Source organism: Ferriphaselus sp. R-1 (genome assembly GCF_000746095.1).
Lineage (GTDB): Bacteria > Pseudomonadota > Gammaproteobacteria > Burkholderiales > Gallionellaceae > Ferriphaselus.
The window spans coordinates 111,257-225,072 of the sequence record NZ_JQKP01000003.1; the positions used below are offsets into that span (position 1 = coordinate 111,257).

Here is a 113,816-nt window from a genome sequence, read left to right on the forward strand (position 1 = left end):
GCGGAGATCTATGATGGGCTGAAAAACGCTGCTGAGCTGCAGCCCGATAAATCGGGCTCGTACCTCTTCGCCAATCTCCAACTCGTGCGCATTTAGCTGAATATCGCTCTTGCTAATGCTTAGAACTTCACGAAGCTCGTTCTGAATGGCATTCAGACGATGTAATGAGGACATGCCCAGCCTATTTTCGGGTGTAGATTTGGTCGAATACACCGCCGTCCTTGAAATGCTCTGCCTGAGCCCGCTTCAGGCTCCCGAAAACTTCATCGACCGTGAATAACTTGAGTGTGGGCAAAGTAGCAGCGTATTTTTTTGCAACCTTGGCATCGCGCGGACGCAGCTCAAATTGGGCTGCTATATCCTGAGCCTCCGGTGAATACAGATAGCTCAAATACGCCTCAGCCACCTTGCGAGTACCATGTTTGTCCACAACTTTATCGACCACACTCACCGGCAAGTCTGCCACGATGCTCAGCGGCGGATACACCACATCAAACTTGTCTGCGCCATATTCCTGCTTAATCAGGCCGATTTCGTTTTCAAAGGTTATCAGCACATCACCAATATCACGCTGCACAAAGGTTGTAGTTGCGCCGCGACCACCCGTTTCAAGCAAAGGCACATTGGCGAATATTTTGGTCACCAGTTCTTTTGCCTGTTCAACCTTGCCACCTTGCTTGATGACCGAACCCCAAGCGGCCAAATAGGCGTAGCGACCATTGCCCGAGGTTTTGGGATTGGCGATGATGACCGACACGCCCGGCTTGGCCAAATCGGACCAGGTTTTGATCGCCTTGGGGTTCCCTTTGCGTACCAGCAACACCGAGGTGGACGAAAACGGAGCGCTGCCACTCGGTAGGCGTTCCGCCCAATTGGCAGAAATCAACCCTTTGTCAGCCAAAATATCAACGTCGATGGACTGATTCATTGTCACCACATCAGCCTCCAGCCCTTCCAGTACGGCGCGAGCCTGCTTGCTTGAGCCACCGTGCGACTGGTTGATAGTGAGATCATCGCCGCTTTTCTGTTTCCACAGCTTAACGAAAACAGGGTTGTAGCTTTTATAGAATTCGCGCGACACATCGTAAGATGCGTTCAGTATCGATACTTCCGCCGCTGTACTGATCTGCATGGCCCCAGCGAGTAATGCCGCCAGAATGTACTTGCTTGTCATGTCGATCCTTCCGTTCATTTATGACTATTGAAAAAACGGGGCTGTACCAATGGCCAACCCCGAAAACCGGGTATTGCACCCAGCAGAGTAGAAAGTGTTGCCCCCCGTGAAGGCTGCTTGGCCCGTCGATCAGAGCCATTTGTCGGGGGGCAATGGTGTTAGAAGGTATGCTTCAGCCCGAACTGCACTGCGGAGAGCTTGGCACCAAATCCGGTTTGCGCGACGGTTAAGGCAGCGGGGGAGCCCGTTGCGTTGGTCGCGGAGAATGTGGTGTACACACCTGCGGCATCATTTTTCAATTGCGTATATTGAGCATACAGCGTGGTTCGCTTGCTCAGGCTATGGTCGAAGCCCGCCGAAATCTGGTTGGCTCCGGTGTTAGCGACCGAATTTTTCCCAGCCTTGGAATACGCCAGCTTGATGGCGTTGCTGCCAAAATCGTACCTACCGGACACGTAATATGCTGTATGGCCAAACAAGTTTTTCTTGGCTGCACCAAAGTCGTCACTGGTTTTCTCGTACGACAAGCTGGCCGTCAGACCTTCCAGTTTGTAACTCAAGCCAGCCTTCCATGCATTTTCGCTGAGCGTCGTGTTGGCGGGCACTACATTATTCCCCAAGGTGCCACCTGCATTTCCAAGCGTATGGATCTCGTAGGCGAGACTTGCGTACAGACTATCTCCAGCATACCAGCCAGCGGCTGACCAAGCACCGCCCTTGGTCTGAGTTGCCAGAGTTTGCCCTTCCGCACCAGCCACATAAGCCACCGCACCGGCGAATCCATTCAGACTTGGGCTGATGTAAGCTGCCACATCTGGCTGACGACTATCAAATGAAGCGCCAACAGTTGCCGCTGCTGCTCTAGGTGCTGCATTAGCGGCCACAGCGCGTCCGCCTCCAAGAATGGAGCGATTATCGGCAATGGTATCGGTAAAGACATCAAAGCGACGAGTAGAGATATTGTAGGGAGTGTCGTGACGTCCCAACAGCACGGTCCCTGCGCTGTCACTCTTCAAGCCAGCAAAGGTGTTGCGGGTACCCAGAGATCCTCCGGCATTGTCGAGCGAGACCAGCGACTCAATCTGCCAGATGGCTGCCAACCCATCTCCCAGATCTTCGCTGCCCTTCAGCCCTAGACGCGAGGTATTGCTGGACACTTTGTTGCTACCAAATCCGTTTACAGGCACGTTCCCATTGGCAGTGGTCGTGCCGGAGCCGATATTGATTGCGTCAATCGAGACGTTGGCTACGCCGTAGACCGTGACATTGGCGCTTTCCGCCCATGCTGGGGTGGTGAATGCCACAGCCAGTGCGGCTGCAATTAGTTTATTGCGTTGCATGTTGCTACTCCTTGGTTGAAAAATAAAATTGGAAAATTGTTAGGTGATGGGGCCTCGACTGAGGTCCTCATTACAGTGATATGACTACCTTGACTGCTATTTCTTGGTATAGATGCGGTCGAACACACCGCCATCGGCGAAGTGTTCTTTCTGCGCTTTGGTCCAGCCGCCGAATGCTCCGTCGATGGTGATCAGGTTCAGCTTGGGGAAGTTCTTGGCATACTTGGCCGCGACCTTTTCATCGGTGGGACGGTAATAGTTCTGCGCCGCGATCTCTTGCCCTTCGGTCGAGTAGAGATAGTCCAGATAAGCCTCGGCAACCTTGCGGGTGCCGTGTTTGTCGGCGTATTTATCCACCACGGTGACGGGCGGCTCAGCCAGGATGCTCAGGCTGGGCACGACGATCTCGAACTTGTCAGGGCCCAGTTCCTTGATCGCCAGAAACGCCTCGTTCTCCCAGGCCAGCAGCACGTCGCCTATGCCGCGCTCAACGAAGGTGGTGGTCGAACCGCGTGCGCCGGAATCCAGCACCGGCACGTTGCCGTAAAGTTTGGTGACGAACTCTTGCGCCTTGGCGGCGTTGTTGCCGTTGTTCTTCAGCGCGTAGCCCCAAGCCGCAAGATAGTTCCAGCGCGCGCCGCCGGAGGTCTTGGGGTTGGGGGTGATGACCTGGATGCCAGGCTTGACCAGATCGTTCCAGTCCTTGACCGCCTTGGGATTGCCCTTGCGCACCAGAAAGACGATGGTCGAAGTGTAGGGCGAGCTGTTGTGCTTCAGTCGCGTCTGCCAGTTGGCCGGGATCAAATTGGCTTTTTCCTGCAGCGCGTCGATGTCTGCCGCCAGCGCCAAAGTCGCCACGTCAGCTTCCAGACCGTCGATGATGGCCCGTGCCTGCTTGCCGGAACCGCCATGCGATGCTTTCACGGTCACGGTGTCGCCGGTCTTGGCTTTCCAGTATTTGGCGAATGCGGCGTTGTAGTCTTGATACAACTCGCGGGTGGGGTCATAGGATACGTTCAGCAGGGAAACGTCGGCGGCTTGCGCCGAAACGACAAACAGGCTGGACAACAGGGCGATGCTCAACAAACTTCTTTTCACGGTGTGCTCCTTGGGTTGACTGAATTGCGATGGAGCGCACTATAGGAAGGCGGCTTAATTCTGTGAAATTATATTTTTTGATTTACTTATTCCATTTTTACGCAAAAATCATATTCCAATCTGAGCTATCAATAGAACGAATCATTCCTTTCAGATACAAAAAAGATCGTTAAGATGCGCTCCATCCGCCGGATTTAACCGACAACTTTCCGGGGCGGACTATAAATACCGGCTAAAGCGTGCTCGCTCCATCACCCTCGGGAGCCGGCTACGCCGGACTTTTGAGGGCAAGGAGCACACCATGGTCAACTGCATAGAAATCCCGTTCAACCGTTTTCCTGCCTCCGTCGAAGCGCGGCTGGCTTACGAGCGTCGTTTCGGCGCGACACCGGAATGGCTGGATGAACTTTCCGCCGGGCGGGGGCTGGCGCTGCTGCGTCAGGCGTTGGGACGCGGTGCACCGCTGATCGCGGCGGATGTGCTGATTTAGCCGACTCCGTCATTCCGGCGTAGGCCGGAATCCAGCAAAACTAACACTCCGCGCAGCGGACTTCATCTGAGCTATCCGCTGCGCGGGCGCTTAAATCAACTGGATTCCGGCCTGCGCCGGAATGACAGTCACCCGTGCTACAGAAACCCGTCCGCCGCTGTGTGCGGCAGGCCGAAAGCCTCCGCTACGGCGCGGTAGCTCACCTGCCCTGCAGCCACGTTCAGCCCCTGGCGCAAGGCGGGGTTATCGCGCAGCGCTTGTTGCCAGCCCTTGTTCGCCAGTTGCAGCACATAGGGGAAGGTGGCGTTGGTGAGCGCGAGAGTCGAAGTGCGCGGCACGCCGCCGGGCATGTTGGCGACGGCGTAATGCACGATGCCGTCCACGCTATAGACCGGCTCCTGATGGGTGGTGGGCCGTGTGGTTGCTACGCAGCCACCCTGATCCACCGCCACATCGACGATGACTGCGCCGGGGCGCATCAGGCGCAAGTCTTCGCGGCGGATGAGTTTGGGCGCAGCGGCACCGGGGATGAGCACGCCGCCGATGACCAGGTCTGCCGTGGCGAGCTGTTCCAGCAGGGTGTGGCGATTGGAGTACAGCGTCTGCACGTTGGCGGGTAGAACATCGGCAAGATGGCGCAAGCGCTCCAGCGACATGTCCAGCAAGGTGACGCGCGCGCCCAGTCCCGCCGCCATGCGTGCGGCGTTGCTGCCGACCACGCCACCGCCTATCACCAGCACATGCGCAGGCGCGACACCGGGCACACCGCCCAGCAACACGCCGCTGCCGCCGTGATGTTTCTCCAGATATTTCGCACCTTCCTGTACCGCCATGCGCCCGGCCACTTCCGACATCGGCGTGAGCAAGGGCAGCTCACCGGAGGGCAAAGCCACGGTCTCGTAGGCGATGCAAGTCGCGCCGGAGGCCAGGTGCGCTTCGGTCAACTCGCGGTCAGCGGCAAAGTGGAAGTAGGTGAAGATGATCTGCCCGGCGCGGATGCGCGGCCATTCAGCACGGACCGGTTCCTTGACCTTGACGATCAGCTCTGCCACGGCCCAAACAGCCTCGGCATCCGGCGCGATCTGCGCACCAGCCGCCTGAAATTGCTCGTCGCTAAAGCCACTGCCGAGCCCCGCGCCCTGCTCCACCCACACAGCATGACCAGCCAGCACCAGCGCGGCCACGCCTGCTGGCACCAGGGCCACTCGATGTTCATTCGCCTTGATCTCTTTGGGGATACCGATATGCACTTGAGTCACCTTTCGATCATTGCCGACCAGAAGTGTCATCGTACCCCAAGGCGCTCGCTGCGGGATACCACGGCCAGCTGCCAGCGGCTAAATCGAGTCGCCCCGCCAGTTGTTCGAGTTACCTGGCTTCATAACCGGCAGCAATAAGAACAGCACTATAAGTTCGCCACAGTGCGCGCCGCCTGCGCTATAGTTTTGCCCACTTCGAATCGCTCAGGAAACACGCCATGAAAATCGCCAAGAATGTCGCCGAGCTGGTTGGCAACACACCGCTGGTACAACTCAACCGCGTCGGTCAGGATGCCCATGCCCGCATCCTGCTCAAGCTGGAATTCTTCAATCCCGCCCACAGCGTGAAGGATCGCATCGCGGTCGCCATGCTGGATGCGGCGGAAGCTGCTGGCAAGATCGGGCCGGACACCGTCATCCTCGAACCGACCTCCGGTAACACCGGCATCGGCCTGGCGATGGTGTGCGCCGCGCGCGGCTACAAGAGCGCCTTCGTGATGCCCGAGACCATGAGCCGCGAGCGCCGCCTGCTGCTCAAAGCCTACGGCGCGGAACTGATCCTGACACCGGGGCCGGAAGGCATGTCGGGCGCGGTGAAGCGCGCCGATGAGCTGGCCGCCGCCGATCCCAAGTACTTCATTCCGCAACAATTCGGCAACCCGGCCAACCCCGCCATCCACCGCGCCACTACGGCGGAAGAGATCTGGGCCGACACCGATGGCCAAGTGGACATCTTCGTCTCCGGCGTGGGCACCGGCGGCACCATCACCGGCGTGGGCGAAGCGCTCAAAGCCAGGAAGCCCGGCGTGCAGATCATCGCGGTTGAGCCGGATGCCTCGCCCGTACTCTCCGGCGGTCAGCGCGGCCCGCACCCGATCCAGGGCATCGGTGCAGGCTTCGTACCGGAGATTCTGAACACCCAGATCTACGACGAAGTCGTCCGCGTCAAGAACGAAGATGCCTTCAGCACCGCCCGCAAACTGGCACGCGAAGAAGGCCTGCTGGTCGGCATCTCCTCCGGCGCAGCGACGTGGGCGGCGTTGAAAGTGGCTCACCGCCCAGAGAACGCAGGCAAGACCATCGTGGTCATCATTCCGTCGTTCGGGGAGCGGTATCTTTCTACGCCGTTGTTTGCGGATTTGCTGGATTGATGGGCACTTAGCAAGCAGGCTGCAAGCATCGCACAGCACGAATAAAGACCGCCGGAGCTGCTCCCGGCGGTCTTTATTCATGTGGTCAAACCTGAACTGGACTGTCTACTCACCAATTCAAAACAGATCACACACTCCTTGCCTACAACATCATCTGCGTGCCCAATTCGACCACCTGGTTGGGCGGCAGGCGGTAATAGGCGGCGGCACCTTCGGATTGGCGGGTCAGCCAGGAGAACAGGTTGCAGCGCCAGCGCGGCAGCGCGCCGGGGCCATCGACGATGACGGAGCGCGCGACGAAGTACGAGGTGCTCATCGCTTCGATCTCCAGCCCCAGTTTGGAAGCCAGGCTCAAGGCCTGCGGGATGTCCGGCTCTTCGCGGAAGCCGAAGCGCACATCTACACGGTAGATGCCTTGCGCCAGCTCTTTGCTGTGCAGTCGCTCACCGGCAGCGATGTACGGAACCTCTTCGTTCACCACATGCAGGAAGATCACGCGCTCGTGCAGCACCTTGTAATGCTTGAGGGTGTGGAACAAGGCGCTGGGCACGAGCGTCGTATCCGAGGTGAGATAGACCGCCGTGCCGGCCACGCGGGGCACGTCTGGCAAGGCGCCGGAGGTAAAACTCGCCACCGGGATATCCAGTTTGCGGCGTTGTTCGGCCACCAGCGAGCTACCTAGTTTCCATGTCGTCAGCAGCACGAAGATGACTCCGCCCAGCACCAGCGGGAACCAGCCGCCGCTGGCGATCTTGGTCAGGTTGGAGCCGAAGAATCCCAGCTCCAGCGCTCCGAACAGGGCAAAGCCCAGCAACAGCAAGCTGCGATTGCGCCCCGTGCCGGCCAGTACCACGAACCCGGCCAGCACCGTGGTGATGATCATCGTGCCGGACACGGCGATGCCGTAGGCCGCCGCCAGCGCGCCCGACGAACGGAACTGCAACACCAGCACGATGACGGCGAACAGCATCAGCCAGTTCACCGTGGGAATGTAGATCTGGCCGCGTTCGTGGTCAGATGTATGCAGCACGCGCACGCGCGGCAGATAGCCCAGACGCGAGGCTTGCAGCGTCATCGAATACGCGCCGGAGATGGTGGCTTGCGAGGCGATCACGGTCGCCGCCGTCGCCAGGGCGACCAAGGGCAGCATGAACCAGTCCGGCGACAGCAGGTAGAACGGGTTCTGCACCGCGCTGGCATCGCGCAACACCAGCGCGCCCTGGCCGAAATAATTGATGATCAGGCAAGGGAACACCAGTGCGTACCAGGCCACGCGCACGGCCTTGGCGCCGAAGTGCCCCATGTCGGCGTACAGCGCTTCGCCGCCGGTCAGCGCAAGGAACACGGCGGATAGCAACAGAAAGGTCACGCCCGTGTGATGGACAGCGAAATCCAGCGCGTAGAGCGGGCTGAGCGCTTTCAGCACGACCGGATTCTGCGCGATGCTGATCGCGCCCAACACGCCCAGCGTAATGAACCAGACCAGCGTCACCAGCCCGAACAACCCGCCGATCTTGCCGGTACCTTGTTTCTGGATCAGGAACAAGCCGATCAGCACGCCGACCGTGATCGGCAAAATCCAGTGTTCGAACTGTGGCGTGGCGATGCTCAGGCCTTCCACCGCCGACAGCACCGAGATGGCGGGCGTGATGATGGCATCGCCATAGAACAAGGCGGCGGCGAACACGCCCCAGCCGACGATCTGCCGGGCGATGCGCGGCGTGTTGACGCTGAGTCGATGCGCCAGTGCGGTCAGCGCGAGCACGCCGCCTTCGCCTTGATTGTCGAAACGCAGCACCAGCCAGACATATTTGACCGAGATGATCAGCATCATGCACCAGAACAACACCGACAGACTGGCGAGGACGTTCGCCTCATCCAGTGGCAGCGGGTTCGCTCCGGCGAAGGCTTCCTTGAAGGCGTACAAGGGACTGGTGCCGATGTCGCCATAGACCACGCCGAGTGCGGCGATGGTCAAGGTGGTCAGACTGGATTTGCTGGCTTGCATGTGTACTCCTGCGATTAGAACTGAAAGCGATAACCGATGCCGATCTCGGTCTGGAAGTGGGCGGGCTGGGTCGGGTCATCTTCGAGTTTTTGGCGCAGATGGGCCACGTAGATGCGCAAGTAATGCGTGTGCTCGACGTGCGTCGCCCCCCAGACCTCGCGCAGCAACTGACGATGCGTCAGCACCCGCCCGGCATTGGCCAGCAGCACCGAGAGCAATTTGAACTCCATGGCGGTCAACCGTACCGGCTGCCCATCCTTGGTGACGACATGGCGCGCCAGATCGACCTCGATCCGACCGAAACGGGACATCGGGGATTCGAGCGCCTCACCCGGACGCCCCCGCCGCAACAAGGCGCGCACCCGCGCCAGCAACTCGCCGACCGAGAACGGCTTGGTCAGGTAGTCGTCCGCGCCCGCATCCAGCACGGCGATCTTGTCGCGCTCGGTCGAACGGGCGGACAGCACCAGCACCGGAACCTGCGACCAGCTGCGCACACGTTGCACAAAGTCCACGCCATCGCCGTCCGGCAAGCCCAGGTCCAGGATAACCAATTGCGGTTTGAGCGAGACGACCGCCTCCAGCCCCAGCGCCATCGTCCCCGCTTCGCGCACCTCGCTGCCCTCGCCTTCCAGCGCCTGACGAATGAAGCGGCGAATCTCGCGCTCGTCCTCAACCAGCAAGACCAGACTCATGGCGACTCCCCGGCTTCCTGCTCGATCACCGGAGGCTCGCCCAAGGGCAAGGTGAAGCGCACGCAGGCCCCGCCTGCCGCCGGATTGCTGGCGGAGATTCCCCCGCCATGCGCCTCGATCACGGCACGGCAGATCGCCAGCCCCATCCCCACGCCAGTCAGCGGGCTTTCCGCCACACCGCGTTCGAACGGCTCGAACACGGCCAGCAATTTGTCGGGCGGGAATCCCGCACCGGCATTGGCGACGGTCACCTCCAGCTCGCCCTCCACGACTTGTGCGCCCAGCAAAATGTCGGTGTCCAGCGGAGCATATTTGGCGGCATTCTCCAGCAGATTGCAGAACACCCGCTCCAGCAACACCGCATCGAATTCGATCAAAGGCAGACCGGCGGCCAGATGCACTTTCACCGGATGGCGCTGGAGGGCAGTCCCCAACAGCTTGATGCTGGCACCAATCACTTCTTCGACCGGCTGCCACTCCTTGCGCAACTGCACTTGCCCGGCATGCAGCCGCGCCATGTCGAGCAGGTTGCTCACCAGATTATTCAAGCGCAGGGCTTGATCGCGGATAGCCGCCGCAGTCTCCCGTGCGGGCTCCGGCAGTTGCTGACGCGGCAACGTCAGCGTGTCAGCCAGGCCATAAAGCGCGGTCAGCGGCGTGCGAATATCGTGCGACAAGGCCGCCAGTATCGAGCTGCGCAGACGTTCGGTCAGCATCTGCATGTGATGCTGCTGGGCGACCTCGACGAAATGCAGCCGGTCCAGCGCCGTCGCCATCAGAGAGGCGACCGCCTCCAGCAAGGGACGCTGAAGTGCCAGTACCTCACGTTCGGCACTTATCAGGATCACGCCGCGCGGGCGCGTCACGCCCGACAGAGGCAGGATCAGCGTGGCGGGCGACTCACTCCTCAGCTCCATCGCCGCATTGTTGGAGAAGGCCGACCGGACCACCATCATTTCGGCCACATCCAGCTCGACAGACTCGCCGCCAACCGTCAACAGAACCTCGTTGCGCGTGGGTACCAACACATGCAACTCCATGCCAAGTTGGCGTATGAAATTCCGGGCATCCAATGCGGCCTGCTCGACAGTCAACACGCCAGCCAGTTGCTGCGCCAATGCGTAAAGTGCACGCATCTGCTGTTCGCGTTGCTGGGCTTCGATAGCATTCTGACGCAGGCCAGCGGTCAGATGGCTGATGATCAGGGCGACCATCAGCATCACCGTGAAGGTGATCAGATACTGCGCGTCATTGACCGAAAAAGAGAATCTAGGAGGAACGAAGAAGAAGTCGAACAGCGCAATACTGATCAGCGAGGCCGTGATGGCGGGCTTGCGCCCCAGCCAGACCGCGATGATCGCCACGGTGAGCAGGAACAGCATGACGATGTTGGCGAGATCGACATGCTCCCGCAACGGCTGGGTCACCAGCGTGATCAGCACACAGGCAGCCAGTGCCTGCAGCTGCTGCCGGAAACCGGATTCCTTGCCTGCCGATGATGTCTGAAATGCGCTCATTTTCCCGCCTGTCTCTTGGTGGCTGCGTCAGTACAGCCTGAGCAGTCGGGAAAATTATTGCATCACCGATATAAAAACGGCGTAAATCTTGGCGGCATCTTGGACAAGAATCTCAACCTTCGGCGACGCGCTTGCCGATGTATTCCAGTGCCTCGTCCACCTGGTCGATCAGGATCAGGCATAGCTCGCCCGCCTTGAGGTTGGCCAGTGCCACATCGATGGCCTTGAACTCGCCGCGTATCTCTTGCGACTGCTTGGTGCGCTTAGCCCCAGCCAGCCCGGCGCGCAGCAAGCCCAACACTTCGCCGTCGGCGCGTCCGCGCTGACATTGGTCTTCGTACAGGATCACTTCATCGAAGGCCGCACCGAGCAGTTCGGTCTGCTGGCGGATGTCTTCGTCGCGGCGGTCGCCTGCGCCGCTGATGACCACGCTGCGGCGGGTAGCGGGCAGATTTTCAATGGCGCTGATCAGCGCGATGATGGCATCCGGGTTGTGGCCGTAGTCAGCGATCAGCGTGGCACCGCGATAGTCGAACATGTTGAAGCGACCCGGCGCAGTGGCGGCATCGTTGACGAAGGTCGCCAGCCCGGCGCGCATCACTTCCACGTCCAGCCCCAAGCCCCAGCCTGCCGCGATGACACCCATCGCGTTTTCGACCTGGAACGCCAGCGCACCGTTGCGCGTGAGCGGAATGGCGGCCAGCGGGAAACGCAGCTTGCGCCGCCCTTCCGAGGCGATGATCTCGCCATTCTCGACATACACCACGCGCTGGCCGCGCGCGCGGTGCGCCGTCAGCACCGGGTGGTGCTTGTCATGGGTGAAAAAAATCACCTTGCCGGGACAACTCTCGGCCATGCTCACCACGTTAGGGTCGGCGGCGTTCAGCACGGCATAGCCATCGGGCGCGACGTTCTCGACGATGACGCGCTTGACCCGCGCGAGGTCTTCCACAGTGCGGATGTGATTCAGGCCCAAGTGATCGCCCAGGCCGATGTTGGTCACCACGGCGACATTGCAGCGGTCGAACGCCAAGCCTTCGCGCAGGATGCCGCCCCGCGCCGTTTCCAGCACGGCGGCATCCACATCGGGATGAGCCAGCACGTTGCGGGCGCTCTTGGGGCCGCTGCAATCGCCGGTGTCGATACGACGGCCTTCGATGTACACGCCGTCGGAGTTGGTCATGCCGACGCGCTTGCCGCTTTGCGTGAATAGGTGCGAGATCAGGCGCACGGTCGTGGTCTTGCCATTGGTGCCCGCCACCGCCACCACTGGGATACGGCCATTCGCGCCTTCGGCGAACATGCCGCCGACGATGGCCTCGCCCACCGGGCGCGCCTTACCGAAGGACGGTGCCAGATGCATGCGCAGGCCAGGGGCGGCGTTCACTTCGACCACGCCGCCGTTCTGGTCTTCCAGCGGTTCGTGCAGGCTTTCGCACACCACGTCCACGCCGCAGATGTCCAGACCGATCATCTTGGCAGCGGCCACGGCACGCGCCGCCACTTCGGGATGCACGTCCTCGGTCACATCGGTGGCCGTGCCGCCGGTGGACAGGTTGGCGTTGTTGCGCAGCACCACGCGCGCACCGCGCGGCGGCACGGATTCGGCATCGTAGTTCTGCAAGGCGAGGCGAGCCAGTGCGATGTCGTCGAAACGGATCTTGGTCAGCGTGGTGGCATGGCCGGAACCGCGACGCGGGTCGCTGTTCACTTGCTCCACCAGTTCGCGTATGGTGTGCTTGCCATCGCCAATGACGTGCGGCGGATCGCGGCGGGCGGCGGCGACCACGTGGTCGTTCACCACCAGCAGACGAAAATCGTGGCCGGGCATGAAACGCTCGACCATCACCTCGGAACTGATCTCCTCGGCGGCGGCATACGCCACCTTGAGGTGCTCGTAGCTCTTCACATTGACCGTCACGCCCTTGCCCTGATTGCCGTCCTGCGGCTTGACCACCACCGGCAGACCCAGCTCCTGCGCCGCCGCCCAGGCATCTTCCAGAGTGTCCACCGGACGACCTTTGGGCACCGGCACGCCCGCCGCATCCAGCAGATCCTTGGTCAGCATCTTGTCCTGCGCGATGGCTTCGGCCACGGCATTGGAACGGTCGGTCTCGGCGGCAAGGATGCGGCGCTGCTGGCTGCCCCAGCCAAACTGCACCATGCTGCCCGTGGTCAGGCGACGATAAGGCACGCCGCGCGCCACGGCGGCATACACGATAGCACCAGTAGACGGTCCCAGGCGCAGATCCTCGTCCAGGTCGCGCAGCTTAAACAGCGCATCGTCCAGATCGAATGGCGTATCGTCTAGCGCCGCCTGACAAAGTTGCGCCGCTAGTTTGAGCGCCAACCGGCCCACATCCTCCTCCGAGTATTCGACCACCACCTGATACACGCCAGATTCGGACGTCTCGACCGTGCGGCCGAACGTGACCGGGCAACCGGCCTGCGCCTGCAGGTCGATGGCGCACTGCTCCAGCACGTGGGGCAGCGGAATGGGCAGTTTGCTGCCGCGACTCTTCAGGGCGCTCAGGCCAGGAAAACGTTCGCGCAGACGGGCTTCAAAACCCGGCAACTCCACGATGGAGCGGGCGGCTTCGGTACAGTGGACGATGGCTTCGATGGCCGTGTGACGGCCCCACAGATTGGGACCGCGCAGCGCGCGGATGCGTGTGACTTCCATAGGTTTTCCTGTTTCCTCAGTGTGCGGGCGGCTCAGTCCAGCCCGAATGATTCGATTCCGGCGGCGATCAACTTGGTCGTCATACCCAGCGCCCAGGCAGCAGCGGCAGCGGCCAGCATCGCTTCCGGCTGCTCGCGCAAGGCGGGCGGCACGACCAGTCCGTTCAGTTCTTCTTCGCTCGCGCCGGTCGCCAGCACGATCTTGCCTTTACGCAGGAACACGGCGCGCTTGCCTTGCTCGCGCTGGGCTGCCAAAGCAGGCAAAGCGCCATCCAGACCGAACAAGACCACCTCGCCATCGCACAGCTCGGCCAGTTCGCCGACCCGCTCATCCGCCGCGTTCAGCACGGCCAGGCCCTCGTCCAGCACCACATCTACTTGCGTGCGCAACACGTTGAACACCTGTTGCGGGGTCTCGATCCACGCCTCCGGCAAGGCGGTATCCGGCGCGATGCCGGTGACCACGGCCACCTGACAGCGATCATAGGCCAAGCCCTCGGTCGCCATCACGCGCAGATCGTTCTCGAACACGGCGGCATCGATGGAGGCGCTCATCAGCAACTTGCGCGCCGATGCCCAGCCGGTGCGGTCGCCCGCCTCGACCCGGCGACGGTCATGGTACAGGCCATCGCTACAGGCCAGACCGACGCGCTGGCCGGACAGATGCATCAGGCGCGCCAGCAAGCGGGCGACCAAAGTGTTGGCTCCCGTGCCGGTCACGCCGACGATGGGAATGCGACCGTTCTCGCCCGCCGCGAACAGGCTGTCCACGATGGCGCGACCGACCGGGCGCGGCTCGCCGGTTGCCGGTTTCAGATGCATCAGCAGGCCGGGACCGGCATTGACTTCGACGATGGCTCCGCCCTGTGCGGACAGGGGGCGGGAGATGTCCTCGGCCACCAGGTCGATGCCGGCGATGTCCAGCCCGACCACGCGCGCAGCCAGCTCGGCCACCTTGGCGCAATCGGGATGTACGCGGTCGGTGATGTCGAACGCCACATTGCCGTTGCGCTGGATCAGCACCTTCACGCCTTCGGCGGGCACGCTGTCGGCGGCATACCCCTGCCGCTCCAGCTCCAGACTGGCGGCAGCATCGATGCGCACCGGGTTGAGCGGCTGTTCTTCGTCGTAGCCACGGCGCGGATCGCTGTTGATCTGGCTCTCGATCAGCGCCTTGATGGTGGAACGACCGTCGCCCGTCACCCAGGCAGACTCGCCCTTGGCGGCAGCCACCAGTTTGCCGCCCACTACCAGCAGGCGATGCTCGTCGCCGGGGATGAAGCGCTCGACCAGCACTTCGCTGCCCTCTTCCTGTGCCACGGCGAAGGCGGTCTCGACTTCGTTCTGCGTAGTCAGGTTGGTGAACACGGCACGGCCATGATTGCCGTCGGAAGGTTTCACCACCACCGGCAAACCGACATCCTGCGCGGCTTCCCATGCTTCGGCTGCGCTCTCGACGATCTGGCCTTCCGGTACGGGCACGCCACAGGCTTGCAACAGGGATTTGGTCAACGGCTTGTCGCAGGAGATGGTCTCGGCGATGGCGCTAGTGCGGTCGGTCTCGGCGGTCCAGATACGGCGCTGCTTCGCGCCATGGCCCAACTGAACCAGATTGCCGTCGTTGAGGCGGATGAATGGGATGTCGCGGTCATCGGCGGCATCCACGATGCTGTTGGTGCTCGGCCCCAGCAGCTTGCGTTCGGCCAGCTCGCGCAACTCGGCCACGGTATCCGCCACATCGAACGGACGGTCTTCGATCGCGGCCATCACCAGGTCACGGGCGGCATACAGCGCGGCGCGGGTAACATCTTCCTGCCAAGCGCGCACCACCACCTTATAGACTCCGCGCTTGGAGACTTCGCGTGCCTTGCCGAAGCCGCCGGGCATACCGGCCAGATTCTGCAATTCGAGGGTGACGTGTTCCAGGATGTGGCCGGGCCAGGTGCCCTCCTCCACCCGGCGCAGGAAACCGCCGCGCTCGCCGTAGCTGCAGCGATGCTCGATCAGCGTGGGCAGCCAGGAGGACAGGCGTTCGTAGAATCCGGGGATGGTATTGGAGGGAGAGTCTTCCAGCGCGCCGATATCGACCAGCGCTTCAAGCACGGGGCGGTAGGTCCACATATTCGGGCCGCGCAGCGGAGTTATCTTGAGAATTTCGATTTGTCTTTGTTCCATACTGACTGTAGGCTTGCGTCCTCGGATATGATACGGCCTGAACGCACTGTAACAAGATTGGTTGACCTGCATGGATAAAAATCCGTCCACCCTCCCCCTGCCGGAACACGGACGCGCCGCCGTTCAGTCGCAACTGGTGGCTGGCGAATCGGTGCTCAGTTGGCTGGAGCTCGATCTGGACACCCGTTTGCACTTTGCCCGCACCCTGCTGGTGCTGACCGATCAGCGCCTGTTGAGCAAGGAAGCCTCTGGCGCTTGGCATGTCTGGCCCCTGACTGGCGAACTGTCGCTGCAAAACTTCGATCATGCGGGCGTAGGCACGCTGGAACTGCTGGACAGTCGCACCCGCCTTACCCACTGGCGCTACACCCTGGAGTTCGACCCGGCGGTGCGCGATTTCATCACCGGCTTCACCCACCAACTCGCAGGGACCCGGCCCGTTGCCGAGCCCACGGTCTGCCCTACCTGCGGCGAAACCATCCCCGCCGGGATCAAGGTCTGCCCTGACTGCGCCCCGGAGGAAGACAACGAACGCAACGGCTGGGCGCTGCTCCGTCTGGCGCGCTTCGCGCGTCCCTATCGCGGCAGGTTGCTGCTCGGTTTTCTGCTGACGCTGACCGCCACCGCTGCCACGCTGGTACCGCCCTACCTGACCATGCCGCTGATGGACGAGGTGCTCATCCCCTACCAGAACGGTCATCCCATCGACTTCCACAAGGCCTGGCTATATCTGTCCGGCCTGCTCGCTGCTGGCCTGGTGGCCTGGATACTGGGCTGGGCGCGCACCTACCTGCTGGCACTGGTGTCGGAAAACATAGGGGCCGATCTGCGCACCACGACCTACAACCACCTGCTGCGCCTGTCGCTGGAATATTTCGGCGGCAAACGTACCGGTGACCTGGTCGCCCGCATCGGCTCGGAGACCGACCGCATCAACGTGTTCCTGTCCTTGCATCTGCTGGATTTCGCCACCGATGTGCTGATGATCGTGATGACGGCGGCCATCCTGTTCTCCATCAATCCCTGGCTGGCGCTGGTCACCCTGCTGCCGCTGCCCTTCATCGCCTGGCTGATCCACAAGGTGCGCGACAAGCTGCGCCACGGCTTCGAGAAGACCGACCGCATCTGGGCCGAGATCACCAACGTGCTGACCGACACCATCCCCGGCGTGCGTGTGGTCAAGGCCTTTGCGCAGGAAGAGCGCGAGGTCGCCCGTTTCCGCGATGCCAACCAGCGCAACCTGGCCGTGAACAACCGGGTGAACCGTATCTGGTCGCTGTTCAGCCCCAGCGTCACCCTGCTCACCGAGATCGGCCTGCTCATCGTGTGGGCCTTCGGCATCTGGCAAGTCTCGCGCAACGAGATCACCGTCGGCGTGCTGGCCGCTTTCCTCGCCTACATCAGCCGCTTCTACACCCGGCTGGATTCGATGAGCCGCATCGTGTCGGTGACGCAGAAAGCCGCCGCCGGAGCCAAGCGCATCTTCGACATCCTCGACCACGTCTCCAGCGTCCCCGATGCCGCCCATCCGGTGCATCTTGAGCAGGTGCGCGGCCAGATCGAGCTGCGCCGCGTCGGTTTCCGCTACGGCAACCGCGCCGTCACCAAGGATGTGAGCCTGACCATCCAGCCCGGCGAAATGATCGGCCTGGTCGGCCACAGCGGTTCCGGCAAAAGCACGCTGGTCAACCTGATGTGCCGTTTCTACGATGTTTCCGCCGGTGCCATCCTGCTCGACGGCGTGGACATACGCGCGCTCTCGGTGGACGAGTACCGCAGCAACATCGGTCTGGTGTTGCAGGAGCCGTTCCTGTTCTTCGGCACCATCGCCGACAACATCGCCTACGGCAAGCCGAACGCCTCCCGTGCCGAGATCATCGCCGCCGCCCGCGCTGCCCATGCCCATGAGTTCATCCTGCGCCTGCCGCACGGCTACGATTCGCTGGTCGGCGAACGCGGCCAGAGCCTGTCCGGCGGCGAGCGCCAGCGTATCTCCATCGCCCGCGCCCTGCTGATCAACCCGCGCATCCTGATCCTGGACGAAGCGACCTCTTCGGTGGATACAACCACCGAGCGCGAGATCCAGGGCGCGCTGGACAACCTGATCCAGGGCCGCACCACCATCGCCATCGCCCACCGCCTGTCCACCCTGCGCAAGGCCGACCGGCTGGTGGTGATGGACCGTGGCGAGATCGTCGAGGTCGGCGACCACGACAGCCTGATGGCGCAAGAAGGACACTACTATCGCCTGTATCAGGCGCAATTGCGCAACGTGGATACCGAGGATTTCCTCGACCGGAGGACCCATGGCTGATTTCACACTTGCCCGCGACAGCTACGGCAAACTGACGCTGACCGATGCGACCGGAGTGGAGCACCGTGGCATCTCGCCGGTGCGCGCCTTCCCCATCGCCGACCCGGAGCACGGCATCGCCCTGATGAGTGCGGAAGGTCATGAATTGGTCTGGATCGAACGTCTGGGCGACCTGCCTGACGAGATGCGCATCCTGCTGGAGGACGAGATCGCGGGCCGTGAATTCATGCCCAGCATCACCGCCTTGCGCGATGTCTCCAGCTTCTCGACACCGACGGTGTGGCAGGTGGAGACCGACCGGGGCCCGGCCAGCTTCACCCTGAAGAGCGAAGACAGCATCCGTCGCCTGGGTCAGGATGCCCTGCTCATCGCCGACAGCCACAGCATCCACTACCTGATCCGCGACACCCGGGCGCTGGACAGGCACAGTCGCAAGCTGCTGGACCGTTTCCTGTGATGCCGGTCAGGCCAGCCGCAATATCCTCAGATTGCGTTCGCGCACCGTAGCCAGGAGTTCCGGCTGTTCGCTCAGGGAATGGCCGTAGCTGGGGATCATCGCGCGCAACTTCTGCTGCCAATCGGCCTGGGCGAGTCTGCTGGCAAAACAACGTTCGATGATCCCCAACATCGCCCGCGTCGCCACCGAAGCACCGGGAGAAGCTCCCAGCAAGGTGGCCAGCGTACCGTCCCGAGCGGTGACGACTTCCGTACCGAACTCCAGCTTGCCCACGCCCTTGTCATAGCCCTTGATGATCTGCACCCGCTTGCCGGCATTGGCCAGAGTCCAGTCCCGCACGTGTGCCTGCGGATAGATGCTGCGCAGCGCCTGGTTGCGCTGTTTGGGGGTTTGCAAAGCCTCGCCGATCAGGTAGCGGGTCAGGTCGACGTTGCTCCACCCCGCCGACAACATGGGTTTCAGGTTGAACTGGCTCACCGATTTGAGCAGATCGAGATAAGAACCCTGCTTCAGGAACTTGGTGGTGAATCCGGCATAAGGACCAAACAGCAGCGCGCGCTGACCGTTGATGATGCGCGTATCCAGATGCGGCACCGACATCGGCGGCGCACCCAGCGGAGCCTTGCCGTATACCTTGGCATGATGTTGCTGGACGATGGCGGGATCGTTGCAGATCAGCCACTGGCCGCTGACGGGAAACCCGCCGTAGCCCTTGCTCTCGGGGATGCCGGATTTCTGCAACAACGGCAGCGCCCCGCCGCCCGCCCCCAGAAAGACGAACCGGCTGACGAAGGTCCGGCTCTTGTTGTGCTGGCGGTCATGCACATGGACGTGCCAGCGGCCCTGCTTGTCCTGCTCCAGCGCACGCACGGAATGAGCGAGCAACAGGCTGAAGCCCTGCTGCTGGACCAAGCCCTCGATCAGTCCCCGGGTGAGCGCACCGAAATCGATGTCCGTACCGTGTTCGACGCGGGTGGCGGCAACAGGCTGGGCGGTATCGCGCTGCGCCATCACCAACGGCATCCACTGCCGCAGCACCTCCGGGTCGTCGCTGAACTGCATGCCGGCAAACTGGGCGTGACCACGCAGCGCTTGGTAGCGCGCACGCAGAAACGCCACATCCTCATCTCCCGCAACGAAGCTCAGATGTGGCACCCGGTTGATGAACTTGTCAGGCGCTGGCAACAGGCCGTGCTCCACCAGATGACTCATGAACTGTAACGTCAGCTCGAAATCGGCGTTGATTGCCAACGCCCGCTTGACTTCGACCGAGCCATCCGCCGCCTGCGGTGTATAGTTCAGTTCGCAATAGCCCGCGTGGCCCGTCCCGGCGTTGCTCCAGCCGTCCGAGCTCTCATGCGCGACCTGATCCAGCCGCTCGACCATCACCATGCTCAATCCGGGGTCGAGCTGGGCCAGCAAGGTGCCCAGCGTAGCGCTCATCACCCCGCCGCCTACCAGCAGCACATCAACATGAGTCACCGACATCGTTCGTTTCCTATCCTTGAGAACGGGGAGCGCGGTCACGGCGCGGATGCAACGTGACCGGTGCCACCGCCGCCGCAACTGGTTTCAATATGTGTTTCTTCATTTTGCCCATCACATGCATCTCGCAGGCGCGGCAATCGAACTTCAGCGTCAGTTTTTCGCTGCCATTGAGCAGCACCATCGGTTCGGCGCGCACCTGGCCCTGCACGCCGACCACGCCTTTGGCCTGCTTGGGGCACAGGCTCAGGGAATAGCGGATGCAATGGCGGGTGATCATCAGCGAGACCTCGCCCGCCTCCTCGTGTTGCTCATAGGCGGCGGCGATCAGCTTCACGCCGTGCTTGGCATAAAAGGCTTGCGCAGCAGAGTTGTTGACGTTGGCGAGATAGGACAGCGACTCCTCGGGATAGCGCGCCGGAGGCTGGATGGCCGCCTTGCGAGTCACCCGGATATGCGCTGCAAGGCGCGCCGCTTCGAGCTTTTCCACCGTTTCACGACGCAACTGGTTGAGCACAGAACCCGGCACGAACCACGGCTGCGACCAATTAACGGAGGCATCGAGCAGCTCGAAATCGGTGTTGCCCAGACGCGCCAACTGTTCGATCAGCTTGGCCTTAGCCTCGTCCGGCTGTTTGGCTGGCTGCTTGTCGAACGCCACATCCGCAGTCGCCGCGATGCCATCCTCGTCCCGCAGACTCAGCGCAAACCCTTGCGCAGTCTCTGCGAACGCTGCGTGCACGCCTATCTTGCGCTCGGCGGACTTCCTGGTCAGCGCCTGTTCCCAGGCCTGGTCGCTGTTGCGATTGATCTCCAGACCGACGCGCAGACCGACCAGCTCGTGCATCTTCTCGTTCGGCCAGATGCGCCAGCCGCGCCCCTGCGGCTTCACCGTATTGGCGCGAAGGCCGTGGGTCTCGCGCTTGACCAGATAATTGAGTCCGTCGCCGTTGGCCATGGCCTCGTCGGTCTCGACCTCGAACCAGTCCGGGCCGAGCTTGCTCACCGTACCCAGCGGCAGGCCGACGAAACTGGGTGCATCGAACGCGCCAATGTCGGCTTTTCGCCCGTTGGAGAAATAGTCCGTCGCGCCGCGATGGAAGGTCTTGTCGGGATCAGGGGTGAAGAACAGCCGCGTCTTGCCGCTGGAGGCGGCGTGCAGCGCCGGACGGTCCTCCAGGATCTCGTCCAGCAAGCGGCGATAGTGGCCGGTGATGTTCTTGACGTAGGGCGCGTCCTTGTAACGTCCCTCGATCTTGAAGCTGCGCACGCCAGCGTCTATCAAGGCGCGCAGGTTGTCGCTCTGGTTGTTGTCTTTCACCGACAACAGATGCTTCTCGTAGGCGACCACGCGCCCTTGCGCATCCTGCAAGGTGTACGGCAAACGGCAAGCCTGCGAGCAATCGCCGCGATTGGCTGAGCGCCCGGTGTGGGCGTGGCTGATGTAGCACTGGCCGGAATAGGCCACGCACAGCGCGCCGTGGATGAAGTGTTCGATCACGGTGTCGGCAGGCACAGCAGCTCGGACCTTTGCGATCTCCTGGATAGTCAGCTCGCGCGCCAGCACCAGTTGCGAGAAGCCGACATCGGCCAGGAAGCGCGCCTTCTCCGGCGTGCGGATGTCGCACTGGGTCGAAGCGTGCAGGTCGATGGGCGGCAGGTCAAGTTCCAGCAGCCCCATGTCTTGCACGATAAGCGCGTCCACGCCTGCTGCGTAGCAATCCCAGGCCAACTTGCGCGCCGCCTCCAGCTCGTGCTCGTGCAGGATAGTGTTGAGTGTGACGAATATCCGCGCATGGAAGCGGTGCGCGTAGGCCACCAGCTCTGCGATGTCCTCTATCGAGTTGCCCGCCTTGTCGCGCGCACCGAACGACGGCCCGCCGATGTACACCGCGTCGGCGCCGTGCAGGATCGCTTCGCGGCCTATCGCGGCAGTCTTGGCAGGCGCCAGCAGTTCAAGCATGGACGAGGTCGAGGGTTCAGTCATGGTGCATCCCGGCGAACAGTTCCTTGAGCGTAAGGTCGGTCTGCGCTTGCAGCAGCGTGGCTGTGCGCGTCATCCAGTCCAGGATGGCCACATCTTCATCGGCAGCGGGCAGGTTGGGCACGGTGTACACGAAGCGGGTATAGAGTTCGCTGGCCCGGATGTGCTCCGCGTCACGTATCATCACCCAGCCATTGGCCGCCAGTTTGCGCACCATGCCGGCCTTCACCAATACGTCGAGTAGATGTTCCAAACCTTCGAAGCTGACATGCAAACGGCCACACAGGCTGGGCAAGGTCTGTATCGTGCCGCTCTTCATCCCTTCGCTCATCACGCGCAACACCCGCAGGGCGTGATACAACTGGGTCGCAGGAGTGAGCGGCCCGGCGGCTTTACTGCGCCAGTGCGGCAACACCGAGGTGATGAGCGCGCCCATCAAGGTGGTCAGCCAGGAGAAATACACCCACAGCAGGAAGATAGGGATACTGGCGAACGTGCCGTAGACCAGTTTGTAGGTGGGGAAGCTGGTGATGTAGGCCGCGAACACCCGGCTCATGGACTCGAACGCGACCGACGACACCACTCCGCCGATGAAGGCGTGGCGCAGCTTCACATGGCGATTCGGCACCACCAGGAACAGCAGCGTATACGCCAGCGTGGTGAGCAGGACCGGCACGATCTTGAGTACGCCTACCCCGAAGAATGGAACTTGCTTGGCGTAACCGGACGACAGGCTGACCAGCCAGGAAGTCGCCGACAGGCTGCCGCCCACCAGCAAGGGGCCCAGCGTCACCACCGCCCAGTAGATCAGCACGCGCTGGGTCAGCGCGCGTGGACGCGACACACGCCAGATCACGTTGAATGCATCTTCGATGGTGTGCATCAGCAGCATCGCCGCCGCTCCCAGGAACAGCACGCCGATGGTGGTCAGTCGCGTGGCACTTTCGGCGAACTGCTCCATGTAGCGCGTGATCAGCTTGCCGCCCGTCTCCGGCATCAGGTTGGACAGCACGAACTGCTTGATCGACGAGGAGAAATCGGCGAACACCGGGAACGCCGAGAACAAGGTCAACGCGATGGCGATCAGCGGCACCAGCGACAACAGCGTGGTGAACGTCAGGCTGGCGGCGATCTGGTTACAGCGGTCCTGAGCAAAACGCTGGGCAAGCAGCAGGGAGAACTGGCGAAAATCGTGCAGACGTCTGTGGATCAGGGATGGCATGGTTAAAGCTTGGTTATAATCCCCCGCATGATACCTGACAACGAAATCCTCGTCCTTTACTACAGCCAGCACGGCAGCACCCGCCAGATGGCACAACTCATCGCGCGCGGCGTGGAGCAAGCTGGTTTGACCGCCCGTTTGCGCACCGTCCCGCCGGTGTCTGCCACCTGCGAAGCCACCGCTCCCGCCATTCCCAACAGCGGCGCGCCCTATGCCAGCCATGCCGATCTGGAAGCGTGCATCGGCATCGCCGTGGGCAGCCCGACCCGTTTCGGCAACATGGCGGCGGCGATGAAACATTTCTGGGACGGCACCAGCCCGCTGTGGATGAAACACGCCTTGGCTGGCAAACCCGCCGCGCTGTTCACGTCCACCGGCACGCTGCACGGCGGGCAGGAAGCCACGCTGCTGACCATGATGGTGCCGCTGCTGCATCACGGCATGGTCATCGTCGGCCTACCCTACTCCGAACCCGAACTCACCCACACCCAAAGCGGCGGCACGCCTTACGGTGCCAGCCATCACGCCGGTGTCGCGGGCGAACTACCCATCACCGAACACGAACGCAAACTCTGTATCGCGCTGGGCAAACGCCTGGCCCTCACCGCTAGGAGACTCGCCCCATGAGCAACGCCCGCGAAGCCCGCCAACTGCTGCGCGCCCACCGTTACGGCGCACTTTCCACCCTGTCCAAAAAGTTCGACGGTCATCCATTCGGCTCCATCACCCCCTACATGGTGGACCACGACGGCAGCCTGCTCATCCTCATCAGCACCCTGGCCGAACACACCAAGAACATCGCCGCCGACCCGCGCATCAGCCTCATCAGCCACAACCAGCGCAACCCGCACATCCAGACGCAAGGCCGCATCACGCTGATGGGCAACGCCGAGATCGTGGCCGACCGCGCCGCCGCCGGACAGCGCTACCTGCGCTACTTCCCCGAAGCGCAAACCTACTTCGCCATGCACGATTTCTCGTTCTACCGCATCGCCCCGCTGGCGCTGCGCTACATCGGCGGCTTCGGCCACATCCACTGGGTCAAAGCGGAGAACTACCTCATGGAGAACTACCCGCTGATCGAGCAGGAAACCGCCATCCTCGCCCACATGAACGCCGACCACACCGACTCCCTCCGCCGCTACTGCCTGCACACCCACCAACTCGAAGCGCAAACCGTAGAGATGGTCGGCATCGACTGCGACGGCTTCGACGTGCGCGCCGACGGCGATGTCTATCGCTTCGACTTCCCCGAACCCGTGCTGGACGCGCAACAGGCTCGGGCGGCATTGGTGGCTTTTGCAAAGAGTGCCGGAACAACGGATTAGTCAAAAATTCAATAATTATTTATATCTAATAGTCAATGAATTGCAAAATATCAGCGACAATTCCACCCGCCGAGACAATTGTAGAAAGCAGCATATGTGAAAACGGTGCACAGCTTCAGTACGGCCACTGCCAATCTGACGCCGAAGTTTTGGCTTCTATGCAAGCATCCGCTCATGAGAAATTGCTCTTCTTTTCAAACAAGGGGAAAGAAAAACGAGAACGCTGGGTCGTATCCCAGTTTCTTCAGTACTACAAGCTTGACTTCAACAAAACCGAACTAGTCTCCCCTCCCCAAAATAGCAAAACCGATGTTCAGTTTCGGGATGCAAACTTTCAGATCAAGGAAATAATAAATGCGGGCGAAAAACGAAGCGATGAGATCCGCGCCACTTATAAATGCATCAAAAATGCTTCAAAACTTGAAGAAGTAATTGGTCCTTCGTTCATCTATGACATACCGCCACCCACTACAATCTATTCTCTCGTTATGGATGAAGCTAAACGCCTTGCGTCAATTCCAAAGTATGCAAATATCAGACACGAACTCGACCTGATTTTCTATGTAACTCGTACACATGCCGTACCCATTCAGCGAGAAGAAATATGTGTAAAGCAACTCATGCAATTTGGCTGGCGAACAATCTCTTGCCTAGCCGGAAGTCAAGCCAACGTATTGTTTGCATCCGAGCACGCACCGGTATTCCTCAGGGAAAGAGTCACAACTAATCCTTCATTTGAGAGGGATGCATAATCACAGATATCAAGGAGAGATAATTGCCAATATTCGTCTTATTTATCGCTTTACTGGTTATCTTTGTATTGGGGTTCATCGCTTACAAAATACTTTTAGCTATCCTGAAAGCGACTTACGAGATGGCTTTATCAAAATATTTCAAAGGAGACAGGTTCCAAGCCATAAGGAAGAGCATCGACCAACACACACAAAACTGCAATGATCTAAATGAACATATAGAAAATCTAAAGTGCTCCTACTCTGACATAAGGTCCTTCGATTACGGTGAAAGCCATTTACACGATGGCAGCCGCTACAACATGAAGAGGAAGGAGTGGATAGAGGAAAGAAGCCATCGGACTCACAACTGCTCTGCATCTGTGTGTAAGAACGCAAGTAATCAGCCGTTTAAGTATCTTTGCAAATATTTTAATATAGAAGTCAATGAAGAAACACTCTCAACATTTGAAGAGGTACTCAACAATTTTGCTGCTGCAGAGCAAGGAAAGCTTTTGTTAAAGAACGAGAGAGATGCCATTCTGTTCAGTATAAGCAACTCTATTCCGGCGGTGATACTGAGATTTAGCAAAGAGCGTGTTATTCAAGAATTGGGGTTTAGCAACATTGACTTCAGTGACCTATATTTCCCTGTTTATACTTTTCAATATGTATCAGCTGGGGGAAATAGCGCTTCACAGTGCGATATAAAGTTAAACATAGAAAATTTAGATAAGTTCATTATCTATATGAGCAACATAATAGAGTTCAAGAACAGCATTGCAGGTCAGAGAGCTTTAATGACTTCCAGTCTCAGAGAAAAAATAAAAAGCCGAGATAACTTCACCTGCAAAATTTGTAGCTTGTCAGTTACTGACGAAAGAAACTTATTGCTGGAAATTGATCACGTCATTCCCCTTGCAAAAGGCGGCACAACATCGGAAGAGAACTTACAAACTCTGTGCTGGAAATGTAATCGTTCAAAGGGATCAAAAATCCCCTCAACCGAATAGCCAAGGGCAATACCACATCACTCTGCCCTGATCGCCCGCCCTGAAGTCAGGAAAGTCGGTGTTCGGTTAAGCTGAATGTCGGCATGCACAGCTTCGACCATTGGAGGATTGGTAACTGCTGAAGCTTCCCATGGATGATGAAATTGGCACCGGAGCCGCCTGCCGACTCACTCTACTCGACAAAGAACTCCAGCGCCGACCTCAACGCCGTCTGGAGTGCCGCAGCCTCATGGTTGCTGGCTCAAGCTTTTGCGATCCACGATGAGCGAAGCACCCACGCCGGTTGCCAAGATCATCACGACCACTCCCAGCAGGTACAGGTTGAAATGCTCGCCAAGCGAGAGTTTGAGCCATTCTGCGAACAGCATCTTTAAGCCCACGACCATGAGCAACGTGGCGAGTGCGGCTTTGAGGTAGCGGAATTTTCGCTCCAGCCCGGCTAGTGCAAAATAGAGTGAACGCAGGCCGAGCATCGCGAACACGTTGCTCGTAAAGACGAGGAAAGAGTCGCCGGTGATGGCAAAGATGGCTGGGATCGAATCCACCGCAAAGATCAGGTCTGTCGTCTCAACCATGACTAGCGCCAAGGCCAGTGGGGTGAGCAGCAACGTGCCGGGCTTGGATCTTTCTACGATGTCGTCAGGCGCAACTGGCACATCGGGTGTTTCGCGTTCGGATGCGGCTGATGACCCTGCGCGAACCATGAAATGGTCGCCATGAAATTTATCCGTTACCGGAAAAACTGAGCGGATCATTCGGATGATGACACTGCTGTTCAAATCGGTTTGTTCTGACTTGAGAAACAGCATTTTGATGGCAGTCAGAATCAGGAAGACCGCGAAGAAGTACAGTATCCAGTGAAATTCAGCGATCAACTGTGCGCCAAAGAAAATCATCGCGCCGCGCAACACGAGTGCGCCAAAGATGCCCCAGAACAACACCCTATGTTGATAGAGTGGCGCGACCCGAAAGTAGGTGAAGATCATGGCGATGACAAAGATGTTGTCCACGCTGAGGGATTTCTCAACGACGTAGCCCGTCAGATACTTCTCTGTCGCCGTTTCTCCATCATTGGGTAAACCATCCACAGGGTCAGGGTCTATGCCGAGCCCGAACCAGTGACCATCGTAAGCAAAGTACACAAAGACCGCAAAGGCGGCCCCCATGGTCATCCATATCACAAACCAGACCATGGCTTCCCTGACGGAAACGACATGCGCCTTGCGATGGAACACACCCAGATCGAGCGCCAGCATGAGCAAGATAAACGCGATGAAACCAACCCACATCCAGATCATACGAAAACCACCTCCTATTGCCGTGTTTATCACCTAAAGTGGCGATGCGCGCAAGCGGCTTTGCCGCGAAAAGACTATGGAAGACCCGACCCATCGCCTCCGCTCAACTCGCTATTCTGACTTCATCGCCCGCTCCGAATTCAAAAAGTCCTTGTCCACAGCTTCGATCACGGGTGGGTGGTTTCGCTGGCAGCTTCCCACTGGATGATGAAATTGACATCCAAGCCGTCTGCCAACTCGCTTTTCGCGACGAAGAGTTTCATTGTCGCGATAGTTGGCACGGTACGTGTCGATGGGGAGAATTCTTTCAGCAAGCGCCCTTCGGTGCTGTAGTAATGCGACGAGGTAAACCCTGATCGGAATCTTCAAGCTAGTGTTGCGGATACTTACCCGTGCCGACATCAATGCCTTCCTCGGCTGACCAGACGTATCCAGCTCGAGCATCAAGCCAACACACCTCTGGCAGAGTTGAAGCACGCCCTGTAGCAACCACACAGCGAAGTCAGGCTGGCCAGCGGCCTGCAAAAGGTCACCACCGAGTCCGGCAAGAGCCTTTGCTATCAGCCGCCACCAACTTTTGCCCGAGATCTGCCCGGCCTAGACGGCATGCACATCACATGTCCATAAGGGAATTCAACAATATATGACCGGGGGCACTGCCTTCCTGAGCTATCAGAGGATGGCCGATTCCTTTTCGCCGCGTTCGTACACGACATGGGCGCGACCTACCAGCAAGGGGTCCATAGGACCGATCGCGTCCAGGTTCTTGTTGGTGTAGGGCAGTTTGTGCAGGATGTAGCGCATCGCATTCAGGCGGGCGCGCTTCTTGCAGTCCGATTTGATCACCGTCCAAGGAGCATCCGCCGTATCCGTGTAGAAGAACATGGCCTCCTTGGATTTGGTGTACTCATCCCATTTGTCCAGCGAAGCCAAGTCGATGGGAGACAGCTTCCATTGCTTGAGCGGGTGCATCTTGCGCTCCTTGAAGCGGCGACGCTGCTCTTCGCGGCTGACAGAGAACCAGAATTTGATCAGATAGATGCCGCTTCTGGTTAATGTTCTTTCAAACTCTGGCGTCTGGCGCATGAACTCATTGTATTCATCCGTCGTGCAGAATCCCATCACCCGCTCCACCCCGGCGCGGTTGTACCAGGAGCGATCGAACAGGGCGATCTCGCCCGCCGTGGGCAGATGCTGGATGTAGCGCTGGAAGTACCATTGGCCACGCTCCACTTCGGAGGGTTTTTCCAACGCGACCACATGAGCACCACGCGGATTCAGATGCTCCATGACGCGCTTGATGGTGCCGCCCTTGCCGGCGGCATCACGTCCTTCGAACAGGATGACGACTTTTTGCCCGGTCTCCTTGACCCAGGCTTGCAGTTTCAGCAATTCGACCTGCAGTTGGTATTTTTGTCTCTCATAGCTCCGGCGAGACATCAGGTTCTTGTATGGGTAGCCGCCCTCGCGCCAGTCTTCCGACAGCTCATCGTCAGGCGATTTCGCCCGTTTTCCCAGAAAGGCCGGGACGCTCTCACCCATCAATGCCTTGCGTAGCACAGCCGCATCGTCCGGGGATGCGCCATCCATGATCGCTCCCAGCATCTTGGCGAGATTCGCCGCGTCGTCCGGCTGAGCATGGGCCAGGATATCCTGCACGGCAACGATCTTGGATGAGGTGGCGGCTTCAAGCGCCTGGTCTACGACATAGGATTCGATGGCTTGGGAAGTCAGCTCCGGTGGAGTATCTCCGGAAGCCACTTTGCGCGGGGATGAACGACGGGACGGGGTTGGTTTGACTTGCGAGGGTGTGCTGCTGCTTTTTTGCTTGGTTGTGTTTTTTTCCATAGTTCCACTTTCAGAAGAGATGCCTAGACCCGAATCGAGAAATACTCGCAGGATTCTACGCCGCCAATGGATCGGCTATCTCCACTGAAGCAGGAGTTACTGACATACATCAAAAAACACGCACGCCATCCGGGCACTCGGGCGCGTCATTGCGGCTGCGCCCTTTTGGTCCTCAGTGCGTTGACGACGAGCTCACGAGATAGCTTGGGAGCGAACAGTTCGATGAAGTGGTAGGTGTAGCCGCGCAGGAACTCGTTGCGGCGCAGCGCAAGCCGGGTGATATTGGGTTTGAACAAATGGCTGGCGCTCAGGCAACGCAGATGGGTGTCACGCTCCGGCACGAATGCCATTTCGGCCACGATCCCCACCCCCAAACCCAGCTCGACGTAAGTCTTTATCACATCGGCATCAATGGCCGTGAGCACGATGTTGGGTACAGCCCCCGCCGCCCGGAACGCCTGGTCGATCTTGCCCCGTCCGCTGAACGCATGGTCATAGGTGATAATGGGATAGTCGGCGAGTGCACTCAAGCTCAGCTCGCCCACGTCCAGCAAGGGGTGATCCGGCGGTACGATGACGCTGTGGCTCCATTCGTAGCAAGGCAAAGTCATCAGTTCGTCGTACTGGTCCAACCCCTCGGTAGCGATCGCGATGTCGGCCTCGCCGCTGAGCGCCTGCTCGGCGATCTGGGTCGGGTTGCCCTGATGCAAGTTGAGCTTGACCCCCGGATAGTGCTCGATGAAGCGTTTGACTGCCTGAGGCAAGGCGTAGCGTGCCTGGGTATGCGTGGTGGCTATGGTGAGCGTGCCGCTATCCTGCGCACGGAACTCCTGCCCGACCAGCTTCAGATTGTCCGCCTCCAGCAACAGGCGTTGCGCGATCTCCAGCACCTGCTTGCCCGGCTCGGTGATGTGGGCGATGCGCTTGCCGTTGCGCACGAAGATCTCGATACCTAACTCCTCTTCCAGTAGCTTGATCTGTTTGCTGATGCCGGGTTGCGAGGTATAGAGCGCTTCCGCCGCCTGCGAGATGTTCAGGTCGCGCCGCACGATCTCTTGCAGATAACGCAATTGCTGGATGTTCATTATCAGGATTCGTAATAACTAAATGGAATGAGGTAATAATACATCAGTCTTTGTGGAACATTAAAGCACCCTTACCATGCGCGCCGTATTCAATACAGGTGTACGCAATGGATTGGCTCTACACATTCTCAGGTCTGTTGGTCGGACTCATCGTCGGCGTCTCCGGCGTGGGCGGAGGTTCACTGATGACCCCGCTGCTGGTGCTGCTGTTCGGCATCTCCCCGGCCACCGCCGTCGGTACCGACCTGCTCTACGCCGCACTGACCAAGCTGGGCGGTAGTTGGGTGCACCACAAGAAGGGCTCGGTGGATTGGCAGATCGTCAAACGCCTGGCCACGGGCAGCATTCCCGCCGCCCTGCTCAGTCTGTGGGCGTTGCATGAGCTGAACCTGGACGAAAAGCAGTTCAAGAGCATCATCACCACCGTGTTGAGCGTGGCGCTGTCGCTCACCGCACTGTCACTGTTCCTCAAGCCGCAGTTGCAGAAGCTGGGCCGTCGCAAGAGCGAAGCCAACGTCGAACTGCACGCGCATCCGGTCGCCGCCACCGTCATCACCGGCGCGATCCTCGGCGTGCTGGTCACCATCTCCTCGGTGGGCGCTGGCGCGCTGGGCATGGGCGTGCTGCTGTTCCTCTACCCACGCCATGCCACCGTCAAGCTGGTCGGCAGCGACATCGCTCACGCCGTGCCGCTGACTCTGGTCGCGGGTCTAGGCCACGCCGCGTTGGGCACGGTGAATTTCAGTCTGCTGGGCGCACTGCTGCTCGGCTCGCTGCCCGGCATCTGGATCGGCAGCCACTTGAGCGCTCGCATTCCGGAGCGCGTGCTGCAACTGATCCTGGCCACCCTGCTGCTCACCATCGCAGCCAAGTTTTTGTTCCTCAAGTAATCTGGAGACCACGCCATGAGCGTCATCAATCAAGACCTGTCTGACCTGGAAGAGATCGCCCGCTTCGAGCAGGCGGTGCAGACCTTCTTCAACGGCCACATCGATGCCGACCGCTTCACCGCCATCCGCCTGCAACAGGGCGTGTACGGCCAGCGCCAGCAGGGCGTGAACATGCTGCGGGTGAAGATCCCCGGCGGCCGCATCACCCCGCTGCAACTGGAGACACTGGCCGACATCGCGGAGACCTGGGCACAGCACCAGACCGTGCATTTCACCACCCGCCAGTCGGCGCAGATCCATTTCATCCCGCTGGCCGACATGCCCAACGCCATGCGTCGCCTGGTGCCGGTCGGCATGACCAGCCGCGAGGCCTGCGGCAACACCGTGCGCAACATGACTGCCTGCGGTCTGGCCGGCGTGTGCCCGAAAGAGCATGTGGACATCGGTCGGTACGTGGATGGTGCGACCGAGCATTTCCTGCGCAACCCGCTCAACCAGCAGATGCCGCGCAAGATGAAGATGAGCTTTTCCGGCTGCGAGGCCGATTGCGCCCAGTCGCTGCTGCATTGCGTAGGCGTGATCGCCACCCGCCGTGACGGCCAGCCCGGCTTCAAGATCAAGGCGGGCGGCGGCCTGGGCCACAAACCGCGCGAAGCCATCGTAGTGGAAGAGTTCGTGCCCGAGCGCGAGCTGCTGTTCGCCATCGAGGCGCTGGTGACGCTGCACAACAAGTATTCCGACCGCACCAAGCGGGCCAAGTCGCGCATCAAGTTCCTGGTCGAAAAGTTCGGCGAGGACGGCTTCCGCGCCAAGTATCGCGAGGAGTTCGAGCGCACCCGCGAGGCGCTGGCACAGCAGCCGTGGACGCAAGGCGAATGGCGCGAGCCGGATGCTGCCGCCCTGCCGCCTTCCGCTGGCGTAGCGCGCGGGCTGTATGCCCAGCGCCAACCGGGACTCCATGTCCTGCCGGTATCGCTGGCCATCGGCGAGATCAAGGCCGACAAGCTGCGCGGCCTGGCCCGCTTGTTCGGCGAGCACGGTTTGGAGGAATTGCATGTCACGCAGGACCAGAATCTGTCCGCCCTGAATGTGCGCACCGAACAGCTCCCGTCGCTGCGCGCCGGATTGGCAGCGCTTGGCCTGTCCGAGCCGGTGACCGGTGACAACGTGGTGGCGTGTCCCGGTGCGGCGACCTGCCGTCTGGGCGTGACCTCCAGCACCCTGCTGGCTCCCAAGCTGTCCGGCGGCAGCAAGGACCTGCGCATCCGCGTGTCCGGCTGCCACAACGGCTGCGCCCAGCCCGAGACCGGCGACATCGGCATCTACGGCGAAGGCAAGCGGCTGCACGGCAAGCTGACACCGCACTACCAGATGTATTTCGGCGGCTGCGGCATGAACGGTGGCGGACTGGCGCTGAAGGGGCCTACCGTCCCGGCGGCGCGCATGGAGCAAGCCATCGAACGTATCCAGCAGGCCCATCTGGCCAACGGCGAAGTGCGCTTCTTCGACTGGGCTCGTCAGCAGGATGAGAGTTATTTCAAGACCTTGCTGGCCGATCTGATCGAAGTGCGCGAGGAAGACCTGGCCTCGGTGATGCGCGATCATGGTGACGAAAGTGACTTCCGCGTAGTCAACCTGGGCGGCGGCGAGTGTGCGGGCGCGATGCAGGTCACGGTGGGAGCAAACTTCTACGAGGTGGCACACGAGCGCGAGTACCGCAACGCGCTGGGATTCCAGCGTAAATACAACGAAGCCGCGTCCTGCAACGAGGCCATCCTGCGCCTGCTCGGCAACGGTCTGGCCCAATTGCTGGGCGGCGTGAGGCTGGACAAGCTGGAGTTGTTGGCACAGCAACTGTCGGACATCGCTCCGGCGGAACTGGCTACCGCGTTCGCCCGGCTGGTCGAACTGCTGAACAATGTCGCCGAACACGACGAGGCCTCGCTGGCCGAACTGAACCGGGCAGTGGACAGCTGGACGCGTGAGGCAGGTGCCTATTGCACCACTCAGGACGAACAGCTCGACCTGACCGAAGCTTTGCCCAAGGTGTGAACATGAGCAATCTGAACGACAAGATCGCAACGACGCTGGCGCTGCTGCGCGCCGCTGTGGCCGACCACGGTCCGGTGACCTTCGCCAACAGCCTGGGGGCCGAGGACATGGTGCTGACCGACCTGATCGCCAGACACGGGCTGGACATCACCATGTTCAGCCTGGACACTGGCCGTCTGCCCGCCGAGACCTACGCGCTGATGCAACAACTGCGTAGCCGCTACCGCCTGCCGCTGCATATCTATTACCCGGAGTCGGCTGCACTGGAAAGCCTTGTGGAACAACAGGGTGTAAATGGTTTCTACGACAGCGTGGAGAAGCGCAAAGCCTGCTGCCATGTGCGCAAGGTGGAACCGCTGCGCCGCGCACTGGCCGGTAAAGGTGCCTGGCTCACCGGCATGCGCCGCGACCAGGCGGTGACACGCGGCACACTGGAGGCCGCCGCCTTCGACACCGACAACGGCCTGTGGAAATACAACCCGCTGCTGGACTGGAGCAACGCCGAGGTGTGGGAATACATCAAGGCCAACGACGTGCCGTACAACGCTCTGCATGACCAGTTCTACCCCAGCATCGGCTGCGCGCCATGTACGCGTGCCGTCACACCGGGCGAGGACATCCGTGCTGGCAGGTGGTGGTGGGAAGACCCGCAAAACAAGGAGTGCGGCTTGCACGTAGGCAAGTCCACTCCCCTGAAATTTGCATCAATCAACTGAAAGCGCTGACATGAGCACACACAACTTCACCCATCTGGACGCCCTTGAGAGCGAGTCCATCCACATCATGCGCGAGGTCGCTGCAGAGTGTAAGAACCCGGCGCTGCTGTTCTCCGGCGGCAAGGATTCCATCGTGATGCTGCGCTTGGCCGAGAAGGCTTTCCGCCCGGCGAAGTTCCCCTTCCCGCTGGTGCACATCGACACCGAGCACAATTTCCCCGAGGTGATAGCCTGCCGCGACAAGCTGGCCGCAGACTTGGGCGAGCGCCTCATCGTGCGTTCGCTGGAAGACTCGATCAAGCGCGGCACCATCGTCATCAAGGACGAGAGCAAGCCGCGCAACCCGTTCCAGTCGGTGACGCTGCTGGAAACCATCGAAGAATTCGGCTTCGATGCCTGCCTGGGCGGCGCGCGCCGTGACGAGGAAAAGGCACGCGCCAAGGAGCGCATCTTCTCCTTCCGCGATGAGTTCGGCCAATGGGACCCAAAGAACCAGCGCCCGGAACTGTGGGACACCTACAACACTCGCGTCCACCCCGGTGAGAACATCCGTGTGTTCCCGATCTCGAACTGGACCGAGATGGACATCTGGCAATACATTGGCCGCGAAAAGCTGTACATCCCGCCGATCTACTACGCACACGAACGCGAAGTGATCCGGCGCGGCGGCAACGTCATTCCGGTGTCGCATCTGGTACAGCCCAAGCCGGGAGAGAAGGTGGAAGTCGCCACTGTGCGCTTCCGCACCGTGGGCGACATGACCTGCACCGCGCCGGTGGAATCCACCGCCCGCACGGTGGAAGAGATCATCGAAGAGACCGCCACCACCCGCATCACCGAACGCGGCGCAACCCGCATGGACGACCAGACCTCGGAAGCGTCGATGGAACTGCGCAAGAAGGAAGGCTATTTCTGAGAGGCAGACGTGAGACGTAAGACGTAAGACGTAAGACGTAAGACGTAAGACGTAAGACGTAAGCAAAACCCGCGCAGCGGACAAAGTCAACTTACGACTTACGTCTTACGTCTCACGACAAAAAACTTAAGGATTCATCATGAGCACACAAACACAACTTCTCCGCTTCATCACCGCCGGTTCGGTGGACGACGGCAAGAGCACGCTGATCGGTCGCTTGCTGCACGATTCGAAGTCCATTTTCGAGGACCAGTTCTCGGCCATTTCCAAGACCAGCGAGAAGCGCGGCATGGGCGCGGTGGATCTTTCCCTGCTGACCGACGGTCTGCAAGCCGAGCGCGAGCAGGGCATCACCATCGACGTGGCCTATCGCTACTTCGCCACGCCGCTGCGCAAATACATCATTGGCGATACGCCGGGGCATGAGCAATACACCCGCAACATGGTCACTGCCGCCTCGACTGCCAACCTCGCCATCATCCTGATTGATGCGCGCCGTGGCGTGCTGACGCAGACCCGCCGCCACACCTATCTGGCCAGCCTGCTCGGCATCCCACACATCGTGCTGGCGGTGAACAAGATGGACATGGTCGATTACTCGCAGGCGCGCTTCGACGAGATCGTGGCCGAATACCGCAAGTTTGCCGCCCCGTTGGGCATAGACAACCCGGTGTGCATCCCGCTCTCCGCGCTGAACGGCGACATGGTGGTGGATCGCGGCGACAAGCTGGACTGGTACACCGGCCCGGCGCTTCTGGAACACCTGGACACGGTCGAGATCGACCACGACGTGAACACCACCGACTTCCGCTTCCCGGTGCAGTGGGTGTGCCGCCCGCAGACCGACGAATTCCACGATTTCCGCGGCTTCGCCGGTCGCATCGAGGCGGGCGAGATCTCTGTCGGCGACGAGATCACCATCCTGCCTGCGGGCCGCACTACCCAGGTGAAAGAGATCGTCACCTATGACGGCAAACTGCAGACCGCTTTTGCCCCGCAATCGGTGACGCTGACATTGGCCGACGAGATCGACATCTCGCGCGGCGACCTGTTCGTGCGCAGTGCCGACCTGCAGCCGCGCGTCAGCAAGGAGTTCCGCGCCGTGTTGTGCTGGCTGTCCGAGACCCCGCTGGAAAAGAGCCGCAAATATCTGGTCAAGCACACCACCCGCGTGGCGAAATGCCTGTTCAGCAGCATCGACCACCGCGTGGATGTCAACACGCTGGAGCTGCATCCGGCGGAAAACCTGAAGATGAACGACATCGCTCAGGTGCAGCTCAAGGTGCAGCAGCCGCTGGTGTTCGACGACTACGCCACCGACCGCGCAACCGGCAGCTTCATCGTCATCGACGAGGCCACCAACAACACCGTCGCGGCGGGCATGATCATCTAGGTAAGCGCTGATTAATTCCGTTCGTGGTGAGCTTGTCGAACCATGAGCGGAATTAATTAAATAGAATCAATGGCATCGAATGCCATTCGACAAGCTCAGGGCGAACGGGTTGAGTAAATCAGCGCATTCCTAGCCACCTCGGGACAGCGGCGCGCCACCACTGGCCGCTGTCCCGCCTCCTCCGGCTTTGTGTTATCTTGCGCGCATTCCGCACAAGCCCGATTCACCATGAGCCTGTTCTCCCTCATCATCGCCCTGCTGCTGGAGCAATGGCAGCCACTCGCCAGAACTAGATTGCCGCTGGCGCGAGTACAGGAATATGCCGATTTCTTCCGCTTCCGTTTTAACGCGGGCAAGCATCACCATGGCCGTCTGGCCTGGCTGGTGGCGGTCGGATCGCCGGCAGTTGTGCTCACTCTGGCATTCACCCTGCTGGATGCCATCCATCCGCTCCTTGCCCTCATTCTCAGCATCGCGGTGTCCTATCTGACTCTGGGCTTGCACCAACTCAACGAACGGTTCGGTGAACTGCACCAGGCGCTGAAGGATGGTGACACGTCCCGGGCAGCGAGCCTGCTCGCGCTGTGGCGCAATATGCCCAGCCAGCAACTCAACGCGAACGAGTTGGCCCGCGTCGCCATCGAACGCGCCTTGCTCGCCTCGAACCAGCACGTGTTCGGTGTCATCGTCTGGTTCCTGATCGGCATGCTGCTCGGCCTAGGCCCCAGCGGTGCGGTGGTCTACCGCCTATCGCAATATCTGGACGCACACTGGGGTGCTCTGGACGATCTCGATCATGGCGATTTCGGCGTGTTCGCCCGCCGCATCCATGGCTGGCTGGAGTGGCTGCCGGTGCGGCTGAGCGCGGCCACCTTCGCCATCGTCGGCAACTTTGAGGATGCCGTGTATTGCTGGCGCACTCAGGCGCATACCTGGGCCGACCCGGAACAGGGCATCCTGCTGGCCAGTGGCGCGGGGGCGCTCGGTGTCAGGCTGGGACTGGCCATCTCCGAGGACGGCGTACTGCTCGACCGCCCGGAACTGGGAACCGGCGACGAAGCCGCGCCCGACTACATGCAGAGCACCACCGGCCTGATCTGGCGCACGCTGGTGTTCTGGCTCATCCTGTTGCTGCTCATCACCCTGGCCACGCTCGTCGGCTAGGCTCGGGTATCATTCACCCCCTGACTTTACGGAACACGCCACAGATGTCTTTTCAAGCTGAACCTGCATACGCCCACGGCACTCCCGCAACAACCGCCGTGCTGCTTGTCAACCTGGGTACGCCGGACGCGCCAACGGCGGCAGCCGTGCGCCCCTACCTGCGCCAATTCCTTGGCGACCCGCGCGTGGTGGAGATCCCGCGCCTGCTGTGGTGGCCCATTCTGAACGGCATCATCCTGAACACCCGCCCCAAGAAATCCGCCGAGAAATACGCCAGCATCTGGATGCCGGAAGGCTCGCCGCTAAAGGTGCATACCGAGCGCCAGACGGCCTTGCTGCGTGAAGCGCTGCGGTTGCGCACCGATACGCCGCTGGTGGTGGATTACGCCATGCGCTACGGCAACCCCTCCATCCCCGAGGTACTGGCCAGGCTGAAGGCACAGAACTGTCAGCGCATCCTGCTGGTCCCGATGTATCCGCAATACGCAGCAAGCACCGTCGCTACGGCCTGGGACGTGGTATTCGACGAGCTGCAGCAGATGCGCAATGCCCCCGCACTGCGCACCATCAAGCATTTCCACGACGATGCGGGCTACATCGCCGCCACCGCGCAGAACGTGCGCGACCATTGGACGCTGCATGGTCGCCCGGAGCTGCTGGTGATGAGTTTCCACGGCCTGCCGCGCTACACGCTGGACAAGGGCGACCCCTACCACTGCGAATGCCAGAAGAGCGGGCGGCTGATCGCCGAGGCGCTCGGCCTGCGCAAGGACGAATACCTCATCACCTTCCAGTCGCGCTTCGGCAAGGCCGAATGGCTGCAACCCTACACCACCGCCACGCTGAAGAAACTGGGCAAGGCCAAGCTGCGCCGTGTCGATGTGGTCTGCCCCGGCTTCGTGGCCGATTGTCTGGAGACTCTGGAAGAGATCGCCCAGGAAGGCAAAGAGGACTTCCAGCACGCCGGGGGTGGCGAGTATCACTACATACCCTGCTTGAACCAGCGTCCGGACTGGATACGCGCACTCGCCGACCTGACGCTGGAGCACCTGCAAGGCTGGCTGGACCGGCCCGATGCTGCCCTGCTCGAACGCAGCCGATTGCTGGCGCTCGATGCCGGAGCGCAACGCTGATCAGGGGCGCTGCAGGTACGTCCGAGGTGGTTGCGCCCTCCCCGCCTAAGACGTACCATGCTTCCGTGTTCAACTACCGGGAAGACACCATGGATACCTCAGATTCCCCCAGCAGTGGACCTCTGGTGCGGTGTAGCACCTGCCGCAAGGAGATCCCGAAAAGCACGGCACTGATGCCTGAAGGCTCCGAGTACGTCGAGCACTTCTGCGGCACTGATTGTTACGACCAGTATTTCTCCGAACACCCGGAAAAGAATCCACCTGCCAACGACCCACGAGGAAAACCCTGATGACCGAAGTCGCCGACTTCACACTGCCCGCCACTGGCGGCACCACCTTCCAGCTTGCCGCAGCGCGCGGCAAGCATCTCGTGATCTACTTCTACCCCAAGGACAACACTCCCGGCTGTACGCTGGAAAGCGCGCAGTTCCGCGACCTTTACTCCGAGTTCGCTCAGGCCGGTTGCGAAGTGGTCGGCATCTCGCGTGACAGCATGAAGTCGCACGAGAACTTCAAGGCCAAGTTCACCCTGCCTTTCGCCTTGTTGTCTGATAGCGAAGAAGTAGCCTGTAACCTGTTCGGTGTCATCAAGCAGAAGATGATGTACGGCAAACAGGTACGTGGCATCGAGCGCAGCACTTTCGTCATCGACCGTGACGGCGCACTGCGCCGTGAATGGCGCGGCCTCAAGGCCGATGGTCACGCCGCCGAAGTCCTCGAATTCGTTAAAACACTGGGATAAAAACATGCCTGCACGCGCCACCAGCAAGTCGAAAAACACCAAGCTATTCGTCCTCGACACCAACGTGCTGATGCACGACCCGACCAGCCTGTTCCGTTTCGAAGAGCATGACATCTGCCTGCCGATGTTCGTGCTGGAAGAACTGGACAACAAGAAGAAGGGCATGACCGAAGTGGCGCGCAATGCGCGTCAGGCCAGCCGCTATCTGGACGAACTGGTGAGCGATGCGCCGCTCAAGATCGAGGATGGCATCCCGCTCGACAAGCTGGGCAACAAGAACGCCACTGGCCGCTTGTTCCTGCAGACCAAGTTCATCAAGTACGAACTGCCGCCGACACTGGAATCCGGCAAAGCCGACAACGCCATCCTCGGCGTGCAGATGGCGCTACAGATCGAACAGCCGAAGCGCCCGGTGATCCTCGTTTCCAAAGACATCAACATGCGCATCAAGGCGCGCGCACTGGGGCTGGAGGCGCAGGATTACTTCAACGACAAGGTGCTGGAAGACAGCGATCTGCTCTACACCGGCGTGCTGGCACTGCCCGAGGATTTCTGGGATCGCCACGGCAAGGACATGCAATCCTGGCAGCAGGACGGCCACACCTGGTACAAGGTCAAGGGACCGCTCTGCCCTGCCTTTTTCATCAACCAGTTCGTCTATCTGGAAAGCGGCACGCCGCTCTACGCCAAGGTCGTCGCTCAGGAAGGTGATACCGCCACCCTGCGCACCCTGACTGACTACACCCACCAGAAGAACGCCGTCTGGGGCATCACCGCCCGCAACCGCGAACAGAACTTCGTGCTCAACCTGCTGATGGACCCGGACATCGACTTCGTCACCCTGCTCGGCCAGGCTGGTACCGGCAAGACCTTGCTGACGCTGGCGGCGGGACTGTGGCAGACGCTGGAGAAGAAGCTCTACGCCGAGATCATCATCACCCGCGTCACCGTGCCGGTGGGCGAGGACATCGGCTTCCTGCCCGGCACCGAAGAGGAAAAGATGACGCCGTGGATGGGCGCGCTGGAAGACAACCTCGACGTGCTGAACCAGTCCGAGAATACCGACGCGGGCGACTGGGGGCGCGCCGCCACCCGCGATCTGATCAAATCGCGCGTCAAGATCAAGTCGCTCAACTTCATGCGCGGTCGAACATTCCTCAACAAGTTCCTGATTATCGACGAAGCGCAGAACCTCACGCCCAAGCAGATGAAGACGCTGGTCACCCGCGCCGGTCCCGGCACCAAGGTAGTCTGCATGGGTAACATCGCCCAGATCGACACGCCCTACCTGACCGAAGGCAGCTCCGGCCTCACCTATGTGGTGGACAGATTCAAGGGCTGGGACCACAGCGGCCACGTCACCCTGATGCGCGGCGAGCGCTCCAGACTGGCGGACCATGCGGCGGAGGTGCTGTGAGCGCCACCGATCTGCGCCCCTAGTTCCATGGAGTTGGCAGCATGGCTTCCCACTGCCAGCTCATCGGGTGCAAGCCCGCATTCGCCGCTGCACGCCGCCCCCGAGCCCGCCTGATTCAGTTATCATTCGCCCCCTGTTCCTATACCCCTGATCCAAACATGCCATCCGTATCCCATGAATCTGGCAGCGATATCGTCCATGCCCCACACCCGCCGCTCACCGAGTATTACGACAGTGAGGAGGACCGCCGTGATTGGGTAGGCGACCAGTTCAACAAGACGGCGGCGGATTACGACCGCATCGAGAAGATCCTCGGCTTGGGCACGGGTTCGATCTACCGCAAGAAGATGCTGGAACTGGCCGGTTTGCAGCATGGGATGAAGGTGCTGGATGTGGGCATGGGCACGGGTCTGGTCGCACGGCAGGCGGCTTTGCTGGTCGGCGATCCGGCCAACATCACCGGCGTGGACCCCAGCCCCGGGATGATAGGCAGTGCCAAGTTGCCAGCTGGTGTGCGCGTGATCGAAGGTCGCGCCGAGTCCATCCCGCTGCCTGACGGTGGCTATGACTTTCTGAGCATGGGCTACGCGCTGCGCCACGTCGCGAATATGGCGGATGCGTTCGGCGAGTTCCATCGGATGCTGAATCCCGGCGGCAAGGTCTGCATCATGGAGATCACGCCCGCCCAGGGCAAGTTAGGCAATGCCTTGCTCAAGGGTTATTGCAAATATCTGGTCCCCGCCCTCGCCAAACTGGTGGCCAAGGACAAGGACACCGCGCAACTGTGGCGCTATTACTGGGACACCATCGAGGCCTGCGCCGAGCCGACCAAGGTGATGAGCACGCTGGAGAGTGCCGGTTTCGTCAACGTGCGGCGCAACGTCGACCTCGGGATCTTCACCACCTATCTCGCCGACAAGGCTGCGTAACAGAGCCGCATTCAGCTCTGTCGTCTGAACAATGCGAAGGCGGCCACCAGCATGATGGCCGCAAAACCGCACAGTCGTCCGACCTCAGGCAGGATGCCGACGACATCCGCCCCACGCAACAACACATCCAGCAAACCTTCCAGCCCCCAGTTCATCGGGGAGTAGGCAGCGATCCGCTGCATGACCGACGGCATCACGAACAAGGGCACCATGATGCCGCCCAGAGCGGCCATCAACACGTTGAGGATGGGGCCCAGCGTCGCCGCCTGCGCGTGGGTGGTGACCAGACTCGCCACGGCCAGCGCCAGGCTGACGGCGGCCAGACTGATGGCAAGCAGCATCAACACCAGCGCCCCCCAATGCACGCCGTGCAGAGACAACCCGTCGCCGCCTAGCAACGGCATCAGCCAGATGCCGACCGCCAGCATCAGAGCGGCCTGTATGCCGTTGACCCACAGATAAGGCAGCATCTTGCCCAGAATGAGTTGCCAGGGGGCCACGCCCAGGCTGCGCAGGCGCGCCAGCGCACCGCAACTGCGTTCCTCGACGAACAGGCCCGCAATCGAGGCGACCACGAAGAACATGCCGAACACCAGCCAAGCCGGTACGTTCTGCTGTACGGCGCTCGGTCGCGCGCCGCTCGTCATCCGCTCCGCCGCCGCAGGCACCTCGCCCATCAGCTCGCCCAGGTCGATCTTGTCGGGCAGGTTCGCCAGCAGCGCCTCGGCGCGCAGCTGCGTCACCATGGCCAGCAAACGCACACGATGGGTCTCGAACATGCCGTTGTCCAGCCCCGGCTCGGCGAACAACCGCGCCCGAGCGTGCCCTGTGCCGCCGACCTCCGCCACCGCCGAGGAGAAGCCGTGCTCGATCAGCAGCACGTACTTGAGCCGCCCTGCACGCACCTCGCTGCGCCAGTCGCCCGGCAGGGCTTGCGCCGCTCCCCGCTCCTTCTGCCAGCGCGCCACCAGCTCCTGCGCGGCCTTGCCCTGATCCTGGTCGAGCACGGCGTAAGTCAGGTGCGCGGTGGTCGGCGCGTAGACATCCTTGAGCGCCATCGACATCACGATGATGAACACCATGGGCATGAGGAACAGGGCCGCCATGCCGTGCAGGTCGCGCGACAGGGCGAGGAGTTCTTTTTTCATCAGCGCCAGCAGCATGGTCAATCCCTCAGCGAGCGCTTGGTCAGCGCCATGAACAGCTGCTCCAGATCGGCATGGCCGTAGCGCATGCGGCGTATCTCCAGACCGGCTGCCGCCACCGCCGCGACCACCGCCGCCACGTCCTGGCGTGCATCCAGGCTTAGCCGCACACCATCCCCTTGCCGGGTGACGTGGCCGAACGGCGACAGCAAAGCCGTCAACCGCCCGCTCTCTTCGCCCGCCACGGCCAGTTGCAGCTCGGTAGCGTCGGCCCCCAGCAAGTCGCTCAAAGCCCCCTGCCTCAGCACCTTGCCCTGGTCGAGGATGACCACCCGGTCAGCGATGGCCTCGACCTCCTCCATGTAATGCGAGGTGTAAATCACCGCGCAACCCTGTGCGGCCAGCGCTTTCACGGCATCCAGCAGGAAGGCGCGCGACTGGGGATCGACCCCGACGGTGGGTTCATCGAACAGCAGCAGCTCGGGACGATGCAGCAAGGCGATGGCCAGATTGAGGCGGCGCTTCAGGCCGCCGGAGAGCCGGTCGGCGCGCACCGCGACATGCCGTTCGAGCTGGGAGAACGCCAGACATTCGGCGATGCGCGTCCGTGCCTGCGTGCCCGACAAACCACCGACACCGGCAAAGCAGGCCAGGTTCTCGGTCACGGTCAGGGTGGGATAGAAGGCATATTCCTGCGGGGCGACTGCGATGCGCGTCGGCTGCCGGGCGCGCAGGCTGGCCAACGGCTGGCCGTCCAGCGAGATGTCGCCGTCCTGTATCGCCAGCAAGCCCGAGAGATGGGCGATCAGCGTCGTCTTGCCCGCCCCGTTGGGGCCCAGCAGGCCCAGCACCTCGCCCGCCCTGGCAGTGAGCGACACATTCTCCAGCGCCGGGACAGCGGCTCCCGGATACCGGAAACTCAGCGCGCTGACCTCCAGCATCAGGCGACCGCGCGCTTGAGCGCCTGGAAGAACTCTTTTTCACGCCCGGCCTGGGTGCGCAGCATCCCGGCCAGCAGGGGCGGGTCGAAGCGCTCGCGCCCCTTGATCATGCGCGCCGCCTTCAGGGCGAACTCGCGCCAGCCGTCGCCGATCTCGTTGAGGCGTTCGGACAGCCGCTCCAGTTCGGCGATGCCGGTGATGCTGGCGGCCTCTTGCAGGAAGGCGGCATACAGGAAACGGAACCCCGCACCGCCCGTGCCTATCTCCTCCTGCATACGCACGATGTGGCCGACGTAGTTCAGGCTGTGTTCCGAGGTGTCCAGCCTGGCCACCTTGTTCGCCAGCATGTTGATGCCGCGCACGCCGACGATGGGAATCGGGCCGAGCATGATGCGCACGGTCTTGACGATGGCCCGGCGGATCGCATCAGCCCCGATCTCGCGGCTGCCGATGTGCTCGGGATAGTAGAGCAAACCCTTGGGAGCCAACGCTCCCTTGGCGAAACGGGCGCGTTGCAGATCGGCGCTGGCGCAGCGTTGCGGCAGTTCGGCGACCGGATCGCTGATCAGGTAGTCGTCGCCATCCTTGCCATACACCAGCAGGTTGTGGGCATTGAAGTGAAAACGCATGTCTTCCGGGAAGTACGGCAGCCAGAACACCGAGGTCTGCAGACCGACGACGCGGCCTTGCGCCAACAGCTCGTCCAGCCTGCGCATCCCCTGGGCCGGATCGCCGAAGGTCTCGAAATGGAAGCGCGTCTTGAGCTCCTTGCTCACCCCTTTGAGGATGGACTTGGGCGGCATGCGGTAGGCGATGAGCGGGAAACCGGTGAGCTTGACGAACGGCAGGTAGGCAAACGACAGCGCCGAAGACAAGCCGAACGCCATCGCTTCGGACAGCGCTATGCCGTGATGCGTCATCAGGTTGGCGGCCACCCCGCTCTCGCAGTGCGCCGCGTGGCGGTGCTGAAATGCTGACTGGGCGGCGGTCATGGCAGGGTCCTGAGTCTATCGAGGGGGAGACTGAGCGCCTCGGCATAGCGTTGCAACACGCGCTGCGGCAACCGGGCGAAGCGGTGCGGCTGAAGGTGGCGGCGGATGCGCCATTGCCAGATGCCGCTGGTCTGCGACAACAGCGCCACGTCCATGCGCCGGGCGTACATCCAGTATTCCAGCGGAGCCGTCAGCCCGGCTTGCGCGCGCTGTCTGGCATCCTCCGCCTGTGCGTTCATCCTGTCGACCGCTTGCAGGGTCACGGTCTCATCGACCTCGGAGCCGCACGACGGAACGATCACCATGCGCCCCTGTTCATCCCTGGCATACAGCGCCTTGCGATGCGGGCCCAGCGTGCGGTTGCCTTCCTGGGGAACTTCGTTGACATCCATCAGACAGCCTCCATGTAGACGAACCCGCTGGAGAAACGACCGCTCTCCGGGATGTACATCAACAGCCGGTGCCCCGGCTGGATGCGCCCCGAGCGGAACAGCTCGTCCAGCATGATGTAAGGCGAAGCCGAGCCGGTATTGCCCTTCTCCACCAGATTGGTGAACCAGTTGGCGGGCGGTATGTCTAGGCCGACCTCAGCCAGCGCGGCGGCAGCCGGCCCGGCAAAATACTGGGACGAGATATGCGGCAGGAACCAGTCTATGGGCTGGGCGGCCAGATTGTGCTTCTCCACCAGCAGCCTCAGCGGCTCGGTGAGCGTCGCCCGCACCACGTGCTCGTTCAGCAGCTTCACGTCCTGCTTGACGGTGAAGATCGAACGCGTCGCCCATTCCCCGGTGGAGAACTCCTGCCAGCCGGTGAGCGAGGCATCGGCGTTCTTCTCCGCGCCGGAGTACATGCAGGCGGGCAGCTCGTGCGCCGCCGACGACAGTTCCACCCACAGCACCTTCAGGCTGAGCGCATCGGTCGCCGGTCTATCCTCCAGCAAGACCGCCCCGGCTCCGTCCGACAGCATCCAGCGCAGGAAATCCTTCTCGAAGGCGATCTCCGGACGTTGCTCCAGCTCGCGCACCTTGTGTTCGGCCTCGGCCTCGAAATTGCGCGCATGCAGCGCCACCGAGGCCAGCTCCGAAGCCACGGCCACGGCCCGTTGCGCGTCTCCGGCCTTGACCGCCAGCCAGGCATGTTTGAGTGCCGCCGCACCCGCCACGCAGATGCCCGCCATCGACAAGACCTCCATGCGCGGCCAGCCTAGTTCGCCATGCACCATCACGCCATGCCCCGGCATGATCTGGTCCGGGCGCGAAGTGGCGGCGGACAAGCTGTCCACCTTGCCCAGCTCGCCCAGGCCACGCACGGCGGCGGCAGCGAGCTGGGCATTAGACATCACAGGCAGGCCGGTGTCGCGGTCAAGCGCGTAGTGCCGGTGCTGAATGCCGTTGTTGCGCAACACGATGCGGCGGGCCTTGGACGGCTTGCCGCCGACCATGCCGAGGACCGACTCCATCTCGTCATTGCCTACCGGCTCCAGTGGCAGGAACGAGGACGTACGGGTCAGGTACACATCAACACTCATACTGCTGCATCCTCTCTCTGCCCGAGCCTGAGGGCTGGTCGAACCGCTGCTTCAGAGCAGCGAAGCGGCGCTGCCTGAAGGGGCGCGTCAGCGTCTGGACGAGCAGACTGACCGGAACGACCGTCAGGATCAGGGTTATCAAAAAAATCACGTACAGGATCAACCAGGGATAACGGCGTGCTTCGCCCGGCCCGCCCACGGCGCGCAGCAACTTGCCCCAGAGGTAGAAACTGCGCGTCCCGGCCTGTTCACTGAACAACAGATGCGGATCGGAGTCGACCGCACCCAGTCCGGCCAGCAGCGGCGCACTGCCGCGCTCTTCATCGTTGCGCAAGGCGTCGCGCAGCGCCAGACCGAAGCGGCGCGCGGCATGGATGCTGGCAGCATCGACCCCCGCCGGAGGCAGTATCCTGAGCGGCTGTTTCTTGCCGCTGAGCAGCCACAGCGGCGTGGTCCACAAGCTGGCCAGGGTCGGACTGGGATCGACCAGCACGACATTGTCCAGCAGGCGTGCCCCGCACGCCTGCAACAGGCCCTTCATCTTCTCCTGCGCCAACATCCACATGTTGCGGCAGGCGATCACCGTCACCACCGGCTTGCCCTGCAACAGACGCCGGGCGAGCGGATGCTTGATGAAGGCCGTGACCGGCTGCGAGGGCGCGAGGAACCAGACCTGATAAGGCAGGATAACCAGGTCGAAATCCTCGTCACCGCTCAGCGACAGCGGCTGCAAGGCGGGCGGTACCATGTGGGCCGATTCCGGGAAGGCATCGAGAAAACTGAGGAAGCCCCATGGGAAAGGGAATGGCTTGACCGGGCGCAAGGTCTCGACATGCAGCTCGATCCGCGCGTCCTGCTGCAATGGGGCGATGATGCGCCGGGTGATCTCGGCTAGCTGCCCGGTCTGTGAATACTCAAGGACCAATACCCGCTTGGGTGAACCGGCTGTCGATGCGGTAGAGGTGTTCAAGGCGATCAGGGGAGCGAGTGCAGGGTAAGGTCCGAGGTAGGTGATTCTAGCATTTCACCCTCCCCGCACCAAGGTCGGACCAGATGCCGTCCACCATCGGGTGGGCTGCGTTCGGCTCGCTCGCAGCACGCCCACCGTCACCGGCTTCGGGGTACAGGCGCAACCAATGACTGGAGCCGCCGTCCATGTCATCCACCCAGCCCAGCAGCACGCCTGCCTCCCCCATGCGGGCGGTGGCGAGCTGCAGCAACGCAGCCGGACTGCCGCCGGCGACAAAACAGGCCGATCCGACCCACCCCAGCTGCGCCCCCAGTATGGCCAGCGACTGGCTGGGCTGAGTCTGCAGGAACGACAGCGGCATCGGCAGTTCGTCGCGCAACTGCGCGATGACGCTGACCGTCGCGACATGCGTGCCGCGACGGCTGCCCAACCATAGCGCCGCGCCGGGCGGCAAGCACGCCTCGCCCGCCTGCGCCATACAGCTCAGCGCGCCATACAGGCCGAGCTCCGTCCAGAGACTGATGCGGCGCGGCTTGCCGCCCGCCAGCATGGCCAGTTGCTCGCGCCAGTCCGCTGGCGGCGGCATGGCATCAAAGCGTCCGGTGATCCGTAGCGGCTTCATGTGCGCTCCAGCACGACCGAGGCATGGCTGCCGCCGAAGCCGAGTATCGTCGCCATCACCCGGCGCACCCCCTCCGGCCTGACCGTAGCCAGCGTGACTCCCAGCGCCTCATCCAGCGCGTCGCGGCAGGCGGGCCAGGCCGCGTCCGCGTCCAGGCAGCATGCCAGCAGGGCGAGCTCGACCGCGCCGGACGCGCCCATGGCGTGCCCCACGCTGGCCTTGAGCGAGACCAGCGGCGGCATGTCCGCGTACACCTCGCGCAAGCCCTGAGCCTCGACCCCATCGTTCACCGGGCTGCCTGCGGCCTGGACCTTGATCAGGTCGATCTCCCCGGCCCCCAGCCCGGCTGCGGCCAAAGCCTGGCGGTGCATGGCCACCACGGCAGAGGGCGTAGCGCCGGTCGGTTGCGTGCCGTCCACCACATGGGCTCCGCCCAGCAGTCGCCACCGGCTAGCCGCGCCTGTCGTCAGGCGCAGTGCCGCGACGGCCTCGCCCAGCACCAGGCCGTCGCGGTGCAGGCCGAAGGGTTGGCTGGTCGTGGTAGAAAGCAGTTGCAGGGCAGCAAAGCCCGCCAGGGTCAGCCGGTTGTCCAGCTCGATGCCCAACACCAGCGCGTCCTCGACCTCGCCACTGGCGAGCAGAGCATGGGCGGCCAGCAAGGCGTTCAGGCTGGAAGTACAGGCAGTGCTGATGACGTGTACCGGACCGGTCCACGCCAGCCAGTCCGCCACCTTGGCTGCGAACAGGTCGTAAGCGATGTCGGCCTCGCCGCGCTCTGCCGCGCCGATGTCGAACGAAGACGTGGCGATGAACAAGGGACTGTTGCGGATCAGCCCGCCCCCCGCTTCTTCGCTGACGCGCCGGACCAACTCGCGCGCCCGCTCGTTCCAGTCGCCTGCGGAGCCGGGGATGGCGTGATACGGGAAATCCCCACCCATCATGCCCGGCAGATGGCGGGTGGCCACCGGCTGACTACGCTGTCGTAACCCGGCCAGCACCTCTGGCTTGCCCCGTCCCAAAGAACAGGCCAGACCAAAGTCGGCGAGGTAGACGGGCTTCATGCCGGGCGCTGTCTGCGCAGATGTTCCGCCAGTGACGACAGCGAGGCCAGCGCACGGCGCGTATCCTTGCTGTCAGGCATGCGCACGCCGTAGCTCTTCTGGATGGCCATGGAGATCTGCAAGGCATCCAGCGAGTCCAGTTCCAGCCGCGAACCGGGACCGAACCAGGGCTCGTCGTCGCTCAGGCCGCCGACGGGCTCGTCCTTGTCCACGGCGGACAGAATGCACTGCTTGAGTTCGGCGCGGAACGCCAGGTCATCGTCCATCAGTATGATGCCGCCTGCCGGGACTAGCTGGCCGAGTGCTGCTGGATGTGCTGGTTCAGGCTGCGCAGGGAGGAGAATATCTTGGTGTTGTCGGCACTGTCAGACTTGATCTGTACACCGTAGGTCTTGGAGATCGCCAGCGAAAGTTCGAGGATGTCGATCGAATCCAGCCCCAGGCCTTCGCCATACAGAGGCGCATCCGGCTCGATCTCCGCTGCCGCCACGTCGAGATTCAGCGCACTGACGATGAGTTTTGCCAATTCCAGTTCTTGTTGATCCAATGCCATGTCCGTCCCCGAGTCTTGTGGTTTGTTTGGTCTAGTTTGGGGCGGATTCTACCTCAAGATGACCCTTATATCATCGCGCCATTGATGGAGATGACTTGCCCGGAGATGTAGGCGGCACGTTCCGAAGCCAGGAACGCCACCAGATCGGCGACCTCTTCCGGCTTGCCAGCGCGCCCCACCGGCACCATGCGCTTGATGGCTTCCTTGTCGAACACATTCTCGGTCATGGCCGACTCGATGATGCCGGGCGCGACGGCATTGACCGTGACCCCCCGGCTGGCCAGTTCCAGTGCCAGCGATTTGGTCGCCCCATGCAGACCGGCCTTGGCCGCCGCATAGTTGGTCTGCCCCCTGTTGCCAGTGATGGCGGCCACCGACGAGATGTTGATGATGCGCCCCCAGCGCTTGCCCAGCATCGGCAGCAGCAGCGGTTGCGTCACATTGAAGAAGCCGTTCAGCGAGACATCGATCACCCGCCCCCACTGCTCGGCGTTCATGCCCGGCATCACCGCATCGTCATGGATGCCTGCGTTGTTGACCAACACCTGGATCGCACCGTCCTGCAAGATCGCTTGCACTGCCGCCTGAGTCTGTCCGGCATCGGCCACGTCGAACGCCACGGCCTGTGCGCTGCCGCCCGCCGCGAGTATCCCGGCAACGGTCTCCTGCGCCTTGTCCAGCCCCCGGTTGGCGTGCACATAGACGTGACAGCCCTGCGCTGCCAGCGTGCGACAGATCGCCGCACCTATGCCCCCGCTGCCCCCGGTCACCAGTGCCCGCTTCATGCCCCGCCCTTTCCGGACGCGTCCAGGATCACGGTCGCACGTCCATGCATGACATGCACGGCACCGGCCCGGATGTCGAACTGGTAGATCACCCGCATCTCGTCCCCCATGATTTTTTCGGCATCGATCACCAGATCGTCGGCCAAGGTGTCCAGCCGCGTCGCGTGGCACACCACGTCGCGCACAGCGGCCAGGTAGCCGAGTTGGGGCTTGGCTCCGAAGTCCGCATCCCAGGCCCCGTGCACGGCCATGGCCTGTGCGGCGTATTCGATCCCGCACAGAGCGGGCAGTGTGTCGCCGGAGCGCAACGGGTTGTGCGGGTCACGGTGCGAACGGCTGACGCAGCGTATGCGCTGGGCATCGTAAGCCAGCACGCCGTCGAGCAGACACATATCTCCTGTGTGCGGGATGACCCGGCTGATCTCGGCCTTGCCGGCTAACACGGGCTGACCCTGACACGCAGATGGCTGTCCGTCAGGTAGGCGAGATCGACCTGCGTAGCGGCTGATCCGGCCAGCGCCGCCAGCACGGGCAAACCGCGCGCCACCGGCACGCCCAGCCGCAGCGCCTCCAGCGCGGGCTCCTGCATCATGGTCTCGGTCACCGGTCCCGGCTGCCAATCCAGCTCCAGCATGGCCAGCGATGTCTCGCTCCGTTCCGGGGTCAGCAGCAACGCCAGGCCGAATGCGGCGGTGATGGGCCGCACCGCATGCAAGGGCTGCGGATAAGGATGGTCGTAGGCGATCAAGGCCACGACAGCGCGGTCCACTGCCACTTGTACGGCAGATTCCAGCAGCCCTGCGGCGAAGCTGGCATCGTGTGCGCACAGACTGGTGGACGGCTCGCGCGAGCCCGCCGCGATGCACCAATAGCCTGCGGCGGCGTTGTGGACGGAGTTATGGAAACGGGTCGGCGACACTTCACGCGGCGCGGTCGCCAGTATGGTGTTGATGGCGTGGACGTTGTCGTTGTCGCCTCCCGACGAGGTGAACACCGTCGCTGCCGTGCCGGTCTCGCGTCCGGCCTGCTGCAACGCTTCCAGCCCGACCGCGAGCGCGAGCTTGATCGGCACACCGGCGCGCCTGCGCTCCGCCGCTGGCAGCATGTCGCAGACACGCATCTGGGTCGGTTGCGGCAGATAGTCCGCCCGGCCCGCCAGTATCTCGCGTCCCGCAGACCAATTCTCCAGCCCCGGCCCGAGCAGGCCGATACCCTCGACAAAGACGCGCATCATGCTGTTTTCCCCAACACCAGACTGCAATTGCTGCCACCGAAGCCGAAAGAGTTGCTCAACACGCGCTCCACTCTGGCCGAGCTGCCCTCGATCCGGTAGTCGATCGCCAGCGCGGGATCGAGCTGCTGCGTGTTCAGGCTGCCGGGGATGAAACCGTGCTCGATGGTCAGCATGGAAATGATGGCTTCGGTGATCCCCGCCGCCCCCAGCAGATGGCCGGTCCAGCCCTTGGTCGAGCTGCACGGAACGCGGCTGCCGAATACCTCGGCGATGGCCTTGCCTTCGCTGGTATCGTTGGAACGGGTCGCCGTGCCGTGCAGATTGATGTAGTCGATGTCGTCCGCCACCAGCCCGGCAGAGGTCAGCGCACGGTGCATCGCCAACTGCGCGCCCAGTCCCTCGGGATGCGGCGTGGACATGTGGTAAGCGTCCGAACTTTCGCCCACGCCCAACAGCAACATGCCCCGCGCATCAGGCCGCGCCCGTTCGATCAAGGCGAAACCTGCGCCCTCGCCCACCGAGATCCCGTCCCGCTCCGCGTCGTAGGGACGGCAGGGCAAGCGCGAGACCAGGCCCAGCGAGTTGAAGCCGTACAAGGTGCTCAGGCACAGGCTGTCCACCCCGCCCACCACCACCGCATCGCAGACACCTGCCTCCATCATGCGCGCCGCATTGGCGAACACCTTGGCGCTCGAAGAACAGGCGGAAGAGACCACGAAGGACGGGCCGGTCAGGCCGAGATAGCGCGCCACGAAACCGGCCAGCGAATACGAGTTCTGCGTCTCGGCATACTGGAAATCCGGTGGCAACTGCCCGGTCTGCGGGTCCAGCCGACGGTAGGCCAGCTCTGTTTGCAGGATGCCGGAGGTGCTGGTCCCCAGAAACACGCCGATGCGATGCGCGCCATAGCTGCGCTTCGCTGCCGCCACCACCTCGGCAAAACCATCCTGCTCCAGTCCCAGTTGGGCCAAACGGTTGTTGCGGCAATCGTGAGCGGCAAGATCGGGCCGGATGGCATAAGCATCCAGGGCGGGCACCTTGGCGATGTACGTTTCGAGATCGACATCCTCGAACTGACACGCGCTCAAGCCCGAGCGCCGGGACCGCATCGCATCCAGAGTGGCTGCTGTACCCAGCCCGAGGCTGTTGGCAAGCGTGAAGTGACTGATGAATAAGGGAGACAAATTGAGCGGCACTAAGAGTCAAATGAGAGAGCCGACCCGGCGCATCCAGCCCCGGAACGGCTCGCGGATTCTAAAACATCCCGCAGAGCGAGTCCATGCGGAAAGTATGGGGCAATTCGCCTCCGGCCTGGCTGTCGCCCCACCAGCGATACCGGGCGCGATGATGCAGGAAGCGACCGGGCCAGACAATAGGCCGGACGGCATATTGACAATGGGGCGCAAGGCTGACTGCTCCGCCCCACAAATGACGACAAGCCGCATAGCGGCTTGTCGTGGCGCGGGCTAACGCGTGTAATGCGCAATACCGAAGCCGATCCGAGCGCGAGATGCTGCGCGCCGTGCTCAGTTCTGCGACTTGTCTCTTTCGATCAAGGCATAGGCCGAGTGGTTGTGGATGGACTCGAAGTTCTCGGATTCCACCACGTAGGAGACGATGCGGTCGTCGGCGTTGAGCACGGCGGCGACATCACGCACCATGTCTTCGACGAACTTGGGGTTGTCGTAGGCGCGTTCGGTGACGAACTTCTCGTCCGGGCGCTTGAGCAGGCCGAACAGTTCGCAGGAGGCTTGCTCTTCAGCGTAGCGCACCAACTCTTCGATCCACACCGGGGTGGAGGTACGCACGGTGAGCGTGACGTGGGAGCGCTGGTTGTGAGCGCCGCGCTCGGAGATCTTCTTGGAACACGGGCACAGGCTGGTCACCGGCACCAGCACCTTCATGGTGAAGCGGTATTCGCCGTCGATGATCTCACCGACGAAGGTCACGTCGTAATCGAGCAGGCTCTGCACGCCGGACACCGGGGCCGCCTTGTTGACGAAATACGGGAAACTCATCTCGATGTAGCCCGATTGCGCCTCCAGCTTGACCACCATCTCGCGCAGGATGCTCTCGAACGATTCGACCGAGATCTCGCGCCCATGCTGGTTGAGGATCTCCACGAAGCGCGACATGTGCGTGCCCTTGAAGTTGTGCGGCAGGTGCACGTACATATTGAAGGTGGCGACGGTGTGCTGCACACCCACGCTCTTGTCCTTGACCATGACAGGATGGCGGATGCCCTTGATGCCTACCTTGTTGATCGCCAACTGGCGGGTGTCGGCGCTGTTCTGTACATCCGGGATGGCGCACGCTGCGGCTGAGTTCATAGTCTTGTTCTCGATACTGAAAAGTCAGAGGTGGGAATTATAGCCGATAGTTTCACTCGGGATAACGTCTGCGCACCGCAGCCACGATGCCCGCTGCATCCAGACCGCACCCGGCCAGCATTCTGGACGGCTCGCCCTGCTCCAGATAGGCATCCGGCAGACCGAGCAGCAGTACCGGCACGGCCAGTCCATGCTGGGCGAGGCATTCGATCACAGCGCTACCCGCGCCCCCCTGGATGACGTTCTCTTCCAGCGTCACCAGCAGGTCGTGTTCACCGGCCAGCTTCAGCACCAGCTCAGCATCCAGCGGCTTGACGAAGCGCATGTTGGCGACCGTCGCATCCAGCTGAGCAGCGGCTTCCAGCGCAGGTGCGAGCATGGAGCCAAAGGCCAGCAGCGCGACTTTCTTGCCGCTGCGGCGCAACTCGCCCTTGCCCACCGGCAAGGCAGCCAAATCGGCTTGCGGCGTGACTCCGGGGCCGGTGCCACGCGGATAGCGCACCGCCGTCGGCGTATCCAGGGTGTGCGCGGTGTACAGCATCTGGCGGCATTCGTTCTCGTCCGCCGGAGTCATCACCGTCATGTTCGGTATGCAACGCAGGAAGCTCAGATCGAAGCTGCCGGCATGCGTCGCGCCGTCCGCACCGACCAGGCCGCCACGGTCTATGGCCAGCAGCACCGGCAGGTTCTGGATGGCGATGTCGTGGATCAGCTGGTCGTAAGCGCGTTGCAGGAAGGTGGAGTAGATCGCCACCACCGGCTTGTAGCCCTCGCAGGCCAGACCGGCAGCGAAGGTCAGCGCATGCTGTTCAGCGATGCCGACATCGAAGTAACGGGCCGGGAAGCGCTCGGAGAATTCGACCATGCCCGAACCCTCGCACATCGCCGGAGTGATGCCGACCAGCTTGTCGTCCTGCTCCGCCATGTCGCACAGCCATTCACCGAACACCTGAGTATAGGTCGGCTTGGCCGCGCCCTTGGGCTGGATGCCGCTGACCGGATCGAACTTGCCTACACCGTGGTACAGGATGCAGTCCTGCTCGGCGCGAACATAGCCCTTGCCCTTCTGGGTGACGATGTGCAGGAACTGCGGCCCTTGCAACTGGCGGATGTTCTGCAAAGTCGTGACCAGCACGTCCAGATCGTGACCGTCGATGGGGCCGATGTAATTGAAGCCGAACTCCTCGAACAGGGTGCTCGGCGTGACCATGCCCTTGACGTGCTCCTCGGCACGCTTGGCGAACTCCAGCATCTGCGGCATGCCCTTGAGGATGCTCTCGCTCTTGCTGCGCACCTTGGCGTAGAAGCGGCCTGACATCAGTTTGGCCAGATAGTTGTTGAGCGCCCCCACCGGCTTGGAGATGGACATGTCGTTGTCGTTAAGGATCACCAGCAGGTTGGCATCCATCGCTCCGGCGTTGTTGAGCGCCTCGAACGCCATGCCGCCGGTCATCGCTCCATCGCCGATGATGGCTACGGCACGGTCGTCCGAACCGGCCAGTTGCGCCGCCGCCGCCATACCCAACGCGGCGGAGATCGAGGTGCTCGAATGGCCGGTGCCAAAGGTGTCGAACTCGCTCTCGCTGCGCTTGGGGAAACCGGAGATGCCTCCGGCCATGCGCAGTCCGGCCATGGCTTCGCGACGCCCGGTCAGGATCTTGTGCGCATAGGTCTGGTGACCGACATCCCACACCAGCTTGTCCTGCGGGGTGTTAAACACATAGTGCAGGGCCACGGTCAGTTCGACGGTGCCCAGGTTCGACGACAAATGGCCGCCGGTCTTGCTCACCGATTCGACCAGAAAGGCGCGCAACTCATCCGCCAGTTGCGGCAACTGCTGCGGCTCAAGACGGCGCAGGTCTTCGGGAGAGGTGATGGATTCCAGCAGGGTGGGCATCAATACTTTCGCAATACGATGAAGTCTGCCAGTTCGCGCAGACGTTGGGCGGGAGCGCCCAGTTCGGCGAGCGCTTCCAGCGCCTCGCGGTGCAGATCGGCTGCCATGCGCTTGGCCGCCGCCGCGCCCAGTAACGTGACGTAAGTGGGCTTGTCGTTGTCGGCATCCTTGCCTGCGGTCTTGCCCAGCGTAGCGGTGTCGGCCTCGGCATCCAGCACGTCGTCGACCACCTGGAAGGCCAGGCCGATGCACTTGGCGTAATGGTCCAGACGCTCCAGCAAGCGCTGGTCGGCCTCGCCGCAATGTGCGCCCAGCAGCACGGCAGCGCGGATCAGCGCGCCGGTCTTGTGAATGTGCATGAACTCCAGCTCGGGCACGCTCAAGGGCTTGCCCACGCTATCCAGGTCGATGGCCTGACCGCCCGCCATGCCGCGCGAACCGGAGGCCTGCGCCAGCAGGCGCACCATCTCGATCTGGCGCAGAGGACGGTCGCTCAGGGCCGGGTCGGTGAGGAACTGGAACGCCAGCGTCTGCAGGCTGTCGCCCACCAGCAGGGCGGTCGCCTCGTCGTATCGCACATGGCAGGTCGGCTTGCCGCGCCGCAGCACATCGTCGTCCATGCAGGGCATGTCGTCGTGCACCAGCGAATACGCATGGATCAGCTCGACAGCGGCGGCGACGTGGTCGATCCGCTCCACGGTGGCACCGACCAGTTCACCGGCGGCGAAAGCCAGCAAAGGGCGGACCCGCTTGCCTCCATCGAGCACCGAATAGCGCATCGCCTGATGCAGGCGTTGTGGGGCGACATCCGGTTGCGGCAGCCATTGCTTCAGCACCTCCTCGAAGCGCGACTGCTGGGCGCTGGCCCAATCCTGAAAAACCAAGGTCATTTGTCTTCGTCCACTGCGAACGGTTTGAGCGCGCCCTCTTCCAGCACGCTGACTTGTTGCTGCACGTCGTCCAGCTTGCCGCGACAGCGCTGCAACAGCTCCACACCGCGCCGGTATGCCGCCAGGGAATCCTCCAGCGACAGCTTGCCGGACTCCATGTCGGCCACCACTTGCTCCAGCTCGGCGAGCGCCGCCTCGAAGCTTTGCCCCTTGGGGGATTTTGCAGTCATCACTGATCTCGTTCGCGAAAGGCGTGCATTGTACCGAATGGCTCCACTCCTAGACAATCGCCCCGGCGATTATAGTCGCCACAGACCATCGTGCCGAAAGCGGAAAATCCCTGCCGCCGCCGCTCACACTCGGTGCGAGGCGGGTATAATCGCGGGCAATGTCCCAACCGTAAGGAAACATCTTGGAACTCTCGCACCGCGTACTATCCATCAAGCCTTCCCCCACCCTCGCCGTCAATGCGCGCGCCAATAAACTGAAAGCCGAAGGCCGGGACATCATCGGTCTGGGCGTGGGCGAGCCGGACTTCGACACCCCACAACACATCAAGGATGCCGGCATCGCCGCCATCAACCAGGGTTTCACCCGCTACACCGCCGTCGGCGGCACGCCCTCGCTGAAACAGGCCATCGTCGCCAAGTTCAAGCTCGAGAACGCGCTGGAGTACAAGGCCAGCCAAGTCCTGGTGTCCTGCGGCGGCAAGCAGAGCTTCTACAATTTAACCCAGGCCGTGATCAACCCCGGCGACGAAGTGATCGTCCCCGCGCCGTACTGGGTGTCCTATCCTGACATCGTGCTGCTGGCCGAAGGCGTGCCGGTGATCGTCGAAGCCGGCATCGAGCAAGGTTTCAAGATGACCGCCGCTCAACTGGCCGCCGCGATCACCCCCAAGACCCGCATGGTGGTAATCAACAGCCCCAGCAACCCGACCGGCGCGGTGTATACCTCCGACGAGCTGCGCGCGCTGGGCGAGGTGCTGCGCCAACATCCTCGCGTGCTGATCGCCAGCGACGACATGTACGAGCACATCCGCATGGATGATGCTCCCTTCGTCAACATCGTCAACGTCTGCCCCGACCTGTACGAGCGCACGCTGGTGCTGAACGGCGTGTCCAAGGCCTACGCCATGACCGGCTGGCGCATCGGCTACGCCGCCGGGCGCGCCGACATCATCGCCGCGATGGAGAACATCCAATCGCAGAGCACCTCCAACCCGACCTCGATCTCGCAAGTGGCGGCAGAAGCGGCGCTGAACGGCGATCAGTCCTGCATCACACCCATGCTGACCGCGTTCCGCGAGCGCCATACCTATCTGGTGGACGCACTCAACGCCATCCCCGGCCTGAAATGCGTGTCCAGCGGCGGCGCGTTCTATTCCTTCCCCGATGCGAGCGAGGCGATCGCCCGCCTGCATGCGGAAGGCAAGCTGAAGGAAGCCAACGATCTGGCGCTGGCGGAGCGCCTGTTGGAGTTCGGCGTGGCCTTGGTACCCGGCTCGGCCTTCGGCAGCGAAGGCTGCATCCGCCTGTCGTTCGCCACCTCGATGGACAACCTGAAAGCTGCCGTCGCCCGCATCGCTGCGGCCTTGGCTTGACCGGATGAAGGTCGCCGTTTGTAGCGCCCACCCCTATGACCGGCGCTTCCTTCAGGAAGCCAACACCACTTACGGCCACGAGCTGAGTTTCTTCGATGCCCGCCTGAGCGAGGAGACCCGCCAGATGGTGGCCGGATTCCCCGCCATCTGCGCCTTCGTCAATGACACCTTGAACGATGCCGTGCTGGCCGCATTGGCACAGCAGGGCACGCGCCTGATCGCCTTGCGCTGTGCCGGATTCAACAATGTAGACCTCGCCTCGGCGGCACGCCACGGCCTGCGCGTGGTGCGCGTCCCGGCCTATTCGCCGCATTCGGTGGCCGAACACACGCTGGCGCTGATCCTGGCGCTCAACCGCAAGACGCACCGCGCCTACAACCGTGTGCGGGACGGCAACTTCTCGCTGGACGGACTGCTAGGTTTCGAGTTACGCGGGCGGACTGTCGGCATCATCGGCACCGGGCGCATCGGGCTGGCCACCGCCGAGATCCTGCGCGGCTTCGGCTGCCGTCTGCTGGCCCATGACCCCTACCCCGCTCCCGAATGCTCGGCACTCGGTGCGGAATACGTCACGCTGGACGAGCTGTATCGCGACAGCGACCTCATCTCCCTGCATTGCCCGCTCACCCAGGATAGCTTCCACCTCATCAACACCGCCGCCATCGGCAAGATGAAACGCGGCGTGATCCTCATCAACACCAGTCGGGGCGCGGTCATCGACAGCCTTGCCGTCATCGCTGGCCTCAAGAGTGGCCACATCGGAGGGCTGGGGCTGGATGTCTATGAGCAGGAAGGCGACCTGTTCTTTCAGGACCTGTCTTGCCAGGTCATCCAGGACGATGTGTTCGAGCGCCTGTTATCCTTCCCCAATGTGCTGATCACCGGCCATCAGGGCTTTTTCACTGCCGAAGCACTGGCCAGTATCGCGCACACCACCCTGCATAACGTCAGCCTGTTCGAGCAGTCTGGCGCGTGCCCGAACGAAGTCACCTCTGCACTGGTTCGCTAACCCAGGTAAAACCATGAATCACTCATTCGATATCGCCATCATAGGCGCGGGCGCGGCTGGCCTGATGTGCGCCCTGACCGCCGCCCAGCGTGGCCGCTCGGTCGTGCTGCTGGACCACTCGGCCAAGCTGGCCGAGAAGATCCGCATTTCGGGCGGCGGACGCTGCAACTTCACCAACCTGAACGTGAAACCGGAGAACTACCTGTCGGACAACCCGCACTTTGTGCGTTCCGCGCTGGCGCGCTATACGCCGCAGCACTTCATCGCCATGCTGGACGAGCACGGCATCCGCTGGAGCGAGAAGGAGCTGGGGCAGTTGTTCTGCGACGACAGTTCCGAGGCGGTCATCAAGATGCTGAAGGACGATTGCGAAGCCGCCAACGTGCGCCGCTACCACTCTTGCGAAGTGCATGAGATCAAGCCAAGGAATTCAAAAGATCGATTTGAAATCATTAGCTCACGCGATACTTTTCATGTCACGTCGCTGGTCATCGCCACGGGCGGCCTGTCCATTCCCAAGACCGGCGCGACACCGTTCGGCTACAAGGTGGCCGAGCAGTTCGGCCTGCCCATGGTCAAACTGAGGCCGGGCCTGGTGCCGCTCACCTTCCGCCCCGACGAGTGGCAACCCTACTCCGGCCTGTCCGGACTCTCCTTCCCCGCCGAAATCAGCTTCGGCAAGCAGAGTTTCCGCAACGAGCTGCTGTTCACCCATCGCGGCCTGAGCGGCCCGGCCATCTTGCAAATCTCCTCCTACTGGGAGCACGGCCAGCCTTTGTCCATCGACCTGCTGCCCGGACGCGACATGCAGGCGCTGTTCGAAGAGCACCGCAGCAGCAAGATGCTGATGAGCAACTTCATCGGCCAATATCTACCCAAACGCTTTGCTGAGGTGTGGCTGCCGCAGTTCGGCGAGAACCTGCCGGTCAACCAGTGGTCACCCAAAAAACTGTCCGCCCTCGCCGAGCAAGTACATCACTGGCGCATCACTCCGTCCGGCACCCAAGGCTACACCAAGGCCGAAGTTACCTGCGGTGGCGTGGACACGCGCGCACTCTCGTCCAAGACGATGGAAGCCAGCGCCGTGCCGGGCTTGTATTTCATCGGCGAAGTGGTCGATGTGACGGGCCAACTGGGCGGTTACAACTTCCAGTGGGCGTGGGCATCGGGCCACGCGGCGGGGATGGCAGCCTAGGCAAACATCGCTATAATCCGCCCGCAATGGCGTGTCGCCACACCGCGCCCCCGGTCAACCCAAGATTGAAAGGATAACCATGAAACTGCTCATCACCTCGGCCCTGTTCGCCAGCCTGTGCTCTGGTTTCGCCAGCGCCTGCCCACCCTCCCAGACCGACGACCACTGCGACCCGAAAAAGCACGGCGAGATGGCAGGTCCGGCGCAAAAGCTGCACGATGCGCTGAAACTGTCGCCGGAGCAGGATGCCGCCTGGAAGGCCATGCAGGACCATGCACGCGCCCGCATGGAGCATCACCAGCAGGAGCGCATCGAGGCCAAGGCCGAGTTCGATGCCTTTTATGACAAGCTCTCTCCCGAGCAGAAAAAGATGCTGGATGCGCACCATGCCCGCCACGACGGCATGCACGAAGGCTGCGATCCCAAGCGCCTGCCATCCATCAAGAAATAAGCCACTCACCCGTTCACCTCCGGGAGGCTACCTCACCGCCTCCCCACCTCACGGAGACTTCGCATGCAAAACCAATATAGCCGCCGCCTGGCCATCATCCATTGGCTGACGCTGATCCTGTTCATCGCCGCCTTCTATTTCGGCCACGAGCTGGACGAGACCGAGCAAGCCGCCGCCAAGTTCGGCCTGTATCCCTACCACTTCCTGCTTGGCGATGCCGTGCTGGTGCTGACCTTGTTGCGCGCGTATTTCATCCGCAAGGATGGCAAGCCCGCCCCCATCGCTGGCGGCAGCCCGCTGGCCAACAAGGTCTCCACCGGCATCCACCACTTGCTGTACGTGTTGCTGATCGCCGTCCCCGCCAGCGGCATGATCATGCTCAACACCACCGGACTGTTGGTCGCTTTCCAGTCCCACGATGTCAGCAAGATGCCGGACCTGGAAGAGTTCGCCATCCACGAGATCCATGCCACGCTGATCTTCATCCTGATCGCCACGATCGCGCTGCACGTGCTGGCCGCCCTGCATCACCAATTTATCCTCAAGGATGGCTTGATGAGCCGCATGTCGCTGTTCGGCAAGCGTGACTGAGTTGGAATCATGGGCCGTGCGGGGAGACAATTCGCTCCCCGTTTCGGCTTGAGTCGCGCGTAACAATCGGCGGAGTAGTGCTATCATTACGCCCGCAAAATCAAGCAGCAATCATCGGGTGGCACATAAAAACCAGGTCACCGGACAATAACCAACAAAACAGTCGGGGAGAGAAATGATTCTAGGGAACACCAACCTGTCAGGGGCTTCCGAATTCGTGGTGCAGGGGCTCACGATCGATGGCCATGCGTTCAGCCTGCCGGAAGACTGGGCCATGCCGGAAGATTGGGTCGATCACTTGTGCGACATGCTCTCGACCACCGGCCTCGACAAGCGCACGATTTACTCGGAGTTCGTCCGCCCTGCCGTGATCGGCGATGTGCGCTCCATCGTCGTCCAGATCGAGATCAAGGAAAAACACCCCGGCGCGTTCGACCGCATCAGCAAGTTCGTGGACGAGCATCGCCTGAAGGTACGTCCGGGCCGTGGCAAGACTGCCACCCCAGTCTCCGCCGAACGTCGCGACCCGACGCGCAACCACGGTTGATCTTGCTGCGTCAGATTCCCGGCCAGAGGTGACGGCATGAACTTGCTGAAAGCCCTGGCCACCATCAGCGGCCTCACCTTTGCATCGCGCATCCTCGCCTTCGCCCGCGATGTGCTGATCGCCCGCATCTTCGGTGCAGGCATGGCGACCGACGCTTTCTTCGTCGCCTTCAAACTCCCCAACCTGCTGCGCCGCCTGTTCGCAGAAGGCGCGTTCTCGCAAGCCTTCGTGCCCATCTTCGGCGAGTACAAGAACCGGCGCGGCCATGACGAGACCAAGCTGCTGGTCGATCACGTCGTGTCGCTGCTGGCGGTGATCCTGTTCATCGTCACCGTCATCGGCATCATCGCCGCGCCCATCCTGGTCTATATCAGCGCGCCGGGCTTTGTGAAAGAACCGGAAAAGTTCGACCTTACCGTGCAACTGCTGCGCGTCACCTCGCCCTACATCTTCTTCATCTCGTTGGTAGCCGTGGCGGCGGGCATCCTCAACTCCTACAACAAGTTCTGGGTACCGGCCTTCGCCCCCGTCCTGCTCAACATCTGCTTCATCGGCGCGGCGCTGTGGCTGGCCCCCTATTGCGATCCGCCCATCATGGCGCTGGGCTGGGCGGTGTTCCTCGCAGGCATCGTGCAGCTCGCGTTCCAGGTGCCGTTCCTCAGGCAGATCGGCATGTTGCCGCGCTGGCGACTGGTGTTCAACGACGCAGGAGTGTGGCGCGTCATCAAGCAGATGGGGCCCGCCGTGTTCGGCGTATCCATCAGCCAGATCAGTCTCATCATCAACACCATCTTCGCCTCCTTCCTGGCGGCGGGCAGCGTGTCCTGGCTGTATTACGCCGACCGGCTGATGGAATTCCCCTCCGGCGTGCTGGGCGTGGCGATCAGCACCATCCTGCTGCCCTCGCTCTCCAAGCTGCACGTGGACAGCAACCCCAAGGAATTCTCCAAGATGCTGGACTGGGGCCTGCGCCTGACCTGCATGCTCACCCTGCCCTCCGCGCTGGCGCTGGGGCTCATCGCCGTACCGCTGCTGGCCACCTTCTTCCAGCACGGCAACTTTGTAGCGCACGACGTGTTGATGACGCGCGACGCGCTGGTCGGCTACAGCGTCGGCCTGATCGGCATCCTGTCGGTGAAAGTGCTGGCGCCCGGCTTCTACGCGCGCCAGGACATCAAGACCCCGGTAAAGATTGGCCTGATCACCCTGGCCGCCACCCAGTTAATGAACCTCGCCTTCATCGGCTGGCTGCACCACGCCGGACTGGCGCTGGCCATCGGCCTCGGCGCCTGCGTCAATTCCGCCATCCTGCTCTACCTGTTGCTCAAGCGCGGCATCTACCAACCCGAACCCGGCTGGGCCGCCTTCGCCCTCAAGCTGGCTGCGGCCCTGCTGGCAATGGGGGCGACGCTGTGGTTCGTCATGGGCAGCGAACAGCACTGGCTCACCACCGGCGGCTGGGGCCGCATCGGCCATCTCGCCCTGCTGGTCAGCGCGGGCATAGTCATCTACTTCGCCGTGCTGGGCGCGCTGGGCTTCCGCCCCAAGGATTTCGCCAAGCGCAGCGTCGGCTGAGAGGACAACGATGAGCGACCATTCCTACAACGTGGAAGAGGATAGTTTCGATGAGTTGGTCGTCGCCCGTTCGCACCAGTTGCCGGTGCTGATGGACATCAGCGCGGAGTGGTGCGCGCCCTGCCGCGTACTCGCCCCGCTGCTGCACAAACTGGTGTTCGAGTACGACGGCCAGTTCTACCTCGGCATCGTCGATGCCGACGAGAACATGAAGATCGCAGGCCGCCACAAGGTGCGCGGCTTCCCCACCGTGGTCGCCTACAGCCACGGTGTCGAGATCGACCGCTTTCACAGCGCCCAGACCGAAGGTTTCCTGCGCGACTTCATCGACCGGGTGATCGAGCGGCACCGCGCGCATCCCACGCAGGGCTGACACTGGCAATGCGGCTATCGCCCCTCGCTTACTTGCTGGCCAGCCTCCTCCTGCTCGGCGGCTGCGCCGGGGATGGCCGTTGGAATGGTCACAGTGCCCTGCCCACAACCATCGTCAACACCACCGGCAACACCTTCCAGAAGGACGGCAAGTGGCACTCTAACGCCGGGCCGCTATCGGCCCGCTTCGGCGGGCTGGCCTGCGACAACGCGGTCGGCGACATGCGATTCCATACCGGGGAATACCTGCATTGGCACATCGCGCCCAGCGACTCGACCCCGCTGCCGGGAATGAGGCGCTGCCTCAAGAATCCGGACGGCGAGCCTAGCTGCGCCGAGAACTGGTCGCTATGCGGAAGGAAAGTCAGGGTCAGATGCGTGGCGGGCGATTTCTGCGGCAAGGCTGGCGCGCCCTCGCTGGTGTCACGGATCAACCACGGCCATTCCCCCGTGAACGACTACCTGCCTCGCTTCTTCGTCGATGAGCTGACGCGCACGTTCGGAAGAAATCCGCCGGTAGCGAACTCCGTAGTGCTCTACATCACCGACTTCTGCCCGGCTGAGCACAGCAACAACAAACAGGCGCGGCAATGCCAAAGACCGCAGATAGACCTGTCCACCTCAGCCTTCCTGCTGCTGGGGAAAACCAATGAGCAAGGCTATATCAACTCCAACACCCGAGTCACCGTAGAACTGCTGGAAAGCAACGACCCCACCCCCGCTGGGCCGGAGTTTCCTTAGAGACACTCAGCGATCCAACGGACTCACCACACCGCGCCTAATCCACAGGTGCCGATGCTGTAATAGCGCAAGCGAATCTCCCCCCATCCGGTCGAGCAGCTTAGTCGAATCCTGAAAAGCACTGAGCACGCATCCACGCATTTTTAGGCCGCCTATATCTGCCGACCTATATCCAGAGTTATAGTAATAATATGTTTAATTGGTGTTATTTAACTTATCGTTGACAAGAATACCAGACTTAGGCGACATTGCGCCCTCATTATTAAGCCGTCTAAATTACGTTAGCCGTACCCCACTTCACCAGCCAAGGAAGAACCATGCGAACACTTTTCATCACGGCTGCAGCATTGTCGTTAGCCGCTTGCGCAACATCGAGGCCTATTCAGGGGCCGAACGGCGGCACGGCATATTTCATTAAATGTGGAAGCGCGGTAATTGATGCGTGCTATGAAGAAGCCACCAAGGTATGCCCGAAGGGCTACACATTCGTGGACAAACAAAACAATCCAAATGCGGTAGCTCTTTCGAATGGTGCTGGTGGCTTTAACGTCATCCGTGGGCCAAACACCATGCTGGTGGAATGCAAGCCGTAGTTGGCACCTCACACACCGTAATGGCTAACAGGCGCTTCGAGAGGGACGCGGAAACAGCCTGCTTCGCTGCCTGTTTCCACGCCCCTCAAGCTAAACGTTAGGCATTGATGACAGCACGCGCTCTCATTCCCTTCGACATCATGTCTGGCGAGCAGACTCTGCTGCTGCAGAAGCTACTCTCCAAACAGGTACGTTTCATTGTGGTCGGTGGCTACGCAGTTCGATATCACGGATACCTACGAGCAACTGAAGACTTAGATCTCGTGATTGAGCAGACCACAGAGAACATAAGCCGCCTTAGAGAGGCCCTAGCACCGGATTCTCCTGAGGGTGAGTGGGGTCAACTGTTGCTTCCCGAGAAGAAATTGCGTTGGTGGGACGTGGAGATCTTTTCGGCAATGCGTGGCTTGGATTATCGAGACATGGACAGATCAGCTGAGTTTTTTGCGTTCTTCGATTCATCGATTCGAGTCATATCTGTATCACACCTTAAGGCAGCGAAGAAGCTTGCTATCGAGGCAACCGACCGCGACGAAAAAAAGCGCTCTCAAGACAAAGATGATCTTGAGTACCTTGAGGAGCTACGCAATGCCTAACATTTCGTTCGAGAGGGACGCTACGCCAGCAAGCCGGCTTCGCGCCCCTCAACTCAAACGTTATGCGCTAAAAATTGAATAAAAGGTCCCCTCCATGCAGGCAGATGAAAAACCAAAAGGTCCGGCATCGTATTTTCCTTCCATTGAAAAGAAGTACGGCCAGCCTATCGCGTACTGGCTGGAGCTGGTCGGCGCAAGGGGCGGCATGAGGCACATGGAGATCGTAGCTTGGCTCAAATCGGAACATGCCATGGGGCATGGCCACGCCAACGCTATCGTTGCCTATGTGCTGGCGAGCCAAAGCAAGAATCCTTGAGACTCACTCTCGCCTGCCCTGAAGCCGCTTTCAGTTAGGCAAGCCAACTCCGGCTGATTCCCCCCTACTCCAGCCAACGCGTTCAAGCACGGCTGGTTCAGTCCGTTCGGTGTAGCTCAATCGCCCTCGAACTCGCACAGGGCGAACACGCGCTGACCGAGCTTCTCCAGGCGAGCATGCCCGCCGATGTCCGGCAGGTCGATGACGAAGCAGCATTCGACGATCTTGCCGCCCATCTTTTCGAGCAGGATGCAGGCGGCTTCCGCTGTGCCGCCGGTGGCGATGAGGTCATCCACCAGCAGCACCCGCTCACCCTCGGCTATGGCATCGGTGTGGATCTCGATGCGGTCGGTGCCGTATTCCAGTTGGTAGTCGTGACCGATGGTCTCGGCGGGCAGTTTGCCCTTCTTGCGGATGGGTACGAAGCCGACGCCCAGCGCGTAGGCCAGCGGTGCGCCAAGGATGAAGCCACGCGACTCGATGCCGGCGACCTTGTCGATCTTCACCTCACGATAGCGATTGACCAGCTCGTCGATGGTGATGCGCAGGCCCACCGGGTCCTTGAGCAAGGTGGTGATGTCACGGAACATGATGCCGTGATGCGGATAGTGCGGGACGGTACGGATCCTTGATTTGATTGCCATGTTCATTCCTCGAAGTCCTGTTTTTTGTAATCCTTGAATCGTTGCTGCACATCAGCCATGTGCTGGGCGGTCAACAACTGCGGCTCGCCAGCCTGCAAGGTGCGCCAATAGATCTCGGACAGGAACTCGACCTCCTGCGCCACCGCCAGCGCTTCGTCCAGATTCGCGCCGAGCGCGATCATGCCGTGATTGGCGAGCAGGCAGGCTTTGCGCCCCTGCAAGGCGTAGAGCGCGTGATCGGATAGTTCCTGGCTGCCGAACAGGGCATAGGGCGCGCAGCGCACCGAGCTACCGCCCGCCATCGCCACCATGTAATGCACGGCTGGCACGTCGCGGCGCAAACAAGCCAGGGTGGTGGCGAACGTAGAGTGGGCATGCAACACCGCACCGACCTCGGGCCGCGCCGCCAAAATGTCGCGGTGAAAACGCCATTCGCTGGACGGTTTGCCTGTGCCGACCACTTCGCCTGCCAGCGTCATCTTGACCAGGCTGGCGGCCGTCATCGCACTCACCGGCAAAGCCGAGGGCGTGACCAGAAAGCCTTCGTCGCAACGCACCGAAGCATTGCCGGACGTGCCCCGGTTGAGGCCGCAAGCCAGCATCTGGCGCGAGGTTTCCAGCAGGTCGCGGCGGAGTTGCGATTCGCTCATGGCTGGCTCGCCAGCACCCGCCCTGCGACCGCCGACAGCTTCTCGACCATGGCCGGGTCGCGCACCGCAGGCGCAGTCATGACTGCATGTTGCAAAGCGCTGCGGCAAGTGCAAGCGGCGGCGCAGGCATCCGCGCCGATGGCGGGAACGGCTTGTTTCACCAGTGTGCGGGCGTTGTCGGCGTTGGCCAGCAACACCTTGATGATCTCATCCACCGTCACCGCATCGTGGCCGGGATGCCAGCAGTCGTAATCGGTGACCATCGCCACGGTGGCGTAGCAGATCTCGGCTTCGCGGGCGAGTTTGGCCTCGGGCATGTTGGTCATGCCGATCACATCGCAACCCCACTGCCGGTACAGCTCGGACTCAGCCAAGGTGGAGAACTGCGGCCCTTCCATCACCAGATAGGTGCCGCCGCGCACCGCCTTGATGCCCGCCGCCCGCGCCGCCGCCTCGATGTGGTCACCCAAGCGCGCACATACCGGCTTGGCCACCGAGACATGCGCGACCAAGCCGGTGCCGAAGAAGGATTTAGTGCGGGCGAAGGTGCGATCGACGAACTGATCGACGATGACGAAGGTACCCGGCGTGAGGTCTTCGCGCAGCGAGCCGACCGCGCTCACCGAAATGATGTCGGTCACGCCGACACGCTTGAGCGCGTCGATGTTGGCGCGGAAGTTGATCTCGGATGGCGGCAGACGGTGGCCGCGCCCGTGGCGTGGCAGGAACACCAACTCCAGCCCGTCGAGTTCACCGAACAGTAATTCATCGGAAGGCTCGCCGAACGGCGATGCGACCTGTTCCCAACGGGTGTTGCTCAATCCGGCGATGTCATAGACACCGCTACCACCAATGATGCCGATACGTTTTCGTGTCCCGCTCATTCCATTCCCCCATGTGAGGGACGGATTGAAACAGGAAGCGTCGATCAGTTCAAGTTATGTGACTTTGCTCACAGACTTGCCGCCCGCAAAATCGTATCTTGCGGCTCCCGCAATCCACACCAGAGGAGTATGACCATGAGTTCAAACGTAGGTGGTATCGATCGTATCCTGCGCATCGTCGCAGGCGTGGCGCTGATCGCCCTGACATTGACCGGCACCATCGGTGCCTGGGGCTGGATCGGTGTCGTACCGCTGCTCACCGGACTGTTCAAGTTCTGCCCGTTCTATCCGATACTGGGCATGAACACCTGCCCGATGAAGAAATAGTTTCCCCAGCCTGCAAAGGCGACCTGACCCGACAACTCCTCCCTTTGTCGGGTCTTTTTTTGACCAGGAGCAAACCATGCTGAACAAACTACTGCTGAGCGCCATCGTGGCGGCTTTCTCCCTTCCCGCTGTGGCTGCAGAAGCCACGCCCGAGGCCGCCAAGGCCATCGCCCTGCCCTTCCTGAAACAGCTTGCCGCCGAGAACCAGAAGGCAGTCGCCGAAGGCGGCCCCGAATCCGCCATCCAGGTGTGCAAGGAGATCGCCCCGAGAATGGCGGGCGAAGCCTCGCGCAAACACGGCCTGAAGCTGAGCCGGGTATCGCTGAAAGTGCGCAATCCCATGCTGGGCACGCCGGATGCCTGGGAACAGAAAGTCCTGCAAGGATTCGAGGCGCGCGCCGCCAAGGGCGAGAAGCCCGAGACCATCGAGTTCTCCGAAGTCGTGCAGGAACCCGCTGGCAAGTATTTCCGCTTCATGAAGGCCATCGCCCTGCAACCCGGCTGCGTCAGTTGTCACGGCGCGAGCGAGCAGATCTCCGATGCCACCAAGGCCCGTCTGGCCGAGGACTATCCCTACGACCGGGCTACCGGCTACGCTCCCGGACAGATCCGTGGCGCAGTCAGCATCAAGCAAGCCATGTGATGCCGCTCGCCTGCCAGCCCGCAAGCCGCAGCGCGGGTCCGGTAGGCGGCTGCCGTTCGTGACATAATCGGCGCGGAGGAACCATGTCAGCAACCCATACCGACCACGCCGAACTTCAGATCACCGGGATGCGATGCGCATCCTGTTCCGCACGCCTGGAAAAATCGCTGAACCAGCTCCCCGGCGTATGTGCCGTGGTCAACATCGCCACCGAAAAAGCCAGCCTGAGCTTCGACCCTGCGCAGATCACCGAGGGCGCGCTGATCGAAGCAGTGCGCAAGACCGGCTTCGACGCACATCCTGCACGCGATTTCGCCGCCGAGAAACAGGAGCGACTGGCCCAGCTACGTCGCGAGCAAAGGCTATTCGTCACCTCACTCGCACTCGCCTCGCCCCTCCTGCTGGAGATGGTCGGAATGCTGCTCGGCTTCCACGTCATGTTGCCGATCTGGCTGGAGTGGCTGCTGGCGACCCCGATCCAGTTCTGGGCCGGCAGCCGGTTCTACATCGGGGCGTGGAAAGCATTGCGCAGCGGCGGCAGCAACATGGACGTGCTGGTCGCGCTCGGCACCAGTGCCGCCTATTTCATGAGCTGCGCCGTCTGGCTGTTCGAGCTCGATCAACCCGTATATTTCGAGGCCAGCGCCACCCTCATCACGCTGGTGCTGATGGGCAAGCTGCTGGAAGCGCGCGCCAAGGGCAAAGCCTCGGCTGCGCTGGAGTCACTGTTCAATCTGCAACCCAAGCTCGCCCACACCGAACGCAACGGCCAGCTGCTGGATGTCTCGGTCGGCCAGTTGCGGCCCGATGACATCTTCATCGTGCGTCCGGGCGAAAGTGTGCCGGTGGACGGCGTGGTGCTGGATGGCGTGTCCAGCCTGGACGAGGCCATGCTCACCGGCGAAAGCCTGCCGCGCGCCAAACAGAGCGGCGACACCGTGTATGCCGCCACGCTCAACCAGCAAGGCCTGCTGCGCTGCCGCGCCATGGCGGTCGGCTCGCGCACCCAGCTTTCCGCCATCATCCGGCTGGTTGAACAGGCGCAAGGCTCCAAAGCGCCCATCCAGAGACTGGCCGACCGGATCTCGGCCATCTTCGTCCCCACGGTGCTGGTCATCGCCGCCCTGACGTTCGCCGCCTGGTGGCTGGCCGGTGCCGGGTTCGCCACGGCGCTGATCAACGCCGTGGCCGTGCTGGTCATCGCCTGCCCGTGTGCGCTGGGCCTGGCCACACCGACCGCCGTGGTGGTGGCCACCGGACGTGCCGCGCAAGCCGGCATCCTGATACGCGATGCCGCCGCACTGGAGCGGGCGCACCAGCTGAAGGTGCTAGTGGTGGACAAGACCGGCACGCTGACCGCAGGCAAACCTGTAGTGACCGCGCTGCTGCCGGTTGCGGGCGTGACCGCGCATGAACTGCTTGCGACCGCCGCTGCGCTGGCCCAGCACTCGACCCACCCGCTGTCACGCACCCTCGCCGAATCCGCCGCACTACAGGGCATCGCACTGCCGGAGGTGTTCGGGTTCGGCGAACTGACCGGGCAAGGTTTGCACGGCGATGTGGCCGGTGCGGCCTGTCTGCTGGGTTCGCCCGAGTTCCTGCGGCTACAGGGCATCGCGCTAGATCAGGCGCAACTCATGCAACAACTCCGTCAGGGCCAGACCGTCATCGCGCTGGCCCGCTCTGCCCGACTGGCAGGCCTGATCGCCTTGGCCGACCCGGTGCGCGACAGCAGCCGCGCCGCCGTTGCTCGTCTGCAGGCGCTCGGTGTGCGGGTGGTGATGCTCAGCGGCGACAATCCCGAGACCGCCGCCGCCATCGCCGCCGAGGTCGGCATCAGCGAGTTTAGGGCCGAAGTGTTGCCACAGGACAAGGCAGAGCACGTCCAGAGCCTGAAGCAGGCTGGCGAGCTGGTCGGCATGGTGGGTGACGGCATCAATGACGCGCCTGCGCTGGCCGCCGCCGATGTCAGCTTTGCCATGAAGAGCGGCAGCGACATCGCCATCGAGGCCGCTGACATCACGCTGATGCGCAACGATCTGATGAGCGTCGCCGACGCGCTCGACCTATCCAAAGTCACGCTCGCCAAGATACGCCAGAACCTGTTCTTCGCCTTCGGCTACAACATCCTGGGCATCCCCCTCGCCGCACTGGGAATGCTGGACCCGGTCATCGCGGGCGCTGCCATGGCACTGAGTTCCGTCTCGGTGGTGAGCAACGCCCTGCTTCTCAAACGCTGGGCTCCGCGCGGCCACAACTCAAGGTAGCCACACTACCGAGCCTCAAGAAAAGAAAGGAACTGCCTGATGATGTCCTCCGCCATGGAATACGTGTTCTTCGATCCCGCGCTGCAAAGCCGCTTCACCTCGCTGCTGGAGCAGCGGTCGGTGAGCTGGGAGGTGCGTACCGATACGATGGGAGGGACGGTCGTCGGCATCTCCGACGCGCTGCCGGACGAGGTCATGGACGAGATCGAGGCCTGTTACGACACCCTGCTCGACGAACAGTCGGAGCTGGCGACCCAGCACGAAGGCTGGGTGGACAAGCGCTTGGCCGGAGTCCAGGTACATCTGCCGGATGGCCGCGAACGCACCGTGGCGCTCTCGCCCGAGCTCGCCAACCGCCTGCTGGCACACTTCTCGGCAGAGGAAGTCGCCGAACTGGTGAACGCCATCGCCGCCAGTCTGAGTCAGGATTTCAACGGGCCGATCTGCTGCTACCCGGAAGCCAAGTAAGGCTCAACGACGCGGCAATCCCCACTTCGCGTCGTATTCCGCGCTGCAAAAATACAGCCCGTCCGGCGCGAAGGTAGGCGCGGCTAGGGCACGGGAGCGACTCTCCAGCACGTCGCGCACCCATTCCGGCGGGTGTTTGCCCTTGCCGACGTAGACCAGACTGCCCACGAGGTTGCGCACCATGTGGTGCAGAAAGGCATTGGCGGCCAGCTCGAACACGATCAGCTCGCCTTCGCGCCGGATGTCCAGACGGTGCAAGTGCTTGACCGGCGATTTGGCCTGACACTCTGCCGCGCGGAAGGCGGTGAAATCGTGCTCGCCCAGCAGATACGCTGCGGCAGCGCGCATCGCTTCCACATCCAGCGGCAGATGGAACCAGCCCACCTTGCCGTGCCGGATGGCGGGGCGCACTGGCCGGTCCAGCAGCACGTAGCGGTAACTGCGGCCATGCGCGGAAAAGCGGGCATGGAACTCGTCCGGCACGGCATGCGCCCACAGCACGGATACGTTCTTCGGCAGCAGCGCGTTGGTACCCCGCACCCAGGCAGACAGCGGACGCTCGACCCCGGTATCGAAATGCACAACTTGTTCTAGCGCGTGCACGCCGGTATCGGTGCGCCCGGCGGCGATCACCGCCACCGGCTGGGCGGCCACGCCGGACAGCGCGGCCTGCAACACATCCTGCACGGTGTTGCCGTGCGGCTGCGACTGCCAACCGTAATAGGCGCTGCCGTCATATTCCACCCCCAGCGCGATCCTCATAGCCACACCCACAACAGGAACAGTACACCCGCGCCCAAGGCCACGCCGTCACGCGCTCCCACGCGGTGATGCGGCAGTTCGATCACGCCGGGAGCGACGGTGGCCGGTGCCAGCATTTCCTCCAGACTGCCACGCCAACCCGCTTTGCGGCTGAACATCGCAGATTCCGCGTAGTGCAGGGTCAAGGCCAGACGCACCGCCAGCCGATCCCGCGCCAGGCCCAGGAAACGCAACGGCCAGCACAACCAATAGACTCCGCTGATGAGCTGCGGAGTATCCAGGCGAGTCAGCAGGATAGCCAGGGCCGCCAGTGCGCAGAACAACCGGCCCAGTTGCAACGCGCCGTCCTGCACGCCTTCCAGCGTCGGGCTGAATGCGGGCAGGTTCTCCAGCAAGGGGATGCCCGGCGTGGTCCAGGCATAGATGACGAGCAGCGTAAGCATGATCCAGCGGGTGCGGCGCAGCAACTGGCGCAGTCTATCCGCCGCCGCCCACATGGCGAGCAGCAACAGCACGGTTCCCAGCCCAAGTAGCAGTGCTGGTTTCGCCAGTTGCAAAGCCAGTGTCAGAATGATCCAGAGCAGGATTTGCGCTGCCGGGTGCAGCATCAGACTCTCCTTAAACAAAAACGGCAGCCAGCAAAGCTGACCGCCGCATCATGAGACATCGTGTGCTCAGGCCGATGGCAGCATCTGCAACAACTGCTCTGCCGTGGTTTTCTGCTCGGCATCCCCCTCGGCCATGACCTCCTCAAGGATCTCCCGCGCACCGGCATCGTCGCCCATCTCCTGATAGGCCCGCGCCAGATCGAGCTTGGTCGCCACTTGCAGCCATTGTTCACCCTTGGCATGCAACTCCTCTTCGGTCAGGTTGGTATCGTCGATCAGGTTCAGATCGACTCCTTCCATGCCCGGCAACGGCGGCACAGACGCAGTCTCCGGCGGAGTGAAATCGGCGATGGTCGGGATATCCAGCTCGACTTCTGCCCCTGCGACCGGGGCGGCGGGAGCTTCATGTACGGCGGATTCAACAGCGGCATCGCTAGGCTCAGCGACCGCCTCAGGCGCAACTGCAGGCGACTCGTCAGCAGTCACCGGAGCAACCGGCTCCTCAATCTCACCGTCCAGCAGGATCTCTGGCTCGCTCGTCGCTGCGGCAGCCTCCTCACTCACGGCGGGTTGCGCCAGGAACGTCGGGATCTCGGCAGCGATGTCGATGGCTGGCGCGCCCTCCCCTCTCTCAGGCTCTGCCTCGAACACTGGCTCCTCCTGCGATTCGGCAACGAACTCCGGTAGCGCTACGCTCGCGTCGGATGCCGGCTGATCCAGGGCGGCGAAGCCAGACTCCAGGTCCGCTGCCGACCGCGCCGCCTGATCCTCTGCAGCCTCCAGCGACATCGCGGCGGCAGAGATCTGGACCGGAGGCTCATCTTCCTCATCAGCCACCGTCACAGTCGGCTCGACCTCTTCCACGACCTCGGCGAGCGGCTCCTGGGTCACATCCACCAAGGCTTCAGCTCCTTCCTCGGCGATGGCCGTGTTGACCAGCAACTCCGAAGTCTCCGGCAGTGGCTCGGCGGCGACCGGAGCCGCCGCAGCCGCCGCGCCCGGTTTCTTGGTGGCAGTCTTTTCCTTACGCCCACGGCGCATGAACAACCAGCCACCCACACCAGCCAGCAACAGCGCCGCGCCCCCCCACAGGTATTTGGCGACATTCGCACCAGGCTTCACTTCCACCTCGGGCTCGCTCTTGGCCACAGCCGGGACCGCCGAAGCGGGCTCGGTCGCGGCTGCGGCAGACTCAGGCTGCGCGACGGCGGCAGCCGATTGTGCGACAGGCGGTGCGGCGCGCTCGGTAGGTTCTGCAGCGGCTGCCGAAGCCGCCGGGGCTACCGCAGACTTCAATTCGAGCAGACGCTGCATCTCGCGATTGTTCTTTTCCAGCATCGCGATCCTGTCCTTGCTTTCCTGCAAGGCCTGGTCACGTGCGATCAGATCCTCCTCCATGGCGTGCAGCTTATCCTTGAGGGATTTGACCTCGGCTGCGGACTTCTCCGCGCCGGGGGCATCTCCCTTGGATAATTTCAGCACTTCCTGATGGGACGAGGTGTCGGCGACATCGCGTGCCGATACGGCATTGCCTATCTTGCCGGATGACTGCCGGTCCGAAGCTTCGGTATCCGGCTCGGCCAGGCTGCCCGACACCTTTCTCCGATAGGCATTCCAATCGGCGACCTGTACATGAATGTCCCGACGCGCCGCAGACTGGGTGACAGCGGCCAGCTCATCGGAACCAGGCATGCGCAGCACCTTGCCGGCCTGGAGCCGATTCATGTTTTTGCCGCTGAATGCCTGCGGATTGGCGCGGTACAGAGCCACCAGCATCCGCTCCATGCTCACGTCAGCCGGTTTGTTGGCGCGGGCGATCTTGTTCAGGTTGTCGCCGGACTTGACCAACACACCGGCCGCCTCGGCTTGATCGCCTTTGATGGCTGGGGCCGTGGCAGCGAGGGAATGAGGCCATTGCGCTATGTATTCGCGCACGGCCTTGCCGGCAGACGAATCGACCTCCGCCAGCAAAGCCAGTTGCTCGGTATCCACCGGCGAACTGGAGCTCAGTTTCACCACATAACTGCCATTCAGCCGTTTCTCGGCATGTGCCGAGACATCACGCAGACTGGATGCGGACAAGGCTACGCCCGGATTCCAATATGCTTCAGGAGCGAATACCTTGACCACCAGGCCATCGGCTTCAGCGGCATCGGCAAGAGCCAGCTCGATCTCGGCCTGCAATGGCTGACCGCGCCCGGACAATATGGAAATATTGCCCAATGTAGCCGCGCCCGCCAAACCTCCCCATGCCAAGCCAACGGCAATAGCCAGAAACTTCAGGCGGGTATTCAGCTTGTTTTCCTTGCCCATATCTCACTCCCAAATCTGGACCAGCCAGCGTTCAACAGCAATGAATCGGTGATGCGCCAACTCTAGCAACCCATGGTTGCCTCAGCAAGTCATGCGCCCAGCAATATCCGCAAGGTACGACGCAGCGGTTCAGCCGCACCCCACAACAACTGGTCGCCACACACAAAGGCACTGAGGTATTCCGGTCCCATGTTGAGCTTGCGCACACGACCGACGGCGATGTCCAGCTTGCCGGTAACGGCGGTCGGGGTCAGCTCCTTGACGCTGAGCGCGCGGTCGTTGGCCACGAACTTGACCCACGGGTTGCCGCCACGGATCAGCGCCTCGATCTCGCTTAGCGGCAAGTCGCGCTTGAGCTTGAGCGTCAGCGCCAGGCTGTGGCAGCGCATCGCGCCGATGCGCACGCACAGGCCATCCACCGGGATGGTCGCCGAGGTTCCGAGTATCTTGTTCACTTCGGCCTGGCCCTTCCACTCTTCCTTGGACTGGCCGTTGTCCAGCGCCTTGTCAATCCACGGGATCAGGCTGCCCGCCAGCGGCGCGCCAAAATGCTGGGTCGGGAAGCTGTCAGAACGCATGGTCTCGGCCAGCTTGCGGTCGATCTCCAGGATGGCGGACTTGGGGTCGGCCAACAGATCGGCCACCGAAGCGTGCGCCGCGCCCATCTGGTTCAGCAGCTCGCGCATGTTCTGCGCCCCCGCGCCACTGGCGGCCTGGTAGGTCATCGAAGAGACCCACTCCACCAGCCCGGCATGGAACAAGCCGCCCAGCCCCATCAACAGGATGGAGTTGGTGCAGTTGCCGCCGATGAAATTCTTGCCGCCGTTGGCGATGGCGGCCTTGATGAGGTCGAGGTTGACCGGGTCGAGCACGATCACCGCGTCGGACTCCATACGCAGCGTCGAGGCCGCGTCGATCCAGTAACCGTTCCAGCCCGCCGCGCGCAGCTTGGGGAAGATTTCGGTGGTGTAATCGCCGCCCTGACAGGAGATGAGGGTGTCCATCGCCATCAGCTCTTCGAGGGCGTAAGCGTCCTTCAACGGCACGCCGCACCCTTCCGCCGGGGCCGCGCCGCCGACGTTGGAGGTAGTGAAGAACACCGCCTCGATGTGATCGAAATCCTTTTCCTCGCGCATCCGCTGCATGAGCACCGAGCCCACCATGCCGCGCCAACCGATCAAGCCTACTTTCATCGCATCAACCTCATCGTAGGGTGGGTTAGCCGCTTGCGGCGTAACCCACCGTTTCGTTTGGCGGGTTTCGGTCTGCGGACTCTCGTCCCCGCAGGGGAAACCCACCCTACCGTTACAGCGCCGCGACCACCGCGTCGCCCATTGCCGCACAACCGACCTTGTTCGTGCCTTCCGTCCAGATGTCGACGGTGCGGTAACCCTGCGCCAGCGCCTTCTTGACCGCGTCTTCGATGCGGGTGGCGTTGGCTTCGTCGTTGAATGTGTAGCGCAACATCATCGCGGCAGACAGGATGGTCGCCAGCGGATTGGCCACGTCCTTGCCCGCGATGTCGGGGGCGGAGCCGTGGCTGGGTTCGTACATGCCCTTGTTGTTCGCGTCCAGCGAGGCGGACGGCAACATGCCGATGGAGCCGGTCAGCATCGAGGCTTCGTCGGACAGGATGTCGCCGAAGATGTTGCCGGTGACCATCACGTCGAACTGCTTGGGCGCGCGGATGAGCTGCATCGCGGCGTTGTCCACGTACATGTGGGAGAGCTCGACTTCCGGGTATTCCTTGGACAGCTCGATCATCACCTGACGCCACAGCTCGGTGGTCTCCAGCACGTTGGCCTTGTCCACGGAGCACACCTTTTTGTTGCGCTTCATGGCGATGTCAAACGCCACGCGACCGATGCGGCGAATCTCCGATTCGGAATAGCGCATGGTGTTGATGCCTTCGCGCTCGCCGTTCTCCAGCGTCGAGATACCACGCGGCTGGCCGAAATAGATGTCGCCGGTGAGTTCGCGTACGATCATGATGTCCAGGCCGGACACCACTTCCGGTTTCAGCGTGGACGCGGAAGCCAGCTCGGGATACAGCAGCGCGGGACGCAGGTTGGCGAACAGGCCGAGTTCCTTGCGAATGCGCAGCAGACCGCGCTCGGGGCGCAGATGACGCTCCAGTTTGTCGTACTTCCAGTCGCCCACCGCGCCCAGCAGCACCGCGTCGGCGGCTTTGGCCAGCGCCAAGGTCGAGTCCGGCAGCGGATCGCCTGCTGCCTCGTAACCCGCGCCACCGATGGGCGCTTCTTCCATCTCCAATCCGATGTCCAGCGCGTTCAGCACTTTGACTGCCTGCGCCACGATTTCGGGACCGATGCCGTCACCCGGCAAAACTGCGATCTTCATGCTTATTCCCACTCTATAAAATTATGCGTACAACCACGGCTGCGCCGCGCGATGCTTGGTCTCGAACGCCTTGATATCGTCCACATGCTGCAAGGTGAGGCCAATGTCGTCCAGACCGTTGAGCAGGCAGTGCTTGCGGAAAGCGTCCACCTCGAAGGCGATCTGCTGGCCGTCCGGCGTAGTGATGAGCTGACGTTCCAGATCGACTTTCAGCGTATACCCGACGTTCGCCTCTACCGCCTTGAACAGGCCATCCACGATGGCCGCATCCAGCTTGATCGGCAGCAGACCGTTCTTGAAACAGTTGTTGAAGAAGATGTCGGCAAAGCTGGGCGCGAGAATGACGCGCAGGCCGAAATCTTCCAGCGCCCAGGGCGCATGCTCGCGGCTGGAGCCACAACCGAAGTTCTCGCGCGCCAGCAGCACTTGCGCACCGGCGTAACGCGGCTGGTTCAGCACGAAATCGGGATTCAGCGGGCGCTTGGAATTGTCCATGCCCGGCTCGCCGTGATCCAGATAGCGCCATTCATCAAATGCGTTCGGGCCGAAACCGGAACGCTTGATCGATTTCAGGAACTGCTTCGGAATGATGGCATCGGTATCCACGTTGGCTCTATCCAACGGTACGACCAAACCCTCAAGTAAGGTGAACTTACGCATCTACTCGCCTGCTTTCTCTAATTTCTCGCCGCCTTTTTGCAGCTTCTTGCCTACCCATACCTCGGCCTTCTTGACTCCTTCAACCGTGGCTTCGACACCTTTTTTCACGCCCCGGACCACGGCCTCGCCACCTTTCTCGATGCCACGCCCGGCGGCTTCACCACCCTGCTTCACACCGTCACCGACCTTCTTGGGCAGGCTCTCCTCCTGGGGCTGGCTCGTCTCCTCGGCATATGCCAGGGATGCCATCGCCATGAACAGGAGCGATACCAAAGCTCTTCTCATCGTCTACACCTTGCTGACATCGACAAAATGACCGGCGATGGCCGCCGCCGCCGCCATTTCCGGACTCACCAGATGGGTGCGCCCGCCCTGCCCTTGCCGCCCCTCGAAGTTGCGGTTGGAGGTGGAAGCGCAACGCTCGCCCGGCTCCAGTCGGTCGTCGTTCATCGCCAGGCACATGGAGCAGCCCGGCTCGCGCCACTCGAAACCGGCTTCGAGCAAAATCTTGTCCAGCCCTTCGGCTTCGGCTTGCGCCTTCACCAGTCCAGAGCCTGGCACCACCATCGCCAGCTTGACGTTGGCCGCAACCTTCTTGCCCTTGGCCACTGCCGCCGCCGCGCGCATGTCTTCGATGCGGGCGTTGGTGCAGGAGCCGATGAACACCTTGTCCACCTTGATCTCGTTGATCGGCGTGTTGGCAGTCAGGCCCATATAGGCCAGCGCGCGCTCCCAATCGCCGCGCTTCACCGCATCCGGCGCTAAAGCGGGATCGGGCACGCGACCATCAATGGAGGTCACCATTTCCGGCGAAGTACCCCAAGTCACTTGCGGGCGGATGCTGGCGGCATCCAGCTCAACTGTCGCGTCGAACGTCGCCCCCGCGTCGGAGTGCAAGGTCTTCCAGTAGGCCACGGCAGCGTCCCACTGCTCGGGCTTGGGCGCGAACGGACGGCCTTTCACGTAATTGATGGTGGTGTCGTCGCAAGCCACCATGCCGGCGCGCGCGCCCGCCTCAATGGCCATGTTGCACAAGGTCATGCGGCCTTCCATGCTCAAGCCGCCTATCGCGGAGCCGGCGAACTCGATGGCGTAACCCGTGCCACCCGCCGTTCCAATCTTGCCGATCACCGCCAGCGCGATGTCCTTGGCGGTGACACCACGACCCAGCGTGCCTTCCACCTTGACCAGCATCGCCTTGGATTTTTTCGCCACCAGACATTGCGTCGCCATCACATGCTCGACCTCGGACGTGCCGATGCCGTGCGCCAGCGCCGCGAACGCGCCGTGCGTGCTGGTATGCGAGTCGCCGCACACCACGGTCATGCCCGGCAGAGTCGCGCCCTGCTCCGGCCCCATCACGTGCACCACGCCCTGACGGATGTCGCCCATCTTGAATTCGGTCACGCCGAACTCGGCGCAGTTGGCATCCAGTGTTTCCACTTGCAGGCGCGAAATCGGGTCGGCAATACCGGCCACGCCGCCACTACGGTGGGTGGTCGGAACGTTGTGGTCTGGCGTCGCCAGCAGCGAAGCCACGCGCCAAGGCTTGCGTGCTGCCAGCTTCAGGCCTTCGAAGGCCTGCGGGCTGGTCACTTCGTGCACCAGTTGCCGGTCGATGTAGATCAACGCCGTGCCGTCGGCATCCTGCCGCACCACGTGCGAGTCCCAGAGTTTGTCGTATAACGTTTTTGTGCTCATGTACTTTTGCCACCTTTCGAGCGCGCAATTATGCCATAGCAAGGCCGCGAATAGCCGCAGCACAGCAACGACGACAGGCAAAGTCGACCCCTGGAGCACTCATACCGCGCCGTGCGCCAAGGTCCGCACGTCCGTTTTCAGAAAAGTTTGATTTATTCGATGAGTCTATGTATAGTGCGCGGCCTTCGGGGTGTAGCGTAGCCTGGTAGCGCGCCTGCTTTGGGAGCAGGATGTCGGGAGTTCGAATCTCTCCACCCCGACCAGGCAACCCGTTGATGTGTTGGAACCCGTAGAAATTGTGCCCGTAGCTCAACCGGATAGAGCACCAGCCTTCTAAGCTGGGGGTTACAGGTTCGATTCCTGTCGGGCACGCCAGACACACAACAAAAGTTCGATGGTGGCTGTAGCTCAGTTGGTAGAGCCCTGGATTGTGATTCCAGTTGTCGTCGGTTCGAGCCCGATCAGCCACCCCAGTCATGAAGCCCACGACCTCGGTCGTGGGCTTTTTGCTTTACCGTCAGCTCATGGTCACCGGATCAAGCCGAAGCCTTGGCTTCCAGCTGCTCCCAGCGATCCATCAGCACCAGCAACTCCTGTTCGATCTTGGCCACACGCTCCTGCAACTGCCGGGCATGGGCCGGGTTGTCACGGAACAGCGCGCCGTTGCCCAGAGTCACGGACAGCTCTTCCTGCTCCGTTTCCAGCGCCTCGATGCGCGCGGGGAGCTCGTCCAGCTCGCGCTGCTCCTTGAACGCCAGCTTGCCGGAAGGCTTGGGTTTGGCGGGAGCCGCCGGCTTGACCGCTGCGACCGCCGGTTTGGGCGCAGCCTGCTGTTCGGCGGCGAATCTTTTCATCCGCACCCAGTCCTCGAAGCCGCCCACATATTCTCTCAGCACACCGTCTCCCTCGAAGGCGATCACCTGCGTCACCACGTTGTCGAGGAAGGCGCGGTCGTGGCTGACCAGGAACAGCGTGCCGTCGTATTGCGCTAACAGCTCTTCCAGCAGCTCCAGCGTCTCGATGTCGAGGTCGTTGGTCGGCTCGTCCAGCACCAGCACGTTGGCGGGGCGAGTGAACAAGCGCGCCAGCAGCAGCCGGTTTCGCTCACCACCAGAGAGCGATTTCACCGGCGAACGCGCGCGCTCCGGCGCGAACAGAAAGTCGCCCAGGTAACTGATGACGTGCTTCTTCACTCCGCCGATCTCGATGAAATCTGAGCCCTGGCTGATGGTGTCGATCAACGTCGCCTCGTCGTTGAGCTGCGCGCGCAGCTGGTCGAAGTAGGCCACGCTGATCTTGGTGCCCAGCCTGACCTTGCCGGAATCCGGCTGCATCTCGCCCAGTATGATCTTGAGCAGCGTGCTCTTGCCCGCGCCGTTCGGCCCCAGCAGGCCGATCTTGTCGCCGCGCTGGATGCGACAGGAGAAATCGTCTATCACCTTGCGTCCGGCGAAGGTCTTGCTGACGCTCTCCAGCTCGGCCACCAGCTTGCCGGAGCGTTCGCCTGCCTCCAGATTCATCTCCACCCTGCCGACCTTTTCGCGGCGCTCGGCGCGTTCGCGGCGCAGCTGCTCCAGCCGCAGCACGCGGCCTTCGTTGCGGGTACGGCGCGCCTTCACGCCCTGGCGTATCCACACCTCTTCCTGCGCCAGCACCTTGTCGAACTTGGCATTCACCACCGCCTCGTCTGCCAGCATGCGCTCCTTGATCTTCTGGTAGGCGGCGAAGTTGCCGGGGAAACTGGCGAGCTTGCCGCGATCCAGCTCGACGATGCGCGTGGCGACGTTATCGAGGAAGCGGCGGTCGTGGGTGACCAGCAGCACCGCGCCCTGAAAGCTCTTCAGCAGACCTTCCAACCACTCGATGGAGGCGAAATCCAGATGGTTGGTCGGTTCGTCGAGGATCAGCACTTCCGGTTCAGCCACCAGCGCCTGCGCCAATGCCACGCGCTTGCGCACGCCGCCGGAGAGGTCGCCGACGCGCGCTTCCGGGTTCAGCTCCAGCCGCTGGATGGCGGTCTCGATGCGCGCCTGCACCGCCCAGCCGTTCTGTGCCTCCAGCGCGGTCTGCAAAGGCTGCAACTCTTCCAGCAGCTTTTCGTAGTCAGCATCCGGCTCGGCCAGTTGGTGCGACAGATGATGGTAGTCGATCAGCAGCTGCTGCAACTGCCCCAGCCCGCGCGCCACCTCGTCGTAGACGGTGGCATCGGCATGCAGCGGCGGCTCTTGGCTGACGTAGCAGATACGTGCGGTAGGGGCGCGCCACAGCGTACCATCATCCAGCTGGGCGGTACCCGCCAGGACCTGGAGCAGACTGGACTTGCCGCCGCCATTGCGGCCGATCAGGCCGACGCGCTCGCCCTCGTCGAGCTGGAAATCGGTCTGCGCCAGCAGATCGACGTGACCGAAGGCGAGTGAAGCTTTGTCGAGTATCAGATAGGGCATGGGGGATCGATCAAAAAAGAGCCCCGCCACGTGCGGCGGGGACGTTACGGTCAGGCCCCGGCGCTCGCACGGGGCCGGGAAAGGTCAGGCGCGTACCGGCTGCGACGACTGGTACAGGAACGAGAAACCGATCGCCCAGCAACCCACCGCCAGATAGCCGAACGCCACCGTGAATCTGGAGATCAGCATCAGGAGCAGCTTGCTGTCCACGAGCTGGAAGGTGAACGGGAACAAGAACAGGCCGACGGCCAGCACATTGCCCAGCAAGACCAGCTTGTGGCCGAAGCGGTAGCTGCTGCCCTGAGGATCGCCTTCCGGCGGCAGGGAACCGCGCACCTTGTTCACGAAGAAGATCACCGCAAACAGCAGGATAGCCCCGACCAGACGACCGGGTACGCCCTCTTCCGTCGTCGCCAGACCACACAACTCCAGCACCACGCGCCCGACGGCGGCCAGCCATCCCATGATCAGGGTCTCCGGAATGAGAAACCAGGCAACGAACAGATTCAAATTGGCAAAACGCATACTGATCCTTAACTTCTTGAGGTAACTGTCTATGGGAGCGGGAATCTCACGAGCGAGAGTCCAAGCCGGACCGCAACATCCACGCACAGACCAGCGCCAGCAATCCGGCACACAGGAAGGCTAAGCTGGCCCCCTGATAATGCCACAGCGTGCCGAACAAGACGCCCGCCGGGATGGCGCTCAGGCCAACGGCGAGATGATACCAGCCGAACGCCGTACCGCGCTCATGCTCGTGCGCCCGGACGCTGATCAAGGCCCGCTCCGAACCCTCGCTGAGCCCGGTGACCAGGCCGTAGACGATCACCGCCAACCACAGTGCATCGGTATGCAGCACTTGGGAGATGGCGATGAAGCTCAGGCCGTAGCCGATCCAGCCCAACATGGTCAGCCTGTCCAGCCCGAACGCATCGGCCAGCCGCCCGCCGTAGATCGAGGTCGATGACTTGGCGATGTTCAGCGCGGCCCACAGCAACAGCACCTGCACGATGCTCATACCCATCTCATTGGCTCGCAACAGGATGAAGCCCTCGGAAGCGCGCGCGAAGGTGAACACCACCAGGACCTGCAAGTAGTGCCGCGTCGGTAGCGACAGGGCGGACCAGGCCAGCGGTGCCGCGCGCAACTGCTCGGTCTCGACCTCCAGCCTGGGCGGCTCCTGCACGCCCCAGAACAGCAATGCCATCACCAGCACCCCCGGCAAAAAGGACCAGGAAATGATCTGCGGGATGCTCCAATCGCCCCACGTCAGCGCTGCGATGGCGATCAGGCTGCCGCCCATGGCACCTGCATTGTCGAGCGCGCGCTGAAAACCGTAGGCATGACCGTGGTGTTGCTTCTGCACCGACGAGACGAGCAAAGCATCACGCGGTGCGCTGCGTATCCCCTTGCCCACCCGATCCAGACTGCGCAGGACGATCAGCACGCCCCACCCGGTCACCAGCGAGATCAGGGGCCGCACCAGATTGGAGATGCCATAACCCAGCAAGGTCAGTTGCTTGCGCCGCCCGCTGCCAGAATCGGAATAACGTCCCGCCCAGAGCTTGAGAAAACTCGCCACCGCATCCGCCATGCCCTCGATCAACCCCAACACCACCGGCCCGCCCCCCAGCACGGTGGCCACCAGGATAGGAATGAACGGTGTCACCATCTCGGAAGCGAGATCATTGAAGAAGCTGACCAACCCAAGTATCAGTACCGTGCGCGGCAATCTATGTTTCATCCGTTGTCCATGGCTTGCGGGTTTATCCAGTAAAGCGAGTAGTTTTCCGCTAGAATGCGCCCCGCCGTCTCCGTAGTTAAATGGATATAACCGGCCCCTCCTAAGGGTCAATTACAGGTTCGATTCCTGTCGGGGACGCCAGAAGCAAGCCATGCAGGCGCATCGTGGAGTGGGTCGCGTCCTGCGGGGGATATTATCAGAGTAGTCTCGCACATGGCGGGATCGCACGGAGAAGGTCCCTGATTTCGCCCCACAGACCTTACGCTGAAAGGCTACCGTATTGAACACCATCAGTTTCGCTGATCTGAAACTTGCGCCGGAGATACTCCGCGCCCTGACCGAATCCGGTTACACCACGCCGACGCCGATCCAGGCGCAGGCCATCCCGCTGGTGCTGGACAATCACGACCTGATGGCGGGCGCGCAGACCGGCACCGGCAAGACCGCCGCGTTCGCGCTGCCCATGCTGCAGAAGCTGTTGCCCCACGCCAGCTCCAGCACCTCGCCCGCGCGCCACCCGGTACGCGCCCTGATCCTGGTGCCTACACGCGAATTGGCGATCCAGGTCGAGGAGAACATCAAGGCTTATGCCAAACACACCAAGCTGCGTTCGCTGGTGGTGTTCGGCGGGGTGGACATCAAATCACAGACCCCACACCTCAAGAACGGGGTCGAGGTGCTGGTCGCGACACCGGGCCGTTTACTGGATCACATCGAGCAGAGGTCAGTCCAGCTGAACACGGTGCAGATGCTGGTGCTCGATGAAGCGGACCGGATGCTGGACATGGGCTTCATGCCCGATCTGAAACGCATCCTCGCCCTGCTGCCGCGCACCCGCCAGAGCCTGATGTTCTCGGCCACCTTCTCGGACGAGATCAAGAAGCTGTCCCAGGATTTCCTGATCTACCCGACGCTGATCGAGGTGGCGCGCAGCAACGCCTCCAACGACAACATCACGCAAAAGGTGTTTTTGGTGGAATCCGGCGACAAGCATGCCCAACTCACCCAGCTACTGCGTGGCAGCGATGCGACGCAGGTGATCGTATTCACCAAGACCAAGCTCACCGCCAGCCGCTTGGCGCGCCAGTTGCAGCGCGATGGTCTGGCCGCCGATGCCATCCACGGCGACAAGAGCCAGTCCGAACGCATCCAGGTGCTGGATGCGTTCAAGCAGGGCAAAGTCACCGTACTGATCGCCACCGACGTGGCAGCTCGCGGCCTGGACATCGACAGCCTGCCCATGGTCATCAACTATGAGATCCCGCACGCTGCCGAGGATTACGTGCACCGCATCGGCCGGACCGGTCGCGCGGGCGCTTCCGGCACGGCCATCTCGCTGGTCTCGCCGGAGGAAGAGAAGTATCTGGTCGAGATCGAGAAGCTGATCAAGAAAGAGATCCCCAAAGAGCGCTATGTCGCACAGCCGGTCGGCTCTGCGCGTGCGCCGCGTGGTGACCGCCCCGAGCGCCAGCATGAGTATCACACGCCCACTCACCGTAAGCCCAGCCATGATCCCTGGTTCGACCGGCCTTACGAACCCAGTGTGAGCGTGGCGAAGCCGGCACCTAAGCCGGAGCTGCCGACGGCCCGCTCAAAGACCCAGATCCCGGCCCTGTTCAGACGCCCCACAGAGGAATAACTTCCGCCATTGCGGGCTGCTCTAGCAGCCCGGCCTGCCTGATTGGAGTGTTGCGCCGGGTGGCTAACCGGCCAAACCTACATAGACATTCTGCACGTCGTCGTCGCCGTCGATGGCTTCCAGAAAGGCCTCGACCTCTTCCCGCTCGACATCGCCGCTCAGCGTCACCGGGTTTTTCGGGCGATAGCCGAGCTTGGCCGAAGTGACGGTGTAGCCCTGCTCCGGCAGCGCCTTGCACACTGCATCCAGATCGGTCGCGTCGGTAATGAACAGCGCCGTGCCCTCTTCGTCCGCCGCCTCGAAATCCTGTGCGCCCGCTTCGATGGCGGCCAGTTCGATGTCAGCTCCAGCGCTGGCCGTCGCTTCTATCATGCCGACGTAGCTGAAATCCCACGAAACCGAGCCTTCCGCGCCGAGCTGCCCCTTGCGGAACAGCACGTTCATGCTGGACTTGGTGCGATTCACGTTGTCGGACAGGCATTCGACGATCACAGGCACGCGGTGCGGCGCGAAACCCTCGTACACCAGTCGCTCCAGTTGCGCGCCGCCATCCAGCAGACCGGCCCCCTTCTTGATGGCGCGATCCAGCGTGTCCTTGGGCATGGAAGCCTTCTTGGCCTGCTCCACCACCAGCCGCAGACGGGAATTGGCCGAGGGATCGGCGCCACCGCGCGCCGCCACCATGATTTCCTTGGCCAGTTTGCCGAAGATCTTGCCCTTGGCGTTGGCTGCGAGTTCTTTGTGTTTAGATTTCCACTGTGCGCCCATGACTCTGCTCTCTTACGTTGGTTGAATTATCGAGGCGCGCATCTTGCCTCATAGTCCGGCGAGCGGCAACACTCAGCGCCCGTTCGCCGCCTCTTCCAGCACACGCAGGAAGTCGTCGCCATAGCGTGACAGCTTGGCCTGACCGATGCCGCTGATCTGCCCCAGCTCGGTGAGCGACTGCGGACGGCGGTTGAGGATCTCCAGCAGCGTGCTGTCGTGGAAGATGACGTAAGGCGGCACGCCCTGCTCTTTGGCCAGCTCCATGCGCTTGACCCTGAGCGCCTGCCACAGCGGGTCGTCATGGGCATCGGCAAACGCTTCGCGCAGACGCGAGCCGCGTTCGGCCTTGGTATTGCGCCGCTTGACCGGCTCGGCATCGCGGCGCAGCCACACCGACTGCTCGCCGCGCAGCACGGGACGGGCCGACTCGGCAAGGCGCAAGCCACCATACGCTTCCATGTCCACGGCGATGAATCCGGCGGCGACCAGCTGCCGATAGACGCTGCTCCACTGCTGCTGCGTGAGCGCGTGGCCGATGCCGAACGTGGACAGGCGCTGGTGGTCGAACTGCTCGACCTTGGGGGTCTGCTTTCCCAGCAGCACGTCGATGAGGTGGGCCACGCCGAAGCGCTGGCCGGTGCGATACACGCAGGACAGCGCCATCTGCGCGGCCTGGGTGGCATCCCAGGTGTCCACCGGCTCAAGGCAGTTATCGCACTGGCCACAATCGCCGGGATGTTGCTCGCCAAAGTAGCGCAGGATGGTCTGGTGGCGGCACTCGGTGGATTCGCAGTAGCCTAGCAGCGCATCCAATTTCTGCAACTCTACCCGCTTACGCTCCTCGGGCGCGTCACCAGATAGCAGCATTTGCCGCATGGACACCACATCGCCCAGACCGTAAGCCATCCACGCATTGGCTGGCAAGCCATCGCGACCGGCGCGACCCGTTTCCTGATAGTAACCTTCCATGCTCTTGGGCAGATCGAGGTGGGCGACGAAGCGCACATTGGGCTTGTCGATGCCCATGCCGAATGCAACGGTGGCCACCATGATCACGCCCTCCTCGCGCAGGAAGCGGCTCTGGTTGGCCTGGCGCGTGGCGGCATCCAGCCCGGCGTGATATGGCAAAGCATCCCAGCCCTGCTCTTTCAGCCAGGCAGCAGTTTCTTCCACCTTCTTGCGCGACAGGCAATAGACGATGCCCGCATCCTGCGGATGTTCAGACTCAAGAAACGCCTGCAACTGATTGCGTGCATTGAGTTTCTGCGTGACACGATAGCGGATGTTCGGACGGTCGAAGCTGGAGACGAACTGCTTCGCCTGCTCCAGCGCAAGGCGCTCGACGATCTCGTGGCGCGTGGGCGCATCGGCGGTGGCGGTGAGCGCGATGCGCGGCACGGCGGGGAAGCGCTCATGCAGAATGGTCAGCGCGCGGTATTCGGGGCGGAAATCATGGCCCCATTGCGACACGCAATGCGCCTCGTCGATGGCGAACAGCGCGATACTCTCCTGCTCGTCCAGCCACTCCAGCAACCCCAAAAAACCTTCGGTCATCAGCCGCTCCGGGGCGACATAGAGCAGCTTCAACTCGCCGTTATGCACTTGCCGATACACCTCGCGGGCGGCTTCGGCATCCAGACTGGAATTGAGGAAAGCAGCCGACACGCCCAACTGCTTGAGCGCATCGACCTGGTCCTGCATCAGCGCGATCAGCGGCGAGACGATGATACCGATGCCGGGACGCGCCAGGGCGGGTATCTGATAACACAGCGATTTTCCGCCGCCGGTCGGCATCAGCACCAGAGCGTCGCCGCCCGCAATGACGTGTTCGACGATGGCCTGCTGCGCACCGCGAAACGCGGTGTAACCAAAGATTTCCTGCAGGAGTTGCTGCGGTGTCGGCATAGTAACTGCCGACGCTCAATCCCGGCTGGGCAGCGCGGGAGCGGCGACCACCGCCGAGGCGGGAGCCGGCTGATTTTCGGTGAACTGGAAGAAGACTTCGCCTTGCTTGATCATGCCCATCTTGCTGCGGGCATGTTCCTCGATGGCTTCGGTGCCTTGTTTGAGATCGCGCACTTCGGCATCCATCAGAGCGTTGCGCTCCTGTATCTTCTGGTTCGCCTGTTTTTCGATCTCAAGTTGTTGACCAAACTCGCGTACCTTCATCCAGCCGCCCTTGCCCAGCCATAGCGGATATTGCAATAGCAGGATCAGGGCGATCAGGATGACGGTGATGATGCGCATCAGCCCAGCTGGTAATACGCCTCACGACCGGGGTAGGAGGCGCAATCGCCCAGATCTTCTTCAATGCGCAGCAGCTGGTTGTACTTCGCCATGCGATCGGAACGCGACATCGAGCCGGTCTTGATCTGCAAGGCATTGGTCGCCACAGCGATGTCGGCGATGGTGCTGTCCTCGGTCTCGCCAGAACGATGCGAGATCACAGCGGTGTAACCGGCGCGCTTGGCCATCTCGATGGCGGCGAAGGTCTCGGTCAGGGTGCCGATCTGGTTGATCTTGATCAGGATGGAGTTGGCCAAGCCCTGCTTGATGCCTTCGCGCAGAATCTTGGTGTTGGTCACGAACACGTCGTCACCGACCAGTTGCACGTCGTCGCCCAGACGGTCGGTCAGCAGCTTCCAGCCGTCCCAGTCGTGTTCGCTCATGCCGTCTTCGATGGTGATGACGGGATACTTGTCGACCCAGTTGGCCAGGTAATCGACGAACTGCGCCGAAGTCAGCTTCAGACCTTCGGACTCGATGTGGTACAGGCCGTCCTTGTAGAACTCGGAACTGGCGCAATCGACACCGATGGCGACATCTTCGCCCGGCACATAACCCGCCGCTTCGATGCCTTCGACGATCAGTTGCAGCGCAGACTCGTTGCTCGGCAGGTTGGGTGCGAAACCGCCTTCGTCGCCGACGGTGGTGGGCATGCCCTTCTCGTCGATCAGCTTCTTCAGCGCATGGAACACCTCGGCACCGCAACGCAGTGCTTCGCGGAAGCTGTCAGCGCCCACCGGGATGATCATGAACTCTTGCATGTCGATGTTGTTGTTGGCGTGCGCGCCACCGTTGATGATGTTCATCATCGGCACCGGCATCTCCATACGCGCCGAGCCGCCCAGATAGCGGTACAGCGGCAGGCCAGCATCTTCAGCCGCAGCGCGCGCCACGGCCATGGACACCGCCAGGATGGCGTTCGCGCCCAAACGGGACTTGTTCTCGGTACCGTCCAGATCAATCATGGTCTGGTCGATGAATGCCTGCTCGGAGGCATCCAGACCGATGATCGCTTCGGCGATCTCGGTGTTCACATATTCGACGGCGCGCAACACACCCTTGCCCAGGTAACGGCTCTTGTCGCCATCACGCAGTTCGATGGCCTCCTTGGCACCGGTGGATGCACCGGAAGGCACGGCCGCACGGCCCATCACGCCCGATTCCAACAACACATCGGCCTCCACCGTAGGATTACCACGGGAGTCCAGGATCTCTCTTGCCACTACGTCTACGATTGCACTCATTGCTCTCTACTCTCTCTCACACGCTTCTCAAATTGATTTTCTCTTCGATCAAACCCTGCTGCTTCACTGCTGCATCCAACACCAGCAGTGTTTCCAACAATTCCTTCAGATGCCCCAACGGAAAGGCATTCGGCCCATCCGACATGGCCTGCGCCGGATTCGGGTGCGTCTCCATGAACAAGCCGGAGATGCCCGCCGCCACTGCCGCCCGTGCCAGCACCGGCACGAATTCGCGCTGACCGCCGGAAGCCGTGCCCTGCCCGCCCGGCAACTGCACCGAATGGGTGGCATCAAACACCACCGGGCAATCCGTCCCGCGCATCACGGCCAGTGAACGCATGTCCGACACCAGATTGTTGTAGCCGAACGACGCACCGCGCTCGCACACCATGATGTTGTCGGCACCACCGGCTTCGCGCGCCTTGTCCACTACGTTCTTCATGTCCCACGGCGACAGGAACTGGCCCTTCTTGATGTTCACCGGCTTGCCGCAGCGTGCCACGGCGTGGATGAAATCGGTCTGGCGGCACAGGAAGGCCGGGGTCTGCAACACATCCACCACTGCCGCCACCGGCTCGATCTCTTCCTCGGTATGCACGTCGGTCAACACCGGCACACCCAGCTGCCGCTTCACTTCCGACAGGATACGCAAGCCTTCTTCCATGCCGAAGCCGCGAAAGGACTTTCCCGAGCTCCGGTTCGCCTTGTCGTAGGAAGACTTGTAAATGAACGGAAGGTTCAACGCCGCGCAGATTTCTTGCAACTGGCCAGCCGTATCCAGCGCCATCTGCTCCGACTCGATCACGCAGGGACCGGCGATCAGGAACAGAGGATGGTCCAGACCGGCATTAAACCCGCACAGCTTCATTGCACGTCCTTATGGGCAACAGCCGCTTCGACAAAGGCCTTGAACAAAGGATGCCCGTCGCGCGGGGTGGAGGTGAATTCCGGATGGAACTGCACGCCGACGAACCAGGGGTGGTCGGGCAACTCCATCATCTCGGGCAGATTTTCGCTCGGCGTACGTGCCGAGATCACCAAGCCCTTGGCTTCCAGCGCGGGAACATAATGATTATTGACTTCGTAGCGGTGACGGTGACGCTCGTTCACTTCGTCGCCGTAGATGCGCTGGGCCAGTGTGCCAGCCTTGATCGGACAACGCTGCGAACCCAGGCGCATGGTGCCGCCCAGATCGGAATCGGCGGAACGCTGCGCCACTTTGCCGTCACGATCCAGCCATTCAGTGATCAGCGCCACCACCGGATGGGTGGTCTCCATGTCGAACTCGGTGCTGCTCGCATCGGTCATACCCGCCACATCGCGCGCATATTCGATCACCGCCAGTTGCATGCCCAGACAGATGCCGAGGTACGGCAGTTTGTTCTCGCGCGCATAACGGATCGCGGTGATCTTGCCTTCCGTGCCGCGCTTGCCGAAGCCGCCCGGCACCAGGATCGCGTCCAGCTTGTCCAGACAGGCGGTCCCGTCGGACTCGATGTTCTCGGAGTCCAGATATTCGATGTTGACGCGCGTCGAAGTGTGGATACCGGCATGGCGCAAGGCTTCGATCAGCGATTTGTACGACTCGGTCAGTTCGACATACTTGCCGACCATGCCGATGGTGATCTCATGCGTCGGATGCTCCAGTGCTTCGACCAGACCGGTCCAGACCGACAGGTCGGCGACCGGGGCTTCTATCCCCAGCTCTTCGCAGACGATGCGATCCAGCCCCTGATCCTTGAGCATCTGCGGGATCTTGTAGATGCTGTCGACATCCCATACCGAGATCACCGCATCTTCACGCACGTTGGCGAACAGCGAGATCTTGGCGCGCTCATCGTCCGGGATCGGACGGTCGGCCCGGCACAACAAGGCGGTCGGCGAGATGCCGATCTCGCGCAGCTTTTGCACGCTGTGCTGGGTCGGCTTGGTCTTCAGTTCGCCCGCCGTAGCGATGTACGGCACCAGGGTCAGGTGCACATAGGCCACGGTCCCGCGCTTCTTGCGCAGACCCATCTGGCGTGCGGCTTCGAGGAACGGCAACGACTCGATGTCGCCCACCGTGCCGCCGATCTCGCAGATGGCCACATCGGCCTGACCATTGTGGGATGCCGCCGCGCCGCGCTCGATGAAGGCCTGGATCTCGTTGGTGATGTGCGGGATGACCTGCACCGTCTTGCCCAGATACTCGCCGCGCCGCTCCTTGCGGATCACGCTCTCATAGATCTGGCCGGTGGTGAAGTTGTTGGCCTTGCGCATCTTGGCGCTGATGAAGCGCTCGTAATGGCCAAGGTCAAGGTCGGTCTCCGCCCCGTCCTCGGTCACGAACACTTCGCCGTGCTGGAACGGGCTCATGGTGCCGGGATCCACGTTGATGTAGGGATCCAGCTTGAGCATGGTGACCTTGAGACCGCGTGATTCAAGGATCGCGGCCAAAGAAGCGGCGGCGATGCCCTTCCCCAGGGAAGACACAACGCCGCCAGTAATGAAGATGAATTTAGTCATGGGGCGCAATGATACCGGAAAACAGGCCTTCCCTCAAAACAAGCATGGAATCTTGACCGCCGACCTTTCGATGAAGAGTACGGCACAGCTGAGCCTGATCCGCCCGCCTCAGCGACCTTCCAGCACCACGAATGCGACCACGGTTTCACGTTCATCGCTGATGCTCAGATGATGGCGCTCCACACCTCGTTGCTGGAGATAGCCGCGCAATACCTCATCGAAAGCGAAGGCCGGCTTGCCCAGCTCATCATGGATGACGCTCATGCTTTGCAGAGTGACGGGCTGGCGCAGACCGAGCCCGGTGGCCTTGGCGCAAGCCTCCTTGGCGGCGAAACGTTTGGCCAAAAAACGGGCAGGATGGGGCTGAGCGGCATATTCCGCCAGTTCCTGCACACTCAGAATGCGCTCGGCGAACGCGACACCATGCCGCTGGATCGCGGCTTCGATGCGCGCGACGGCAACGATGTCGGTGCCAATACCGAGGATCACGGAACGAGCAACGCCTTCATCTTTTTCACTGCCGCCTCCAGGCCGATGAACACGGCTTCGGCGATGATGGCATGGCCGATGTTGAGTTCGGCGATGTGCGGGATGGCGACGATGGGACGGACGTTGTGATAGTTGAGGCCGTGCCCCGCATTGACTTGCAGCCCCAGCGCGTGGCCGTGCGCCACGGCGTGGCGGATACGCGCCAGTTCATGTTCACGCTCGGGCACGCTGTCGGCATCGGCGTACTTGCCGGTGTGGATCTCGACCACCGGCGCACCTGCCGCACGCGCAGCGTCGAGCTGCCGCTCGTCCGGGTCGATGAACAGCGAAACGCGGATACCGGCGGCAGTGCACAGCGCAGTCGCGATGCGCACCGCCTCGAAATGGCGGATCACATCCAGCCCGCCTTCGGTGGTCAGCTCTTCGCGGCGCTCCGGCACCAGACAGATGTCGTGCGGCTTGATGCGCAAGGCGTTCTCTATCATCTCCTCGGTGACGGCACATTCCAGATTCATGCGCGTCTGCAACATGCCGCGCAACACCTCGACATCGGCATCCTGGATGTGGCGACGGTCCTCGCGCAAATGAATGGTGATGGCATCCGCTCCCGCCTCTTCGCAGATGAGCGCGGCACGCACCAGGTTGGGATAATTGGTGCCGCGTACCTGACGCAGGGTGGCAACGTGGTCGATATTGAGTCCGAGTTTGATCATAGTTTCTGCAAATCCTTAATCAGTTCGCGCGTGTGCAGCGCCTTCCCGCCCAGATGGTGATTCAGCAACAAGCGCATCAACTGCTTGCTCTGCTGCGCCGTGAGCGGATCGCGGTAATCGTCGGTGGCCATATCCAGCAAGGTCTTGCCGCGCACCGGCATTCCCTCTTGCGCAGCCTCCTCAGGCAGTGCACCGCGCTCGACAACATAGCGGTAAATCACGTCCGGCGCAATCGGCTTGCCGCTGCCTGCTTCGCGCTCCAACGCCAGCGCGTAGCCCAGTTCCTGCAACAGATGTTTCTCGAAACAGCGCAGCGTGGCGGCATGGTCGTCCTCGTGCGCGAGACGGTGCAATGTCAGACGGTAGTATTCGAACAGGGCTTCGTGCGGATCGTCGCGCACCAGCAGATTGAGCAACAACTCGTTCAGATAGAAGCCACACATCAGTGCCGTGCCCTGCAACTGCGGCTGGCCGCCCTGCCACTCGGCACTGTGCAAGGTCTTCACCTCGCCCTTGCCGAACCACGACAGCAACAACGGCTGAAAACTCATCAACACGCCGCGCAAAGCCGCACGCGGACGGCGCGCGCCCCGCGCCACGATAGGCAGACGGCCATGTTCACGGCTAAAGATTTCCACGATGAGGCTGGTCTCGCGGAACGGGTGGCTGTGCAGCAGAAAGGCGTGCTGCTCCTGAACGCGCTGTTTGCTAGCGGTCATTCATAACCCAGGGATCGCAGCATCTGTGCGCTGTCTGCCCAACCGCTACGGACCTTGACGAACACTTCGAGGAAGACCTTGCCATCGAACAGCTTTTCCATGTCGAGGCGAGCCTGAGTGGCGATCTCTTTGAGCTTCTCGCCCTTGCTGCCGATCAGCATGGCCTTGTGCGCCTCCTTGTCCACCAGAATGCCAGCGTTGATGCGGCGTAACTTTCCTTCGAGCTTGAATTGCTCGATCACCACACTGACCGAATACGGCAGCTCTTCGCCGGTGAAGCGGAACACCTTTTCGCGCAGGATCTCGGAGGCTAGAAAACGCTCGTTGCGGTCGGTGATCTCGTCTTCGGCGTAGATCATCTCGCCTTCCGGCAGCTTTTCGCGTACCGCTTGCAGCAAGGTATCCAGATGCTTGTTCTGGCGTGCGCTCACCGGCACGATGGCAGCGTAGGCAAAATCAGCGGACAGTTTCTGGATGAAAGGCAATAACTCGGCCTTGTCATCAAGCATGTCGGCCTTGTTCACCACCAGGATCACCGGCACTTCGTCCGGCAGCAGTTTCACCACTTCCAGATCGCGCTCGTCATAATGGCGAGCCTCGACCACGAACAGCACCACCTGCACGTCGCGCAGACTGGTGTTGACCACGCGGTTCATGCCGCGATTGAGCGCGTTCATGTGCTTGGTCTGGAAGCCCGGCGTATCGACGAACACATATTGGCAGTCTTCGTCGGTGCGAATGCCGTGGATGCGATGGCGCGTGGTCTGCGCCTTGCGCGAGGTGATGCTAATCTTCTGGCCGATCAGGTGATTGAGCAGAGTGGACTTGCCCACGTTGGGACGTCCGACGATGGCAACGTAACCGCTGCGGAAAGGGGTGGCTTCTGTCATATTGGGTCCGATGGAGTCTCCACTGCGGGCAGATCAAGGCCGGGTTCACACCCGGCCTATTACTTCTTGAGATTGTCGATGAAGTGCTGGAACGCCTTACCGATCGGTGTCGGCACACTGACATCCTTGGTCGAAACCGCCCCCGAGCTTTGCTGGGATGGCACATCCGGGGAGTCGACACAGGCCACGAAACGGAGAGTTCGATTCGCTGCCAAGCTCAATTCACGTACGGTCAGGGTTTTCGACAGCACATTGACGCGCGTGAACTGTGGAGTCCAGATGCCGCCATCGAGCAGCCAAAGTTGCAAATCCTTCTGCTCGCCTTCCAGGCCACGGGCATCGCTATTCTGCGAGTTTTCCTGCAGATATTCCAAAGTCACATCCGCAACCAGCGGCCCCCCGCCTTTGGTAGTCAGTTCCCAGGAACGTTTCAAGCACTGATTGGCCGATCTTTCAGGCGGCAGCGCGGGCGGTGTCTGGAAACCGAGGACCGTTGATGTGATGGTCACCGGCTTGGAGATGGAACGCACTCGGATCACTGATGCGATCTTGCCCGATTTATCCACCAGCGGGCGATCATAACCGGGACGTTGCACTGTCCAACTCGCCTGCAAGGTGCTGGCCACCGTCGGTGCAGGATTCATCGGCTGATTAGGATCATAGACATACTGCCACTTGCTCTCATCGCCCACTGAAGCTGCCTTCAGATAGGCATAGTGCGCCAATGCAAAGTATTTGATCGCATCGGCTTGCTCGTCATAGGAATAGATCCGGTTGGACGAGAACATATCTTGCTGTGCATCGTTGATCGTATTGTTCTGAATCACGTTGACTCTGGCCGCGACCCGCTCCGGAGAGAACCAGCCATACGTACGCTCGTCGCCATAGGGTTTACCTATGCCTAACAAGTGCGCCGTCCGTCTTTTCAGCCGCTCGAACAACACCGGGTCTTCCAGCGTCTTGGTCTTGGCTTGCCCCGGGAAACCGATATCCGGGCCATAGTAATACACGAAGTTACTGTTGAACACATCACGCGGCGCGCCCAGATAAGGATCCCAGCTGCGCCCCATGGTCAAGTCATAATCCCAAGGCATCACCTCCCACTGTGCGACTTTGTTGCTGTAGTACAGGAAGTAATTCTTATTGTAAGTATCACCATTAGTCAGGATGCCATTGACGACGATCCAGTTCAGCAGGGAGTCGTTATGGAAATGACTGTCAACGAACTCGTGATACGAGTCTTTGGGTGTCGCAGTGATGCCATTCGCCAATTGGGCCAGATTGGCCATATTGCCATCTGCCGGAGAGAATTTCTCGTAGCAGCTATTTCCCCGGTTTAACTTCTTGCCTGTCGTCTGAGTTGGGCCATCCATCGAGGCGGCACTCAAATCACCGCAGTGCGTCGCATCATTCGGCTGATACAACTCCCCATCGGTACCCAAGCCGGCACGATCAAACACCTCGGGCCCCACCCACTCGGTGAAGAGGAACAGTCCGACATATTTCTTGTTCAGGTAAAGCCGCGTATAGAAGGTGTTCAGCACGTTCATCCCGGCGGCACGCGCCAGATCCCAAGCCAGCCACTCGCGCAACATACTCGGGTCAGATGCCATCGAGTTGAGCGATATCTTGCGGTAACCGTACCAGTCGCCCTTACTTTCCTTATCCAGTTTCACCAGCAAGGATTTCTTGATGAAACCACGCGTCGAGCTTCCCTTGACCGAAACCCTGCCCTTCAACTGCTGCCCATCCTCCTTGAGTACGGAGACCGCAAAGCTGGAATTGTCGTGAGCCGGCTTGTAGAACAACAGCACAGACTCATCCTCATCCATTTGCAGCTCGATGCTGGCTATCGGCAGCGGGCCATTTAGAATCTGACCGAAGGGGCCCATGTACTCCAGATTACGTGAGTCGCCACCAGCCTCCATATTGAAGCCTAATGCATCCTCATTGGCAGCCTTCTGGCGATAGTCGAAACCCGGTGCCGCCGCACCGCTTTTCTGCTTCACGACCTTGACGGCCTTCTTGGCAGGCGAAGCTGTCAGATACGGTGTCGACTTGGGGAAGAACGGGAAATCGGCAGGCGGAGCATCGGCCCCAACCGCACTCAATGACATACCGCAAGCGAAAACGGCGAGCAGCAAGCTGCCGCCGTTTCTTATCAGATCAACTCCAAGTCGCTTCATTATTCAGCTTATTTGAATGCCTTGCTGACACCCACGGAGACACCCACAGATTTGGCGGCATTTTCGCCCCATACCGTAGCCTGTGGCGTGATGTGAAAAGAGGTACGCTCACCGATCAAAGTGCTCAACTCCACGCCAACGACGACCGAGCGTGTATAAGCAAAACGGTTACCGAACAGATTCGGGAACTGGCGATCGCCCTTGCCAAAGGTCCAATGGACATTCAGCGCCGGACCAATCTTCCAGGTATCAGAAATGGCATGTTTCCATTTAACATGGCCGGCAATCTCGGTGGCCGGAGCGCCATTCCAGACGCGCGTGAAGCCACCGTATTCCCAGTAACTATCGAGCTTGGGGAAATAACCTGGCTTGTAAGGATCTTCGTCATAGGCATCAAAGGGTGGCCCAAAATAGGCACCCGCCTCCAAGCCAACTTCGCCATAACCCAGGCGCACTGGTGCCGCAGCATCGTAGCCGCCCGGCACGATCAACTTCAACTCCCACGCCTTGCCATTGGAGAGCGCGTCCAAACGACCGCGTATACCGACGGCAACATCGCCCAAACCACTGGCACTGTTGGGGCCGCAAGCGATCTTGTGTAAACCGGCCTGAGCAATCAACGTATAGTGATACGACAGACCGTATTCGGCATTCAGCCCCAGTCCAGTGTTATCGTGCGTGCCGCACGCGAATGGCCCCAAGACCCGGTTCTGGTTCCAGAATTGATTCGCCGTAGCATAGGACAAGTTCGCACCGATGGCTTTCTCCCCTTCACTGCGTACCCAATTACCCGCCACCGCCACATTGGACGCGACTAACAAACCAATCGCCACCATCCCCGATTTATACGTAGCCATGAAATCTCTCCCTAAATTTATGATGAGCCACTTACGAATTTCCACTACTCGTCCCTAATTATAACCACGAGCAAAGATTCTTGGCATGTTTTCCGTAATCAGCGTGACCGCCCCCCGGAGCCAGGGGGGCCGCCACGCGCTGGACGCACCTTGCCGACGGGTCGCCCCCGCCCCCCATCATCGCGCCTCACCCCTCCCGCCGTGGCCGGAGGGCGTTTCCCGGGGGGAACGACGGGCGGTGGGGATGACTCAATCTCCAGCCCCGCCCACTCCATGACCTGTTTGACCTCGCCCTCGCCCAACTCAGCCATTTTTCCACGCTTGATGCTGGGCGGCAGATTGACGATGCCGAAGCGTACGCGGATCAAGCGGCTGACCGGCAGGCCCAGCGCTTCAAAAGTACGGCGCACTTCCCGATTCCTGCCTTCCTTGATGACGATGCGATACCAGTGATTGAAGCCCTCACCGCCCTCGTCGACCAGTCGCTCGAACTTCACCGGACCGTCTTCCAGCTCGACCCCGCCCCCCTTGGTCATCTGCAACGTCTGCTCGACAGTCATCTCGCCTTGCACGCGCACGGCGTACTCACGTTCGACCTCGAAACGCGGATGCATCAGCCGGTTGGCCAGTTCGCCCGAGGTGGTGAAGATCAGCAGGCCGCTGGTATTGAAATCCAGCCGACCGATGGCGATCCACTTGAGGCCGCGCAGACGTGGCAACTTGTCGAACACGGTAGCCCGCTTCTCCGGATCGTCACGGCTCACGATCTCGCCTTCCGGCTTGTGATACAGCAGCACACGGGGCAACTCGGCACCCGGAGCCTTCACGTTGATCCAGCGCTTGCCGACGCGCACCTCGTCGCCCTCATGGACACGCATGCCCAAGGTCGCGACCTCGCCGTTGACGGTCACTCGGCCTGCGGTGATCCACTCTTCCATCTCGCGGCGCGAACCGACACCGGCTTGCGCCAACACCTTCTGCAACCGTTCGCCTTGCTGTTCTTCGTTCATTCTCTCACCTCGCGCCGCTCCAGCACGGCCTGTGCCAAGGTCCCGCTATCCACATGTTCCAGCTCACCGCCCACCGGCAGACCGCGCGCGATGCGCGACACCTTGATGCCCTGTGCGCGCAACAAGGTGGCAAGGTAGTGCGCCGTGGCATCCCCTTCCACCGTAAAGTTAGTCGCCAAGATAACTTCGCAAGATTGCTCCTGGGCGCGACGGATCAGCCGCTCCAGCGGCAGATCACGGGCCACCACGCCATCCAGCGGCGACAAGCGCCCCATCAGCACGAAATACATGCCGCGATAGCATTGCGTCTGCTCCATCATCAGCAGATCCGCCGGCATCTCGACCACGCACAGCAGGCTGTCGTCCCGTTTGCCGGAACTGCACAGAGAGCAGACTTCTTCCTCGGAAAAGCTGTTGCACTTGGCACAGTGCCGCAAGTTACCCACCGCCTGTTCCAGCGTATGTGCCAGCCGCAACGCCCCCGACTTGTCCCGCTGCAACAGATGGTAGGCCATGCGCTGTGCGGATTTCGGCCCGACTCCGGGCAGACAGCGCAATGCGTCGATCAGCGCTTCAAGACTGGTGGGTGTGTTCATCCGCTCAGAATGGCAGATTCAGACCGGGCGGCAGATTCATCCCAGCGGTAAAACCGCTCATGCGCTGCTGGGTGGTGGTCGCCGCCTTCTTCATGGCATCGTTCAACGCAGCCACAATCAGGTCTTCCAGCATGTCCTTGTCGTCAGCCAGCAGACTGTCGTCCAGCGACACGCGGCGCACGTTATGCCCGCAGGTCATCACCACCTTGACCATGCCTGAGCCGGACACGCCCTCGACCTCGATGGTCTCCAGCTCGGCCTGCGCCTTCTTCATGTTGGCCTGCATCTGTTGCGCCTGCTTCATCAGACCGCCCAATCCACCCTTCATCATTGCCACTTCCTCCAAATCACTGTTGTTGTATGGGTTTGATCGAATTCTCGACGAGCTGCGCATCGAGCCGCTCGCGGGCCTCGCGCACGAAATCATCGCCGCCGATGGAGGCTTCTGCCTGCTGCTGGCGCGATTGTCTGACCTGCTGCTCGACCACGGCAGGTGTGACTTTGTCACCACCAGCACCCAGATTGACCTGCAAGCGCACCTCACGACCGAAATGATCGCTCAAAGCCGCTTGCAGCCTGTCCTGCGCCATACGGCTACTCAGCAACTTTTGCTGGGGAGCGAGGCTGAGCGTAATCACGCCCTCGGCATAGCTGTCGAGTACGCAGTGCTTGGCCAACTCCAGCGCCATTGCCTGCAGGTTCAATCGAGCGACCAGCGCGACCCAGTCCAGCTCGCCGCCTGATGGCTCGGCGGACGGAGCTACATAACTGCTCGGCGCTATTTCCCGCACCACCGGCGCGGCAAGTGGCATCGGGGCAGCCACCGCCGGCCTGGAAACTGGCACAGCCAGAGCCGCACGCTCGGGCAAGGCCCCTGCTCCCGCCGGTTTGAACGCCAACATCCGCAGCAAGGTCATGGTGAATCCGGCATATTCGTCCGGAGCAAGGTCAATCTCGTTACGCCCATGGATGGCGATCTGGTAGTACAGCTGCACCGTTTCCGGGCTGAATAGCTGGGCTAATTCCAGCAGTCGCACCCGCTCCGGCTCATCATCGGCGATGGCCTGTGGCACGGTCTGCGCCAGGGCGATGCGATGCAACAGGCTGGCCATCTCCTGCAAAGCGACCTCGAACGCGATACTGCGACTCTGCATGGCATCAGCGAGCTGCAACATCCCGGCACCGTCACCCGCTGCCAGTGCCTGCAACAGATCATGCAGATACCCCTGATCGACCGCGCCCAGCATGGTGCGCACCACCGCCTCGCCCACGCTGCCCGCCGCGAACGCGATGGCTTGATCCATCAGGCTGAGCGCGTCGCGCATACTGCCCTGCGCCGCCCGAGCGATCAGCATCAACGCCGCCGGCTCGTTGGCGATGCCTTCCTGTCCGAGCACATGCTGCAAGTGCTGCAGGATGAGCTGCGGCGGCAGTTGCTTGAGGTTGAACTGCAAGCAGCGCGACAGCACGGTGACCGGGATCTTCTGCGGATCAGTGGTGGCGAGAATGAACTTGACGTGCGCAGGCGGCTCTTCCAGCGTCTTCAACATGGCGTTGAAAGCCGACTTCGACAGCATGTGCACTTCGTCGATGATGTACACCTTGAAGCGCCCGACGGTCGGTGCGTACAGTGCGCTCTCCAGCAACTCGCGCATGTTATCCACTTGCGTGTTGGAGGCCGCATCCAGCTCGATCAGATCGACGAAACGTCCGCTATCGATCTCGGTACAGGCGCTGCACACCCCGCACGGCGTGGCCGTGACACCCGATTCGCAGTTGAGCGACTTGGCGAAGATGCGCGCGATGGTGGTCTTGCCCACACCGCGCGTGCCGGTGAACAGATAGGCATGATGCAAACGGTTCTGCTCCAGCGCATTGGAAAGTGCGCGCACCACATGCTCCTGCCCTGCCAGCTGGGCGAAACTGCGCGGACGCCATTTGCGGGCTAGGACGGAAGAGGCAGACAAGGTCAGAACCGTTAAGAGTGGCTAAATTCGTTAGTCGACGGACCCGGCCACGCCGGGCCCCAACTGCCAATAGGGAGGCGAGCCTTACCCCCGGCACTTGCAACGATTGGCTGTGGCTGCTTCCTTCCGGACCTGACCAGGTTCACCATGTCGCAATGCGGGGAGACCCGCCAATTCTTGAAATCCGTGTCTCAGGAAACCAAGCACCGAGACAGGCGCGCATGATAGTCGAAAAGCGGGGATAAATCCACGGAAGGATGCCGGTTCAATGGGTGCCACCGCCATACCGTTCGTGCTGAGCTTGTCGAAGCATGGACGTAGGCCGCTGGTTTGGATTAATTCAACATCAAAACCGTCGGGGGTGGCCCGACAGCCGTTCACTTTTTCTTGTTCACCAAGAAAAAGTGACCAAAAAGAAGGCGACCCTGCTGTAGCGCTCTGCGGGTTCCTTCGGTCGGACAATAAAATTGGGCGGCTGCGCAACTCGCACGATCCGCTACGCGGCCACGTGCTCAAACAGTGCTCGCCTTCTCCCCAATTTTATCGCCCGCCCTCAGCGCCACAGAAGGGAGGAAAAATCAAAACCCAAAAGCAGTGAGCGGGCAAAGCCCGCCTCACCAACACCAAAAAACAATCGTGCGCGCAGCGCACACAAAACCGTCTTTGACTTGCCCTCCCCTGTACGTCCGCTGAGTAGCGCAGACCAGACAGGAGTAGCCCGACGAATATGTTTGAGCACGTGGCCGCGTAGCGGATCGTGCGAGTTTATGAGGAGGCCTGTCTGGTTGAGCAACGCAGGGAACCCACGAAGTGGGCGGCGCACCGGGGTCGCCTTCTTCTTGGTTACTTCTTCTTGGCGACGCAAGAAGAAGTAACTAGCTGTCGGGCTACCCCCGACGGTTTTCGGTAAGATTCTCCACGTTCACTTCCAGATAAGCCGTGTTCTTCCCTTACACAGCCTTAACAGGGATCCCGGCGATCCGGCTTTGCCACTCCTTCGGCCCCGTCTCATGCACCGACCTGCCCTGCGTATCCACCGCCACGGTCACCGGCATGTCCTTCACTTCGAATTCGTAGATCGCCTCCATCCCCAGATCAGCAAAAGCCACCACACGCGATTTCTTGATCGCTTTGGCGACGAGGTAGGCCGCGCCGCCGACAGCGATGAGATAGACCGCGCCGTGCTTTTTGATCGCCTCGATGCCCATCTTGCCGCGTTCGGATTTGCCGACCATGCCAATCAATCCGGTCTCCGCCAGCATGGTCTCGGTGAACTTGTCCATGCGCGTGGCCGTCGTCGGGCCAGCGGGGCCGACCACTTCGTCGCGCACCGGATCGACCGGGCCGACGTAGTAGATGAAGCGACCATTGAAATCCACCGGCAGCGGCTCGCCCTTCGCCAGCATGTCCACCATGCGCTTGTGCGCGGCATCACGTCCGGTCAGCAGCTTGCCGGACAGCAGCAGCGTCTCGCCCGGTTGCCAGTGGGCGATGTCTGCGCGCGTGACGGTGTCGAGGTTCACCCGGCACGCATCCGGCGCAGGGTGCCAATGCACATCGGGATAGTCTTCGATCTTCGGCGGCGTGAATTCCGCCGCGCCGCTGCCATCCAGCGCGAAATGCACGTGGCGCGTGGCCGCGCAATTGGGGATCAGCGCGATGGGTTTGGAGGCGGCGTGGGTGGGGTAATCGAGGATGCTCACGTCGAGGATGGTGGTCAGCCCGCCCAGGCCCTGCGCGCCGATGCCGAGCGCGTTGACCTTGTCGTAGATTTCGATGCGCAGCTCTTCGATACGATTCTGCGGCCCGCGCGCCTTCAGCTCGGTCATGGAAATGGGTTCCATCAGCGCCTGCTTGGCCAGCAGCATGGCCTTCTCCGCCGTACCGCCGATGCCGATGCCAATCTGCCCCGGCGGGCACCAGCCCGCGCCCATGCCGGGCAACTGGCTCACCACCCACTCCACGATGTCGTCGCTGGGATTCAGCATGCCGAAGCGCGATTTGTTCTCCGAACCACCGCCCTTGGCCGCGATGTCGACTTCCACCGTATTCCCCGGCACCAACTCGAAATGCACCACGGCGGGCGTGTTGTCGCCAGTGTTCTTGCGTTTGCCCGCCGGGTCGGCCACGATGGAAGCGCGCAACACATTGTCCGGATGCAGATAGGCGCGGCGCACGCCCTCGTTCACCATCTCCGCCACGCTCAGGGTCGCCCCCTCCCAGCGCACGTCCATACCTACCTTGACGAAGGCGACCACGATGCCGGTGTCCTGACAGATCGGACGTTTACCCAGCGCGCACATGCGCGAGTTGGTCAGGATCTGCGCCATCGCGTCCCTGGCGGCAGGCGATTCCTCGCGGCGATAGGCCTCGGCCAGCGCCTGCACGTAGTCCTGCGGGTGGTAGTAAGAAATGAATTGCAGCGCGTCGGCGATGCTGGCGATGAAGTCTTGCTGGCGAATGGCGGTCATGGCGTTTCAGCTGTAGTGGCGAGCGCCGATTATGGTTGCTCGAAGCAGGTGCGTCAAACAAGGTAGAATCGCCCGTCCCCAATCCCAGATGTCCCAGCATGGCTATCCAATGGTTCCCCGGTCACATGACTTCGGCGCGCAAAAAGGCCGCCGAAACAATGGAGCGCATCGATGTCGTGATCGAAGTGCTCGATGCCCGCGTACCCGAAGCGGGCAGTAATCCGATGATCCGCGAACTGCGCCTGCACCGGCAGCGCCCCTGCCTGAAGATATTGAACAAGACCGACCTGGCCGATCCTGCCGTGACCCAGCAATGGCTGGCTCATTTCAACGCGCAGCCCGGCGTGAAGGCGGTGGCCTTGTCGTGCAAGAAGCCGGGCGATGTCGCCAAGGTGCCCGGCCTGTGCCTGCCGCTGGCCCCGCATCGCGGCACGCCGCTCAAGCCCTTGCGCATGATGATCATGGGCATTCCCAACGTCGGCAAATCCACCCTGATGAACGCCCTGCTCAAGCGCCGCGTGGCCAATGTCGGCGATGAGCCGGCGGTGACCAAGAGCCAGCAGAGTTTCGACCTGAACGAGCGCATGACGCTGATCGACACGCCGGGGCTGATGTGGCCCAAGATCGAGCACGCCAGCGACGGCCTGATGCTGGCCGCCAGCCATGCCATCGGGCGCAATGCGGTGATCGACGAGGAAGTGGCGACGTTTCTGGCGGACATCCTGCTGGCGCGCTACCCCGACCTGCTGAGTCAGCGCTACAAGTTCGCCGTGGACGGGATGGACGGCGTGGCGGTGATCGCAGCGGTCGCCCAGCGGCGCGGTTTTCGCCTCAAAGGCGGCGATGCGGACTTGGAGAAAGCAGCCTTGACGCTGCTGCAGGATTACCGCGACGGAGCGCTGGGACGCATCAGCCTGGAAACGCCGACGACCCGTCAGACGATGCTGGCGACCGCAACATCCGTCCCTCAGCCAGCGTCGGACACCACCACCCTCGACTAACTCAACCTTCGCGGTTGCGCATGTGCTCCGCCACTTTGACGAAGGCCAGCGTCAGTTCCTGACGTAGCACCTCGTCAGCCACCGTCTCGCGCAAGGCGATGTCCATGCACATCAGCCACTGGTTGCGCTCTTCCTTGCCGATGGTGAACGGCATATGCCGCTGACGCAGCAAGGGGTGGCCATATTCCTGCACAAAGAGTTGCGGACCGCCCATCCAGCCCGACAGGAACTTGAACAGCTTGTCCTCCGACGATTTGAGGCTGTCCGGATGCATCTTGCGTATGCCATATGACTCCGGCAATTCGTCCATCACCTGATAGAAGCGCTGCACCAAAGCGCGCACCCCCGCCTCACCGCCTATGCGCTGATAATGGTTGGGTTTGTTTTCAGTCATCTTGAGAGTCCTTGCTCAGAAGTAAAGAAGCGTTCGTGCAGTTCGGTCAAACCCAGTGATTCCAGCATGTGATTCAAGCGTTCGGCTGGCTGTCTGCGCGGCTGCCCCTGATAACGAGCGATGATGAGTTCATTCTTCATCGAATGCTCCCAGCCCACCAGCTCCGTCACCGTCACCTGGTAGCCGTGCGACTCCAGTTGCAGGCAGCGCAACACATTGGTGAGATGACTGCCGAACTCGCGCGTATGTATCGGATGTCGCCACAGTTCGGACAGCGGGTTCTTCAGCACCGCGCCCTTGTTCTTGCGCAGCGCGGCGGCAACCTCGGCTTGGCAGCACGGCACCAGCACGATGAAGCGCGAACGCTTGGCCAGGGCGAAACGGATGGCATCATCGGTCGCAGTATTGCAGGCATGGAGTGCAGTGACCACATCAACTTCATCCGGCAACTCATTGGATGTTATAGAGTCAGCCACCGAGAGGTCGAGAAAAGACATGCCGCTGAAATCCAGCCGTTGTGCCAGTTCGCGCGAGCGCTGCACCAGCTCCGCCCGGGTCTCGATGCCATAGATGCGCGAACCGCCCGCCAGCGTCTTGAAGAACAGGTCATACAGGATGAAGCCCAGATAGGACTTACCCGCGCCGTGATCAACCAGGCGCACATCCGGGCGCTGCTGGCGAATCTCCTGCAACAGGGGCTCGATGAACTGGTAGAGATGGAACACCTGCTTAAGCTTGCGGCGCGAATCCTGATTCATCTTGCCGTCGCGGGTGAGGATGTGCAGCTCCTTCAACAACTCGACGGACTGACCGGGGCGAACTTCGTACATGGTTTTCCTTGATGGCGCGGCGGCCACGCATGGCCTGAAGCGGCGCATTATACAGTCAGGTCAGCAGCTCCCCGCCTGACTGAACAGCGCACGCAGCTTGGCAGCATCCGGGCTGAGGACCACGCCCCGCTCCGTGATCAGGCCGGTCACCAGCTCCGCAGGAGTCACATCGAATGACGGATTGCGTATCTGCACGCCCTCTGCCGCCCAATGCGTGTCGCGGAAGCCTTTGACCTCATCCACCGAGCGCTCCTCGATGGGAATGTCTTTGCCCGACGCGATGTTGAGGTCGATGGTCGAGAGCGGACAGGCGACATAGAACGGGATGTTGTGTCGCCGCGCCAGCACCGCCACCATGTAGGTGCCAATCTTGTTGGCGACATCGCCGTTGGCCGCCACCCGGTCGGTGCCGACCACCACCGCGTCCACTGCGCCGTGCGCCATCATGTAACCGGCCATGTTGTCGGTGATGAGCGTCACCGGAATATTTTCCTGCACCATCTCCCACGCCGTCAGCCGCGCGCCTTGCAGGAAGGGACGGGTCTCATCGGCGATGACGGAGATCTTCTTGCCCGCCGCCACCGCCGAGCGGAACACGCCCAGCGCCGTACCCCAACCCGCCGTGGCCAAGGCTCCCGCGTTGCAATGAGTCAACACCCGCGCGCCATCCGGCAACAGTTCCGCACCGAACGCGCCCATCGCCTGATTGATGCGGATGTCCTCGGCGTGGATCTCGTGCGCCTCGGCCAACAGGCGTTCGGCAATGGTCTCGGGCGACTGCGCCGCCACGCTTTCCCACACCCGGCGCATGCGTTGCAAGGCCCAGAACAGGTTCACCGCCGTGGGCCGACTGGCGGCCAGCACCCTGAAACCCTCTTCCATGCCCGTATTGAAATCCGCCCGTCCATCGTTCTCGCGCAGGCGGACATCCAGCCCGCCGGAATCACTGATCCCGCCATGACGAGCCAATCGTATCGCTTCCAGCGCCACACCGTAGGCCGCCGCCACGCCGATGGCAGGTGCGCCGCGCACCACCATGCTGCGTATGCCCTCGGCTACAGACGCTGCGGTGTAATAGCTCAGGTATTCAAAAGCGGCGGGTAGCACGCGCTGGTCTATCATCTCCAGGCGGCCATTGAACCAACGCAAGGTCTCGATCTTCATCTCACTCAACTTTCATAACCATGGCGACGCGCGCCATCACATCAGATACCGGAAATAGAGGTAGCCGTGGGCGATTCCGATCGACAGCAACATCAAGGGAAAAGCCACTTTCAGAAAGGTGCCAAACCGGATCGGCATACCGGCACGCTCCGCGATGCCCGCCACAACCAGATTGGCCGAAGCCCCCACCAGCGTGCCGTTGCCGCCCAGACAAGCGCCCAGTGACAAGGCCCACCACAGCGGCAGGATCGCCTGCTCGCCGCCCATGGCGGGGGCCATGGATTTGATCAGCGGGATCATGGTGGCCACGAACGGGATGTTGTCCACGAAGGCCGAAATCATCGCCGAGCCCCAAAGGATCGCGAACGCCGTGGTGGTCAGGTCGCCGCCGGTCAGTCCCAGCAGGCCGTGCGCCATGGCCCCGATCAGACCGGCTTGCTCGATGCCGTACACGGTGATGAACAGGCCGATGAAGAAGAACAGCGTGACCCATTCCACCTCGCTCAGCGCATGATGGACCCGTTTGCCCTGGGTCTCCGCGTCACTGCCCAGGTTCTCCAGCAGCAGCAACATGGCCGCCCCGAACATGGCCGTGGTGGCCGGTTCGACATGCAACACGCCATGCAGCATGAAACCGGCGATCACCAGAGTGAACACCAGCGCAGCCTGTTTCAGCAGCTTCCAGTCGGTGATGGCCTCGATCTCGTTGAAGCGCATGACGCGCGCCCGGTCTTCCGCCGTGGCGACGATGTCCTTGCGCCAGTACCACCAGATCGGCAACAGGGTGGCTCCGGCGATGAGCGGGATGATGGGCGTGAGGTGCCAGAGAAAGTCGTTGAAACTCAGGCCGGCAGCCGAACCTATCATGATGTTGGGCGGATCGCCGATCAGGGTGGCGGTGCCGCCGATGTTGGACATGAAGATGATGGAGAACAGGTAGGGATAGGGCTTGATCCTCAGCTCTTCCGTGATCAGCAACAAGACCGGGGTGACCAGCAGCACGGTGGTGACGTTATCCAGCAAGGCGGAGAACGCCGCCGTCACCAGCGACATCATGATCAGGATGCCGACCGGCTGCGCGTGCACTTTCTTGGTGATCCAGATGGCGACGAACTGGAACACCCCGCTCTTGCGGGTGATGGAGACGATCATCATCATGCCGATCAGCAGCCCCAGCGTATTGAAATCTATCCCCCGCAGTGCAGCCTCTTGCGTGAGGATGCCGCACAGGATCATCAGCCCGCCGCCCAGCAGGGCGACGATGGCGCGATTCAGCCGCTCGCTGATGATGACGGCGTAGGTCGCCACGAACAGTGCCGTGGCCAGCCACATGGGATCGATGCCGAACAACGTCTGGATGTGGCCCCCGCCGCTCATGCGTCGCCCCGCTCACACACGCGCTGCAACAGCTCCGCCCCGATGACCATGCCCAGTAACTGACCGCTCGCCGGGTCCACCACGGGGATGTCGTTCTCGCCGCGATACAGCAGCAACACGGTCTCCAGCAGGGGCGTGTCGGGATGCAGTACACGCGCCCCCGTCTCGATGAAACTGCCAACCGGCTCCGAGCGGTACTGCTGCATGCGCTCGCACAACATGTCGAGCGGGTCGGACATGAACGACAGGTCGGTCACCCCGCCTTCGATCAGCACCGCCTTGGGCAACAACAAGGACAGCAACCGGTCCATGCTGAAGATGCCCAGATAGCGGCCTGTCGCATCGACCACGGGCAAGGCCGCAAGACGGTGCTCCAGCAGCATCCGGGTCGCCACGGCGACGCTGTCGGTGTCCTGCAGACGGGGGGAGTTCTGGCTCAATAGGGAATGGATGGTCATACGCTTCCTGCTAGCTAGGTGTTCTGGTTCCGGCACGACCGCGCAAGGTCTGTCCGGGGCCGACCGCCGGACGGCCCATCAGCGGAACAGGCCCTTGAGCTGGTCCTGCAATCGGGTCTTCAGCTCCTGTTTTTTGACTTCGACCCGCTGCCGGGTCGAATCGGACAGCGCCGCGCCGAAATCCAGCGAATATTTCAGGCTGGCGAACGGCCCCTGGACGCGCACCGGCACGGTCAGACCGGACAGATTGTCCTGCCCGCCCTGCCCCTGCAGCGTCTTCACCAGCGTCGCCTTGGCGAGGTAGTTCATGCTGTCGTTGCCGAGGTCGATGTCGCCGTTGCCCGCCAGACGCAGCAGCGGCGATTTCATCGACAGGTCGTCGTTGTGCGCCACACCGCCCGCGATCCTGAAACTGCCTTTCAGCTCGCTGAAATCGGTCTTCTCCGCCGAGTTCGCGGCCTGGGTCTGCGTCTGGCCAACCAGGCTTCCGGCGCTGCGCAGCTTCTGGGCGATGTTGATGCCCTTGATCGCGCCATCGGTCAGATTCAGCGTGGCGCTGCCATTGAGCGACTTTTTCAAGGCGCTGACGGTGTTGCCCTGCGTCGTCACGTTGATGCCGACGTTGCCGTGCCCCTCCAGCGTATCGAAAGCGGCGGCATCCTTGGTCAGGGCGGCGACATTGATGCCGGTCAGATTCTGATTCACGGCAAAGCCCGGCGTGGCGGGCGCAGCGTTCACCGCCAGACTGCCGCTGATGCTGCCCTCATACAGCTTGGCCGAAAACGGGGCGACATTGAGCAAACCCTGGTGCGCCTTGATGGTGAGATTGATGTCGCGGCTCTTCACCTTGGCCACGGTCAGCGCGCCGATGTGCAGCTTGCCGTCCAGATCGAGTTTGCGCAGCACGGTCAGGTCGAAAGGCTGTTCGGGTGTGGCGGCTTTGGGCTTGTCGCTAGGCGGAAAATACAGGTCGGCATCGAACTGATCCACATCGACATCGAAACGGATGTGCGGCGCGGCGAAGTCGTTCAGCGCCACCTTGGCCTTGACCTGGCTTTGCAGCAAGCCACCGGCCAGCGCCACCTCAAAACTCTGCTTGTCCGCATCGAAGGCAAAGCTGCCGCGCATCTCGCTGCTGACATGTTTGCCGGGCAAAGCATCGCCGGTGGCATCGAAGGCCAGCGTCAGCGCCTTGCTGCCGAACGCCTGCGCGGTGCCGGCGATACTGGGCAAGGTCAGCGTGGCGGCAACGGTATTCGTTCCCTTCAGCTTGGCGCTGAGCTTCAGTTGCTCACCGGTGAACTGGTCGCCTGTCGCTGCGACTTTGGGCGCATCAAGCTCCACCTCGAATTGATTGCCGCCCTGCTTCCCGCTCAACGAGACCTTCAACTTTCCGGTATCGAACGCATGGGCGGACAGGTCAGCACCGGCATCGCCGCTGGCTTTCAGGCTCAACTCGGTGATGTCGAGCGCGCTGCCGCTGGCGTTCAGATCCAGCCCGACCAGCCGGTAGAGTTTCTTGTCCATATCCAAAGTCAAGTCGGCCTTGCCCTGCAACTTCACGTCCAGCTTGGGCTGATTGGCCTGCACGTGCAGCGCGAGCTTGACCGGCGACTGCACGCCGTTGGCGATGCGCCCCGTGCTCAACTCCAGGTCGCGCACGGTGTATTCCGCCCCGCTGGCTTCGTCGCGGTAGCTCAGTTCGGTCTTGGCGATGCTCACGCCCGCGATGTCGAACTTAAGTTTGCTCTCGGACGCGGGCGCATCGCTCTTGCCGAGCAGATCGTCGATGTTGCTGCTGCCGTCCTTGCGCTTGATGAGCGTGGCCTTGAGGCCGGACACGCTGACCGCATCCACCACGGCCTCGCCATGCAACAAAGGCCAGAAGGCCAGCGCGGCGTGCACGTCCTCCACCGCCGCAAACGTCTGCGGACTCTGGAACTCGGACAGCGACACCTTGCCCAGACTCGCGCCCAGCTTGGGAAAGAAGGTCAGCTTGATGTCGCCATCCAGCTTGAGCGTGCGCTGTTTGCTGTCCTGCACCGCCTTGATGATCTCGGCCTTGTAGGCGTTGGGATCGAAAGTCGCCGCCAGATAGGTCGCCGCCCCAGCAGCCAGCAAAACCGTGCCGCCCAGGCCGGTCAAGGTGTATTTGACGATCTTGTTCATGGCTTACTCCCGATGGCTGGCGTGCGGCGTATACAAACCCGAGAACCTCACGCCGTAGTACAAGATGAAGACGTAACACATTGCCGGAACAAAGAAAGACAGATGTAGGCCGATGTGGTCCGCCAGCGCGCCTTGCAGGAACGGCACCAGCGCGCCGCCGACGATGGCCATGCACAGCACGCCGGAGGCGTGGCCGGTCAGCTTGCCCAGCCGGTGCAGCGCCATGCTGAAGATGGTCGGGAACATGATGGAGTTGAACAGACCAACCGCCAGGATCGCCCACATCGCCAGCGCGCCTTGGGTGAAGATGGCGGTGAGTATCAGCGCGATGGCGCAGGCCGCGTTGAACGCCAGCGTCTTGCCCGGACTGACCTGGCGCATCACCGCGAAACCGATGAAGCGCCCCACCATCGCGCCACCCCAATAGAAGCTCACATAAGCCGCCGCCGTGGCGGGCACCAGACCAGCCACATCCGGCTCGCCGAGGAAGTTCACCAGAAAGCTGCCTATGCTGACCTCGCCGCCGACATAGACGAAGATGCCGACCGCGCCCAGCAACAGGTGGCGGTGCGAAAGCAAAGTTTTGGTCCCCTCGGCGAGCACGGTGCCCGGCTCGTCTTCGTCATGGTTGATCTTGGGCAAGCGAGCGAACGCGAACAGGATGGCCAGCAACAGCAACGCGCCCGCCAACGCCAGATACGGCCCTTGCACCGTCGCCGCCTCCTTGGCGCGGTAAGCCAGTTGTTCGGCGGCGGGCAAGGCGGCGATCTGTTCCGGGGCTAGCAGCACGCCGCCCAGAATCAACATGCCGCCGAAGAACGGGCCGACGGTGGTGCCCAGCGAGTTGAAGGCTTGTGTCAGCGTCAAACGGCTGGAGGCCGTCTTGGCCGGACCGAGCACGACGACATAAGGATTCGCCGCCACTTGCAGCATGGTGATACCTGAGGCCAGCACGAAGAAGGCGAACAGGAACAGCGCATAGCCGCTCTGCGCTGCCGGATAGAACAGGGCGCAACCCGCCGCCGCGATGACCAGCCCGATGACCGCGCCGTGCTGATAGCCAGTGCGCTTGATCAGTGCGCCGACCGGCAGCGACACCACGAAATAGGCTCCGAAGAAGCAGAACTGCACCAGCATGGCCTGCACGTAACTCAGCGTGTAGATGGCTTTCAGGTGCGGGATGAGCACGTCGTTGAGCGAGGTCAGCAGCCCCCACATGAAGAACAAGATGGTGACGATGACCAGCGAGCGGGTGTTGTTGGCCTGTTCGAGGTGCGAAGGTCTGGACATGGCGTCTCCTCGTTACTGGCAGGCCGACGCGGTGTCGGCCAGCGTGCCGACCTGGCTCGTGCTGCCATATTTCA

General features: G+C 61.8%; 110 protein-coding genes, 4 tRNA genes, 1 other RNA gene and 1 pseudogene (2 of these 116 running past the window's edge). 41 read left to right on the forward strand and 75 right to left on the reverse strand.

All coding sequences use genetic code 11. The annotated features are described in order from the left end of the window. The 4 genes from DM08_RS04965 to DM08_RS04980 all read right to left on the reverse strand — a co-directional run. Positions 1–174, reverse strand: the 5' end (the start) of a protein-coding gene (locus tag DM08_RS04965) for an EAL domain-containing protein (protein ID WP_035383531.1). It extends 660 nt beyond the left edge of the window; the window shows 174 of its 834 coding nt (coding positions 1–174); its start codon is at positions 172–174; the stop codon falls past the left edge of the window. A 7-nt stretch (positions 175–181) separates the two neighbouring features. Then, complete coding sequence (locus DM08_RS04970; RefSeq protein WP_035383532.1) at positions 182–1,174, reverse strand: sulfate ABC transporter substrate-binding protein; 993 nt, start codon at positions 1,172–1,174, stop codon at positions 182–184. Positions 1,175–1,332: 158 nt separating this feature from the next. After that, the gene (locus tag DM08_RS04975; RefSeq protein ID WP_035383533.1) at positions 1,333–2,514 is read right to left on the reverse strand and encodes a porin; all 1,182 of its coding nucleotides are present in this window, start codon (positions 2,512–2,514) and stop codon (positions 1,333–1,335) included. A gap of 96 nt (positions 2,515–2,610) precedes the next feature. Next, complete coding sequence (locus tag DM08_RS04980) at positions 2,611–3,612, reverse strand: sulfate ABC transporter substrate-binding protein (protein ID WP_035383534.1); 1,002 nt, start codon at positions 3,610–3,612, stop codon at positions 2,611–2,613. Positions 3,613–3,913: 301 nt separating this feature from the next. On the opposite strand from DM08_RS04980, the gene DM08_RS04985 reads away from it, so the two are divergent. Then, positions 3,914–4,102 carry a hypothetical protein gene (locus DM08_RS04985; protein ID WP_035383535.1) on the forward strand — a complete coding sequence of 63 codons (189 nt, stop codon included), beginning with the start codon at positions 3,914–3,916 and terminating at the stop codon, positions 4,100–4,102. Between the two features lie 137 nt (positions 4,103–4,239). On the opposite strand, the gene ald is transcribed toward DM08_RS04985, so the two are convergent. Then, a complete protein-coding gene (ald, locus tag DM08_RS04990; RefSeq protein WP_343282972.1) occupies positions 4,240–5,361 on the reverse strand; it encodes an alanine dehydrogenase in 1,122 nt (373 codons plus the stop codon). Between the two features lie 218 nt (positions 5,362–5,579). Between ald and cysK the strand changes: the two genes are divergently transcribed. Next, positions 5,580–6,512, forward strand: coding sequence for a cysteine synthase A (gene cysK / locus DM08_RS04995; protein ID WP_035383536.1), 933 nt, complete (start codon positions 5,580–5,582; stop codon positions 6,510–6,512). A 142-nt stretch (positions 6,513–6,654) separates the two neighbouring features. On the opposite strand, the gene DM08_RS05000 is transcribed toward cysK, so the two are convergent. The 5 genes from DM08_RS05000 to cphA (DM08_RS05020) form a co-directional block, all read right to left on the reverse strand. Then, positions 6,655–8,520 (reverse strand): potassium transporter Kup, encoded by a 1,866-nt coding sequence (locus tag DM08_RS05000; protein WP_051937802.1) that lies wholly within the window; start codon positions 8,518–8,520, stop codon positions 6,655–6,657. A gap of 14 nt (positions 8,521–8,534) precedes the next feature. After that, positions 8,535–9,215 (reverse strand): response regulator, encoded by a 681-nt coding sequence (locus DM08_RS05005; protein ID WP_035383537.1) that lies wholly within the window; start codon positions 9,213–9,215, stop codon positions 8,535–8,537. Beyond that, on the reverse strand, positions 9,212–10,732 hold the full coding sequence (locus tag DM08_RS05010; protein ID WP_035383538.1) for a DUF4118 domain-containing protein: 1,521 nt from the start codon (positions 10,730–10,732) through the stop codon (positions 9,212–9,214). The genes DM08_RS05005 and DM08_RS05010 overlap by 4 nt, the downstream gene beginning before the upstream one ends. Before the next feature lie 112 nt (positions 10,733–10,844). After that, entirely contained in the window at positions 10,845–13,415 is a 2,571-nt protein-coding gene (gene cphA, locus DM08_RS05015) for a cyanophycin synthetase (protein WP_035383539.1), read from the reverse strand. 32 nt (positions 13,416–13,447) lie between these two features. Next, complete coding sequence (cphA, locus tag DM08_RS05020) at positions 13,448–15,589, reverse strand: cyanophycin synthetase (RefSeq protein ID WP_035383540.1); 2,142 nt, start codon at positions 15,587–15,589, stop codon at positions 13,448–13,450. Positions 15,590–15,659: 70 nt separating this feature from the next. On the opposite strand from cphA (DM08_RS05020), the gene DM08_RS05025 reads away from it, so the two are divergent. Together DM08_RS05025 and DM08_RS05030 are read left to right on the forward strand one after the other, a co-directional pair. Continuing rightward, the gene (locus DM08_RS05025) at positions 15,660–17,903 is read left to right on the forward strand and encodes a cyanophycin metabolism-associated ABC transporter (protein WP_035383541.1); all 2,244 of its coding nucleotides are present in this window, start codon (positions 15,660–15,662) and stop codon (positions 17,901–17,903) included. After that, complete coding sequence (locus tag DM08_RS05030; RefSeq protein ID WP_035383542.1) at positions 17,896–18,360, forward strand: cyanophycin metabolism-associated DUF1854 family protein; 465 nt, start codon at positions 17,896–17,898, stop codon at positions 18,358–18,360. Before DM08_RS05025 ends, DM08_RS05030 begins: the two co-directional genes overlap by 8 nt. 6 nt (positions 18,361–18,366) lie before the next feature. Here DM08_RS05030 and mqo read toward each other — a convergent pair whose 3' ends face one another. Genes mqo through DM08_RS05045 form a run of 3 tightly spaced genes read right to left on the reverse strand, consistent with a single transcriptional unit; the run spans position 18,367 to position 23,051 of the window. After that, positions 18,367–19,848, reverse strand: a complete 1,482-nt coding sequence (mqo, locus tag DM08_RS05035) for a malate dehydrogenase (quinone) (protein WP_035383543.1) — start codon at positions 19,846–19,848, stop codon at positions 18,367–18,369. A gap of 10 nt (positions 19,849–19,858) precedes the next feature. Continuing rightward, entirely contained in the window at positions 19,859–21,832 is a 1,974-nt protein-coding gene (locus DM08_RS05040) for a peptidase U32 family protein (protein ID WP_035383544.1), read from the reverse strand. Next, complete coding sequence (locus tag DM08_RS05045) at positions 21,825–23,051, reverse strand: YihY family inner membrane protein (protein WP_051937803.1); 1,227 nt, start codon at positions 23,049–23,051, stop codon at positions 21,825–21,827. Before DM08_RS05045 ends, DM08_RS05040 begins: the two co-directional genes overlap by 8 nt. A 27-nt stretch (positions 23,052–23,078) precedes the next feature. Here DM08_RS05045 and wrbA point away from each other — a divergent pair, with 27 nt between their 5' ends. From wrbA to DM08_RS05060, 4 genes are read left to right on the forward strand one after another with little or no spacing between them, the layout of a single operon-like run. Then, entirely contained in the window at positions 23,079–23,678 is a 600-nt protein-coding gene (gene wrbA / locus DM08_RS05050) for an NAD(P)H:quinone oxidoreductase (protein WP_035383545.1), read from the forward strand. Continuing rightward, positions 23,675–24,379 carry a HugZ family pyridoxamine 5'-phosphate oxidase gene (locus tag DM08_RS05055; protein ID WP_035383546.1) on the forward strand — a complete coding sequence of 235 codons (705 nt, stop codon included), beginning with the start codon at positions 23,675–23,677 and terminating at the stop codon, positions 24,377–24,379. Before wrbA ends, DM08_RS05055 begins: the two co-directional genes overlap by 4 nt. 35 nt (positions 24,380–24,414) lie before the next feature. Next, positions 24,415–25,131 (forward strand): DUF1780 domain-containing protein, encoded by a 717-nt coding sequence (locus DM08_RS12785; protein WP_152555779.1) that lies wholly within the window; start codon positions 24,415–24,417, stop codon positions 25,129–25,131. Positions 25,132–25,154: 23 nt separating this feature from the next. After that, positions 25,155–26,123 carry an HNH endonuclease gene (locus DM08_RS05060; protein WP_035383547.1) on the forward strand — a complete coding sequence of 323 codons (969 nt, stop codon included), beginning with the start codon at positions 25,155–25,157 and terminating at the stop codon, positions 26,121–26,123. Positions 26,124–26,350: 227 nt separating this feature from the next. On the opposite strand, the gene DM08_RS05065 is transcribed toward DM08_RS05060, so the two are convergent. The 4 genes and pseudogenes from DM08_RS05065 to cysB form a co-directional block, all read right to left on the reverse strand. Beyond that, positions 26,351–27,421 (reverse strand): TerC/Alx family metal homeostasis membrane protein, encoded by a 1,071-nt coding sequence (locus DM08_RS05065; RefSeq protein ID WP_035383548.1) that lies wholly within the window; start codon positions 27,419–27,421, stop codon positions 26,351–26,353. Positions 27,422–27,588: 167 nt separating this feature from the next. Next, positions 27,589–27,756: pseudogene (locus tag DM08_RS12500) on the reverse strand (DUF3124 domain-containing protein); the annotation flags it as partial. 337 nt (positions 27,757–28,093) lie between these two features. Beyond that, a complete protein-coding gene (ppk2, locus tag DM08_RS05070) occupies positions 28,094–29,269 on the reverse strand; it encodes a polyphosphate kinase 2 (RefSeq protein ID WP_035383549.1) in 1,176 nt (391 codons plus the stop codon). Between the two features lie 146 nt (positions 29,270–29,415). Beyond that, positions 29,416–30,354, reverse strand: coding sequence for an HTH-type transcriptional regulator CysB (gene cysB, locus DM08_RS05075; protein WP_035383550.1), 939 nt, complete (start codon positions 30,352–30,354; stop codon positions 29,416–29,418). Between the two features lie 107 nt (positions 30,355–30,461). Here cysB and DM08_RS05080 point away from each other — a divergent pair, with 107 nt between their 5' ends. The 11 genes from DM08_RS05080 to DM08_RS05125 all read left to right on the forward strand — a co-directional run bounded on the left by DM08_RS05080 (position 30,462) and on the right by DM08_RS05125 (position 41,706). After that, positions 30,462–31,244: a sulfite exporter TauE/SafE family protein gene (locus DM08_RS05080; protein ID WP_035383551.1), complete on the forward strand. Its 783-nt coding sequence runs from the start codon at positions 30,462–30,464 to the stop codon at positions 31,242–31,244. Between the two features lie 15 nt (positions 31,245–31,259). Then, positions 31,260–33,296 (forward strand): nitrite/sulfite reductase, encoded by a 2,037-nt coding sequence (locus DM08_RS05085; protein WP_035383552.1) that lies wholly within the window; start codon positions 31,260–31,262, stop codon positions 33,294–33,296. Positions 33,297–33,298: 2 nt separating this feature from the next. After that, positions 33,299–34,012 carry a phosphoadenylyl-sulfate reductase gene (locus DM08_RS05090; protein WP_035383553.1) on the forward strand — a complete coding sequence of 238 codons (714 nt, stop codon included), beginning with the start codon at positions 33,299–33,301 and terminating at the stop codon, positions 34,010–34,012. Between the two features lie 10 nt (positions 34,013–34,022). Beyond that, entirely contained in the window at positions 34,023–34,928 is a 906-nt protein-coding gene (gene cysD, locus DM08_RS05095) for a sulfate adenylyltransferase subunit CysD (protein WP_035383554.1), read from the forward strand. 139 nt (positions 34,929–35,067) lie between these two features. Beyond that, positions 35,068–36,321 (forward strand): sulfate adenylyltransferase subunit CysN, encoded by a 1,254-nt coding sequence (gene cysN, locus DM08_RS05100; RefSeq protein ID WP_035383555.1) that lies wholly within the window; start codon positions 35,068–35,070, stop codon positions 36,319–36,321. 228 nt (positions 36,322–36,549) lie between these two features. Then, positions 36,550–37,485 carry a CobD/CbiB family protein gene (locus DM08_RS05105; RefSeq protein WP_035383556.1) on the forward strand — a complete coding sequence of 312 codons (936 nt, stop codon included), beginning with the start codon at positions 36,550–36,552 and terminating at the stop codon, positions 37,483–37,485. Between the two features lie 44 nt (positions 37,486–37,529). Next, entirely contained in the window at positions 37,530–38,618 is a 1,089-nt protein-coding gene (hemH, locus tag DM08_RS05110) for a ferrochelatase (protein ID WP_035383557.1), read from the forward strand. A gap of 89 nt (positions 38,619–38,707) precedes the next feature. Then, the gene (locus DM08_RS12505; protein ID WP_081908778.1) at positions 38,708–38,908 is read left to right on the forward strand and encodes a DUF3330 domain-containing protein; all 201 of its coding nucleotides are present in this window, start codon (positions 38,708–38,710) and stop codon (positions 38,906–38,908) included. Beyond that, the gene (locus DM08_RS05115) at positions 38,908–39,360 is read left to right on the forward strand and encodes a peroxiredoxin (protein ID WP_035383558.1); all 453 of its coding nucleotides are present in this window, start codon (positions 38,908–38,910) and stop codon (positions 39,358–39,360) included. The genes DM08_RS12505 and DM08_RS05115 overlap by 1 nt, the downstream gene beginning before the upstream one ends. 4 nt (positions 39,361–39,364) lie before the next feature. Beyond that, complete coding sequence (locus DM08_RS05120; protein WP_035383559.1) at positions 39,365–40,777, forward strand: PhoH family protein; 1,413 nt, start codon at positions 39,365–39,367, stop codon at positions 40,775–40,777. 158 nt (positions 40,778–40,935) lie between these two features. Beyond that, a complete protein-coding gene (locus DM08_RS05125) occupies positions 40,936–41,706 on the forward strand; it encodes a class I SAM-dependent methyltransferase (protein ID WP_035383560.1) in 771 nt (256 codons plus the stop codon). An 11-nt stretch (positions 41,707–41,717) separates the two neighbouring features. Here the strand turns inward: DM08_RS05125 and DM08_RS05130 are convergent, their stop codons facing one another. The 18 genes from DM08_RS05130 to DM08_RS05215 all read right to left on the reverse strand — a co-directional run bounded on the left by DM08_RS05130 (position 41,718) and on the right by DM08_RS05215 (position 56,884). After that, positions 41,718–42,854: an ABC transporter permease gene (locus DM08_RS05130; RefSeq protein WP_202593368.1), complete on the reverse strand. Its 1,137-nt coding sequence runs from the start codon at positions 42,852–42,854 to the stop codon at positions 41,718–41,720. A gap of 17 nt (positions 42,855–42,871) precedes the next feature. Then, positions 42,872–43,792: an ABC transporter ATP-binding protein gene (locus DM08_RS05135; protein WP_035383562.1), complete on the reverse strand. Its 921-nt coding sequence runs from the start codon at positions 43,790–43,792 to the stop codon at positions 42,872–42,874. Next, entirely contained in the window at positions 43,792–44,784 is a 993-nt protein-coding gene (locus DM08_RS05140; RefSeq protein ID WP_035383563.1) for a BtrH-related acyltransferase DarH, read from the reverse strand. Before DM08_RS05140 ends, DM08_RS05135 begins: the two co-directional genes overlap by 1 nt. Beyond that, the gene (locus DM08_RS05145; protein WP_035383564.1) at positions 44,781–45,176 is read right to left on the reverse strand and encodes a DarG family dialkylresorcinol biosynthesis protein; all 396 of its coding nucleotides are present in this window, start codon (positions 45,174–45,176) and stop codon (positions 44,781–44,783) included. Before DM08_RS05145 ends, DM08_RS05140 begins: the two co-directional genes overlap by 4 nt. Next, positions 45,176–46,312, reverse strand: a complete 1,137-nt coding sequence (locus DM08_RS05150) for a beta-ketoacyl-ACP synthase III (protein WP_035383565.1) — start codon at positions 46,310–46,312, stop codon at positions 45,176–45,178. The genes DM08_RS05145 and DM08_RS05150 overlap by 1 nt, the downstream gene beginning before the upstream one ends. Beyond that, the gene (locus DM08_RS05155; RefSeq protein WP_035383566.1) at positions 46,302–47,282 is read right to left on the reverse strand and encodes a hypothetical protein; all 981 of its coding nucleotides are present in this window, start codon (positions 47,280–47,282) and stop codon (positions 46,302–46,304) included. The genes DM08_RS05150 and DM08_RS05155 overlap by 11 nt, the downstream gene beginning before the upstream one ends. 46 nt (positions 47,283–47,328) lie before the next feature. Further along, on the reverse strand, positions 47,329–47,904 hold the full coding sequence (locus DM08_RS05160; protein ID WP_202593369.1) for a hypothetical protein: 576 nt from the start codon (positions 47,902–47,904) through the stop codon (positions 47,329–47,331). After that, positions 47,901–48,965: a beta-ketoacyl synthase N-terminal-like domain-containing protein gene (locus DM08_RS05165; RefSeq protein ID WP_035383567.1), complete on the reverse strand. Its 1,065-nt coding sequence runs from the start codon at positions 48,963–48,965 to the stop codon at positions 47,901–47,903. The genes DM08_RS05160 and DM08_RS05165 overlap by 4 nt, the downstream gene beginning before the upstream one ends. Continuing rightward, positions 48,962–49,231 (reverse strand): phosphopantetheine-binding protein, encoded by a 270-nt coding sequence (locus tag DM08_RS05170; RefSeq protein WP_035383568.1) that lies wholly within the window; start codon positions 49,229–49,231, stop codon positions 48,962–48,964. The genes DM08_RS05165 and DM08_RS05170 overlap by 4 nt, the downstream gene beginning before the upstream one ends. A gap of 23 nt (positions 49,232–49,254) precedes the next feature. Next, entirely contained in the window at positions 49,255–49,518 is a 264-nt protein-coding gene (locus DM08_RS05175) for a phosphopantetheine-binding protein (RefSeq protein ID WP_035383569.1), read from the reverse strand. 65 nt (positions 49,519–49,583) lie between these two features. Then, the gene (gene fabG, locus DM08_RS05180) at positions 49,584–50,303 is read right to left on the reverse strand and encodes a 3-oxoacyl-ACP reductase FabG (RefSeq protein ID WP_035383570.1); all 720 of its coding nucleotides are present in this window, start codon (positions 50,301–50,303) and stop codon (positions 49,584–49,586) included. Then, positions 50,300–50,746, reverse strand: a complete 447-nt coding sequence (locus DM08_RS05185; protein ID WP_035383571.1) for a hotdog family protein — start codon at positions 50,744–50,746, stop codon at positions 50,300–50,302. The genes fabG and DM08_RS05185 overlap by 4 nt, the downstream gene beginning before the upstream one ends. Continuing rightward, positions 50,740–51,537: a beta-ketoacyl synthase chain length factor gene (locus DM08_RS05190; protein WP_035383572.1), complete on the reverse strand. Its 798-nt coding sequence runs from the start codon at positions 51,535–51,537 to the stop codon at positions 50,740–50,742. The genes DM08_RS05185 and DM08_RS05190 overlap by 7 nt, the downstream gene beginning before the upstream one ends. Continuing rightward, positions 51,534–52,733 carry a beta-ketoacyl-[acyl-carrier-protein] synthase family protein gene (locus DM08_RS05195; RefSeq protein ID WP_343282974.1) on the reverse strand — a complete coding sequence of 400 codons (1,200 nt, stop codon included), beginning with the start codon at positions 52,731–52,733 and terminating at the stop codon, positions 51,534–51,536. The genes DM08_RS05190 and DM08_RS05195 overlap by 4 nt, the downstream gene beginning before the upstream one ends. A 330-nt stretch (positions 52,734–53,063) precedes the next feature. Further along, the gene (gene folE2 / locus DM08_RS05200; RefSeq protein ID WP_035383573.1) at positions 53,064–53,867 is read right to left on the reverse strand and encodes a GTP cyclohydrolase FolE2; all 804 of its coding nucleotides are present in this window, start codon (positions 53,865–53,867) and stop codon (positions 53,064–53,066) included. A 52-nt stretch (positions 53,868–53,919) separates the two neighbouring features. Continuing rightward, a complete protein-coding gene (dxs, locus tag DM08_RS05205; RefSeq protein WP_035383574.1) occupies positions 53,920–55,764 on the reverse strand; it encodes a 1-deoxy-D-xylulose-5-phosphate synthase in 1,845 nt (614 codons plus the stop codon). Next, positions 55,764–56,654: a polyprenyl synthetase family protein gene (locus DM08_RS05210; RefSeq protein ID WP_035383575.1), complete on the reverse strand. Its 891-nt coding sequence runs from the start codon at positions 56,652–56,654 to the stop codon at positions 55,764–55,766. Before DM08_RS05210 ends, dxs begins: the two co-directional genes overlap by 1 nt. Further along, positions 56,651–56,884 carry an exodeoxyribonuclease VII small subunit gene (locus DM08_RS05215; RefSeq protein WP_035383576.1) on the reverse strand — a complete coding sequence of 78 codons (234 nt, stop codon included), beginning with the start codon at positions 56,882–56,884 and terminating at the stop codon, positions 56,651–56,653. Before DM08_RS05215 ends, DM08_RS05210 begins: the two co-directional genes overlap by 4 nt. Before the next feature lie 182 nt (positions 56,885–57,066). Between DM08_RS05215 and DM08_RS05220 the strand changes: the two genes are divergently transcribed. From DM08_RS05220 to DM08_RS05270, 12 genes are all read left to right on the forward strand, one after another. Further along, a complete protein-coding gene (locus tag DM08_RS05220; protein ID WP_035383577.1) occupies positions 57,067–58,257 on the forward strand; it encodes a pyridoxal phosphate-dependent aminotransferase in 1,191 nt (396 codons plus the stop codon). A gap of 4 nt (positions 58,258–58,261) precedes the next feature. Further along, complete coding sequence (locus DM08_RS05225; RefSeq protein WP_035383578.1) at positions 58,262–59,266, forward strand: 2-hydroxyacid dehydrogenase; 1,005 nt, start codon at positions 58,262–58,264, stop codon at positions 59,264–59,266. A 13-nt stretch (positions 59,267–59,279) separates the two neighbouring features. Beyond that, positions 59,280–60,461 carry a BaiN/RdsA family NAD(P)/FAD-dependent oxidoreductase gene (locus tag DM08_RS05230; protein WP_035383579.1) on the forward strand — a complete coding sequence of 394 codons (1,182 nt, stop codon included), beginning with the start codon at positions 59,280–59,282 and terminating at the stop codon, positions 60,459–60,461. 79 nt (positions 60,462–60,540) lie between these two features. Beyond that, on the forward strand, positions 60,541–60,912 hold the full coding sequence (locus DM08_RS05235; RefSeq protein ID WP_035383580.1) for a Spy/CpxP family protein refolding chaperone: 372 nt from the start codon (positions 60,541–60,543) through the stop codon (positions 60,910–60,912). A 63-nt stretch (positions 60,913–60,975) separates the two neighbouring features. Next, positions 60,976–61,503: a cytochrome b gene (locus DM08_RS12200; protein WP_051937804.1), complete on the forward strand. Its 528-nt coding sequence runs from the start codon at positions 60,976–60,978 to the stop codon at positions 61,501–61,503. A 175-nt stretch (positions 61,504–61,678) separates the two neighbouring features. Next, a complete protein-coding gene (locus tag DM08_RS05245) occupies positions 61,679–62,050 on the forward strand; it encodes a DUF3579 domain-containing protein (protein ID WP_035383581.1) in 372 nt (123 codons plus the stop codon). Positions 62,051–62,086: 36 nt separating this feature from the next. After that, entirely contained in the window at positions 62,087–63,625 is a 1,539-nt protein-coding gene (murJ, locus tag DM08_RS05250; RefSeq protein WP_035383582.1) for a murein biosynthesis integral membrane protein MurJ, read from the forward strand. Between the two features lie 10 nt (positions 63,626–63,635). Beyond that, positions 63,636–63,998, forward strand: coding sequence for a thioredoxin family protein (locus DM08_RS05255; RefSeq protein ID WP_035383583.1), 363 nt, complete (start codon positions 63,636–63,638; stop codon positions 63,996–63,998). Positions 63,999–64,006: 8 nt separating this feature from the next. Further along, positions 64,007–64,738, forward strand: coding sequence for a hypothetical protein (locus DM08_RS05260; protein WP_152555780.1), 732 nt, complete (start codon positions 64,007–64,009; stop codon positions 64,736–64,738). Positions 64,739–65,055: 317 nt separating this feature from the next. Next, entirely contained in the window at positions 65,056–65,331 is a 276-nt protein-coding gene (locus tag DM08_RS12795; protein ID WP_152555781.1) for a hypothetical protein, read from the forward strand. 107 nt (positions 65,332–65,438) lie between these two features. Then, positions 65,439–65,927, forward strand: coding sequence for a hypothetical protein (locus DM08_RS05265; RefSeq protein WP_035383585.1), 489 nt, complete (start codon positions 65,439–65,441; stop codon positions 65,925–65,927). Positions 65,928–66,021: 94 nt separating this feature from the next. Then, positions 66,022–66,243 carry a DUF4287 domain-containing protein gene (locus DM08_RS05270; RefSeq protein ID WP_035383586.1) on the forward strand — a complete coding sequence of 74 codons (222 nt, stop codon included), beginning with the start codon at positions 66,022–66,024 and terminating at the stop codon, positions 66,241–66,243. 116 nt (positions 66,244–66,359) lie between these two features. Here the strand turns inward: DM08_RS05270 and DM08_RS05275 are convergent, their stop codons facing one another. Genes DM08_RS05275 through DM08_RS05285 form a run of 3 tightly spaced genes read right to left on the reverse strand, consistent with a single transcriptional unit; the run spans position 66,360 to position 68,421 of the window. Further along, positions 66,360–66,887: an adenine phosphoribosyltransferase gene (locus DM08_RS05275; RefSeq protein WP_035383587.1), complete on the reverse strand. Its 528-nt coding sequence runs from the start codon at positions 66,885–66,887 to the stop codon at positions 66,360–66,362. A gap of 2 nt (positions 66,888–66,889) precedes the next feature. Continuing rightward, entirely contained in the window at positions 66,890–67,537 is a 648-nt protein-coding gene (locus tag DM08_RS05280) for a class II aldolase/adducin family protein (protein ID WP_035383588.1), read from the reverse strand. Beyond that, positions 67,534–68,421: an S-methyl-5'-thioadenosine phosphorylase gene (locus tag DM08_RS05285; protein ID WP_035383589.1), complete on the reverse strand. Its 888-nt coding sequence runs from the start codon at positions 68,419–68,421 to the stop codon at positions 67,534–67,536. Before DM08_RS05285 ends, DM08_RS05280 begins: the two co-directional genes overlap by 4 nt. A 135-nt stretch (positions 68,422–68,556) precedes the next feature. Between DM08_RS05285 and DM08_RS05290 the strand changes: the two genes are divergently transcribed. From DM08_RS05290 to DM08_RS05305, 4 genes are all read left to right on the forward strand, one after another. Then, a complete protein-coding gene (locus tag DM08_RS05290) occupies positions 68,557–68,748 on the forward strand; it encodes a YgaP family membrane protein (protein ID WP_035383590.1) in 192 nt (63 codons plus the stop codon). Between the two features lie 76 nt (positions 68,749–68,824). Beyond that, on the forward strand, positions 68,825–69,391 hold the full coding sequence (locus tag DM08_RS05295; RefSeq protein WP_035383591.1) for a Tll0287-like domain-containing protein: 567 nt from the start codon (positions 68,825–68,827) through the stop codon (positions 69,389–69,391). 83 nt (positions 69,392–69,474) lie between these two features. Further along, positions 69,475–71,658: a heavy metal translocating P-type ATPase gene (locus DM08_RS05300; protein WP_051937805.1), complete on the forward strand. Its 2,184-nt coding sequence runs from the start codon at positions 69,475–69,477 to the stop codon at positions 71,656–71,658. Between the two features lie 39 nt (positions 71,659–71,697). Then, entirely contained in the window at positions 71,698–72,126 is a 429-nt protein-coding gene (locus DM08_RS05305; RefSeq protein ID WP_051937806.1) for a hypothetical protein, read from the forward strand. 3 nt (positions 72,127–72,129) lie between these two features. On the opposite strand, the gene truA is transcribed toward DM08_RS05305, so the two are convergent. The 8 genes from truA to leuC all read right to left on the reverse strand — a co-directional run bounded on the left by truA (position 72,130) and on the right by leuC (position 80,531). Next, positions 72,130–72,888 carry a tRNA pseudouridine(38-40) synthase TruA gene (truA, locus tag DM08_RS05310; protein ID WP_035383592.1) on the reverse strand — a complete coding sequence of 253 codons (759 nt, stop codon included), beginning with the start codon at positions 72,886–72,888 and terminating at the stop codon, positions 72,130–72,132. Beyond that, complete coding sequence (locus DM08_RS05315) at positions 72,885–73,496, reverse strand: CbiQ family ECF transporter T component (RefSeq protein ID WP_051937807.1); 612 nt, start codon at positions 73,494–73,496, stop codon at positions 72,885–72,887. Before DM08_RS05315 ends, truA begins: the two co-directional genes overlap by 4 nt. A gap of 66 nt (positions 73,497–73,562) precedes the next feature. Continuing rightward, positions 73,563–75,809 carry a motility hub landmark protein FimV gene (locus DM08_RS05320; RefSeq protein ID WP_035383593.1) on the reverse strand — a complete coding sequence of 749 codons (2,247 nt, stop codon included), beginning with the start codon at positions 75,807–75,809 and terminating at the stop codon, positions 73,563–73,565. An 89-nt stretch (positions 75,810–75,898) separates the two neighbouring features. Next, positions 75,899–77,002 (reverse strand): aspartate-semialdehyde dehydrogenase, encoded by a 1,104-nt coding sequence (asd, locus tag DM08_RS05325; protein WP_035383594.1) that lies wholly within the window; start codon positions 77,000–77,002, stop codon positions 75,899–75,901. A 112-nt stretch (positions 77,003–77,114) separates the two neighbouring features. Beyond that, positions 77,115–78,170 carry a 3-isopropylmalate dehydrogenase gene (gene leuB, locus DM08_RS05330; protein WP_035383595.1) on the reverse strand — a complete coding sequence of 352 codons (1,056 nt, stop codon included), beginning with the start codon at positions 78,168–78,170 and terminating at the stop codon, positions 77,115–77,117. Between the two features lie 21 nt (positions 78,171–78,191). Then, positions 78,192–78,830, reverse strand: a complete 639-nt coding sequence (gene leuD, locus DM08_RS05335; RefSeq protein WP_035383596.1) for a 3-isopropylmalate dehydratase small subunit — start codon at positions 78,828–78,830, stop codon at positions 78,192–78,194. Next, entirely contained in the window at positions 78,831–79,115 is a 285-nt protein-coding gene (locus DM08_RS05340) for a hypothetical protein (protein ID WP_152555782.1), read from the reverse strand. Between the two features lie 3 nt (positions 79,116–79,118). Continuing rightward, a complete protein-coding gene (gene leuC, locus DM08_RS05345) occupies positions 79,119–80,531 on the reverse strand; it encodes a 3-isopropylmalate dehydratase large subunit (RefSeq protein WP_035383598.1) in 1,413 nt (470 codons plus the stop codon). A 186-nt stretch (positions 80,532–80,717) separates the two neighbouring features. Here leuC and DM08_RS05350 point away from each other — a divergent pair. The 3 genes from DM08_RS05350 to DM08_RS05360 all read left to right on the forward strand — a co-directional run bounded on the left by DM08_RS05350 (position 80,718) and on the right by DM08_RS05360 (position 81,004). Continuing rightward, positions 80,718–80,794, forward strand: a tRNA-Pro gene (locus DM08_RS05350). Positions 80,795–80,829: 35 nt separating this feature from the next. Then, positions 80,830–80,906, forward strand: a tRNA-Arg gene (locus DM08_RS05355). A 22-nt stretch (positions 80,907–80,928) separates the two neighbouring features. Continuing rightward, positions 80,929–81,004: transfer RNA gene (locus DM08_RS05360), tRNA-His, on the forward strand. Between the two features lie 63 nt (positions 81,005–81,067). Here the strand turns inward: DM08_RS05360 and DM08_RS05365 are convergent. The 3 genes from DM08_RS05365 to DM08_RS05375 form a co-directional block, all read right to left on the reverse strand. Next, complete coding sequence (locus tag DM08_RS05365; RefSeq protein WP_035383599.1) at positions 81,068–82,975, reverse strand: ATP-binding cassette domain-containing protein; 1,908 nt, start codon at positions 82,973–82,975, stop codon at positions 81,068–81,070. Between the two features lie 84 nt (positions 82,976–83,059). Then, on the reverse strand, positions 83,060–83,500 hold the full coding sequence (locus DM08_RS05370) for a hypothetical protein (RefSeq protein WP_035383600.1): 441 nt from the start codon (positions 83,498–83,500) through the stop codon (positions 83,060–83,062). A 46-nt stretch (positions 83,501–83,546) separates the two neighbouring features. Then, the gene (locus DM08_RS05375) at positions 83,547–84,719 is read right to left on the reverse strand and encodes an MFS transporter (RefSeq protein ID WP_035383601.1); all 1,173 of its coding nucleotides are present in this window, start codon (positions 84,717–84,719) and stop codon (positions 83,547–83,549) included. Positions 84,720–84,785: 66 nt separating this feature from the next. Here DM08_RS05375 and DM08_RS05380 point away from each other — a divergent pair. Both DM08_RS05380 and DM08_RS05385 read left to right on the forward strand, forming a co-directional pair. Then, a tRNA-Arg gene (locus DM08_RS05380) sits at positions 84,786–84,860 on the forward strand. Positions 84,861–84,999: 139 nt separating this feature from the next. Then, positions 85,000–86,358, forward strand: a complete 1,359-nt coding sequence (locus DM08_RS05385; RefSeq protein ID WP_035383602.1) for a DEAD/DEAH box helicase — start codon at positions 85,000–85,002, stop codon at positions 86,356–86,358. Between the two features lie 63 nt (positions 86,359–86,421). Here DM08_RS05385 and DM08_RS05390 read toward each other — a convergent pair whose 3' ends face one another. From DM08_RS05390 to DM08_RS05470, 18 genes are all read right to left on the reverse strand, one after another. Continuing rightward, the gene (locus tag DM08_RS05390; protein WP_035383603.1) at positions 86,422–87,126 is read right to left on the reverse strand and encodes a YebC/PmpR family DNA-binding transcriptional regulator; all 705 of its coding nucleotides are present in this window, start codon (positions 87,124–87,126) and stop codon (positions 86,422–86,424) included. Between the two features lie 72 nt (positions 87,127–87,198). Then, entirely contained in the window at positions 87,199–89,031 is a 1,833-nt protein-coding gene (recQ, locus tag DM08_RS05395) for a DNA helicase RecQ (RefSeq protein ID WP_035383604.1), read from the reverse strand. Positions 89,032–89,046: 15 nt separating this feature from the next. Then, a complete protein-coding gene (ftsB, locus tag DM08_RS05400; protein WP_035383605.1) occupies positions 89,047–89,373 on the reverse strand; it encodes a cell division protein FtsB in 327 nt (108 codons plus the stop codon). Next, complete coding sequence (eno, locus tag DM08_RS05405; RefSeq protein WP_035383606.1) at positions 89,373–90,656, reverse strand: phosphopyruvate hydratase; 1,284 nt, start codon at positions 90,654–90,656, stop codon at positions 89,373–89,375. Before eno ends, ftsB begins: the two co-directional genes overlap by 1 nt. 16 nt (positions 90,657–90,672) lie before the next feature. Further along, positions 90,673–91,524: a 3-deoxy-8-phosphooctulonate synthase gene (gene kdsA / locus DM08_RS05410; RefSeq protein ID WP_035383607.1), complete on the reverse strand. Its 852-nt coding sequence runs from the start codon at positions 91,522–91,524 to the stop codon at positions 90,673–90,675. Then, the gene (locus tag DM08_RS05415) at positions 91,521–93,161 is read right to left on the reverse strand and encodes a CTP synthase (protein WP_035383608.1); all 1,641 of its coding nucleotides are present in this window, start codon (positions 93,159–93,161) and stop codon (positions 91,521–91,523) included. Before DM08_RS05415 ends, kdsA begins: the two co-directional genes overlap by 4 nt. A 108-nt stretch (positions 93,162–93,269) precedes the next feature. Then, positions 93,270–93,650 (reverse strand): holo-ACP synthase, encoded by a 381-nt coding sequence (gene acpS / locus DM08_RS05420; protein WP_035383609.1) that lies wholly within the window; start codon positions 93,648–93,650, stop codon positions 93,270–93,272. Continuing rightward, a complete protein-coding gene (gene pdxJ / locus DM08_RS05425; RefSeq protein ID WP_035383610.1) occupies positions 93,647–94,363 on the reverse strand; it encodes a pyridoxine 5'-phosphate synthase in 717 nt (238 codons plus the stop codon). Before pdxJ ends, acpS begins: the two co-directional genes overlap by 4 nt. Continuing rightward, entirely contained in the window at positions 94,360–95,082 is a 723-nt protein-coding gene (gene recO / locus DM08_RS05430) for a DNA repair protein RecO (protein ID WP_035383611.1), read from the reverse strand. The genes pdxJ and recO overlap by 4 nt, the downstream gene beginning before the upstream one ends. Next, positions 95,079–95,972: a GTPase Era gene (era, locus tag DM08_RS05435; RefSeq protein ID WP_035383612.1), complete on the reverse strand. Its 894-nt coding sequence runs from the start codon at positions 95,970–95,972 to the stop codon at positions 95,079–95,081. The genes recO and era overlap by 4 nt, the downstream gene beginning before the upstream one ends. A 59-nt stretch (positions 95,973–96,031) precedes the next feature. Further along, a complete protein-coding gene (locus tag DM08_RS05440) occupies positions 96,032–98,158 on the reverse strand; it encodes a CotH kinase family protein (RefSeq protein WP_081908779.1) in 2,127 nt (708 codons plus the stop codon). A gap of 8 nt (positions 98,159–98,166) precedes the next feature. Further along, a complete protein-coding gene (locus DM08_RS05445; RefSeq protein WP_152555783.1) occupies positions 98,167–99,015 on the reverse strand; it encodes a hypothetical protein in 849 nt (282 codons plus the stop codon). Positions 99,016–99,113: 98 nt separating this feature from the next. After that, positions 99,114–100,025 carry a 23S rRNA pseudouridine(2605) synthase RluB gene (rluB, locus tag DM08_RS05450; protein WP_081908780.1) on the reverse strand — a complete coding sequence of 304 codons (912 nt, stop codon included), beginning with the start codon at positions 100,023–100,025 and terminating at the stop codon, positions 99,114–99,116. After that, complete coding sequence (recR, locus tag DM08_RS05455; protein ID WP_035383615.1) at positions 100,022–100,621, reverse strand: recombination mediator RecR; 600 nt, start codon at positions 100,619–100,621, stop codon at positions 100,022–100,024. Before recR ends, rluB begins: the two co-directional genes overlap by 4 nt. Before the next feature lie 4 nt (positions 100,622–100,625). After that, positions 100,626–100,952: a YbaB/EbfC family nucleoid-associated protein gene (locus DM08_RS05460; RefSeq protein WP_035383616.1), complete on the reverse strand. Its 327-nt coding sequence runs from the start codon at positions 100,950–100,952 to the stop codon at positions 100,626–100,628. Positions 100,953–100,968: 16 nt separating this feature from the next. Next, positions 100,969–102,588, reverse strand: a complete 1,620-nt coding sequence (gene dnaX, locus DM08_RS05465) for a DNA polymerase III subunit gamma/tau (protein ID WP_035383617.1) — start codon at positions 102,586–102,588, stop codon at positions 100,969–100,971. A 73-nt stretch (positions 102,589–102,661) separates the two neighbouring features. After that, an RNA gene (gene ffs, locus DM08_RS12510) (signal recognition particle sRNA small type) lies at positions 102,662–102,760 on the reverse strand. Positions 102,761–103,538: 778 nt separating this feature from the next. Beyond that, positions 103,539–105,059 carry a fumarate hydratase gene (locus DM08_RS05470; protein ID WP_035383618.1) on the reverse strand — a complete coding sequence of 507 codons (1,521 nt, stop codon included), beginning with the start codon at positions 105,057–105,059 and terminating at the stop codon, positions 103,539–103,541. Positions 105,060–105,157: 98 nt separating this feature from the next. On the opposite strand from DM08_RS05470, the gene ylqF reads away from it, so the two are divergent. Then, complete coding sequence (gene ylqF / locus DM08_RS05475) at positions 105,158–106,060, forward strand: ribosome biogenesis GTPase YlqF (protein ID WP_081908781.1); 903 nt, start codon at positions 105,158–105,160, stop codon at positions 106,058–106,060. 1 nt (position 106,061) lies between these two features. Here the strand turns inward: ylqF and DM08_RS05480 are convergent, their stop codons facing one another. The 8 genes from DM08_RS05480 to DM08_RS05515 form a co-directional block, all read right to left on the reverse strand. After that, a complete protein-coding gene (locus DM08_RS05480) occupies positions 106,062–106,454 on the reverse strand; it encodes a group II truncated hemoglobin (protein ID WP_035383620.1) in 393 nt (130 codons plus the stop codon). Continuing rightward, positions 106,451–107,284: a class I SAM-dependent methyltransferase gene (locus DM08_RS05485; protein ID WP_202593370.1), complete on the reverse strand. Its 834-nt coding sequence runs from the start codon at positions 107,282–107,284 to the stop codon at positions 106,451–106,453. Before DM08_RS05485 ends, DM08_RS05480 begins: the two co-directional genes overlap by 4 nt. A gap of 60 nt (positions 107,285–107,344) precedes the next feature. Continuing rightward, positions 107,345–108,448, reverse strand: a complete 1,104-nt coding sequence (gene mtnA / locus DM08_RS05490) for an S-methyl-5-thioribose-1-phosphate isomerase (protein WP_035383622.1) — start codon at positions 108,446–108,448, stop codon at positions 107,345–107,347. Positions 108,449–108,484: 36 nt separating this feature from the next. Continuing rightward, entirely contained in the window at positions 108,485–109,825 is a 1,341-nt protein-coding gene (locus DM08_RS05495; RefSeq protein WP_035383623.1) for an ArsB/NhaD family transporter, read from the reverse strand. After that, positions 109,822–110,283, reverse strand: coding sequence for a CBS domain-containing protein (locus tag DM08_RS05500; protein ID WP_035383624.1), 462 nt, complete (start codon positions 110,281–110,283; stop codon positions 109,822–109,824). The genes DM08_RS05495 and DM08_RS05500 overlap by 4 nt, the downstream gene beginning before the upstream one ends. 78 nt (positions 110,284–110,361) lie before the next feature. Continuing rightward, complete coding sequence (locus DM08_RS05505; protein WP_035383625.1) at positions 110,362–112,452, reverse strand: AsmA family protein; 2,091 nt, start codon at positions 112,450–112,452, stop codon at positions 110,362–110,364. Positions 112,453–112,455: 3 nt separating this feature from the next. Next, positions 112,456–113,742: a sugar MFS transporter gene (locus DM08_RS05510; protein ID WP_035383626.1), complete on the reverse strand. Its 1,287-nt coding sequence runs from the start codon at positions 113,740–113,742 to the stop codon at positions 112,456–112,458. A gap of 12 nt (positions 113,743–113,754) precedes the next feature. Further along, positions 113,755–113,816: the 3' end of a glycoside hydrolase family 3 protein gene (locus DM08_RS05515; RefSeq protein ID WP_035383627.1), read on the reverse strand. The gene runs 1,885 nt beyond the window's last position; only the last 62 of its 1,947 coding nucleotides appear in the window; its start codon lies beyond the right edge, outside the window — the gene reads right to left on this strand; it ends in the stop codon at positions 113,755–113,757.

What these genes read in the sequence shown, in the direction of transcription:
- DM08_RS04970 (WP_035383532.1), bottom strand. Translation starts at nt 1,174, where the DNA reads ATGACAAGCAAGTACATTCTGGCGGCATTACTCGCTGGGGCCATGCAG.
- DM08_RS04975 (WP_035383533.1), bottom strand. Translation starts at nt 2,514, where the DNA reads ATGCAACGCAATAAACTAATTGCAGCCGCACTGGCTGTGGCATTCACC.
- DM08_RS04985 (WP_035383535.1), top strand. Translation starts at nt 3,914, where the DNA reads ATGGTCAACTGCATAGAAATCCCGTTCAACCGTTTTCCTGCCTCCGTC.
- cysK (WP_035383536.1), top strand. Translation starts at nt 5,580, where the DNA reads ATGAAAATCGCCAAGAATGTCGCCGAGCTGGTTGGCAACACACCGCTG.
- DM08_RS05000 (WP_051937802.1), bottom strand. Translation starts at nt 8,520, where the DNA reads ATGCAAGCCAGCAAATCCAGTCTGACCACCTTGACCATCGCCGCACTC.
- DM08_RS05005 (WP_035383537.1), bottom strand. Translation starts at nt 9,215, where the DNA reads ATGAGTCTGGTCTTGCTGGTTGAGGACGAGCGCGAGATTCGCCGCTTC.
- DM08_RS05010 (WP_035383538.1), bottom strand. Translation starts at nt 10,732, where the DNA reads ATGAGCGCATTTCAGACATCATCGGCAGGCAAGGAATCCGGTTTCCGG.
- cphA (WP_035383539.1), bottom strand. Translation starts at nt 13,415, where the DNA reads ATGGAAGTCACACGCATCCGCGCGCTGCGCGGTCCCAATCTGTGGGGC.
- cphA (WP_035383540.1), bottom strand. Translation starts at nt 15,589, where the DNA reads ATGGAACAAAGACAAATCGAAATTCTCAAGATAACTCCGCTGCGCGGC.
- DM08_RS05025 (WP_035383541.1), top strand. Translation starts at nt 15,660, where the DNA reads ATGGATAAAAATCCGTCCACCCTCCCCCTGCCGGAACACGGACGCGCC.
- DM08_RS05030 (WP_035383542.1), top strand. Translation starts at nt 17,896, where the DNA reads ATGGCTGATTTCACACTTGCCCGCGACAGCTACGGCAAACTGACGCTG.
- mqo (WP_035383543.1), bottom strand. Translation starts at nt 19,848, where the DNA reads ATGTCGGTGACTCATGTTGATGTGCTGCTGGTAGGCGGCGGGGTGATG.
- DM08_RS05040 (WP_035383544.1), bottom strand. Translation starts at nt 21,832, where the DNA reads ATGACTGAACCCTCGACCTCGTCCATGCTTGAACTGCTGGCGCCTGCC.
- DM08_RS05045 (WP_051937803.1), bottom strand. Translation starts at nt 23,051, where the DNA reads ATGCCATCCCTGATCCACAGACGTCTGCACGATTTTCGCCAGTTCTCC.
- wrbA (WP_035383545.1), top strand. Translation starts at nt 23,079, where the DNA reads ATGATACCTGACAACGAAATCCTCGTCCTTTACTACAGCCAGCACGGC.
- DM08_RS05055 (WP_035383546.1), top strand. Translation starts at nt 23,675, where the DNA reads ATGAGCAACGCCCGCGAAGCCCGCCAACTGCTGCGCGCCCACCGTTAC.
- DM08_RS12785 (WP_152555779.1), top strand. Translation starts at nt 24,415, where the DNA reads ATGAATTGCAAAATATCAGCGACAATTCCACCCGCCGAGACAATTGTA.
- DM08_RS05065 (WP_035383548.1), bottom strand. Translation starts at nt 27,421, where the DNA reads ATGATCTGGATGTGGGTTGGTTTCATCGCGTTTATCTTGCTCATGCTG.
- ppk2 (WP_035383549.1), bottom strand. Translation starts at nt 29,269, where the DNA reads ATGGAAAAAAACACAACCAAGCAAAAAAGCAGCAGCACACCCTCGCAA.
- cysB (WP_035383550.1), bottom strand. Translation starts at nt 30,354, where the DNA reads ATGAACATCCAGCAATTGCGTTATCTGCAAGAGATCGTGCGGCGCGAC.
- DM08_RS05080 (WP_035383551.1), top strand. Translation starts at nt 30,462, where the DNA reads ATGGATTGGCTCTACACATTCTCAGGTCTGTTGGTCGGACTCATCGTC.
- DM08_RS05085 (WP_035383552.1), top strand. Translation starts at nt 31,260, where the DNA reads ATGAGCGTCATCAATCAAGACCTGTCTGACCTGGAAGAGATCGCCCGC.
- DM08_RS05090 (WP_035383553.1), top strand. Translation starts at nt 33,299, where the DNA reads ATGAGCAATCTGAACGACAAGATCGCAACGACGCTGGCGCTGCTGCGC.
- cysD (WP_035383554.1), top strand. Translation starts at nt 34,023, where the DNA reads ATGAGCACACACAACTTCACCCATCTGGACGCCCTTGAGAGCGAGTCC.
- cysN (WP_035383555.1), top strand. Translation starts at nt 35,068, where the DNA reads ATGAGCACACAAACACAACTTCTCCGCTTCATCACCGCCGGTTCGGTG.
- DM08_RS05105 (WP_035383556.1), top strand. Translation starts at nt 36,550, where the DNA reads ATGAGCCTGTTCTCCCTCATCATCGCCCTGCTGCTGGAGCAATGGCAG.
- hemH (WP_035383557.1), top strand. Translation starts at nt 37,530, where the DNA reads ATGTCTTTTCAAGCTGAACCTGCATACGCCCACGGCACTCCCGCAACA.
- DM08_RS12505 (WP_081908778.1), top strand. Translation starts at nt 38,708, where the DNA reads ATGGATACCTCAGATTCCCCCAGCAGTGGACCTCTGGTGCGGTGTAGC.
- DM08_RS05115 (WP_035383558.1), top strand. Translation starts at nt 38,908, where the DNA reads ATGACCGAAGTCGCCGACTTCACACTGCCCGCCACTGGCGGCACCACC.
- DM08_RS05120 (WP_035383559.1), top strand. Translation starts at nt 39,365, where the DNA reads ATGCCTGCACGCGCCACCAGCAAGTCGAAAAACACCAAGCTATTCGTC.
- DM08_RS05125 (WP_035383560.1), top strand. Translation starts at nt 40,936, where the DNA reads ATGCCATCCGTATCCCATGAATCTGGCAGCGATATCGTCCATGCCCCA.
- DM08_RS05130 (WP_202593368.1), bottom strand. Translation starts at nt 42,854, where the DNA reads ATGAAAAAAGAACTCCTCGCCCTGTCGCGCGACCTGCACGGCATGGCG.
- DM08_RS05135 (WP_035383562.1), bottom strand. Translation starts at nt 43,792, where the DNA reads ATGCTGGAGGTCAGCGCGCTGAGTTTCCGGTATCCGGGAGCCGCTGTC.
- DM08_RS05140 (WP_035383563.1), bottom strand. Translation starts at nt 44,784, where the DNA reads ATGACCGCCGCCCAGTCAGCATTTCAGCACCGCCACGCGGCGCACTGC.
- DM08_RS05145 (WP_035383564.1), bottom strand. Translation starts at nt 45,176, where the DNA reads ATGGATGTCAACGAAGTTCCCCAGGAAGGCAACCGCACGCTGGGCCCG.
- DM08_RS05150 (WP_035383565.1), bottom strand. Translation starts at nt 46,312, where the DNA reads ATGAGTGTTGATGTGTACCTGACCCGTACGTCCTCGTTCCTGCCACTG.
- DM08_RS05160 (WP_202593369.1), bottom strand. Translation starts at nt 47,904, where the DNA reads ATGAAGCCGCTACGGATCACCGGACGCTTTGATGCCATGCCGCCGCCA.
- DM08_RS05165 (WP_035383567.1), bottom strand. Translation starts at nt 48,965, where the DNA reads ATGAAGCCCGTCTACCTCGCCGACTTTGGTCTGGCCTGTTCTTTGGGA.
- DM08_RS05170 (WP_035383568.1), bottom strand. Translation starts at nt 49,231, where the DNA reads ATGGACGATGACCTGGCGTTCCGCGCCGAACTCAAGCAGTGCATTCTG.
- DM08_RS05175 (WP_035383569.1), bottom strand. Translation starts at nt 49,518, where the DNA reads ATGGCATTGGATCAACAAGAACTGGAATTGGCAAAACTCATCGTCAGT.
- fabG (WP_035383570.1), bottom strand. Translation starts at nt 50,303, where the DNA reads ATGAAGCGGGCACTGGTGACCGGGGGCAGCGGGGGCATAGGTGCGGCG.
- DM08_RS05190 (WP_035383572.1), bottom strand. Translation starts at nt 51,537, where the DNA reads ATGATGCGCGTCTTTGTCGAGGGTATCGGCCTGCTCGGGCCGGGGCTG.
- folE2 (WP_035383573.1), bottom strand. Translation starts at nt 53,867, where the DNA reads ATGAACTCAGCCGCAGCGTGCGCCATCCCGGATGTACAGAACAGCGCC.
- dxs (WP_035383574.1), bottom strand. Translation starts at nt 55,764, where the DNA reads ATGCCCACCCTGCTGGAATCCATCACCTCTCCCGAAGACCTGCGCCGT.
- DM08_RS05210 (WP_035383575.1), bottom strand. Translation starts at nt 56,654, where the DNA reads ATGACCTTGGTTTTTCAGGATTGGGCCAGCGCCCAGCAGTCGCGCTTC.
- DM08_RS05215 (WP_035383576.1), bottom strand. Translation starts at nt 56,884, where the DNA reads ATGACTGCAAAATCCCCCAAGGGGCAAAGCTTCGAGGCGGCGCTCGCC.
- DM08_RS05225 (WP_035383578.1), top strand. Translation starts at nt 58,262, where the DNA reads ATGAAGGTCGCCGTTTGTAGCGCCCACCCCTATGACCGGCGCTTCCTT.
- DM08_RS05230 (WP_035383579.1), top strand. Translation starts at nt 59,280, where the DNA reads ATGAATCACTCATTCGATATCGCCATCATAGGCGCGGGCGCGGCTGGC.
- DM08_RS05235 (WP_035383580.1), top strand. Translation starts at nt 60,541, where the DNA reads ATGAAACTGCTCATCACCTCGGCCCTGTTCGCCAGCCTGTGCTCTGGT.
- DM08_RS12200 (WP_051937804.1), top strand. Translation starts at nt 60,976, where the DNA reads ATGCAAAACCAATATAGCCGCCGCCTGGCCATCATCCATTGGCTGACG.
- DM08_RS05245 (WP_035383581.1), top strand. Translation starts at nt 61,679, where the DNA reads ATGATTCTAGGGAACACCAACCTGTCAGGGGCTTCCGAATTCGTGGTG.
- murJ (WP_035383582.1), top strand. Translation starts at nt 62,087, where the DNA reads ATGAACTTGCTGAAAGCCCTGGCCACCATCAGCGGCCTCACCTTTGCA.
- DM08_RS05255 (WP_035383583.1), top strand. Translation starts at nt 63,636, where the DNA reads ATGAGCGACCATTCCTACAACGTGGAAGAGGATAGTTTCGATGAGTTG.
- DM08_RS05260 (WP_152555780.1), top strand. Translation starts at nt 64,007, where the DNA reads ATGCGGCTATCGCCCCTCGCTTACTTGCTGGCCAGCCTCCTCCTGCTC.
- DM08_RS12795 (WP_152555781.1), top strand. Translation starts at nt 65,056, where the DNA reads ATGCGAACACTTTTCATCACGGCTGCAGCATTGTCGTTAGCCGCTTGC.
- DM08_RS05265 (WP_035383585.1), top strand. Translation starts at nt 65,439, where the DNA reads ATGACAGCACGCGCTCTCATTCCCTTCGACATCATGTCTGGCGAGCAG.
- DM08_RS05270 (WP_035383586.1), top strand. Translation starts at nt 66,022, where the DNA reads ATGCAGGCAGATGAAAAACCAAAAGGTCCGGCATCGTATTTTCCTTCC.
- DM08_RS05275 (WP_035383587.1), bottom strand. Translation starts at nt 66,887, where the DNA reads ATGGCAATCAAATCAAGGATCCGTACCGTCCCGCACTATCCGCATCAC.
- DM08_RS05280 (WP_035383588.1), bottom strand. Translation starts at nt 67,537, where the DNA reads ATGAGCGAATCGCAACTCCGCCGCGACCTGCTGGAAACCTCGCGCCAG.
- DM08_RS05285 (WP_035383589.1), bottom strand. Translation starts at nt 68,421, where the DNA reads ATGAGCGGGACACGAAAACGTATCGGCATCATTGGTGGTAGCGGTGTC.
- DM08_RS05290 (WP_035383590.1), top strand. Translation starts at nt 68,557, where the DNA reads ATGAGTTCAAACGTAGGTGGTATCGATCGTATCCTGCGCATCGTCGCA.
- DM08_RS05295 (WP_035383591.1), top strand. Translation starts at nt 68,825, where the DNA reads ATGCTGAACAAACTACTGCTGAGCGCCATCGTGGCGGCTTTCTCCCTT.
- DM08_RS05300 (WP_051937805.1), top strand. Translation starts at nt 69,475, where the DNA reads ATGTCAGCAACCCATACCGACCACGCCGAACTTCAGATCACCGGGATG.
- DM08_RS05305 (WP_051937806.1), top strand. Translation starts at nt 71,698, where the DNA reads ATGATGTCCTCCGCCATGGAATACGTGTTCTTCGATCCCGCGCTGCAA.
- truA (WP_035383592.1), bottom strand. Translation starts at nt 72,888, where the DNA reads ATGAGGATCGCGCTGGGGGTGGAATATGACGGCAGCGCCTATTACGGT.
- DM08_RS05315 (WP_051937807.1), bottom strand. Translation starts at nt 73,496, where the DNA reads ATGCTGCACCCGGCAGCGCAAATCCTGCTCTGGATCATTCTGACACTG.
- DM08_RS05320 (WP_035383593.1), bottom strand. Translation starts at nt 75,809, where the DNA reads ATGGGCAAGGAAAACAAGCTGAATACCCGCCTGAAGTTTCTGGCTATT.
- asd (WP_035383594.1), bottom strand. Translation starts at nt 77,002, where the DNA reads ATGAAAGTAGGCTTGATCGGTTGGCGCGGCATGGTGGGCTCGGTGCTC.
- leuB (WP_035383595.1), bottom strand. Translation starts at nt 78,170, where the DNA reads ATGAAGATCGCAGTTTTGCCGGGTGACGGCATCGGTCCCGAAATCGTG.
- leuD (WP_035383596.1), bottom strand. Translation starts at nt 78,830, where the DNA reads ATGCGTAAGTTCACCTTACTTGAGGGTTTGGTCGTACCGTTGGATAGA.
- DM08_RS05340 (WP_152555782.1), bottom strand. Translation starts at nt 79,115, where the DNA reads ATGAGAAGAGCTTTGGTATCGCTCCTGTTCATGGCGATGGCATCCCTG.
- leuC (WP_035383598.1), bottom strand. Translation starts at nt 80,531, where the DNA reads ATGAGCACAAAAACGTTATACGACAAACTCTGGGACTCGCACGTGGTG.
- DM08_RS05365 (WP_035383599.1), bottom strand. Translation starts at nt 82,975, where the DNA reads ATGCCCTATCTGATACTCGACAAAGCTTCACTCGCCTTCGGTCACGTC.
- DM08_RS05370 (WP_035383600.1), bottom strand. Translation starts at nt 83,500, where the DNA reads ATGCGTTTTGCCAATTTGAATCTGTTCGTTGCCTGGTTTCTCATTCCG.
- DM08_RS05375 (WP_035383601.1), bottom strand. Translation starts at nt 84,719, where the DNA reads ATGAAACATAGATTGCCGCGCACGGTACTGATACTTGGGTTGGTCAGC.
- DM08_RS05390 (WP_035383603.1), bottom strand. Translation starts at nt 87,126, where the DNA reads ATGGGCGCACAGTGGAAATCTAAACACAAAGAACTCGCAGCCAACGCC.
- recQ (WP_035383604.1), bottom strand. Translation starts at nt 89,031, where the DNA reads ATGCCGACACCGCAGCAACTCCTGCAGGAAATCTTTGGTTACACCGCG.
- ftsB (WP_035383605.1), bottom strand. Translation starts at nt 89,373, where the DNA reads ATGCGCATCATCACCGTCATCCTGATCGCCCTGATCCTGCTATTGCAA.
- eno (WP_035383606.1), bottom strand. Translation starts at nt 90,656, where the DNA reads ATGAGTGCAATCGTAGACGTAGTGGCAAGAGAGATCCTGGACTCCCGT.
- kdsA (WP_035383607.1), bottom strand. Translation starts at nt 91,524, where the DNA reads ATGAAGCTGTGCGGGTTTAATGCCGGTCTGGACCATCCTCTGTTCCTG.
- DM08_RS05415 (WP_035383608.1), bottom strand. Translation starts at nt 93,161, where the DNA reads ATGACTAAATTCATCTTCATTACTGGCGGCGTTGTGTCTTCCCTGGGG.
- pdxJ (WP_035383610.1), bottom strand. Translation starts at nt 94,363, where the DNA reads ATGATCAAACTCGGACTCAATATCGACCACGTTGCCACCCTGCGTCAG.
- recO (WP_035383611.1), bottom strand. Translation starts at nt 95,082, where the DNA reads ATGACCGCTAGCAAACAGCGCGTTCAGGAGCAGCACGCCTTTCTGCTG.
- era (WP_035383612.1), bottom strand. Translation starts at nt 95,972, where the DNA reads ATGACAGAAGCCACCCCTTTCCGCAGCGGTTACGTTGCCATCGTCGGA.
- DM08_RS05440 (WP_081908779.1), bottom strand. Translation starts at nt 98,158, where the DNA reads ATGAAGCGACTTGGAGTTGATCTGATAAGAAACGGCGGCAGCTTGCTG.
- DM08_RS05445 (WP_152555783.1), bottom strand. Translation starts at nt 99,015, where the DNA reads ATGGCTACGTATAAATCGGGGATGGTGGCGATTGGTTTGTTAGTCGCG.
- rluB (WP_081908780.1), bottom strand. Translation starts at nt 100,025, where the DNA reads ATGAACGAAGAACAGCAAGGCGAACGGTTGCAGAAGGTGTTGGCGCAA.
- recR (WP_035383615.1), bottom strand. Translation starts at nt 100,621, where the DNA reads ATGAACACACCCACCAGTCTTGAAGCGCTGATCGACGCATTGCGCTGT.
- DM08_RS05460 (WP_035383616.1), bottom strand. Translation starts at nt 100,952, where the DNA reads ATGATGAAGGGTGGATTGGGCGGTCTGATGAAGCAGGCGCAACAGATG.
- DM08_RS05470 (WP_035383618.1), bottom strand. Translation starts at nt 105,059, where the DNA reads ATGACCGCCATTCGCCAGCAAGACTTCATCGCCAGCATCGCCGACGCG.
- ylqF (WP_081908781.1), top strand. Translation starts at nt 105,158, where the DNA reads ATGGCTATCCAATGGTTCCCCGGTCACATGACTTCGGCGCGCAAAAAG.
- DM08_RS05480 (WP_035383620.1), bottom strand. Translation starts at nt 106,454, where the DNA reads ATGACTGAAAACAAACCCAACCATTATCAGCGCATAGGCGGTGAGGCG.
- DM08_RS05485 (WP_202593370.1), bottom strand. Translation starts at nt 107,284, where the DNA reads ATGTACGAAGTTCGCCCCGGTCAGTCCGTCGAGTTGTTGAAGGAGCTG.
- mtnA (WP_035383622.1), bottom strand. Translation starts at nt 108,448, where the DNA reads ATGAAGATCGAGACCTTGCGTTGGTTCAATGGCCGCCTGGAGATGATA.
- DM08_RS05495 (WP_035383623.1), bottom strand. Translation starts at nt 109,825, where the DNA reads ATGAGCGGCGGGGGCCACATCCAGACGTTGTTCGGCATCGATCCCATG.
- DM08_RS05500 (WP_035383624.1), bottom strand. Translation starts at nt 110,283, where the DNA reads ATGACCATCCATTCCCTATTGAGCCAGAACTCCCCCCGTCTGCAGGAC.
- DM08_RS05505 (WP_035383625.1), bottom strand. Translation starts at nt 112,452, where the DNA reads ATGAACAAGATCGTCAAATACACCTTGACCGGCCTGGGCGGCACGGTT.
- DM08_RS05510 (WP_035383626.1), bottom strand. Translation starts at nt 113,742, where the DNA reads ATGTCCAGACCTTCGCACCTCGAACAGGCCAACAACACCCGCTCGCTG.